The 115,343-nt window shown below is 61.5% G+C and carries 74 protein-coding genes and 4 pseudogenes (2 of these 78 cut by a window edge); 36 read left to right on the top strand and 42 right to left on the bottom strand.

Going from position 1 to position 115,343, the window contains the following annotated elements; genetic code table 11:
• The 3 genes from ACWNZ1_RS08655 to groL form a co-directional block, all read right to left on the bottom strand.
• Positions 1–219 carry the 5' portion of a dienelactone hydrolase family protein gene (locus tag ACWNZ1_RS08655; RefSeq protein ID WP_135845488.1) on the bottom strand. 441 nt of this gene lie to the left of the window's left edge, so the window shows 219 of its 660 coding nt (coding positions 1–219); the start codon lies at positions 217–219; the stop codon falls past the left edge of the window.
• Positions 212–916 (bottom strand): phosphoribosyltransferase, encoded by a 705-nt coding sequence (locus ACWNZ1_RS08660; protein WP_135845489.1) that lies wholly within the window; start codon positions 914–916, stop codon positions 212–214. Before ACWNZ1_RS08660 ends, ACWNZ1_RS08655 begins: the two co-directional genes overlap by 8 nt.
• Before the next feature lie 251 nt (positions 917–1,167).
• The gene (gene groL / locus ACWNZ1_RS08665; protein WP_135845490.1) at positions 1,168–2,784 is read right to left on the bottom strand and encodes a chaperonin GroEL; all 1,617 of its coding nucleotides are present in this window, start codon (positions 2,782–2,784) and stop codon (positions 1,168–1,170) included.
• A 315-nt stretch (positions 2,785–3,099) separates the two neighbouring features.
• On the opposite strand from groL, the gene ACWNZ1_RS08670 reads away from it, so the two are divergent.
• The 14 genes and pseudogenes from ACWNZ1_RS08670 to ACWNZ1_RS08735 all read left to right on the top strand — a co-directional run bounded on the left by ACWNZ1_RS08670 (position 3,100) and on the right by ACWNZ1_RS08735 (position 43,196).
• The gene (locus ACWNZ1_RS08670) at positions 3,100–3,597 is read left to right on the top strand and encodes a BCAM0308 family protein (protein WP_256452887.1); all 498 of its coding nucleotides are present in this window, start codon (positions 3,100–3,102) and stop codon (positions 3,595–3,597) included.
• A 121-nt stretch (positions 3,598–3,718) separates the two neighbouring features.
• Positions 3,719–5,398 carry an HAD-IIB family hydrolase gene (locus ACWNZ1_RS08675; protein WP_280944001.1) on the top strand — a complete coding sequence of 560 codons (1,680 nt, stop codon included), beginning with the start codon at positions 3,719–3,721 and terminating at the stop codon, positions 5,396–5,398.
• 303 nt (positions 5,399–5,701) lie between these two features.
• The gene (locus ACWNZ1_RS08680; RefSeq protein WP_280944002.1) at positions 5,702–7,927 is read left to right on the top strand and encodes a type VI secretion system Vgr family protein; all 2,226 of its coding nucleotides are present in this window, start codon (positions 5,702–5,704) and stop codon (positions 7,925–7,927) included.
• Positions 7,928–7,943: 16 nt separating this feature from the next.
• Positions 7,944–8,402 (top strand): DUF6484 domain-containing protein, encoded by a 459-nt coding sequence (locus ACWNZ1_RS08685; RefSeq protein ID WP_256452889.1) that lies wholly within the window; start codon positions 7,944–7,946, stop codon positions 8,400–8,402.
• Positions 8,403–8,417: 15 nt separating this feature from the next.
• Positions 8,418–9,533, top strand: a complete 1,116-nt coding sequence (locus tag ACWNZ1_RS08690; RefSeq protein WP_256452890.1) for a DUF2169 family type VI secretion system accessory protein — start codon at positions 8,418–8,420, stop codon at positions 9,531–9,533.
• The gene (locus tag ACWNZ1_RS08695) at positions 9,530–10,567 is read left to right on the top strand and encodes a hypothetical protein (RefSeq protein ID WP_280944003.1); all 1,038 of its coding nucleotides are present in this window, start codon (positions 9,530–9,532) and stop codon (positions 10,565–10,567) included. The genes ACWNZ1_RS08690 and ACWNZ1_RS08695 overlap by 4 nt, the downstream gene beginning before the upstream one ends.
• Positions 10,567–11,754 carry a PAAR-like domain-containing protein gene (locus ACWNZ1_RS08700; RefSeq protein WP_256452892.1) on the top strand — a complete coding sequence of 396 codons (1,188 nt, stop codon included), beginning with the start codon at positions 10,567–10,569 and terminating at the stop codon, positions 11,752–11,754. The genes ACWNZ1_RS08695 and ACWNZ1_RS08700 overlap by 1 nt, the downstream gene beginning before the upstream one ends.
• 223 nt (positions 11,755–11,977) lie before the next feature.
• Entirely contained in the window at positions 11,978–12,700 is a 723-nt protein-coding gene (locus tag ACWNZ1_RS08705) for a hypothetical protein (protein ID WP_265072041.1), read from the top strand.
• 33 nt (positions 12,701–12,733) lie between these two features.
• Positions 12,734–14,017, top strand: a complete 1,284-nt coding sequence (locus tag ACWNZ1_RS08710) for a TIGR02270 family protein (RefSeq protein WP_280944004.1) — start codon at positions 12,734–12,736, stop codon at positions 14,015–14,017.
• A gap of 454 nt (positions 14,018–14,471) precedes the next feature.
• Complete coding sequence (locus ACWNZ1_RS08715; RefSeq protein WP_456027560.1) at positions 14,472–24,092, top strand: amino acid adenylation domain-containing protein; 9,621 nt, start codon at positions 14,472–14,474, stop codon at positions 24,090–24,092.
• 74 nt (positions 24,093–24,166) lie between these two features.
• Positions 24,167–30,655 (top strand): annotated as a pseudogene (locus ACWNZ1_RS08720) (amino acid adenylation domain-containing protein); the annotation flags it as partial.
• A gap of 6 nt (positions 30,656–30,661) precedes the next feature.
• A pseudogene (locus tag ACWNZ1_RS08725) lies at positions 30,662–40,174 on the top strand (amino acid adenylation domain-containing protein); the annotation flags it as partial.
• Positions 40,175–40,279: 105 nt separating this feature from the next.
• Positions 40,280–41,890: pseudogene (locus ACWNZ1_RS08730) on the top strand (thioesterase domain-containing protein); the annotation flags it as partial.
• Entirely contained in the window at positions 41,880–43,196 is a 1,317-nt protein-coding gene (locus tag ACWNZ1_RS08735; RefSeq protein ID WP_280944007.1) for an MFS transporter, read from the top strand. The pseudogene ACWNZ1_RS08730 and the gene ACWNZ1_RS08735, both read left to right, overlap by 11 nt.
• Positions 43,197–43,281: 85 nt before the next feature.
• Here ACWNZ1_RS08735 and nadE read toward each other — a convergent pair whose 3' ends face one another.
• The 3 genes from nadE to ACWNZ1_RS08750 are packed head-to-tail and all read right to left on the bottom strand — an operon-like array spanning position 43,282 to position 46,006.
• Positions 43,282–44,118: an ammonia-dependent NAD(+) synthetase gene (gene nadE / locus ACWNZ1_RS08740; protein ID WP_256452898.1), complete on the bottom strand. Its 837-nt coding sequence runs from the start codon at positions 44,116–44,118 to the stop codon at positions 43,282–43,284.
• 1 nt (position 44,119) lies between these two features.
• Positions 44,120–45,349 carry a nicotinate phosphoribosyltransferase gene (gene pncB / locus ACWNZ1_RS08745; RefSeq protein WP_256452899.1) on the bottom strand — a complete coding sequence of 410 codons (1,230 nt, stop codon included), beginning with the start codon at positions 45,347–45,349 and terminating at the stop codon, positions 44,120–44,122.
• A gap of 9 nt (positions 45,350–45,358) precedes the next feature.
• The gene (locus ACWNZ1_RS08750) at positions 45,359–46,006 is read right to left on the bottom strand and encodes an isochorismatase family protein (RefSeq protein WP_256454400.1); all 648 of its coding nucleotides are present in this window, start codon (positions 46,004–46,006) and stop codon (positions 45,359–45,361) included.
• A gap of 181 nt (positions 46,007–46,187) precedes the next feature.
• Here ACWNZ1_RS08750 and ACWNZ1_RS08755 point away from each other — a divergent pair, with 181 nt between their 5' ends.
• Positions 46,188–46,733: an adenylyltransferase/cytidyltransferase family protein gene (locus ACWNZ1_RS08755; RefSeq protein ID WP_135845504.1), complete on the top strand. Its 546-nt coding sequence runs from the start codon at positions 46,188–46,190 to the stop codon at positions 46,731–46,733.
• A 1-nt stretch (position 46,734) separates the two neighbouring features.
• Entirely contained in the window at positions 46,735–47,442 is a 708-nt protein-coding gene (locus tag ACWNZ1_RS08760) for an NUDIX hydrolase (protein WP_135845505.1), read from the top strand.
• A gap of 86 nt (positions 47,443–47,528) precedes the next feature.
• On the opposite strand, the gene ACWNZ1_RS08765 is transcribed toward ACWNZ1_RS08760, so the two are convergent.
• A complete protein-coding gene (locus tag ACWNZ1_RS08765; protein ID WP_256452900.1) occupies positions 47,529–48,776 on the bottom strand; it encodes a glycoside hydrolase family 68 protein in 1,248 nt (415 codons plus the stop codon).
• A gap of 374 nt (positions 48,777–49,150) precedes the next feature.
• On the opposite strand from ACWNZ1_RS08765, the gene ACWNZ1_RS08770 reads away from it, so the two are divergent.
• The 10 genes from ACWNZ1_RS08770 to ACWNZ1_RS08815 all read left to right on the top strand — a co-directional run bounded on the left by ACWNZ1_RS08770 (position 49,151) and on the right by ACWNZ1_RS08815 (position 60,074).
• Positions 49,151–49,930 (top strand): SDR family NAD(P)-dependent oxidoreductase, encoded by a 780-nt coding sequence (locus ACWNZ1_RS08770; protein ID WP_135847996.1) that lies wholly within the window; start codon positions 49,151–49,153, stop codon positions 49,928–49,930.
• 159 nt (positions 49,931–50,089) lie between these two features.
• Positions 50,090–51,109 (top strand): LacI family DNA-binding transcriptional regulator, encoded by a 1,020-nt coding sequence (locus ACWNZ1_RS08775; protein WP_135845507.1) that lies wholly within the window; start codon positions 50,090–50,092, stop codon positions 51,107–51,109.
• Positions 51,093–52,097 carry an ABC transporter substrate-binding protein gene (locus tag ACWNZ1_RS08780; RefSeq protein ID WP_135845508.1) on the top strand — a complete coding sequence of 335 codons (1,005 nt, stop codon included), beginning with the start codon at positions 51,093–51,095 and terminating at the stop codon, positions 52,095–52,097. Before ACWNZ1_RS08775 ends, ACWNZ1_RS08780 begins: the two co-directional genes overlap by 17 nt.
• Positions 52,098–52,967: an ABC transporter permease gene (locus ACWNZ1_RS08785; RefSeq protein WP_265072048.1), complete on the top strand. Its 870-nt coding sequence runs from the start codon at positions 52,098–52,100 to the stop codon at positions 52,965–52,967.
• Complete coding sequence (locus ACWNZ1_RS08790) at positions 52,964–53,758, top strand: ABC transporter permease (RefSeq protein ID WP_135845510.1); 795 nt, start codon at positions 52,964–52,966, stop codon at positions 53,756–53,758. Before ACWNZ1_RS08785 ends, ACWNZ1_RS08790 begins: the two co-directional genes overlap by 4 nt.
• Positions 53,755–54,786, top strand: coding sequence for an ABC transporter ATP-binding protein (locus ACWNZ1_RS08795; RefSeq protein ID WP_280944008.1), 1,032 nt, complete (start codon positions 53,755–53,757; stop codon positions 54,784–54,786). Before ACWNZ1_RS08790 ends, ACWNZ1_RS08795 begins: the two co-directional genes overlap by 4 nt.
• 24 nt (positions 54,787–54,810) lie before the next feature.
• A complete protein-coding gene (locus ACWNZ1_RS08800) occupies positions 54,811–55,641 on the top strand; it encodes a phosphodiesterase (protein WP_256452903.1) in 831 nt (276 codons plus the stop codon).
• A gap of 178 nt (positions 55,642–55,819) precedes the next feature.
• Entirely contained in the window at positions 55,820–57,139 is a 1,320-nt protein-coding gene (locus tag ACWNZ1_RS08805; RefSeq protein WP_256452904.1) for an OprD family porin, read from the top strand.
• A 208-nt stretch (positions 57,140–57,347) separates the two neighbouring features.
• Positions 57,348–57,821 carry a (2Fe-2S)-binding protein gene (locus ACWNZ1_RS08810; RefSeq protein ID WP_280944009.1) on the top strand — a complete coding sequence of 158 codons (474 nt, stop codon included), beginning with the start codon at positions 57,348–57,350 and terminating at the stop codon, positions 57,819–57,821.
• A gap of 12 nt (positions 57,822–57,833) precedes the next feature.
• A complete protein-coding gene (locus ACWNZ1_RS08815) occupies positions 57,834–60,074 on the top strand; it encodes a xanthine dehydrogenase family protein molybdopterin-binding subunit (RefSeq protein WP_256452906.1) in 2,241 nt (746 codons plus the stop codon).
• Between the two features lie 49 nt (positions 60,075–60,123).
• Here the strand turns inward: ACWNZ1_RS08815 and ACWNZ1_RS08820 are convergent, their stop codons facing one another.
• The 5 genes from ACWNZ1_RS08820 to ACWNZ1_RS08840 all read right to left on the bottom strand — a co-directional run bounded on the left by ACWNZ1_RS08820 (position 60,124) and on the right by ACWNZ1_RS08840 (position 65,895).
• The gene (locus ACWNZ1_RS08820; RefSeq protein WP_265072054.1) at positions 60,124–61,032 is read right to left on the bottom strand and encodes an AraC family transcriptional regulator; all 909 of its coding nucleotides are present in this window, start codon (positions 61,030–61,032) and stop codon (positions 60,124–60,126) included.
• Positions 61,033–61,261: 229 nt separating this feature from the next.
• The gene (locus ACWNZ1_RS08825; RefSeq protein WP_265072055.1) at positions 61,262–62,008 is read right to left on the bottom strand and encodes a YkgJ family cysteine cluster protein; all 747 of its coding nucleotides are present in this window, start codon (positions 62,006–62,008) and stop codon (positions 61,262–61,264) included.
• Between the two features lie 469 nt (positions 62,009–62,477).
• A complete protein-coding gene (locus tag ACWNZ1_RS08830; RefSeq protein WP_456027561.1) occupies positions 62,478–62,984 on the bottom strand; it encodes a cytochrome P460 family protein in 507 nt (168 codons plus the stop codon).
• 20 nt (positions 62,985–63,004) lie between these two features.
• A complete protein-coding gene (locus ACWNZ1_RS08835; protein ID WP_456027562.1) occupies positions 63,005–64,081 on the bottom strand; it encodes an alpha/beta fold hydrolase in 1,077 nt (358 codons plus the stop codon).
• Between the two features lie 302 nt (positions 64,082–64,383).
• On the bottom strand, positions 64,384–65,895 hold the full coding sequence (locus ACWNZ1_RS08840) for a methyl-accepting chemotaxis protein (RefSeq protein WP_135845520.1): 1,512 nt from the start codon (positions 65,893–65,895) through the stop codon (positions 64,384–64,386).
• Positions 65,896–66,080: 185 nt separating this feature from the next.
• Here ACWNZ1_RS08840 and ACWNZ1_RS08845 point away from each other — a divergent pair, with 185 nt between their 5' ends.
• On the top strand, positions 66,081–67,229 hold the full coding sequence (locus ACWNZ1_RS08845; protein WP_135845521.1) for a MalY/PatB family protein: 1,149 nt from the start codon (positions 66,081–66,083) through the stop codon (positions 67,227–67,229).
• A 43-nt stretch (positions 67,230–67,272) separates the two neighbouring features.
• Here ACWNZ1_RS08845 and ACWNZ1_RS08850 read toward each other — a convergent pair whose 3' ends face one another.
• The 4 genes from ACWNZ1_RS08850 to ACWNZ1_RS08865 are packed head-to-tail and all read right to left on the bottom strand — an operon-like array spanning position 67,273 to position 69,196.
• On the bottom strand, positions 67,273–67,677 hold the full coding sequence (locus tag ACWNZ1_RS08850) for a VOC family protein (RefSeq protein ID WP_135845522.1): 405 nt from the start codon (positions 67,675–67,677) through the stop codon (positions 67,273–67,275).
• Between the two features lie 33 nt (positions 67,678–67,710).
• Positions 67,711–68,160, bottom strand: coding sequence for a DUF421 domain-containing protein (locus tag ACWNZ1_RS08855; protein WP_135845523.1), 450 nt, complete (start codon positions 68,158–68,160; stop codon positions 67,711–67,713).
• A 7-nt stretch (positions 68,161–68,167) separates the two neighbouring features.
• Positions 68,168–68,686, bottom strand: coding sequence for a hypothetical protein (locus ACWNZ1_RS08860; RefSeq protein WP_265072057.1), 519 nt, complete (start codon positions 68,684–68,686; stop codon positions 68,168–68,170).
• Positions 68,687–68,695: 9 nt separating this feature from the next.
• On the bottom strand, positions 68,696–69,196 hold the full coding sequence (locus ACWNZ1_RS08865) for a CinA family protein (protein WP_135845525.1): 501 nt from the start codon (positions 69,194–69,196) through the stop codon (positions 68,696–68,698).
• Positions 69,197–69,363: 167 nt separating this feature from the next.
• On the opposite strand from ACWNZ1_RS08865, the gene ACWNZ1_RS08870 reads away from it, so the two are divergent.
• Positions 69,364–69,975: a Yip1 family protein gene (locus ACWNZ1_RS08870; protein WP_135845526.1), complete on the top strand. Its 612-nt coding sequence runs from the start codon at positions 69,364–69,366 to the stop codon at positions 69,973–69,975.
• 37 nt (positions 69,976–70,012) lie between these two features.
• Here the strand turns inward: ACWNZ1_RS08870 and ligD are convergent, their stop codons facing one another.
• The 4 genes from ligD to ACWNZ1_RS08890 are packed head-to-tail and all read right to left on the bottom strand — an operon-like array spanning position 70,013 to position 76,156.
• Positions 70,013–72,628, bottom strand: a complete 2,616-nt coding sequence (ligD, locus tag ACWNZ1_RS08875; protein WP_265072058.1) for a DNA ligase D — start codon at positions 72,626–72,628, stop codon at positions 70,013–70,015.
• Positions 72,625–73,788 (bottom strand): carboxylate-amine ligase, encoded by a 1,164-nt coding sequence (locus ACWNZ1_RS08880; protein ID WP_135845528.1) that lies wholly within the window; start codon positions 73,786–73,788, stop codon positions 72,625–72,627. Before ACWNZ1_RS08880 ends, ligD begins: the two co-directional genes overlap by 4 nt.
• Positions 73,760–74,761, bottom strand: a complete 1,002-nt coding sequence (locus tag ACWNZ1_RS08885; protein ID WP_135845529.1) for a methyltransferase — start codon at positions 74,759–74,761, stop codon at positions 73,760–73,762. Before ACWNZ1_RS08885 ends, ACWNZ1_RS08880 begins: the two co-directional genes overlap by 29 nt.
• Before the next feature lie 9 nt (positions 74,762–74,770).
• On the bottom strand, positions 74,771–76,156 hold the full coding sequence (locus ACWNZ1_RS08890) for an iron-containing redox enzyme family protein (RefSeq protein ID WP_456027563.1): 1,386 nt from the start codon (positions 76,154–76,156) through the stop codon (positions 74,771–74,773).
• A 372-nt stretch (positions 76,157–76,528) separates the two neighbouring features.
• Between ACWNZ1_RS08890 and ACWNZ1_RS08895 the strand changes: the two genes are divergently transcribed.
• On the top strand, positions 76,529–77,866 hold the full coding sequence (locus ACWNZ1_RS08895) for a cation:proton antiporter (protein WP_456027564.1): 1,338 nt from the start codon (positions 76,529–76,531) through the stop codon (positions 77,864–77,866).
• Positions 77,867–77,875: 9 nt separating this feature from the next.
• Here the strand turns inward: ACWNZ1_RS08895 and ACWNZ1_RS08900 are convergent, their stop codons facing one another.
• From ACWNZ1_RS08900 to ACWNZ1_RS08915, 4 genes are all read right to left on the bottom strand, one after another.
• Positions 77,876–78,412 carry a hypothetical protein gene (locus ACWNZ1_RS08900; protein WP_135845532.1) on the bottom strand — a complete coding sequence of 179 codons (537 nt, stop codon included), beginning with the start codon at positions 78,410–78,412 and terminating at the stop codon, positions 77,876–77,878.
• 145 nt (positions 78,413–78,557) lie between these two features.
• On the bottom strand, positions 78,558–80,489 hold the full coding sequence (locus ACWNZ1_RS08905) for a hybrid sensor histidine kinase/response regulator (protein WP_256452912.1): 1,932 nt from the start codon (positions 80,487–80,489) through the stop codon (positions 78,558–78,560).
• 62 nt (positions 80,490–80,551) lie between these two features.
• Positions 80,552–82,849, bottom strand: a complete 2,298-nt coding sequence (locus tag ACWNZ1_RS08910) for an ATP-dependent DNA helicase (RefSeq protein WP_135845534.1) — start codon at positions 82,847–82,849, stop codon at positions 80,552–80,554.
• Positions 82,846–84,498: a VRR-NUC domain-containing protein gene (locus tag ACWNZ1_RS08915; RefSeq protein ID WP_265072061.1), complete on the bottom strand. Its 1,653-nt coding sequence runs from the start codon at positions 84,496–84,498 to the stop codon at positions 82,846–82,848. Before ACWNZ1_RS08915 ends, ACWNZ1_RS08910 begins: the two co-directional genes overlap by 4 nt.
• A 222-nt stretch (positions 84,499–84,720) precedes the next feature.
• Here ACWNZ1_RS08915 and ACWNZ1_RS08920 point away from each other — a divergent pair, with 222 nt between their 5' ends.
• Positions 84,721–84,945, top strand: a complete 225-nt coding sequence (locus ACWNZ1_RS08920; protein ID WP_135845536.1) for a YgdI/YgdR family lipoprotein — start codon at positions 84,721–84,723, stop codon at positions 84,943–84,945.
• Between the two features lie 183 nt (positions 84,946–85,128).
• Here the strand turns inward: ACWNZ1_RS08920 and ACWNZ1_RS08925 are convergent, their stop codons facing one another.
• From ACWNZ1_RS08925 to ACWNZ1_RS08955, 7 genes are all read right to left on the bottom strand, one after another.
• Positions 85,129–86,982, bottom strand: coding sequence for a polyurethane esterase (locus ACWNZ1_RS08925; RefSeq protein WP_135845537.1), 1,854 nt, complete (start codon positions 86,980–86,982; stop codon positions 85,129–85,131).
• A 75-nt stretch (positions 86,983–87,057) separates the two neighbouring features.
• Positions 87,058–88,401, bottom strand: a complete 1,344-nt coding sequence (locus ACWNZ1_RS08930) for a TolC family outer membrane protein (protein WP_256452915.1) — start codon at positions 88,399–88,401, stop codon at positions 87,058–87,060.
• 14 nt (positions 88,402–88,415) lie between these two features.
• On the bottom strand, positions 88,416–89,750 hold the full coding sequence (locus tag ACWNZ1_RS08935) for an HlyD family type I secretion periplasmic adaptor subunit (RefSeq protein WP_256452916.1): 1,335 nt from the start codon (positions 89,748–89,750) through the stop codon (positions 88,416–88,418).
• The gene (locus ACWNZ1_RS08940; protein WP_456027565.1) at positions 89,747–91,516 is read right to left on the bottom strand and encodes a type I secretion system permease/ATPase; all 1,770 of its coding nucleotides are present in this window, start codon (positions 91,514–91,516) and stop codon (positions 89,747–89,749) included. The genes ACWNZ1_RS08935 and ACWNZ1_RS08940 overlap by 4 nt, the downstream gene beginning before the upstream one ends.
• 136 nt (positions 91,517–91,652) lie before the next feature.
• Positions 91,653–92,075, bottom strand: coding sequence for an AprI/Inh family metalloprotease inhibitor (locus ACWNZ1_RS08945; protein WP_256452917.1), 423 nt, complete (start codon positions 92,073–92,075; stop codon positions 91,653–91,655).
• Between the two features lie 138 nt (positions 92,076–92,213).
• The gene (locus ACWNZ1_RS08950; RefSeq protein WP_456027566.1) at positions 92,214–93,671 is read right to left on the bottom strand and encodes a serralysin family metalloprotease; all 1,458 of its coding nucleotides are present in this window, start codon (positions 93,669–93,671) and stop codon (positions 92,214–92,216) included.
• A 332-nt stretch (positions 93,672–94,003) separates the two neighbouring features.
• Positions 94,004–94,909, bottom strand: coding sequence for a LysR family transcriptional regulator (locus tag ACWNZ1_RS08955; protein ID WP_135845542.1), 906 nt, complete (start codon positions 94,907–94,909; stop codon positions 94,004–94,006).
• A gap of 131 nt (positions 94,910–95,040) precedes the next feature.
• Here ACWNZ1_RS08955 and ACWNZ1_RS08960 point away from each other — a divergent pair, with 131 nt between their 5' ends.
• Complete coding sequence (locus tag ACWNZ1_RS08960; protein ID WP_280944964.1) at positions 95,041–96,504, top strand: MFS transporter; 1,464 nt, start codon at positions 95,041–95,043, stop codon at positions 96,502–96,504.
• Positions 96,505–96,697: 193 nt separating this feature from the next.
• On the top strand, positions 96,698–96,976 hold the full coding sequence (locus ACWNZ1_RS08965; protein ID WP_003201764.1) for a DUF1652 domain-containing protein: 279 nt from the start codon (positions 96,698–96,700) through the stop codon (positions 96,974–96,976).
• A gap of 224 nt (positions 96,977–97,200) precedes the next feature.
• On the opposite strand, the gene ACWNZ1_RS08970 is transcribed toward ACWNZ1_RS08965, so the two are convergent.
• From ACWNZ1_RS08970 to ACWNZ1_RS08990, 5 genes are all read right to left on the bottom strand, one after another.
• Positions 97,201–99,669: a UvrD-helicase domain-containing protein gene (locus tag ACWNZ1_RS08970; RefSeq protein WP_256452918.1), complete on the bottom strand. Its 2,469-nt coding sequence runs from the start codon at positions 99,667–99,669 to the stop codon at positions 97,201–97,203.
• A gap of 279 nt (positions 99,670–99,948) precedes the next feature.
• Positions 99,949–101,595, bottom strand: a complete 1,647-nt coding sequence (gene pgm, locus ACWNZ1_RS08975) for a phosphoglucomutase (alpha-D-glucose-1,6-bisphosphate-dependent) (RefSeq protein WP_135845544.1) — start codon at positions 101,593–101,595, stop codon at positions 99,949–99,951.
• 88 nt (positions 101,596–101,683) lie between these two features.
• Entirely contained in the window at positions 101,684–103,084 is a 1,401-nt protein-coding gene (locus ACWNZ1_RS08980; protein ID WP_135845545.1) for an aminotransferase-like domain-containing protein, read from the bottom strand.
• 96 nt (positions 103,085–103,180) lie between these two features.
• Positions 103,181–104,656, bottom strand: a complete 1,476-nt coding sequence (locus ACWNZ1_RS08985) for a hypothetical protein (protein ID WP_265072063.1) — start codon at positions 104,654–104,656, stop codon at positions 103,181–103,183.
• Positions 104,657–105,345: 689 nt separating this feature from the next.
• Positions 105,346–106,371, bottom strand: coding sequence for a zinc-dependent alcohol dehydrogenase family protein (locus tag ACWNZ1_RS08990; protein WP_135845548.1), 1,026 nt, complete (start codon positions 106,369–106,371; stop codon positions 105,346–105,348).
• A gap of 244 nt (positions 106,372–106,615) precedes the next feature.
• On the opposite strand from ACWNZ1_RS08990, the gene ACWNZ1_RS08995 reads away from it, so the two are divergent.
• Positions 106,616–107,530, top strand: a complete 915-nt coding sequence (locus ACWNZ1_RS08995) for a LysR family transcriptional regulator (protein ID WP_135845549.1) — start codon at positions 106,616–106,618, stop codon at positions 107,528–107,530.
• Positions 107,531–107,751: 221 nt separating this feature from the next.
• On the opposite strand, the gene ACWNZ1_RS09000 is transcribed toward ACWNZ1_RS08995, so the two are convergent.
• Positions 107,752–108,870: an NADH:flavin oxidoreductase gene (locus tag ACWNZ1_RS09000; protein WP_456027567.1), complete on the bottom strand. Its 1,119-nt coding sequence runs from the start codon at positions 108,868–108,870 to the stop codon at positions 107,752–107,754.
• Positions 108,871–108,972: 102 nt separating this feature from the next.
• Here ACWNZ1_RS09000 and ACWNZ1_RS09005 point away from each other — a divergent pair, with 102 nt between their 5' ends.
• Positions 108,973–109,362, top strand: a complete 390-nt coding sequence (locus ACWNZ1_RS09005) for a winged helix-turn-helix transcriptional regulator (protein WP_135845578.1) — start codon at positions 108,973–108,975, stop codon at positions 109,360–109,362.
• 104 nt (positions 109,363–109,466) lie between these two features.
• Here the strand turns inward: ACWNZ1_RS09005 and ACWNZ1_RS09010 are convergent.
• Together ACWNZ1_RS09010 and ACWNZ1_RS09015 are read right to left on the bottom strand one after the other, a co-directional pair.
• Positions 109,467–109,718, bottom strand: a pseudogene (locus tag ACWNZ1_RS09010) (OprD family outer membrane porin); the annotation flags it as partial.
• Between the two features lie 40 nt (positions 109,719–109,758).
• Positions 109,759–110,739: an AraC family transcriptional regulator gene (locus ACWNZ1_RS09015; RefSeq protein ID WP_280944019.1), complete on the bottom strand. Its 981-nt coding sequence runs from the start codon at positions 110,737–110,739 to the stop codon at positions 109,759–109,761.
• A gap of 189 nt (positions 110,740–110,928) precedes the next feature.
• Between ACWNZ1_RS09015 and ACWNZ1_RS09020 the strand changes: the two genes are divergently transcribed.
• A complete protein-coding gene (locus ACWNZ1_RS09020) occupies positions 110,929–112,113 on the top strand; it encodes an aldo/keto reductase (protein ID WP_256452923.1) in 1,185 nt (394 codons plus the stop codon).
• A 267-nt stretch (positions 112,114–112,380) separates the two neighbouring features.
• On the top strand, positions 112,381–112,860 hold the full coding sequence (locus ACWNZ1_RS09025) for a hypothetical protein (RefSeq protein WP_456027568.1): 480 nt from the start codon (positions 112,381–112,383) through the stop codon (positions 112,858–112,860).
• A 214-nt stretch (positions 112,861–113,074) separates the two neighbouring features.
• Here ACWNZ1_RS09025 and ACWNZ1_RS09030 read toward each other — a convergent pair whose 3' ends face one another.
• The 3 genes from ACWNZ1_RS09030 to ACWNZ1_RS09040 all read right to left on the bottom strand — a co-directional run.
• On the bottom strand, positions 113,075–113,224 hold the full coding sequence (locus ACWNZ1_RS09030) for a hypothetical protein (protein ID WP_256452925.1): 150 nt from the start codon (positions 113,222–113,224) through the stop codon (positions 113,075–113,077).
• Positions 113,225–113,431: 207 nt separating this feature from the next.
• Complete coding sequence (locus ACWNZ1_RS09035) at positions 113,432–114,880, bottom strand: APC family permease (RefSeq protein WP_456027569.1); 1,449 nt, start codon at positions 114,878–114,880, stop codon at positions 113,432–113,434.
• A gap of 204 nt (positions 114,881–115,084) precedes the next feature.
• Positions 115,085–115,343 carry the end of an IclR family transcriptional regulator gene (locus ACWNZ1_RS09040; protein WP_135845581.1) on the bottom strand. Its footprint extends 482 nt past the window's final position, so only the last 259 of its 741 coding nucleotides appear in the window; its start codon lies beyond the right edge, outside the window; its stop codon occupies positions 115,085–115,087.

Here is a 115,343-nt window from a genome sequence, read left to right on the forward strand (position 1 = left end):
ATCCAGCCGTTGTTCGGAAACCGTAAGCAGATCAAACAGCAGCGACCCCAAGCCTCGCTCGGCCAACGATTCTGCGACATATCGATTACGCGGGCTTGATCGACCGCTGCCGCTACCGTGAACGAAAACCACCAACGCGCTGGCGCCCGGTGGTAGTCGCACATCGGCAGTCAACTCAGCATCATCCAAGTCCAACTGTCGAGATTGAAGTTCAAACATCACCATCCCCTTCAGGGGGAACGCCAGCAGACTCCCGCTGCCAGGCGCGTTGCAGCAATTGAATCACCTCTTCGTCCGATGTCTGGGTGAAACTCAAGTACCAATAGCCGATCGAGATCATCCACTCGGGCATGATCGGGCAGATCACTTCATCGACTTCGCTGCGCAGCGCTTCTACCGTTTCAAGTGGCGCAACCGGTACGGCGACAACGATGCGAGCAGGCGCTTGTCTTCTCACCGCGTGTACCGCCGCCATCATCGAGGCCCCCGTCGCCAGGCCATCGTCGATCAGGATCACCACTTGATCCTTGAGTTGCACCGGTGGGCGGTTTCCCCGATACGCTTGCTCACGACGCAACAACTCTCGGGTTTCCCGCGCGAGCACCGCATCGAAACTGGCTCGATCAATCGGATGGGACCGCAGTGCGTCTTCATTGAGGATCTGAATGCCGCCACTGGCAATGGCGCCCATTGCAAATTCCTCATGGGAAGGAACGCCAAGCTTGCGCACCAGCATCAGGTCCAGGCGAACCTGCAAGGCCGTGGCCACTTCATAGGCCACTGGAACGCCACCACGTGGCAAGGCGAGAACGATAACATCAGCCCGATGTGCATACTTGAGCAATGGCTCAACCAGCCCTCGACCTGCCGCAGCGCGGTCCTGCAAGGTGGTTTGCAATGAGGGACTCTGTGTCATGAAAGCCTCCCCAGGCGATTCGGCCTGTCGTTTCGTTACCCTTTCTTCACCAGACTGCCGGAATGCCGCAAGCGCTACCGGGTCGGGCGCCGACGTTGATTCAGCCTGCGCTGTTGCTTACACCTGGGCGTTGATTTATATCAACTCTGCGCGCAACGCCGTTCAACTCGCAGGGTGCCTGGACAGCGGCTTATTCAATCCGCGTGGCGCTATGCGTTATTGCTGCGCCGCCATGCCAGTCCTTCCAGGTGCTATTCGGGAAACGGCGGCTGGGCAGGTGATTCCTTTTCCGGAATATCGGTCATGGCTGCCTCGGTCAACAACAAGATGCTGGCAACGGAAACGGCATTTTCAAGGGCGATACGCACCACCTTGGTCGGGTCAATGATGCCGGCTTCGTACATGTCCACATAGTCATTGGAGGACGCATCGAAACCAACGTTGCCGGACTCTGCCAGCATGCGCGCCACCACCACGCCGGCGTCCACCGCCGAGTTTTCCGCGATGACCCTGGCCGGCGCCTCCAGCGCCCTGCGCAGAATCTGCAACCCGGTCCTGGTATCGCCCTCATGTCGGGTCTCCTCGGCCGCGATCACTGCAACCGCCTTGAGCAGCGCCAGCCCCCCGCCTGGGACGATGCCTTCGGCGATTGCCGCTCGGGTCGCGCAGATCGCGTCGTCCAACGCATCTTTACGGGCCTTCATTTCCGCCTCCGAAGGCGCCCCGACCCGGATCACCGCGACGCCGCCGGACAACCTCGCGAGCCTTTCCTGAAGCTTTTCGCGGTCGTAATCGCTGCTGGTGTTGTCCATTTGCGCACGGATCTGTTGTGTCCGTGCCTCAATGGCCGCGCGTGTGCCAGCTCCGCCAATCAATGCCGTGCTGTCTTTTTGCACCACGACGCGATGGGCCCGCCCTAGCTGGTTCAACTGCACCTGTTCGAGGGTGATTCCCAACTCGTTGGACACCACCGTAGCACCGGTCAGGACCGCTATGTCCTGGAGCATTTCCCGGCGGCGGTCACCAAAGCCTGGTGCCTTGATCGCCACTGCGCGCAGTACCCCGCGGATCTGGTTGACGACCATGGTGGACAAGGCCTCACCTTCAATGTCGTCGGCGATCAGCACCAGGGGTTGTCCACTTTTGGCAATGAGCTCCAGCAGCGGGAGCAAATCCTTGAGCGCTCCAATCTTATGGTCACAGAGCAGCAAGTAGGCATCATCGAGTTCGACCTGCATCTTCTCGACATCGGTGACGAAATAGGGTGAGACATAACCCCGGTCGAACTGCATCCCTTCCATGACCTCCATCACGGTTTCGGTGGTCTTGGACTCCTCGACACTGACAACACCTTCAACCCCGACCTTTTCCAGCGCATCTGCAACCAGTTGGCCGATGACGGCATCGTTATGCGCCGACAGCGCGGCAACCTGGGCCTTTTCCCTGGGCGTGCTGACCGGGCGCGATCGGGCTGCGAGATTTTCCACAACTAGCGACAGCCCGCGATCCAAGCCACGCTTGAGGTCGATCGCGCTGGCCCCCGCGACAACGTTGCGAATGCCGTCGGCCAGGATGGCATGGGCCAGCACTGTTGAGGTACTGGTCCCATCCCCTACCGCGTCCCCCGTGCGTTCCGCGGCCTGACGCAGCATTTGCGCGCCCAGGTTTTCCCCGGGGTCTTGCAGGTCAACACGTTTGGCAATCGTCACGCCGTCATTGCAGACCGTTGGATTGCCCCACTTATTCTGGATCAACACTGATTTTGATTTCGGACCCAGCGTCACCCGTACGGCATCCGCCAACTGCGTGGCGCCATCCAGGATTTTCTCGCGGGCCGCAGCACGAAATACGATTTTAGTGTGAGCCATCAGCGTGTTCTCCTGAGGCGGGCTTTAACAAAGGTGTTTTTTGCAGTTTCTATGAAGTGGCCGGCTCCACGTTGACTTTTATCAACAAAGACACGATGCCAACGTCCTTCGCCAACTGCCCCTTGGCGCCAGGATGACCGACTGCCTGCTGTTGCCCCGAAGTTGACAAAAATCAACCCGTGAGACGGGAAACCGAGTCCCAATGAACCGGTGTAATCCACGGTCTGTTCACTGGACGAAAATGGTCAGGTATCCCGATCCAAGTCACAGCTGAACGTGGAACCTTTTTTCCATTTCAATGTTCGGGAGAAACGCATGGACAAGTATCAGGAGAGCCAAAAGAACAAGCTATTCAAGACATCCCCCCATGATCCCTACTGCTTGCAAAGGATCGAAGGTTCAGCTGTCTGCTCGCAATGTGGCGCGGTGTACCAAGCCGGCAACTGGACCTGGAGTCGCCCTGAAAATACGGTGGTTCATAGTGCGCAAGAGATGACATGCCCGGCCTGTCGGCGCATCCATGACAATATGCCCGCAGGTACGCTCACGCTATCAGGCAGTTTTTTGCAAAAGCATCGGAATGAAATCATCCACCTGATGGAGCACACCGAGGAGAAGGAAAAAACCGATCACGCCTTGGAACGCATCATCAAGCTGACCGACTCGGCCGGTGAGCTGATCGTGACCACTACCGGTATCCACCTGGCCAGCCGCCTGGGGCATGCACTGGAGAGCGCTTTCAAAGGGAAGTCCGACTACCGGTACAGCGAAAATGAGTATGGAGTGAGCATCCATTGGACACGTAACAAATAGACCCAGGGGCAGTCGCCTCGACACGGAACGTCGAGGCGCGCATCCATGATTCGACCGATCCGAGGCCAGTACTCATCCGTCTGGACGGGGATGCCCTGGTGTGCCAAACGTTGGAGTGAGCATGCACTTTTTAGCCTTGGCGGTGGACTTTGACGGGACCACTGCCGAACACGGTAGCGTTTCACCAGAAGTCTGTGCGTCGCTCACTGCCCTGAAGAACAGCGGCCGCAAGTTATTGCTGGTGACAGGCAGGGAGTTGCAAGCGCTCAAGCATCAGTTTGCGCAACTGGAGCTGTTTGACCTGGTGGTCGTAGAAAACGGCGCGCTCTTGTACGATCCGAAGACAGACACCGAGGAGCTCATCGCCGATCCGGCTTCTACCGATTTGGTTGAGCGCCTACGCGAAAAGGGCGTCTCGCCGTTGTCGATAGGCCGCTCGGTTATCGCCACATGGCACCCGTTTGAGAACGCGGTGAGCGCCAGCATTCGCGAGCTCGGCCTTGAGCTGCAGATGACGTTCAACAAGGATGCGATCATGGTGTTGCCGCCTTGTGTGAACAAAGCGTCGGGCCTTAATGCAGCCTTACGGCGACTGGGTATTTGCGCGCTGAATGTGGTGGGCGTGGGCGATGCAGAAAACGACCACGCCTTCCTATCGATCTGCGGTTGTTCTGCGGCAGTGAGTAATGCCATCGCATCGATAAAGTCCAGCGCTGACCTGTGCCTCAGTCATGATCATGGCCGAGGGGTCTGCGAACTGGTGGACATGCTGCTGGAGAAAGACGCCGCTCTGGTTCCGGTCGAACGCATCGGAATCCAGTTGGGCCAGACCACCCATGCACGCAAGGTATGGCTCGCCCCAGAGTCGGTGATGTTGATTGTTGGAAATTCAGGTTCTGGCAAATCCAGCTACATCACCTGGCTGACAGAACGCATGGTCCAGGCTCATCAGGATTTTTGCATCATTGATCCAGAGGGTGACTACCTGACCCTGGATGATGCGGTCACAGTGGGGGCCTTGAGCGCTCCTCCGACCACAGAAGAATCGGTGCATCACCTTTTGCAGGCGCAACTCAATGTGGTGGTGAGCGCCCTTGCCCTCGATCCGGCGGCACGGGTGCGACTGTTTGGCGAATTGCTGCCTTTTATCCAGCACCTACGCAACGCTTCAGGTCGCCCCTACTGGTTGATCGTGGACGAGGCTCATTACATGCTCCCCCATTGTGCGGATTGGCCCCCCGGTTTCCTCGGGGACATCGGCGCAATCATCGTTGCCCTCGACTTCGACCAGGTATGCCCGGCACTTCTCGAGGAGGTTGACGTGCTAGTGACACTCGGCAGCACCGCTCGGGAATTGGTCGAGCAGTTCGCCAAGCGTATACAGCGCCGCAGTCCCGAGTTCCCGGAGCGCTCACAGAGCCTTGAACATGCCTGCCTCTGGAACCTTCGCGAGGGCGAAGAGGTGGTGCTGCTCGATCAGGTCCAGCCCATTCAAAAGCACCATCGCCACAGCGGCAAGTACGTCGCGGGGGATGTCGGTGCATGGCATTCATTCCACTTCCCTGCACTGGGCCAAAGCGCCGCGAACCTGAATGAATTTCTGTCCTTGTCCACGCAGCTTGCAGACCCGGCGCTTCGCAGGCACATGGATGCCGGGGACTTTTCCAACTGGTTCCGACAAGTGATCCGGGACGATGTGCTTGCTAACAAGACACGTGTGGTTGAAACAGACACAACCCTGACACCCAAGGAGGCGTTGAGCCAGGTCACGTGGCTTGTGCAGTCGCGCTATCACCTCTAATGCCCCCGCAGCCCCCTTTCCAACTCAGATTCGCGCCATTTCTTATACTTTTTTAGAATTATATAAATAGCTAAAGAAACTAATAAAAGACCTTCGGTCACCTATCTTAAAAGCTTGAAACCTCTCAAGTTCCGGTTGAATAGAGAGGATTACGAGGCCGATATGGAGATCACCTTCGTGGTGGATATGCAGCAATTGTTGGACTCGACTTCCCCTGCCCCTTCCTATGGCGACACCTTAGGGTACGTCGCCGTCTTCCCTACGGCTGACTGACGCCCGAACACGAGCCACAGGAAGTCGTTTATGGCAATCACGCAAAACAACCGCTTGGTGCAGGTCGACAGTCCGCTCGGTGGCGATGTCCTGCTGCTACAGAACATGGACGGCAGCGAGGAGCTGGGGCGATTATTCCACTACGAATTGGACCTCACCTCCGAAGACCGGGCGATCACGTTTGACCAGTTGCTGGGCAAGCCGATGGGCCTGACCCTGGAGCTGTATGACGGCGGCAAGCGCTATTTCCACGGCATTATCAGCAGTTGCCGGCAACTGACCGGCCATGGCCAGTTCGCGGGGTACCGCGTCAGTCTAAGGCCCTGGTTCTGGCTGCTCACGCGCACCTCCGACTGCCGGATTTTCCAGAACAAGACGGTGCCGGACATCATCAAGCAGGTGTTTCGCGACCTCGGCTTCTCTGATTTCGAAGACAGCCTCAGCGGCAGCTACCGTGAGTGGGAATATTGCGTGCAGTACCGCGAAACCAGCTTCGATTTTGTCAGCCGGTTGATGGAGCAGGAAGGCATCTATTACTACTTTCGCCATGAAAAGTCGCGGCACGTCCTGGTGCTGGCCGACGCCTATGGCGCTCACTCCACGGCGGCAGACTATGAGTCGGTGCCCTTCTATCCGCCCGATCGACAAATGCGCGAGCGCGATCATTTCTACGATTGGCAACTTGCGCGGGAAGTGCAGCCCGGTTCGCTGGCGCTGAACGACTATGACTTCCTGCGCCCCCGCGCCAGCCTTGAGGTGCGCTCCAGTGTGCCGCGCAACCACAGCAACGCCGACTACCCGCTGTATGACTACCCCGGTGAATACGTCCAGAGCAACGATGGCGATCACTACGCGCGTACCCGCATCGAAGCCATTCACAGCCAGTTCGAGCGTGTGCAGTTGCGCGGCCGCGCCCGCGGGCTGGGCTCCGGGCATTTGTTCAATCTGACTGGCTACGACCGTGCGGACCAGAACCGCGAATACCTGGTGGTGGTCGCGCGTTATCAGATTCGTCAGGAAGCCTATGAAAGCGGGCAGTTGGACCTGGCCGAACAATTCGTCAGCGAGTTGGACTGCATGGATGCCAACCAGACTTTCCGGCCCCTCCCCCTGACCCCCATGCCCATTGTCCGCGGGCCGCAGACCGCCGTAGTGGTGGGCCCCAGTGGCGAGGAAATCTGGACCGATCAATATGGTCGGGTCAAAGTGCATTTCCACTGGGATCGCCATGACCAATCCAACGAAAACAGCTCCTGCTGGATTCGCGTGTCCCAGGCCTGGGCCGGGAAAAACTGGGGCTCGGTGCAGCTCCCGCGCATTGGCCAGGAAGTGATCGTCAGCTTCCTCGAAGGCGACCCGGATCGGCCGATCATCACCGGCCGCGTCTACAACGCCGAACAGACCGTGCCCTACGCGCTGCCGGCCAATGCCACCCAGAGTGGGGTGAAAAGCCGTTCAAGCAAGGGCGGCTCACCGGCCAACTTCAATGAAATCCGCATGGAGGACAAAAAAGGCGCCGAGCAACTGTTTATCCACGCCGAGAAGAACCAGGACATCGAGGTCGAGAACGACGAGACCCACTGGGTCGGTCATGACCGCAGCAAGACCATCGACAACGACGAAACCGTGCACGTCAAACACGACCGCACCGAAACCGTCGATAACAACGAAACCATCACCATCGGTGTGAACCGCAAGGAAAAGGTCGGCAACAACGAAACCATCTCCATTGGCGTGAACCGCACCGAGGATGTCGGCAGCAACGAGAAAATCACCATTGGTGCCAATCGCACCGAGCGCGTGGGCAGTAACGAGACCATCACCATCGGTGCCGACCGCACGGAAAAAGTCGGTGCGAACGAAAAAATCAGCATCGCCAGCAACCGCACCGAGGACGTGGGTGGCAACGAGACCATCGGCATCAGCGGCAACCGCAACGAAACGGTCCAGGGCAACGAAGGCATCGAGATCAACGGCAACCAGAGCACCCAGATCGGCCAGAACGAATCCCGCGACGTTGCCCAGAACCGCAACACCAGCATCAAGCAGAATGACAGCCTGGACGTTGGCAAGCATTTTTCCCTGACCGCCGGCGACTCCATCAGCCTGACCACGGGCGCAGCCAGCATCACCATGAAGAAGGACGGTACCATCGTGATCAGCGGCAAGAACATCACCATCGACGGATCCGGCGCCATCAACATCAAGGCCAACAAAAACGTGGTCGTCAAAGGCCAGAAAATCCTGCAGAACTAGCCACGGAGTGGGCGCCATGACCGTTGAATATCATTTCCCCGTTTCCTCTACCGCCACGCCCGCGCGCGTGGATGGCGTCGTGATTGGGGTGCTGCTGGATGTGCCCGGGGCAGATGCCCCGGTGGTGGCCTTCCCTGGCTGCCCTGGCGATACGGGCCTCGCCGCGCGCACCACCACCCCGCTCGCCCGTGAAGACATCGGCGCCCAGGTCGCGCTGATGTTCGAGGCCGGCGACCTGACCCGGCCGCTGGTGATCGGTCGCATCCAGCGCCTGCCGCAAACCGCCACGCCAGCCGTCGCCCACCTGGACGGCGAGCGCTTGGAGTTCACGGCAGAGCGGGAAATCGTCCTGCGCTGCGGTAAGGCGAGCATTACCCTCACGCGTGAGGGCAAGGTGCTGATCCGTGGGACCTATCTTTCGAACCGGTCATCCGGCGTGAACCGCATCAAGGGCGGTTCGGTGCAGATCAACTAGACAGGTAGTCGACTCATGGAGCTGCTCAACGCCAGCAAACTGTTTGCGGCCTACACCCAGGGCCTGGAGCCCGATGGTCGCGAATCCCTGGTGATCGTGGCCAAAGGCACGTTTGATTTACCGCTGGACGGCCGTGCGGCAACCCTCGCCGACACCCAGCAACCGCTGCTGATGGCCGACACCTTCCTCGGCGAGCCGGGCCTCAGCGCCCCGCTGCAGGAAATGGACTTCGCCCCGGTCAAGCCATTCTGCGATGTACTGGTACGCGGCAAGGCCTATGCCCCAGGTGGGCGGCCCGTGACGCAGCTGGCCGCGGGCATTCGCGTCGGGCAGATGAGCAAAGCCTTTTCCGTCTTCGGCCCCCGACAATGGCAACCCGGGGGGCTGGGCGTTTCTCCCGGCTTAGCGCAACCTTTTACCGAGCAGGACATTTCTTATGCCCAGGCCTTTGGCGGCAGCCGTCCGATCGCGAACGAGCCCGACATGCGCCACTGTTACCCGGCCAACCCGACCGGTTGCGGCTGGTACCCGCGCCGCATGAGTGGTGCTGATATCGTTGGCATGCCGATGCCAAACACCGAGGAATTGGGCAAGGCGATCGACAGCCCCTCTGGCGACTTCCGCCCGATGGCCCTCGGCCCCATCGGCCGCAGCTGGCCGCAACGCGCCCGCTTCGCCGGTACTTATGACGATGCCTGGTTGGCTGATTGCTTTCCGTTTTTGCCTGCGGATTTCGATAATCGCTACTTTCAGGCGGCGCCTGATGATCAGCAGATCCCGTACCTGCGCGGCGGCGAGGACGTGCTGCTGCTCAACCTCACGCCCCAGGAACGCGCGGGTTTTCGCATCCCAAAAATGGACGTACCGGTGACCTTCTTTCTGAAAAAAGGCGGACATGAGACGGTGCACGCGGTGATCGACACCCTGTTGATCGACACCGACGCGCGCCAGGTGCAACTGACCTGGCGTGTCTCCCGTGCGCTACGACGCAATATGTTCGAGATCGCTCAGGTGCTGGTCGGTACGATGTCCACGGGCTGGTGGCGCGCCCGTGAACTGGGCAAGGATTACTATCCGTCGCTGTCCTCCCTGGTAAAAGCCAGGCAGTCTCCCGAGGAGACAGACGGATGACCGCGCTTTGCATCATCGGCTCCGGCATGGTCAGCGCTGTCGGCCTCAGCGCACCGGCGAGCTGCGCGGCGATTCGTTGTGCCATCGACAATTTCCAGGAAACCCGTTTCATCGACCAGGCTGGCGAATGGCTGATGGCCGCCAGCGTACCTCTGGAGCAGCCCTGGCGCGGCCGCACCAAGCTGATCAAGATGGCCTCTCGCGCCATCGCCGAAGCGTTACAGAGCACCCCCGGGGTTGACCCGGAAAAGACCCCGTTGCTGCTGGGGTTGGCGGAGGTCGAGCGCCCCGGCCGCCTCGCCGGTCTCGACAAGGGGCTGCTGCAGGCTATCGAAACCGAACTGGGCCTGCGTTTTCATCCGGACTCTTACATCATCGCCCGTGGTCGGGTCAGCGCCGCCGTGGCCCTGCTGAATGCGCGCACGCTGATCTACCAGAGCGGCCATCGCCACGTACTGATTGCCGGCGTCGACTCTTTCCTGAACGCATCGACGTTGGCCGCCTTCGAAGAACGCGAGCGCCTGCTCACCAGCCAGAACTCCAACGGCTTTATCCCCGGCGAAGGCGCCGCCGCCGTGGTGCTGGCGGCCCCCGTCGCCCGCGAAGAGCCGCAATTGGCCTGCATGGGCCTGGGGTTCGGCGTGGAGAAGGCCACCGTGGAGGCCGAAGACATTCCCCTGCGCGCCGATGGTCTGACTCAAGCCGTGCGCGCAGCCCTGAGCGAAGCCGGCTATGGGTTGGAGCAGATGGATTATCGGCTCACCGACATCTCCGGCGAGCAGTACTACTTCAAGGAAGCCTCCCTGGCCCTCAGCCGAACCCTGCGCGTGCGCAAGGAGTTCTTCCATCTCTGGCACCCGGCCGACTGCATTGGCGAAGTCGGCGCCGCCATCGGCCCGGCCATGCTCGCCGTGGCCCTGGCTGCCAGCCGCAAGGGCTATGGCGAAGGACCGAATATCTTCTGCCACCTCGGCAACGACGCTGGCGAACGCGCCGCCGCACTGCTCAGCTATCAGATCGTGAGGGCCGCCTGATGGCCAACGAAGTCTTCGCCAACAATATGGAGGTCTCCTGCAAAGCGGCCGATGGCAAGTCGATCGCCTGCTTCCCGGATGTCTGTTTCACCCCGCCTCAGGCTCCGCCCACCCCGCTCGGTGTGCCCATCCCCTACCCCAACACCGGCATGGCCAAGGACACGACCAAGGGCAGTCGCACGGTGAAGATCAGTGGCAAGGAAGTGATGCTCAAGGACAAGAGCCACTTCAAGACCAGCTATGGGGACGAGGCTGGCAATGCGCCAAAAAAGGGGATCGTCACGAGCAGGAACAAGGGCAAGGTGTATTTCACTTCCTGGTCGATGGACGTGAAATACGAAGGTAAGAACGTTGTCCGGCACATGGACCTGACCACCCATAACCATGCTTCTCAACCTGGCAATACCGTGCCTTGGCCTTATTCCGACCGAATGGCGCTCGCCGAGGACCTGGGCCAATGCGAGGGCGAAAAAAAACGGGTGAACGACGCTTGTGACACCAGCAAAAAAGTGGTCTGCCCAGATATCGACAAGCTAAAAAACGCTCTAAAAGAGCGTAACTCCGCAAAAAAAATAGCAGGCGACGGGTTCGAGTCTGATCCGGCTTATCTAGCGGCACACACCGGAGTCAAAAACGAATATTCGTCATTGGCCAAGACCATCAACGCCGACCCTTGCCAAAAGGCCTTGCGCTGTTTTCTCGCTCCGTACAAGCCCAACAGGTGTTGCCCGGGACAAACCGGGGATCACCTGATCGATTCGGCATCCTTTACCGACGGGCCGGCCTTCCCGGGGCAGCCCAGAAACCAGCACCCGACGAAAGCCGGCTGGAGCAAATACCAGACCGACAAGGCTCCGGTCATGTGCGTAGAAGGCCCCAACCAGACCACCGCCACTCATGGTCAGATGCATACCCGGCGTGGTGTGGTGGCCCTGAAAGAGGCCGACGCGAAAGGTGAGTGGCCCAGGTCCAAGGCCACGGAGACAGGGGCCAAAGCGGCCAAGAAAACCTTTCCGGACTCCGACTGTTCCCAGGAGTGCCTGGAAGCCCAGTTGAACAAGTACCACGACAACGCAAAGGACCCTGGCGATGAGAAACCGATCAATGCTCGCGCATCGATGACCAGCGATCCTCAACAGCGCGCAAGGGCCGTAGTCGAGATGTGCCCTAGCAGCCCTAACCCTTAATTCAGTCACCAAGGAGACAAACATGGACCCTCGAGACCCGCGATTCAGTGGACTCAGCATCAGTACTGGAGTCGTGCGTCATTCGGACCTCGGCTATTTGATCGCCACGCACGACATCGCGATCAGCGAGGGTTACGCGGATTCGATATTGTTCACTCTGTATCAGGGAACCTTGTACGCAGGCACAGTGCCTTGGCTTGCATGCTCTGGAACGGTTTGCCATGTGCCAGCAGAACGTCACTTGATGTTGGGCATCGATGGATCAGTAGAAGCCAGCGGAGGCGGCACCAAAACCGAGGAAGCCATCGCTAGTTGCGGAGTGGATCCGAAAAAGCGCGGCCCTCTGCGCGAAATCCGCGGCATCGCCAAAGGCCGAGCCTACGCCGTAGGCACCTGCCGCCAGGCCTACGTCCGCGATGGCGAAGATCAGTGGCGTTGCATTGACCAGAGCGCCCAAGGCGGCGACACCCCCATCACCGACACAAGCTTCGAGTCCATCGATGGGTTCAGCGAACAGGAAATCTATACGGTCGGCTGGGAAGGCGAAATCTGGAAATACGACGGTTCCGTCTTCACCCAGCAGAACAGCCCGACCAACTTGGCGCTCTATAAGGTCCGCTGCGCGCCGGACGGTTTTGCCTATGCCTGCGGCCAGCTCGGGACCTTGCTGCGCGGGCGCAACGATCGATGGGAAGTGATCGACCATGAAAACACCCGGGAAGACCTCTGGGGCATGGAGTATTTCGATGGCCAGCTATACGTTTCCTCCACGCATTTCGTCTATCGGCTCGAAGACGGTCAGCTCAAACCCGTCGACTTCGGCGATGACGCACCGCGCACGTGTTATCACCTGAGTGCGGCCGATGGGATCATGTGGTCCATCGGGCCCAAGGATCTCATGGAGTTCGATGGTTCGAACTGGAAACGGTGCCTGCAAATTGATTGAGCCGACCAGCCCATGCTTCGGAGTCGACGGTCAATGAATACATTGCCCGTCGTGCTTGATCTACACGTCGAAGAAGCCGGTTTCCTCGCCATCCTGCGCGATCACGCTTTGCGCGCGCCTCACTACGAACTGGACGACCTCGGCAAACTGGACGAACGCATCGACGCCCATCTCGATGGCCTGCGTATCGCCGGCCAAGCGGGCCTGGAAACCCTGCTGGCCCAGCTCGACCCGCACGCCATCGGCGAGATGTTCGCCAGTGCGGTACTGGCCTTCGAGGCGGCCAACGCCAAAGTGCTGTCGCGGCTCAGCGAGCATTTGCGCAGTGCCTTGGAAACCGAACGCGGCTACCTGATGGCTTTGGGGTGGCTCGACTGGGAACGGGTCGCGCCTTGGATCGAACGCATGCTCGCTTCCCCCGAGCCCCTGTTCCGCCGCCTCGGCCTCGCGGCCTGCGGCATGCATCGCCATGACCCAGGCCCCGCCCTGCTGGCCGGACTTTCCGATGCCGACCCCAGCGTGCTGGCGCGTGCCGCACGCACGGCTGGCGAACTGCGCCGGCGTGACCTGCTGCCGGCGATTCGTGCCCACCGCCAGCATGAGGACGCCGCTACGCGCTTCTGGGCCAACTGGGCCACCACCCAAATGGGCGATCAGCAGGCCTTGGAGCCTCTGCGCTCATTCGCCGAGCAGCCGGGCGAGTTCCAGTATCGCGCGCTCTGTGTATTGCTGGCCTGGCAGGAGCGCGAGCCCAGCATCGCCTGGATACGCCAGTGGGTACAGGATCCCCGGGATCGGCGCATCGGCATCCAGGCCCTTGGGCTGCTGGGCGATCCGGTCTGCGTGCCCTGGTTGATCCAACAGATGAGCGACCTGCCCTTTGCCCGGGTCGCCGGCGAAGCCTTCAGCCTGATCACTGGCGCTGACCTGGCGTTGCTTGATCTGGAACTGCAGGCCCTGCCGGATTTCGATGCGGGCCCGAACGACAACCCTGAAGATCCCAATGTCGCGATGGACCCCGATGAGAACCTGCCCTGGCCCGACCCGCAGGCAATCGAAAAATGGTGGCAAGCCAACGGCGGACAATTCCAGGTGGGTACGCGTTATATGCTGGGTTTGGCCCATAGCGAACACAGTTTTCAGCAAGCCCTTGTCCACGGCCAGCAACGCCAGCGCATCGCCGCCGCCTGCGGCCTCGCCCGCTATCGGCCAAACGAAGTGCTGTTTCCCACTAGCGCGCCGGCCTGGCGGCAAAAGAGGTGGTTGGCAGCGGTCAACGCCACATCGAACATCAACGGCACGAAACCACCGAGCTAATCCTGTACCGGCGGGCATTTTTTTGGTCCCGCTCGGCTGCGACTCCGGGGTTTTGTGGCCTGAGGCGCGGCAGGATAGCAACGATTTTTGGTGGAGAAGCCTACAAAATGTAGGACATATGCCAAATAATTGTCCTACGTCTCAGTCGCTAGAACAGCGATATTCCAGGGAATGCGCGCGTCTTCCAGGCCTTTTAGTCCGTGGGTTTTGGGCCTTGACCGATGCTCGCATCGGACATCACATCTCTCTTCGTCTACCGTTTTTCAACGGTTGACCGCTCAGTCATAGCGTCCTAGCCTAAGCGCGCGGCAAAAATGGGAGCAGTCATAGGACGTCACATCAACGAACAGTCCTTCCTGACGCTCCTGTGGCAAGGAAATGTGCCGCGAGCGACTGCCGGCTCCAGTCTCATGGAACCAGCTTTGCACCAGCCCTCACATTACATGGACGTGCCATGATCGAACCGCGATGCTTTTCGTTAAGCTCCACGCAGCAATCCGTCTGGCTCGACCAGTTATTATCGCCCGATATCCCCTCCTACAACATCGGCGTCACGGTGCAGATCCACGGTGCGGTGGACCTTGCGGTATTTGCCGCTGCGGTGCGGGTGGTAGTCGCTCAACACGATGCGTTGCGGCTGATCTTCAGCGAAAGTGACGGGCACGCGCAGCAACGGGTAGCCACCGACTTGGAGGCGCCTTTCGCCTACCATGACTGGCGCGGCGAGCCCGAGGCACGCGCCCAGGCCCTGGCCACTATCACGCAACTGAATCGCACGCCGTTCGCACTTTATGATCAACCGTTGTGGGGCATGGAATGGTTCCAGTTGTCCGACACCGAGGCCCTGTGGAACAGCCGGTATCACCACCTGATCTGTGATGGCACGTCGGTGGGCCTGGTCGGCCAGGCCGTTAGTGCGGCTTACAATCAGTTGCTGCGCGGTGAGCAGCCGGTGCTGGATCCGGAACTGGCGAGAGGCTACCGAACCTTTGCGGCCAGGGACCAGGAGTACCTGCGCTCGTCGCGCTACGACAAGGCCCGTGAATACTGGCTGGAGCAGTTTCCGGCGCTGCCGGAACCGTTGTTCCAGGCCGCCCGGTCACCGAGCGTACAACGCCAGCCACAGCCCAATGCAGCCGCTCATGCTGTCAGCGCCCAGGCGACCTGGCCATTGGGGACACAGCGCCTGGATGCTCTGAGCCAGTTGGCAAAAGCTCAGGGCGCTACGCTGAGCCATTGTCTGAGCGCCTTACTGGCCGCTTACTTCAGCCGGGTGACGGATCAAAGGGAGAACCTGGTCATCGGTCTGCCGGTGCATAACCGCGCCAACGCCTTGCAAAAACGTACCGTGGGCATGTTTTCTTCGGTGTTGCCATTGGCGGTCGCGGTCGATCCTCTAGCCAACTTTACCCAAACCGTGCAACAGGTCGCCGGCCAGACCCTGCGCAGCTATCGGCACCAACGCTACCCATTGCAAGCCTTGCATCGCGAACTACGCGCACGGGCCGGACATCCCGGCCACCTGTTTGAACTGATGCTGTCGGTCGAACAGTACCCCGGCGATGTCAACCTGGGGTCGGCGCGTTGCTCGCTGCGCACCTGGCACAGCGGCTATGAGCGTTATCCGCTGGCCGTCTACCTGCGGGACTATGAGGCCCAAACCGAACCGTTCCTGGAGCTCAACTACGACCCGCGGCTGTTCAACGCCGAGCAGATCGCCGCGCACCTGCGGCGGCTCGAACACTTGACCGAGCAGGTGCTCGCCGCCCCCACCCGGGCGCTGGCCGATTGGCCGTTGCTCGATGACACCGAACGGCATCAGGTCATTGAAAAATTCAATGCGACCACCCGTGACTACCCCGCCAATGAGCCACTGCATGTGTTGTTCGAGGCGCAGGTACAGCGTCGACCCGAGGCGACGGCGGTGCTGGATGGCGACCATTCGCTGAGCTATCGCCAGCTCGATCAGCGCGCTGAACGGTTGGCTCGCCACCTGGCGGCAAGTGGCGTCGAGACCGGCAGCAAGGTCGCGGTGTGTATGGCTCGGGGCGCGTCGCTGATCGTGTCGATCCTGGCGATCTTGAAACGCGGAGCGGCCTATGTGCCCATCGATCGAGATGCCCCGACCGCCCATCAAGCGCGAGTGTTGGTGGATTGCGGCACGGCTTGGCTGCTCAGCGCAGGTGACAGCCCAGCGCCGAAGGATGGCGTCCTGGTCATCGATGTCGAGGCCTTGACCGAAGACCCGACCGCTGGCCCAAGCCGTCTACTGGCGAGTAGCGCAGGCGACGTCGCCTACGTCATGTACACCTCCGGCTCCACTGGCGCGCCCAAGGGTGTGCAAGTACCGCACCGTGCGGTTACCCGGCTGGTGCGCAACAACGGTTTCGCCGAGTTCAACGCCCAGGACCGGATTGCCCTGGCCGCCAACCCGGCGTTCGATGCCTGCACCCTGGAAATCTGGGGCGCATTGCTCAACGGCGGCTGCCTGGTGGTCTGCCCGCGCGACACCCTGCTCGACGCTGCGCGCTTCAATGAACATCTGCTGCACCATGAAGTCAGCGTGCTGTGGCTCACCGCCGGGCTCTTTCATCAGTTTGCCGAACCCTTGGCCCCGGCGTTTCGCAGCCTGCGCTACCTGATGGTCGGCGGCGATGTGCTCGACCCTCGACGTATTGCCCAGGTGCTGCGCCATTCGCCGCCCCAACACCTGCTCAACGGCTACGGGCCGACCGAAAGCACTACTTTTGCCACCACCCACCGCATCACCCTTGAAGACGCCCTGATCGGTGATATTCCGATTGGCAAACCCATCGGCAACACCCAGGTCTACGTGCTCGACGAACAGCGTCGTCCGTTGCCCATTGGCGTCGCTGGCGAGCTGTACATCGGCGGTGACGGGTTGGCCCTGGGTTACTTGAACCAGCCGCAACTGAGCGAACAACGCTTCGTGCCCAACCCGTTCCAGCCGGGCTCGCGTCTGTATCGCACCGGCGATCTGGCTCGCTGGCGCGCCGACGGTGTGCTGATGTTCCTGGGACGTAACGATTTCCAGGTCAAGATCCGTGGCTTTCGCATTGAACTGGGCGAGATCGAAGCGCAGCTCAAGGCCTTGCCCGAGGTGAGCGAAGCCGTGGTCCTGGCCGATGCCCAGCAACGTTTGCTGGCCTATTTCACCGCCACCACGGTCCAGGAGCCGAGCGAGTTGCGCGCGCGCCTGGCCGCCGTGCTGCCGGACTACATGCTGCCAGCGACCTTCGTCCAGGTGGACAGTTTTGCCCTGACCGCCAACGGCAAGCTGGACCGTCGCGCCCTGCCCGAACCCGACGAAACTCATTTTGCCCAGCAACGCTATGAAGCGCCGCAAGGGCCAGTGGAAACCCGCCTGGCCGAGCTTTGGGCCCAGGTCCTTGGTGTGCCGCGGGTGGGACGCCAGGACAACTTCTTTGCCCTCGGTGGGCACTCGTTGATGGCGGTGCAATTGGTCGAACAATTGCGCGTGCAGGGCTGGAGCCTGGATGTCGGGACGTTGTTCAACGCCAGCAACTTGCTCAACCTGGCCCTGGCCCTGGCGCTGGCGCTGGAACACCCCGGCGAGCCGGTCGAGGCCTGCGAACCGGTCGCAGCGTCCATCCCGCCACACTGTGTCCGCATCACCCCAGAAAATGTGCCGCTGGTGAACCTGCCCCAAGCGCAGATCGATCGCATCGTCGCCAGCGTCGACGGCGGCACCGCCAACGTGCAGGACATCTACCCCCTCGCGCCGTTGCAGGAAGGCCTGCTGTTCCAACACTTGCTGCAGCCCACGGACGATGCCTACCTGCTGCGAGCCACCCTCGCCTTCGACAGCCGCGAACGCCTGCAAGGGTTCATCGCAGCGTTCGACCAAGTGATTGCCCGCCATGACATCCTGCGCAGCGCGGTGCTCTGGGAGGGCCTGGACGAGCCGGTGCAAGTGGTCTGGCGCGCTGCCCGTCTGCCCGTGGTCCACCTCGCCGATGGGGAAACCTTTGCCGAGCGCGCGCTGGACATTCGTCGCGCGCCGTTGGCGCAGGCGTTCACCCGCTTCGACGCCCTCCGGCAACAGTGGCAACTGCAATTGGTCCACCACCACCTGGCCATCGACCATGCCACCCTGGGCCTGCTGTTTGCCGAAGTCCGCGCCTTGATGCTCGATCCCGATCATCGGCTGCCGCCTAGCGTGCCATTTCGCCCGTTCGTGGCCCAGGCCCGCGAGCCTCGGCGTCAAGCGAGCGCCGAGGCATATTTCCAGCGCCTGCTTGGCGACGTTGACGAACCGACCCTGCCCTATGGTCTGCACGATATCCAAGGCACGGGCCGTGACAATCGCGAGGCGCAGTGTCAGCTCGAACCGGCCTTGTCCCTGCGCTTGCGGCGCCTGGCCAAGACCCAAGGGGTGGGCGTCGCCAGCCTGTTCCACCTGGCCTGGGCGATGCTGGTCGGCAAGACCAGTGGCCGTGACGACGTAGTCTTCGGCACGGTGCTGTTCGGGCGTTTCACCGGGGGCCAGCAGGTCGACCGGGCCCTGGGCATGTTCATCAATACTCTGCCACTGCGCATCGACCTCGACACACCGCTGCACGCTGCGTTGCGTCAGATCCATACGCGGCTGATCGAATTACTCGCCCATGAACACGCGCCCCTGGCCCTGGCACAACGTTGCAGCGCCTTGCCAGCCCAGGCGCCGCTGTTCACGGCCCTGCTGAACTTCCGCCACAGCCAGGCCCAGCACTCGGCACGCCCGGAGTTCGACCTGCCGGGCATCCAGGTGCTGGGCAGCGAGGAACGCAGCAACTACCCGTTCTGCCTGTCTGTCGATGACTTGGGCGATGGGTTTGCCCTGACCGCGCAAATCCAGCGTTCGGTCTGCGCCGAAGCGGTCCTGGCGCACATGGTCCAAGCCCTGTCGGTGGTTGCGCAGACCTTGGAAACGGCGCCGACGACCCTTGCCTGCACACTCGACAGCTTGCCCGCAGGGCAACGCGAACAGGTACTGGAAGGGTTCAACGCGACCCATCAGCCGCACCCACGTGACACCCTGCTGCAACAACCTTTCGAACAGCAGGCCGCGTTGCGCCCCGACGCCGTGGCCGCGTATGTTGCAACCGCAACCGCCGGTACCACGACGCTCACCTATGGCCAGCTCAACCGCCAGGCCAACCAACTGGCCCATGCCTTGCTGGCGTCCGGATTGCGCCCCGATGATCGGGTGGCGATCTGTCTGGAGCGCGGCCCGCACCTGCTGGTCGCCTTGCTGGCCATCTTGAAGGCCGGCGCCGCCTACGTGCCCCTGGATCCTACTTACCCGCCGGCCCGCCTGCTGCACATGCTCGAAGACAGCGCGCCGCGCCTGGTCCTGAGCAGCCAGTCACTTCGAGGTCGGCTACCGGCCACGACGACGGCCGAACGCTGGGAGCTGGACGCCCCAGCGTTGCAAGCACAGCTGGCCGCCTTGCCGATAGAAAATCCCGACGTCAACGGCCTGCACGCGGCGCACCTGGCCTATGTGATCTACACCTCCGGCTCGACCGGACTGCCCAAGGGCGTGATGATCGAACACCGAAACGCCTGCAACCTGCTGCACTGGGCCCTGCGCAGCTTCGAGGCGGATGAACTGCAACGCAGCCTGTTCGCCACCTCGATCAATTTCGACCTGGCGGTGTTCGAATGCTTTGTCCCCCTGGCCGCCGGCGCAGCCCTGCAACTGGTCGACAATGCCTTGGCCCTGGTTTCGCAGGCCAGCGCCGTAACGCTGATCAACAGCGTACCTTCGGCGGTCGAGGAACTGCTCAGGATCGGCGCCATCCCCGGCGCGACCCGAGTCGTCAACCTGGCCGGCGAACCGCTCAAGGCGCGCCTGGTGGAACAGCTGTTCGCCCAGAGCGCCACGCGTCGAGTGTGCAACCTCTACGGACCGACGGAAACCACCACCTACTCGACCTGGCTGTCGATGCGTCGCGAAGAGGGCTACGTGGCCGGCATTGGCCGACCGCTGGACAACACCCGCGTGTACCTGCTCGATCGCCATCGCCAGCCGGTGCCGCTGGGGGTGGCCGGGGAAATCTACATAGGCGGCGCGGGCGTGGCGCGCGGCTACCTGAACCGGCCGGAGCTGAGCGCCGAGCGGTTTCTGCCCGACCCTTTTGTCACCACGCCCGACGCGCGTATGTACCGCACGGGTGATCTGGGGCGCTGGCGTGCCGATGCTCACCTGGAATACCTGGGGCGTAACGATTTCCAGGTCAAGGTACGCGGCTTTCGCATCGAACTGGGTGAGATCGAAACCCAGTTGCTCGGCATGCCGGGCCTGCGCGAAGCGGTGGTAGTGGCTCAACCCGGCCCTTCCGGCGACTCGCGCCTGGTCGCCTACCTGGTGCCCCATGACCCCGCCAGCCCTGCCCCGGTTCTGGCCGAAGTCCGCGCCCATCTGCAAAGCCGTTTGCCGGACTACATGCTGCCCAGTGCATGCGTCGTCCTGGCCAGCCTGCCGCTGACGCCCAACGGCAAACTCGATCGCCAAGCTTTGCCAGCGCCTGCGGCAGCGTCCGGTGGCCACGCCAAACAGGCGCCACGCGGGGACACCGAACGACGCCTGGCAGCGATCTGGACGCAGGTACTCGGTGAACCGGACATCGGTCGCGAGGATGACTTCTTCAGCCTCGGCGGGCACTCGCTGTTGGCGGTACAACTGCTCGAACAACTGCGGCGCAACGGTTGGGACCTGGACATCCGCAGCGTTTTCGAACGCCCGACCCTTGCTACCTTGGCCCAGCGTCTGGAGACGCTCGGCACTGGCGCCGCGCCTGAAGCCAGTGTCACGCGCATTCCTACCCCTTGCTCACAGATCACCCCGTCGATGCTCGACCTGATCGAGTTGCCCCAGGCCCAGATCGACCTGATCGCTGCCCGGGTCCCCGGCGGTGCCGCCAACATCCAGGATATCTATCCGCTGGGACCCTTGCAGGAAGGCATGCTCTATCACCATCGTGCGCAAAGCGCCGGGGATCGCTACGTGTTGCGCAGCCTGCTGGCGTTTACCGACGAGGCACGCCTGCAAGGCTTCTGCGCCGCACTGGAGCAGGTCATCGCCCGGCACGACGCCTTGCGCACCCTGGTGCTCTGGGAAGACTTGGACGAACCCCTGCAAGTGGTCTTGCGCCAAGTGGCCTTCGTGCCTCGTCGCCTGTTATTCAGCGGTGACGACATCGCCGGGCAATTGCAGGCCAGCGCCGATCCCCGCCATTACCGACTCGACTTGCGCCAGGCACCGCTGATCGAGGCGCGGGAGGCGTTCGATGCCGTCCATGAGCGCTGGTTGCTGTTGCTGCTGCATCATCACGTAGTGGTGGATCACACGTCGCTGGAGCTGATGATCGAGGAGATCGCCCTGATCGAAGGCGCCCGCCAGGCAGACTTGCCGCCACCTACCAGCACCCGTGGGTTGGTGGCCCAGGCGCGACAGGCGCACGTCGTGGCGGCTGCGCGGACATTTTTCAGCGAGCAGTTGGGCGACCTGGAGGAACCCACCCTGCCCTTTGCCATCGATCTGGAAACCGATCCGCGCTGGCAGGCTCTGGAACACCGGCAAGCGCTGCCAACCGAACTGGCTCGGCGCTTGCGTCAACAGGCCAGCGCCCACGGGGTGAGCGCGGCCAGTGTCTGTCACTTGGCCTGGGCGTTGGTCTTGAGTCACCTCAGCGGGCGCGATGACGTGGTTTTCGGCACGGTCCTGTTCGGGCGTCTGCAGGCCGGGGCCCACGCGGACCGGACCGTGGGGCTGTTCATCAACACCTTGCCGTTGCGCGTGCGCCTGGATGACGGTGTGCAGGTAGTGCTGGCCCGCGTGCAGCATGCCTTGAACGGTTTGCTGAGCCACGAGCAGACCCCGCTGGCCTTGGCCCAGCGTTGCAGCGCCATGCCGGCGGGCACCGCGCTGTTCAGCGCGTTGTTCAATTACCGCTACAGCCATGCCGAGCAGGCGAACCTGCGCCAGGCCATGCCGGGAATGAGCTTGTTGCACAGCGAAGAGCGCACCCATTATCCGTTCAACCTGGCGGTGGACGACCTGGGCGAAGGGTTTCAACTGACCGCCCAGACCCACCCCGGGCACGCCCCGGCCCGGCTCGTCGGGTTCATGCAGCAAGCCTTGGGTGCGTTGGTGGAAGCGCTGGAGCAAGCCGGCGATACCTCCGTGCTGCAATTGTGCGTGCTGCCAGCCGAAGAAAAGGCGCAATTGGACCGCCTCAACCCACCGCTCGCCGCGCAGGCCCCCGCCGCGACCCTCCAACAACGCTTTGCCGAACAGGCCGCGCGCAGCCCGGACGCCCTGGCGGTCATCGACGAACACCAAGCCCTGAGCTTTCGTCAGCTCAACCAACAGGCCAATCGCCTGGCCCATCACCTGCTCGCGATGGGTATACAGCGCGGCCAGCGCATCGCGGTCTGCCTGGAACGCGAGGCCCATCTGGCGATCGCCCTGCTGGCAGTGTGGAAAGCCGGTTGCGCCTATGTACCGCTGGATCCGGACTACCCGGTGACACGCCTGGCTTACATGCTCAGTGACAGCGCCCCGGCCGCCCTGCTTACCCAGGAACACGTGCGCGACCGGCTACCGTCTTTCGACGGCGGACCGTTGCTCAGCCTCGATGCACAATCGGAAGGGCTCGCGGCCTGGCAGCAGGCCTGCGCAGACAACCCCGATGGCGCCGCGCTGGGACAGCAGCCCAGCGACCTGGCCTACCTGATCTATACCTCAGGTTCCACCGGACAGCCCAAAGGCGTCATGGTCGAACACCGCTCGGTGCTCAACCTCTGGGCCGGGTTGCGCCAGCGCCTGGACGATCTGCCGCCCGGTACGCGCTGTTCACTCAACGCCTCTGTCGCCTTCGATGCCTCGGTGCAGCAGCTCTGCCAATGGCTGAGCGGCCACTGCCTGGTATTGGTCCCCAAACGCGTGCGTCTGGATGCAGGCGCCTTGCTCGGTTACCTCAGCGCCCAGCAGGTCACTGTATTCGATTGCACCCCAACCCAGATGCAGGCCTTGCTCAAGCACCGACAAACGCTGGCAGCGGCCGAGCCGTTGCCGCGGCGCATCCTGCTTGGCGGCGAAGCGGTGTCCAGCGAGCTGTGGACGCAGTTGGCCGGCGAGGACGAGGTACGCGTGTTGAACGTCTACGGCCCCACCGAATGCACGGTCGACACCACCAGCGCCTGGCTCGATCACCATTCGCAGCCAAGCCTCGGCCAGCCGCTGCCCAACACTCAGGTGCAGGTGCTCGATGGCCATGGCCGACGCGCGCCGTTGGGGGTGGCTGGGGAAATTCATATTGGTGGCTATGGCGTGGCCCGTGGTTACTGGCAACGCGAAGACCTGACCCGCGAGCGTTTCATTGTCGACCCGTTTACCCGCCAGCCGGGCGCGCGGCTCTATCGCACCGGTGACCTCGGCCGCTGGGAGCTGGATGGCAGCCTCAGCTACTTGGGGCGCACGGACTTTCAAGTGAAGATCCATGGGCACCGCATCGAGCTGGGTGAAATTGAAAGCCACCTACTGGCGCTGCCCGGCGTGCGCCAGGCCGTGGTGGTGGGGCGCGCCGACCGCCATGGCGTGACGCGCCTGGTCGCCTACCTGCAAGGCTCGGCCCTGCCAACCCCGAGCCAGGCACGCACCACCCTCGGTGAACGCTTGCCCGATTACATGCTGCCTAGCGCGTATGTGCGCCTGGACAGCCTGCCGTTGACCGCCAACGGCAAGCTCGACCGCAACGCCCTGCCAGAACCTGACGCCCAGGCCTTTGTGCAAACGAACTATGCAGCCCCGCAAGGTGAGGTGGAGATCACTCTGGCGGCGCTCTGGTGCGAGCTGCTGAATGTCGAGCGGGTCGGTCGCCACGACAATTTCTTTGCCCTGGGCGGTCACTCGTTGATCGCCATGAGTCTGGTCGAGCGCATGCGCCAGCAGCGCTTGCGGGTGGATATCAGCCAACTGTTCACCGCCCCGACCCTGGCAGGTCTGGCCGCGGCCACTACCCCTTTGAAGGAGATGCTCCTGTGACTGCGGCTCAACTGCTGGCTCTGCTCAAACAACGTGGTGTGACCCTGTCATTGCGCGGCGATCAATTATCGGTGGTGGCCGACGATCAGGTCCTGGCCGACCAGGAGCTGATCGCGCTGCTGCGCAGCCACAAACCGGCACTGATCGAAGCCTTGCGCCAGCCTGTCGCGCTACCGCCCCTCGAGAGCGGATTGCCCAAGGGAACCACGCACGTTACCCCAGCGATGTTCGACCTCTGCCAGCTGGACGAAGCCCAGGTCGCCAGCATCGTTGCCGGCGTACCGGGCGGCGCCGCCAATATCCAGGACATCTACCCACTGGTGCCCTTGCAAGCGGGCATTCTCTTTCATCACCTGCTCCAACAGCGCGGTGACACCTATCTGCTGAACGTGCTGCTGGCCTTCGACGACGAGCCCTGTTTGCGGCGCTTCATGGACGCGCTCAACCAAGCCATCGCCCGCCATGACATCCTGCGCACCGCCTTGGCCTGGGAGGGCCTCGATGAACCGGTGCAGGTGGTCTGGCGCCAGGCGCCGCTGGCACTGGAGTTGATCAACCCCGCCCAGGCCGATGTCGAGGCTGCATTGCGCGCCCACACCGATCCACGGCAGCAGCGCCTGGACCTGCGCCAGGCGCCCTTGATGCGCGCGGTGGCCGCCGAGGACCCAAGCGCCGGCCGCTGGCTGTTGCAACTGTTGCACCACCACGCGGTAATGGATCACACCTCGCTGGAACGGCTGGTTCGGGAGGTCGCGGCGATCCAGCAAGGTCGGCTGGCCGAACTGCAGCCACCGCAGCCGTTCCGCGATTTCGTACTGCGCGCTCGCCAGGGGCTGAGCGACGCGCAACATGCCGCGTTCTTCACCGAGCTGCTGGGCGATATCGATGAACCCACCGCGCCGTGCGGGCTGCTCGACGTACGCGGCGATGGCAGCCAGGTCCAAACCCTGGAGGCACCGCTGGCGATCGATCTGAGTCGCCGGATCCGTCTGCTCGCACGCAACCTGGGCGTCAGCAGCGCCAGTCTGTTGCACCTGGCCTGGGCCTTGGTCCTGGGCAAGGCCAGCGGCCGCGACGATGTGGTGTTCGGCACGGTGATGTTCGGTCGATTGCTCGGCGCTGGCGAAGCCGCGACCGCCATGGGGCTGTTCATCAATACCCTGCCATTGCGGGTGCGCCTGGCGGTGCCGGTGGAACAGGCGCTGCGCGATACCCACACGTTGCTCAGCCGGCTGATTGCCCACGAGCACGCGCCCCTCGGCCTGGCCCAGCGTTGCAGTGCCTTGCCCAGTGGCACGCCGCTGTTCTCGGCGTTGCTCAACTACCGGCATAGCGCTGCCACCGAGCACGCCCCAGTGCTGGCTGGCATGCGCGTACTGGGTGGCGAGGAACGCACCAACTACCCATTCAATTTATCGGTGGACGATCTGGGCGAAGGTTTTTCGCTGAGCCTGCAAATCGACGCCCAGGTCGGTGCCGAACCGGTGCTCGACTGGCTGAACACAGCGCTGCAGAACCTGCTCGAGGCCCTCGAACGGCACCCACAAACCCTGGCGTACCAGCTTTCAGTGCTGCCTGGTGCGGAACAAGAACGGCTGTTGCGCACCTTCAACGCCACCACTCGCCCCCTTCCTGGCCCGGGCTTGCTGCACCTGGCATTGGAGCAACAGGCCGAGCGGCAACCACAAGCCATCGCCGCACGTTTCGAGGCCGCCGATGGCTCGAGTCCGCTGACCTATGGGCAGCTCAATGCCCAGGCCAACCGGTTGGCGCACCGTCTATTGCAGGCCGGGGTCGAACCCGACAGCCGTGTCGCGATCTGCCTGGAACGCGGCCCGCACCTGCTGATCGCCCTGCTCGGGATTCTCAAGGCCGGCGCCGCCTATGTGCCGTTGGATCCGGCGTATCCACGGGAACGTTTGCTGCACATGCTCGAAGACAGCGCGCCGCGGGCGCTGTTGACGATTCGCGCCCTGCAATCCAGTGTTCCAGCACCCACTGGTTGCGAGCTGCTGTGCCTGGACGACCCCCACACCCAGGCCAGCCTGGCCGAACTCCCCAGCGACAATCCCGATCCAGCTAGCCTGGGCCTGACCAGCGCGCACCTGGCCTACGTGATCTACACCTCGGGGTCCACGGGCACGCCCAAAGGCGTGATGATCGAGCACCGCAACGCCTGCAACTTGCTGAACTGGGCGCTGCACGCATTCGACGCGGTCAGCCTGCGGGACAGCCTGTTTGCCACTTCGATCAACTTTGACCTGGCGGTGTTCGAGTATTTCGTCCCTCTGGCCGCTGGCGCGACCTTGCACGTGGCCCGCAATGCCCTGGCCTTGCTCGACTGCCCGGTGCCGGTGACGCTGATCAACAGCGTGCCTTCGGCGCTTGACGCGCTGGTCGGTGCCCAGGCGATCCCGGCCTCGACGCGTGTGGTCAACCTGGCTGGCGAGCCCCTCAAGCAAAGCCTGGTCGAGCAAGTGTTCGCCCATAGCGCGGTGCAGCGCCTGTGCAACCTGTACGGTCCTTCGGAAACCACCACGTATTCGACCTGGGTGTCGATGAGCCGCGAGCAGGGTTTCGTACCCGGTATCGGGCGACCGCTGGACAACACCCGGGTGTACATCCTCGATGCCCATCGGCAGTTGGTGCCGCTGGGCGTGGTCGGGGAGCTCTATATCGGCGGCGCCGGGGTCGCCCGTGGCTACCTGAATCGACCAGCACTGAGCGCGGAGCGCTTCCTGGAGGACCCGTTCGCTACCCAGCCCGGCGCGAGGATGTACCGCACCGGAGACCTGGGCCGCTGGACCGCCGAGGGTCAGCTTCTCTATCTGGGGCGCAACGACTTCCAGGTCAAGGTGCGTGGCTATCGCATCGAGCTGGGGGAAATCGAAACGGCCCTGGGCCGGGTGTCAGGCGTGCAGCACGCCGTGGTGATCGCTCGGGAAGATGTGGCCGGGGACCCACGCTTGGTGGCGTACTGGGTGGCCCAGCCAGGCGTGTCGGTGTCCGAGGTACAACTGCGCGACGCCCTGGCCGCTGGCCTGCCGGAGTACATGCAGCCCAGCGCTTACGTAGCTCTGTCGGCCCTGCCGCTGACGCCCAATGGCAAACTCGATCGCAGCGCCCTGCCCGCTCCCGAGCATGGCGCGGCCGGGCACTTCGAACCGCCCCAAGGCCCGCTGGAAATCCAGTTGGCGGCCATTTGGAGCCGCTTGTTGGGGGTGCCAAGGGTCGGTCGGGACGAGCACTTTTTCCAAGCCGGCGGCCATTCGCTGCTGGCGGTGCAGTTGATTTCTCAACTGCGTCAGCAATTGCGGGTCGAGCTACCGCTGGCCTGTGTGTTCGACCAGCCAACCCTGCAGCGTCAGGCCCGGGCTATCGAAGCCTTGGCCGCGTCCGGACAATACGGTGCGGCGCCCATCCCGGCCGTTGCGCGGCCGGCACGGCTGCCGCTGTCGTTTGCCCAGCAACGCTTGTGGTTTATCGCCCACCTGGATGCCCAGGCCAGCGCCGCCTACCACATGGCCGGTGGTGTGCATTTGCGCGGAGAGTTAAACGAATCGGCATTGCGCGCGACACTGTCACGCATCGTTGAGCGGCATGAAGCCTTGCGCTCCCGTTTCGTGTCCGAAGGTGGTGAACCGGTCCAGGTCATCGACCCACCGCAGGCTTTCGTCATGCCCAACGAAGACCTGCGCGGCCAGCCACAGGCGATATTCCAGGCCCGCTGCGCCGCCGAAGCGCAGGCGGCGTTCGACCTGGCGCGGGGCCCGTTGATTCGTGCGCGCCTATTGCGCCTGGCCGACCAGGAGCACGTCCTGCTGGTCACCTTGCACCACATCGTCGGCGATGCCTGGTCGCTGGGGGTGCTCACCCGCGAACTGACCGAACTGTACCGGGCCTTTGTCCTGGACCAAGCCGACCCGCTGCCGCCGCTGGCCATCCAGTACGCCGACTACGCCCTGTGGCAACGCTCACCGCGCCAGGCACAACGAATCGCTGAACAACTGGCTTACTGGCGCACCCAGCTCGAAGACGCCCCGCCACTGTTGAACCTGACCTTGGACCGGCCACGTCCAGCGCACCAGGATTTCACCGGCGCCAGCCTGGAAGTCAGCATCGACGCAGGTTTGGTCCAGTCCATCAAACAGCTGAGCGAGCGGCACGGCAGCACCTTGTTCATGACCGTCCTGGCCGCCTGGTCGATCGTGCTGGCGCGGTTGTCCGGGCAGAATGACCTGGTGATCGGCTCGGTGCTGGCGAACCGGACCCGTGTCGAAGTCGAGCCGCTGATCGGCTTTTTCGTCAACACCCAAGCGTTGCGTATACGGCTCGACGAGGTCAGCCAGGTTGCGCAATTGCTCGCCCAGGTGCGGCGCACCGCGCTGGACGCCCAGGCCCATCAGGAGGTCGCCTTCGAGCATCTGGTCGAGGCCTTGAATCCAAACCGTTCGCTGGCCCACAGTCCGATCTTCCAGGTCATGTTCGCTTGGCAGAACGCTCCGCAGCCGAGCCTGGCACTGGGCGCCCTGGAATTGACGCCGCTGAGCACCGACGAAGACAGCGCCAAATTCGACCTGACCCTGAACCTGTACGAACGCGACGGCGTGATTGGCGGTCGATTGACCTATGCCACAGCGCTGTTCAAGGCCAGCACCGTGCAACGGCATTGGCAGGCCCTGTGCGCCACGTTGCAGGCCATGGTCGACGATGACCAGCAACCCCTCGATGGGCTGTCGATTCTCGGCACAGCCGAGCGCGAACAAGTGCTGCATGCCTTCAATGCCAGCGCCCTCGACTACCCGGCAGCCGAGCCGCTGCACGCGTTATTCGAGGCCCAGGCACAGCGTCGACCCGAGGCGACGGCGGTGCAGGATGGCGACCACTCGCTGAGCTATCGTCAGCTCGACCATTACGCCGAACAATTGGCTAACTGGCTGGCCGAACACGGCGTGCAACCGGGTGATCGGGTGGCCCTGTGCCTGGACCGCGGCCCGCGTCTGGTCGCGACAATCCTGGCGATTCTGAAAAACGGCGCGGCCTACGTGCCCATCGACACGGCCACCCCGCTGGAACGGCAACGTGCCCTGCTGCACGATTGCGGCAGTGCCTGGTTGCTCACCGACGAACCGCCCTCCAGCGTGCTCGACCCGACGGTCCGACACCTGGCCTTGGCAACCTGGGAAAACACCCTGGCGCAGGGCTCTCTCGCCACGCCGCGCCAGCATCCTTCGGTGTCTGCCGAAGCGACCGCCTACATCATGTATACCTCCGGTTCCACTGGCGCGCCCAAGGGTGTGCAAGTCCCCCACCGTGCGGTTACCCGGCTGGTGCGCAACAACGGTTTCTCCGAGTTCAACGCCCAGGACCGGATTGCCCTGGCCGCCAACCCGGCGTTCGATGCCTGCACCCTGGAAATCTGGGGCGCATTGCTCAACGGCGGCTGCCTGGTGGTCTGCCCGCGCGACACCCTGCTCGACGCTGCGCGCTTCAATGAACATCTGCTGCACCATGAAGTCAGCGTGCTGTGGCTCACCGCCGGACTCTTTCATCAGTTTGCCGAACCCTTGGCCCCGGCGTTTCGCAGCCTGCGTTACCTGATGGTCGGCGGCGATGTGCTCGACCCTCGACGTATTGCCCAGGTGCTGCGCCATTCGCCGCCCCAACACCTGCTCAACGGCTACGGTCCGACCGAAAGCACCACCTTCGCCACCACCCACCGCATCACCCTTGAAGACGCCCTGAACGGTGATATTCCGATTGGCAAACCCATCGGCAACACCCAGGTCTACGTGCTCGACGAACAGCGTCGTCCGTTGCCCATTGGCGTCGCTGGCGAGCTGTACATCGGCGGTGACGGGTTGGCCCTGGGTTACTTGAACCAGCCGCAACTGAGCGAACAACGCTTCGTGCCCAACCCGTTCCAGCCGGGCTCGCGTCTGTATCGCACCGGCGATCTGGCTCGCTGGCGCGCCGACGGTGTGCTGATGTTCCTGGGACGTAACGATTTCCAGGTCAAGATCCGTGGCTTTCGCATTGAACTGGGCGAGATCGAAGCGCAGCTCAAGGCCTTGCACGAGGTGAGCGAAGCCGTGGTCCTGGCCGATGCCCAGCAACGTTTGCTGGCCTATTTCACCGCCACCACGGTCCAGGAGCCGAGCGAGTTGCGTGCGCGCCTGGCCGCCGTGCTGCCGGACTACATGCTGCCCGCCGCCTTCGTCCAGGTGGACAGTTTTGCCCTGACCGCCAACGGCAAGCTGGACCGTCGCGCCCTGCCCGAACCCGACGAAACTCATTTTGCCCAGCAACGTTATGAAACGCCGCAAGGGCTGGTGGAAACCCGCCTGGCCGAGCTTTGGGCCCAGGTCCTTGGTGTGCCGCGGGTGGGGCGCCAGGACAACTTCTTTGCCCTCGGTGGGCATTCGCTGCTGGCGGTGCAACTGGTCGAGCAGATGCGTACAGAAGGCTGGGGCATCGATGTTCGCACCCTGTTCGGTGCGCCCACCATCGCCGCACTGGCCACGGCGCTGGCGCACCGCGAAACATCCCCCAGTCATGATCCCGCAGCAATGGGAGCATCCCTGCCATTGGGCTGCACCCACATCACGCCTGAGTTGTTGCCGTTGGTGGAATTGACCCAGGCGCAGATCGACCGCATCGTCGCCAGCGTCGAGGGCGGCGCGGCCAACGTGCAGGACATCTATCCCCTGGCGCCGTTGCAGGAAGGCCTGTTCTTTCACTATTTGTTGCAGGACGAAGGCGACACCTACCTGCTGCACACCACCCTGGCCTTCGCCGACGAAGCCCGGCTGGACGCTTTTTGCCTGGCGCTGCAACAAGTCATCGCCCGCCACGACATTTTGCGCACCGCCCTGGCCTGGGAAGACCTGGAGCAACCCGTGCAGGTGGTTTGGCGGGAGGCGCCGCTGCCCATCGAGATCCTGCGCATTACCGAAGTCGATGCGCTCGCTCAACTACAGGCCCACACCAATCCCCGGCAGCGACGCCTGGACATCCGCCAGGCGCCGCTGCTACGGGTGGTGAAGGCGTTCGACGCCGGCCAGCAACGTTGGTTGCTGCAGGTCTTGCACCATCACCTGGTGCTGGACCACACCACCCTGGAACGCATGGTCGAGGAAATCGTGCTGATCCAGCAGGGCCGCGCGGCGCAGTTGCGCGCACCGGTGCCGTTCCGGACCTTCGTCGGGCACGCCCGGCGCGGCCAGGACAGTGCCCGGCAGCAGGCTTTTTTTCAAACCATGCTTGCCGACGTCAGCGAACCCACCGCCCCGTTTGGCCTGCTGGATGTGCAAAATACCGGCGAAATCGACGAGGCCTACGGGTCGCTGGACCCAACGCTGGCGCTCGCCCTGCGCCAGGCGGCGCGGCGCCATCAGGTGAGCGTCGCCAGTCTGTTTCACCTGGCCATGGCGCTGGTGTTGGGCAAGGCCACCGGTCGCGCCGACGTGGTATTCGGCACAGTCTTGCTCGGTCGTTTGCAAGGCGTGCAAGGCGCCGATCAGGCGTTGGGGGTTTTCATCAATACCTTACCGCTGCGCATCGGCTTCGCGCAGACCTCGGTAAGCGACAGTCTGCAACGTACCCATCAGGCCTTGCTGGCGTTGCTCGAACATGAGCACGCACCGTTGACCATGGCCCAACGCTGCAGCGGCGTGCCGGCCAGCACGCCGTTGTTTTCCGCGCTGCTGAATTTTCGCTACAGCCTGGAAGACACGCCACACCAAAGTGTCGAGGGCATGCAGGTGCTGAGCAGCGCCGAACGCACCAACTATCCCTTCACTGTTTCGGTGGACGACCTTGGCCAAGGCTTCGGCGTGACTGCGCAAATTGCCGGTTCGGTGGGGGCGCAACGAGTCTGGTCCTTCCTGCACCGTACCCTCGTTAGCCTGGTCGAAGCCCTGGATCACAACGCGCAACAGCTCGCCCAAACCCTCGACATCCTGCCGGCGGACGAGCATCAGCGCTTGGCCCGCTTCAACGCCACGCAGCGTACGCAGCCCGAACGTGCCTTGCTGCACCAGCGGTTCGAAGCACAGGCTCGCTTGACCCCGGAGGCTGAGGCGGTGCGGTGCAAGGGGCGCGTGCTCAGCTACGGACAGCTCGACCGCCAGGCCAATCGCCTGGCCCGGCAACTGCAAGCACTGGGTGTCGGGCCCGAGACACGGGTCGGTGTTCACTTGCGCCGCTGTCCGGAATTGATCGTCGCGCTGCTTGCCGTGCTCAAGGCGGGCGGCGCGTACGTCCCGCTGGACCCTGCCTACCCGACTCAACGCCTGGCCTACATGCTCGACGACAGTGCCCCCGTGGCGGTGCTGACGATGGGCGACGCGCCGCTGGGCCTCACCCTCGCCGATACCTGCCGGCGGCTCAATGTCGACGAGGCGTTGCACACCGGCGACACGACGCCGTTGGCTGTGGCGTTGGAGGGCAGCCACCTGGCCTACATGATCTACACCTCCGGCTCTACCGGGCAACCCAAGGGGGTGATGATCGAACACCGCAACGCGCGCAATTTCCTCGACTGGGCCCTGCGTAGCTTTAGCGCTGAAACCCTTGCCCACAGCCTGTTCAGCACCTCGATCAACTTCGACTTGTCGGTGTTCGAATGCTTCGCACCGTTGTCCTGCGGCGGCTCCCTCGAACTGGTCGACGACGCCCTTGCCCTGCTCGAGCACCGTCCCGCCCTGAGCCTGCTCAACAGTGTGCCCTCGGCCGTTGACGCCTTGCTGCGCGCCGATGCGCTGCCGGGCTCGCTGGGCACCGTCAACCTCGCCGGCGAAGCGCTGCCACGACACTTGGTCGAGCGGCTGTTCGCCCATGGCGCGGTGCGCCAAGTCAACAACCTCTATGGCCCGACCGAGACCACGGTCTATTCGACCTGGGCCTCGATGGACCGCGCGCGCGGCTTTGTCCCGCACATTGGCCGGCCCATCGACAATACTCAGGTGCACGTGTTGGATGACGCGCGGCAACCACTGCCGGTGGGCGTGACTGGCGAGTTGTATATCGGCGGGGCCGGCGTGGGGCGTGGCTACCATCGGCGCCCCGAACTGACCCGCGAGCGCTTCCTGCCCGACCCGTTCAGTGCCGAGCCGACGGCGCGGCTGTACCGCACTGGCGACTTGGGCTTCTGGGACGCCCACGGCCAGTTGCATTACCTGGGGCGCAACGATTTCCAGGTCAAGATTCGTGGTTTTCGCATCGAACTGGGGGAAATCGAAGCGGCTCTGCTCGCGCTTCCACACGTGGCCGCCGCAGCAGTGCTGGCGGTCCAGCGTAATGGTCGCGAGCCCGCGCTGGTGGCCTATGCCGTGGCGACGGCGGACGCAGCGCCGTTGACCCCAACAGCGCTGCGCGAAGCCCTGGCGAGTCGTTTGCCGGGATACATGGTGCCAGCGCTGGTCATGCCCCTGGACGCGCTGCCCCTGACCCCCAACGGCAAACTCGACCGCGCGGCCTTGCCGGTGCCCGACGAAGACGCCTGGACCGCCCAGGCTTACGAAGCGCCAAGCGGTGAACAGGAAACGCTCATGGCCGAAATCTGGCGCGACCTGCTGGGCGTCGCCCAGGTGGGGCGTCATGATCATTTCTTCGAGCTCGGCGGACACTCGCTGCTGGCGGTGCAATGGGTCTCCCGGGTGCGCCAGCGCCTGGGGCTGGAATTGCCCCTGGCGACCTTGTATGCGCACCCGACCGTGGCCGCCCTGGCCAGCGTCATGGGCAATGCGACGCGCAGCGCCCTGGCGCCGATCACGGTGCTGCCGCAGAGCGTTGCGCGTCCCTTGTCGTTTGCCCAGCAACGTCTATGGTTCATCGCCCGCCTGGATGAGCAGGCGAGCGCCGCCTACCACATCAGCGGCGCCCTGCGCCTGGATGGCGAACTGGACGAAACGGCGCTGCGCAACGCCTTGACGCGCATCGTCGAACGCCACGCCGTGCTGCGTACCCGTTTCATCGAGCAGGACGCAGAAGTCCGCCAGGTCATCGACGCGCAGCCGCGCATGGCGTTCGCCCGCCTGGCGCTGGACGCTAGCGACCCGGCCCGCCTGCAACAAGTCATGGCCAGCGAAGCTGCCCAGCCGTTCTCATTGAGCGAAGGCCCGTTGCTACGGGTGCTGCTGGTGCGGCAGAACCCTTGCTGCCACGTGCTGCACGTGACCTTTCACCACATCATCGCCGACGGCTGGTCCATCGGGGTGCTGATCGACGAACTGTCAACCTTGTACAAAGCGTTCCGCCAGGGCGCGGCGGATCCGCTTCCAGCCCTGGCGATCCAATACGCCGACTATGCCGCCTGGCAACGCGACTGGCTGGCCGGCGAGCGTCGTACCGAGCAGTTGGCCTATTGGCTCGAACACCTGCGCGACGCACCTGAGCGGGTCGACCTGCCCAGCGATCGTCCACGGCCACCCCGCCAGGACTTCGCCGGTGCGCGGCTGACGGTCGCACTCGATGAGCCGACCAGCGCTGCGATCAAGGACTTGAGTCGCCGCCACGGCACGTCGCTGTACATGACCTTGCTGGCGGCCTGGGCGATAGTGGTCGGGCGCCTGGCCGGCCAGGAACGCGTGGTGATCGGCACCCCGGTCGCCAACCGCACACGCAGCGAAGTCGAACCGTTGATTGGCTTTTTCGTCAACACCCAGGCGCTGTGCATCGACCTGGCCGGGCAACCGGACGTCAGCCAGTTGCTGGCCCAGGTGCGTGAGCACGCGCTGCAGGCCCAGGCGCACCAGGACGTGCCGTTCGAGCATGTGGTCGAAGCCCTCAACCCGCCCCGCTCGCTGGCGCACAGCCCGGTGTTCCAGTTGATGTTCGCCTGGCAGAACGCTCCACGCAGCGCGCTGGACCTCGATGGCTTGAGCCTGACCAGTCTGGCCGCCGAGCAGGTCACCGCGCCTTTCGATCTGTCCCTGGAACTTTATGAGGCCGCGGGGCGCATTGTCGGTGGGCTCAACTACGCCACTGCGCTGTTCGATGCCGTCGGCGTGCATCGGCATTGGCGGTACCTGGTCAACGTCCTGCGCCAGCTGTGCGTCGACGACCGCCAACCGCTGGCCAGCCTGTCGTTGGTCGATGCCCAGGAGCGCGAGCACCTGCTGCACGGCCTCAACCCGGCGCCAACCGCCTACCCGCAGGCCGGCTGGGTGCACCAGCCGTTCGAACGCCAGGCGCTTTTGCAGCCCGACGCCATCGCGGTCGAACTGCATGGACGCGGGCTGAGTTACGCTGAGCTCGATCGCCAGGCCAATCACCTGGCCTGGCAGATGATCGAGCTGGGCGCAGGTCCCGGCCAACGCGTGGCGATCCATCTGCCGCGCAGTCTGGAGATGGTGTTGGCACTGGTCGCCACCCTCAAGACCGGTGCGGCCTACGTGCCGCTCGACCCGAGTCAGCCCCTCGCACGCCGGCAAGGCATCATCGAGGATTGCCAGCCGTGCCTGCTGCTGTGGGATGCGCTGGGCGTCGAGGTGTTGCAATGCGGCGACCGTTGCACGCCGCTGTCGGTGCGCTTGGCGGCAACGGCGATGCAGGCACCCTCCTCTCCATCGCTCGGGCAACCGAGCCCCGATGACCTGGCCTATGTCATGTACACCTCCGGCTCCACCGGCCTGCCCAAGGGGGTCGCCATGGGTCATCTGGCGCTGAGCAACCTGCTGGCCTGGCAGGCCGAACAGCCGTTGCCCGGCCCGGCTCGTACCCTGCAATTCGCCGCGCTGGGATTCGATGTCGCGTTTCAGGAGGTTTTCTCCACCCTGGGCAGCGGCGGTACCCTGGTGCTGTTGGACGAAGCCCAGCGCCTGGACCTCGCGAGCCTGCCGCGCTGGCTCGGCCAGGCGCGTATCGAGCGTTTGTTCCTGCCGTATATCGCCCTGGCAGCGATGGCCGACAGCTGGGCCGACGCCCCGCTTGAACTGCCCATGCTGCGCGACGTGATTGTCGCTGGCGAGGCGCTGCGCATCACCGGCGCGTTACGCACATTGTTCAGGCACCATCCCCGCGCGCGCCTGCACAACCACTATGGCCCGACCGAAACCCATGTGGTGTGTACCCACACCCTGCCCGACGATCCGGACCAATGGGCGGACGTACCGGTGATCGGACGGCCGATTGCCAACACCCAGGTGTGCCTGCTCGATGCCCATGGCCAATGGGTGCCCCAAGGCGTTGTCGGCGAACTGCATGTCACCGGCGTGGCCCTGGCCCAAGGCTACTTGAACCGTCCCGAACTGACCGCCGAGCGGTTTATCGAGTCCCCGTTCGACGCCACCCCCGGCGCGCGCCTGTACAAGACCGGCGACCTGGCTCGCTGGACCGCCGAAGGGACGCTGCAGTACCTGGGGCGCAATGACTTCCAAGTGAAGATTCGCGGTTATCGGGTTGAACTGGCCGAAGTGGAAAGCCGCCTCGATCAATTGCCCGGGCTGCGCGAGTCGGTGGTCGTCGTGCTGCCGGCGGACCACGGCGACCCGCGCCTGGTTGCCTATTTCAGCGCCGAGCAGACCTTGTCGCCGCTGGACCTGCGCAGCCAACTGAGTGAGCGCCTGCCCGAGTACATGTTGCCCAGCGCCTTTGTACAACTGCATGTCCTGCCGCTGACCAGCAATGGCAAGGTCGATCGCCAACGTTTGCCGGCGCCAGCCCCCGAGGCGTTTGCGCAAACGGAATATAGCCAGCCCGAGGGCGAGCTGGAAATGACCCTGGCGGCGATCTGGAGCCAATTGCTGGGTGTCGCATCCATCGGTCGCGAAGACGATTTCTTCGCCTTGGGCGGACACTCGCTGCTGGCATTGCGGTTGCTCGCTCAAGTGCGCCATCGACTGGGCCTGGAAGTGCCGCTCTCGACGATCTTCGCCCAACCGCGCCTGCGCGCGTTGGCGGCAGTGCTGGCCGATGCCGGGCGCAGTCGCTTGGAACCGTTGCAGGAAGCCGACCGCAGCCAGCCCCTGCCACTCTCGTTCGCCCAGCAAAACCTCTGGCTGATCCAGCAACTCAACCCGGACTCGACAGCAGCCTTCAACATGCCGGCGGGCTTGCGCCTGCGCGGCAAGCTCGACATCGAGGCGCTGCGCCGCACGCTGGATCGTATCGTGGCGCGCCACGAAAGCCTGCGGACCCGGTTCGTGAGCCTGGCCGGCCAAGCGCGGCAGGTGATCGACCCACCACGGGCGATAGCCCTGCAGGTGCTGGACCTGAGCGCGCCCGGCGCGGCGGATTGGCAGGTGCTGTGCGCCGAGGAAGCTGGCCGGCCGTTCGACTTGACCTGTCAGTGGCCGATCCGCGCACGCCTGTTGCGCCTGGATGTCGACGATCATGTCTTGCTGGTGACAGTGCATCACCTGGTTTCGGACGGCTGGTCCATGGGTGTGCTCACCGACGAGTTCTCCCGTCTCTACCGAGCCTTCAGCCAGGATCAGGTCGATCCCTTGGCGCCCCTGGCACGCCAGTACGGCGATTACACGCTGTGGCAACGCCAATGGCTGCAGGCGGACGAATTGCAACGCCAACGTGCCTATTGGAAGGCCCACCTGGACGGCGCGCCGACCTGCGTGACCCTGCCCACCGACCGCCCGCGTCCGGCTCGACAGGACTACGCCGGGGCGAGCCTGCCGGTGCGCATCGATGCCGAACTGAGCCATGGGATCAAGGCCCTCGGACGGCGCCATGGCACCACCTTGTACATGACCTTGCTGGCGGCCTGGGCCGTGGTGGTCAGCCGGCTGTCGGGCCAGGCCGAGGTGGTGATCGGCTCACCTGTCGCCAACCGCAACCGGGTCGAGCTGGAACCGCTGATCGGCTTCTTCGTGAACTTCCAGGCCCTGCGCATCGACCTGGGCGACGCGCCCCGGGTGAGTGCGCTGCTGGCCCAGGTCAAGAACCTGGCGCTGGCCGCCCAAGAGCATCAGGACCTGCCATTCGAGCAAGTGATCGAAGCGCTCAACCCACCGCGTTCGCTGGCTCATAACGCGATTTTCCAACTGATGCTGGCCTGGCAGAACGCTCCGCAGGGCAACCTCGACCTGGGCAACGGACTGCAATTGCACAGCGTCGGCGCGCCGGTCAGCACAGCCAAGTTCGACCTGGCCTTGGATGTCCATGAAGCGGGCGATGTCATCGAGGGGGGCTTCAACTACGCCACCGCGCTGTTCGATGCCGACACCGTGGCCCGTCACTGGCAGGCGCTGTTGGCCGTGCTGCGGGCCATGGTCGACGACGATCGTCGGGCCGTGACCCGCATCGACCTGCTCAGCCCGGCCGAGCGCGAGCAGTTGCTGCATGGCTTCAATCCGGCGCTGGCGCTGGAGGCCCCGTGCGGCGAACGATTGCACCAACGTTTCGAGGCCCAGGTCGCACGTCGTGGGGACGCCATTGCGCTCCAATACGAGAGCCTGACCCTCAGCTACCGGGCGCTCAACGAGCGGGCCAATCGCCTGGCCCATCGCCTGCGCGACCTGGATGTCGGCCCGGACAGCCGCGTGGCGATCCACGCCGAGCGCGGCATCGAAATGCTCATCGGCATACTCGCGGTCCTCAAGGCCGGAGGCGCCTATGTGCCGCTGGACCCGGTCTACCCGGCGCAGCGCTTGAACTTCATGCTCGACGACAGTACACCACGGGTCCTGCTGACCCTGGATGCGTTGCCTGAGACGCTGCAGGTCCCCGCGTCGTGCGCGGTGATATCCCTGGACCCGGACACCGGTGAATGGGGGCATTTGTCCAGCATTGACCTGGCAGCCGATCCGCGGGCCAGTGACACGGACCTGGCCTACATCATTTACACCTCGGGCTCGACCGGCGTGCCCAAGGGCGTAATGATCGAGCATCGCGCGGTGATGCGGCTGTTCAGCGCTACCGACGCCTGGTTCGGCTTCAACGACCGGGACGTCTGGACCTTGTTCCACTCCTTCGCCTTCGACTTCTCGGTGTGGGAAATCTGGGGTGCGCTGCTGCACGGTGGCCGGTTGGTGGTGGTGCCCTACTTGACCTCGCGCAGCCCGGAGGATTTCTACCACCTGCTCGTGGACGCTGGCGTCACCGTGCTCAACCAGACCCCTAGCGCCTTTTATACCTGGATGAAACAGACCCGCGCCGAACCCCATCGGTTGCGCTGCATCATCTTCGGCGGCGAGGCCCTGGATGCCGCCGCGCTGCGGCCCTGGTTCGAACGGCCAGACAGCCAGGCTACCCGCCTGGTGAACATGTACGGCATCACCGAGACCACTGTGCACGTGACCTACCAGCCGATCGAAGCCGCCGACTGCCACGCCCAGGCCGGACTGGCGCCGATTGGCCGGCCCATCCCGGACTTGCAGGTCTACCTGCTCGATGCCCACGGCGAACTGGTACCACGAGGCGTAGTCGGCGAGCTGCATGTCGCCGGCCCAGGCCTGGCGCGCGGCTATCTGAATCAACCGGCGCTCGATGCCGAGCGCTTCCAGCCGGCGCGCTTCCTCGGAAGCCAAGGCGAGCGTCTCTACAAGACCGGCGATCTGGCACGCTGGACCGCCGACGGCACCTTGCACTACCTGGGCCGTAACGACCAGCAGGTCAAGGTGCGTGGCTTCCGCATCGAACTGGGCGAAATCGAAGCTCGGCTGAGTGTCCTGGACGGCGTGCACTCGGCGGTGGTGCTGGCACGCCAGGACGATCCCGGCGATGCGCGCCTGGTCGCCTATCTGCTGGCCGAGCCGGGCCGGCACCTGGAGCCTGGGCAATTGCGCTCAGCACTGGCCGGGGAATTGCCGGCACACCTGTTGCCCAGCGCCTATGTGCAGCTGGAGCAATGGCCCTTGACCGCCAATGGCAAACTTGACCGGCGCGCCCTGCCGGTTCCCGATCAGCAAGCCTTGCAACAGCGTCCTTATGCGGCGCCACGCGGCACCACGGAAACGCGACTGGCGCAACTGTGGTCACGACTGCTAGGCATCGAGCAGATCGGTCGTGACGACAACTTCTTTGCCCTGGGCGGGCATTCGCTGCTGCTCGTGCAACTGCTCGACGGCTTGCGCGCGCAGGGAATGGACGTGGCCATCGACGCCCTGTTCAGCGCTGAAAGCCTCGCCGCACTGGCCTGCCAGGTGGTTACGCTGGACGTTGCCAACGTCGCAGCCCAAGGCCTGCTGTGCATTCGTGCCGGTTCGCCGGGCCGCGCACCGCTGTTTTTCATTCATGAAGGCACGGGCGAGGCGCTGCCGTATGTCCGGCTAGCGCAGCATCTGGACCCGGAATGGGGGATCTATGCCGTGCAGGCCGCCGCCGAGCTGGACGACGGCGTCGACAACACGACCTTGGCCAGACGCTACATCGAGCTGCTGCGCACGGTCCAACCGCACGGTCCCTATCAGCTCGCCGGCTGGTCGGCGGGCGGCGTGCTGGCCTATGAAATGGCCCGCCAACTGCTGGGCGAGGATTGCCCGGTAGCGTTCCTCGGGTTGATCGACAGCAGCCAGCCGGGCGCCCTGCGCGCCGCACCGTTGGCGCTGACCTTTGACGAAGCCGGCCTGCGCCAACAACTGATCGGGTACTTGGCGCACCACCGGATCGGCGAAAGCGCCGATGACCCTGCCCAGGACACCTGGCATGCCGAGCTCGACCTGAACGCGGTGATCGCTGCGGCCCAGGCACGGGGTTGGCTGCCAGCCGGTTTCGACCGCCAGGAACTGAGCCGCCGGGCCCGTCTCAACCTGAACCTGCGCAATGCCATGGTTCGCTATCGGCCGGCGCCGCTAGGTCTGCCCGTGCACCTGTTCCGTGCCACATCGGCGGGCCCTGCGGGAAGTGACTCGCGAGATCTGGCAGCCGACTGGCGCGCGCTGCTGGGGGCCGAGCTGATCGAGCAGCGCATCGACGGCGATCACTGGTCGATCATGCGCGACCCCGAGCATTTGCAACGGCTGGCGCAGGCCTTGGAGCAGGCGCTGGCGCGAGCCGAGCAGCGCCCTGCCGGTCCGTCGGGCGCGCGCGTCAGCCTGGTCTTGCAAACCGGCGCGCCGAACGCGCCCTGCCTGTTCATGATCCCCGGCGCCGGCGCGAATGTCGCCAGCTTCGTGCCCCTGGTCCGGCAACTGGACCCGCGACTGACGGTGATCGGCCTGCAAGCCCGTGGTTCCGACGGCCAGCGCGAGCCGCATGCCTCGGTGCAGGCTGCGGCCAGCGCTTATGTACGGGAAATCCGCGCGCAGGTTCCGAACGGTCCCTACTACCTGCTCGGGCATTCATTTGGCGGCTGGCTGGCCTTTGAAGTCGCCCGCCAATTGCACGCTGAGGGTACTCCGGTGGCACCGGTGCTGGTGCTCGACAGCCGCGCGCCTGGCACGCGGTTGGCCAGTGATCCGCGTGGGGCCCTGGCTCGCTATGTGGCGTTGCTGGAGATGGAGGCCGGGTGTGAGCTGGGCCTCGACGTCGACAGCCTGGCCCAGCTGGAACCGGACGAGCAATGCGCCCGACTGCTGGCGCGGATGCAAGCCGTCGGTTTGATGCCCGCGCAAGCCCGTGCCGATGCGTTGCGTGGCCCTTTGCGGGTGTTTTACGCCAACCTGGCGAAAGACTATCGACCGGCATCGGTCTATCCGGGCTCAGTGGTGGTGTTCAAGGCCGAGCGGGGTCGTGACGAAACCGCGGATGGCTGGGAGGCATTCGCCGGGAACTGTCAGCGCCACGTGCTTAAAGGGTGTGATCACCTGTCGATTCTCAAAGCGCCGGCGGCACAGGCTTTGGCCGAGTACCTAAAACACTATTGGCCCGTGCTGGAGGCGTTTCAAACCCATGAAAATTGAGCATTCGGTGCGGCCCTGGGTATGGGCGTGGGCGGGTCAGGTCGTCTCCACCTTGGGGTCGGCCCTTGCGGCCTTCAGCCTGGGCATCTGGTTGTTGCAGCAGCACGCCAGTGTGACGGATTACGCCCTGGTCATCGCGCTGTCTGCGTTGCCGGGACTGCTCCTGGCACCCGTGGCGGGCTGGTTGGTGGACCGCTGCGAGGCGCGGGCGATCCTGCTCGGCGTCGAGGCCGGCAGCGGTTTCGCGGCGCTGATCCTCTGGTGGCTGTTCGAGCAAGGCGAGCTGGAACGGTGGCAGGTGTATGCCTTTGCCGCCGTCAATTCCAGTGGCCAGGTCATGCGCATGCTCACTTGCCAGGCAGCGATCCCACGAATCTTGAGCAGTGCGCAAGCGATTGGCCGGGCCAACGGCCTGATGCAACTGATGGTCGGCTTGCCGCAACTGATCGCGCCCACCCTGGCGGCTCTGTTGCTGAACAGCGTTGGAGTCCCTGGACTGTTGTTGCTGGATGTCGGTGCGGTGCTGTTTTCCGCCGGCGTGCTCGGTTGGCTCGCCTGGGTGGCGACGGCGGTGCGCGCCACCGGCCAAGGGCGTGTCGTGGCCGTGGGAGGGTTGGCACCCGTCTTGGCGGTGCTGCGCGGGCGTCCGGCGTTTTGGGCGTTGCTTGCCTACCTGGGCGTCGAGCATTTGATGCTCGGGCTGGCCTCGGTCCTGTTGGCGCCCCTGGTTTTGGAGCGTTACTCGGTATTGGTGCTGGGCACGCTGATGACCTGCGGCGGCCTGGGCATGCTGGGCGGCTCATTGTGGGTGGTCGCCCGTCCACCACAGCGATTGATCCGCACGGTATTGCTCGCGGACCTGATGCTCGGCGTCAGCATCCTGGGCATAGGTGTCAGTACCTCGCCGGTGGTTTTGTATGCGGCGGCATTCGTAGCCTTTGGCTGCTTTTCACTGAGCACCAGCAGCGACCAGAGCTTTTGGCAACGCAGCCTGCCCAACGCCATCCTCGGTCGGGTACTGTCAGCCCGGCAGATGGTGTGCCTGCTGGCCCTGCCGCTCGGTGCGCTGGGCGCGGGCGCGTTGGCCGACGGTTGGGCGATTCCGTTAATGAGCCAAAGCAGCGAGCTGCAAGCCAGGCTGGGCCCCGTGCTCGGTATCGGCAAGGTCGGCGGCTTGAGCTTGCTCTTCGCAGTCGCCGGCCTGCTGTATGTGCTGCTGGCCGGCCTGGGATTGAGCATCACACCGTTTCGTCGGCTAGAGCCTGGGTGGGTTGCGTCCACCCAGGTCGTGGCCGAACCCGGGTGAACCGGCCAAGCCCCACAAGCCCGTGAGGCCATCGCCTCACGGGCTTGAACGCCTGGAACTCTGGATTGCAAAACCTTCACCCCGCTCACGACAGCAAGGCCGGGACCCGGGGCAATGCGCGTTTGTGGGCAGTCTTGAGGTAAGCGCGTTCGATGATCAGGCGCGCGTGCGCCGACACTTCTTCGCCCATCAGGTACGCATCGATTTCCTCGTAACTGCACCCATACGCCACTTCATCCAACTTGCCGGGTGCCAGGTCTTCCAAATCAGCGGTTGGGGCCTTGCGCACCAGGTGCGCGGGAGCGCCCATGGCGTCGGCCAGTAACCGCACCTGGGTCTTCGTCAGCCCGGACAGTGGTGCCAGGTCGCAAGCGCCGTCGCCGAATTTGGTGAAGAAGCCCATCAGCGCCTCAGCTGCATGATCGGTGCCGACCACCAACCCGTTGCTTATATTGGCAATGGCGTATTGCGCCAGCATCCGTGCCCGGGCCTTGACGTTGCCTTTGACAAAGTCGCTGAGTTCGGCCGAAGGCTGCAAGCCGTCGACTGCGATATTGGCCATCAGCCCGTCAACACACGCGGCGATGTTGCTGGTGGTGATCAAGTCCGGCTGAATGAAGTCCAGGGATGCCTGGGCATCTTGCTCATCTGCCTGGGTCTTGTACGGCAATCGGACTGCGATAAAACGCGCCAGGTAGTCTTCTCCCCGCAGTTGCTCCACCGCCAACTGGCACAGGCGGCCGGCTGTGAGCGAGTCGACGCCACCACTGATGCCGAGGACCAGAGACTTGCAACCCGACTCACGCAAAATCTGCTTGATAAACCCGACCCGACGGGCAATTTCAGTTTCTTCGCCACCCCGTGCGAGTTGGCGGTCGATGCCCAGTTCCCGGGCGATGCTTTCTTGCTCGAGCGAAGTCATATCAGGCTCCCAGCTGTGGATTGATCAGGGCGACGTTGAACACTTGGGCGGCGTAGCGCAGGAACGAGGCGTCTTCGCAAACGTTCTTGATGGGGTCATCGGAGAACTTCACCACCGGCTCGCCATGGACCCGGACCAACTTCATGACGATGCTCAGCGGTTCGACACCGTCCACATCGCAGGCCAGGCTGGTGCCCATGCCAAACCCGAATTTGGCCTTGCCGCGTACGTGACGCAGGATCGGCAGGCATTTTTCGAAATTGAGGCCATCGGAGAACATCAGGTCCTTGGTGCGCGGATCGACCCCCAGTTCCTTGTAACGCCCCAGCACCTTGTCAGCCCAGACGATCGGATCACCGGAATCCTGGCGCAGGCCGTCATAGAGTTTGGCGAAGTACAGGTCGAAATCCTTGAGGAAGAAGTCGGTGCTGATGCAGTCCGTAAGCGCGATACCGAGCCTGCCGCGATACTCGCGCACCCAGTTTTCCAACGCGGCGTTCTGGCTCTCGCGTAACCGTCCCAGTTGCTGATGCACCATCAGCCATTGGTGGGCCATGGTGCCAATCAGCGGCAGATCGAACTCATAAGCCAAGTGCGCGTTGCTGGTGCCGACAAAGACCCCAGGAAAATCGCTGCGCATGACATTCACCACTTCACGCTGGGCCCTGAACGACAGGCGCCGGCGGGTGGAGAAGTCGGAAACACGAAATTCGGCGAGTTCTTCACGGCTGGCATTTTTCTCCAGCCATTCGAACTTCTGGTACAGCTTGCGAGTCACATCGGCCAGCTCGACTTCGGGATACTTTTCGCGGTTGCGCAGTTCGCTGACCATCGCCAGTACCGGTTGCTCGAACATGATGCAATGCAACATCGGACCACGGACGCGGATGTGCAGTTGGCCGTCGACCTCCGAAACGTGGATGTAGCGCAGATTGAAGCGGAACAGGCCGAGAAACTGTTCAAAGTCCGGTGTCAGGTACTCACGGAAACGCTTGTTGAACAGAAACCGTTGCTCCCCTTCGCGTAGCTGCAATCCGGCGAGCTTTTCCAGCTCGACACGAATGTCCGGGATCAGGTGAGCGAGTCGCTCTTTGGAGCGCACGATGAACTGGTATTCCACCTCTACATTCGGGTGCTGGTGCAAGACCGCCTGCATCATGGTGAAGGTGTAGTAATCGGTATCCAGAAGACTCCGGATGACGCCATTGCTTGAATCGTATGCACTGTCCATGTTTCTTCCTTATGCACTTGCCAGGCGGATAGTTTCTTCGCGGGTCGCGGCAATCGAGACCCCCACTTGCTGCATGTCTTGAACGGCTTGGAGGGCGCCCTCCTCACTGATGGCCCGGCAGGCTGGGAGGTGGATGATCACCTTGAAGCCGGCGGCAGCCAGTTGCAGCGCGGTGGTCTTGACGCAGAAATCCAGCGCCAGCCCGCCGACAATGACTTGCTCCACGCCCAGACCTTTCAAGTACTCGATCACCCCGGTGGAAAGCTTGCCGTGCAGGTCGTGATAGCAGGCGCCGTAAGGGTGCAAGTCCGGCTCGACGCCCTTCCAGACGAAGTAGTCGTAGTCGTATGGGGTCGGCAACTCGTCCAACAGGGTGAAACCTTCGGTGCCAGGGACACAGTGGCTGACCCAGGTGATGTCGGCGTGCTCGAGCCCGGTCGGCACGAACATCTGTGAATGATCGGCGACCACCCATGGGGCCTGAGGCGAATGGGCGTCCTTGCTGCCGATGCGGAGGCTGGCCAGAGACGCGATGAAATTCAGCTCGCTGCCAATTTGATCGCCGCCAGCCACTGGCAGCTCATCAGGGCACAACGGTGTGAAGCTCTTTTGCGCATCAACATCGAAGGAAGCGGTTTTGCGGGTCAGGCTGTTCATCATGGCTCTCTCCTCTTCATGACCATAAAGTACATGACATGTACTTTTGAGACAAGCCTCGCTGACATGATTTTTTAGACATAGCATTTTTTGTTAAATAAATCGGTGGCGAACCAGGTACAGTTCCATCGAATGGCTTTTGATGCTAGGGTACATGTCGTGTACTAACAGGAGATAAGCCATGTTCGAAATAGCCCTCTATGGCGGCGCCTTCAATCCTCCTCACGCCGGTCATGCCCATGTGATGATCGAGGCCTCAACCCAGGCCAGACGGGTGCTGGTGGCCCCAAGCTTCAGGCATCCGTACGGCAAGCGAATGGTCGACTATGAAGTTCGCCTGAACTGGCTGGAATCGATCGTCGAGAACCTCCAGCCGCTGTGCTGCGCACCAGTGCGTGCAAGTCGGGTGGAGCAGGTGGTGGCGCGCGGGGTTGAAGGCCCGATTTACAGCTACACCCTCCTCGCCCACCTCGCTGACAGCCTGGCCCTGGACGGCAAGCAGATAGCCTTGGTGGTGGGTCAGGACGTCGCGGACCGGTTGCCGACCTTCTATCGCGGCCAAGCGTTGCTGGAGCGTTTTTCCATCCTTTGCATGGAGGAAAAGCTGCCTGTGCGCAGTACGGTGGTTCGCGAACGAATGGCTCTGGGCAAGCCGCTACCCATCCACTGGATGGCACCCGGCATGGATCCGTTAAACTATGACCTTTACGCTGCCCACGGAAACTGACATGCCGAATCCCACCGCCCCTGCGCGAGATTATTTGCACACCATCGACCTCTGTGTGCTGCGCTTCTGCCGGGAAACCCAGGCGCTTGAAATCCTCCTGAACCGACGGGAAGCCGAGCCGTTCGCCGGCCATTGGGCGCTGCCCGGGATCGTGGTCAATGGAGGGGTCGAAGACCTCACGCTGAGCGACGCGGTGGAACGCCTGCGTAACTCAAGCAAGGTAGGCATGCCGTTAGCCTGGATCGAACAAGTCGGCACCGTCGGCGACGCGTTCCGCGATCCGCGCTGCTGGTCATCGTCGACTTTCTATCTTGCCATTGTCAGCGATGCGGTCCAGCTCGCCGAACACCAAGGGTTTTTTCCCCTCAAAGGCGTAGCGGATGCCTCGATAAAACTCCCTTTCGATCACAACAGTCTGGTGGCGGCTGTCCAGGAGCGGTTGTTGTCCAAAGCCCTCTACAGCAGCCTGCCGCTGATGTTCCTGGGAACTGAGTTCAGCGCGCCGCAAGCCGTGGATATTTTCTCCCTGGTGCTTGAGCGCCCGGTGCTCAAGACCAGTATTCGCCAGCGTTTGCTGAAGATGACCGAAGCGGGTTACCTGCGGGAAACCGGCCGCAAAAAAAGCGGCCACGGCGGCCGCCCGCAAAGCACTGTGGAAAATCTCAAACCTGCCAGCCTGTACCTTTTCGATCGCTGCTTTCTGGAGTAATGCCCAGCATGAAGCGCGATCTGACGAGCCTCATCCGGGCAGCAGAAAATCCGGAGTCTGATAAAGACCCCGGATTACCCGGATTATTAACTCAATACAACATCGCGCATTGGCGGAATGTAGCCATAGTCATAGGCTTCCTGTACGAATGAGCGATCTCCCTTCAGCAGAATTTTCACCGTGGGTGCCTCCGTGCCGCCGATGCGGTAGTCATCGCCCGTGGTCGGCACACTGTCGATAAACGAGGTCACCAAACCATTGGGCATCACGCAGTGGGAATAGGTCTGGAAAGGCTGCGACGGCGGGTTACCCAGTACAAGGCCGGAAGCGTTCATCGGCGTGTAAGGGCCGAGCAAATGATCGCTGACAAAGCCGTAGACGCCATCGGGACCGGTGACACCGTCAGCGTAAGTAAACTTGTGGCTGATGGTGAACAGGTAATATTTATTATCCTGAAAGACATAATGCGGACGCTCGGTCTGATCATTTACACCGACTGCGGTGACCAAAGGTGGCAGTATTTCCCACTCATCACCCTTGAGGTCTTTGGCCACGGCCAAACCAATACAGCCCACTTGAAACCTTGCCCCACCCACCTCTTCATAACCCGGCGGCACCCGCCCAAGTTCGTCAGGACCAATTTTATGTGTGCCGCGCTCTCCAGCCACATTGCCTTCGAAGACCATATATAACTTGCCGTCATTGGGGTCTATGAATGGACTGGGGTCGCGGAAGTTCCACGTCGCGTTCTGGGCTTCCGTCTGGTAATACACACCATCAGCATCAAATAACGATTGGACTTTATTAAACCCTTGCAATTCAACGCCCTTCTCCGACGTCACGATCTGGCCTCTGACTTTGGCGATGGTGGCACCGGGCGTTACACAGGTGTAATACAGATCAATATCACCGTTGTTATTTAAAAGAACAGGTGTGCCTGCCCATTCACGAGTGGTTGGCGATACCCCTTCGGCCATGACACGGTCGCCGAAGATCCAGTCCTTGCCGGTTCGGGAATACCAGTAACAAATACGTGCGTGGCCATGGCGATCCTCCCAATCGCGCTTGATGTCATAGCGCCCGTTGGCATTGATGAACGCTGGGTCGTGGGGGCGACGATCTGCGGTCAGGGTAAAAATCACCGACCAGCCGTTGACCGATACCACCGTTCCATCCAGTTCACGCAAGGGCATGGTGTCCCAGATAAACACGCTGTCACTCATGACGGGGAAGTCAGGGTTTACTAACGGTTGCGTTGTAGTCGGGTCATTTTCATTAACTTTTAGCGCATCGGCCCGGGTCCAGCGCGTGGGTGATTGATTCGCAGGTTTCATGTTGATGTCCTTTTACTGACGCTTATTTTACAAGCGGGGTTTAGCGAAAGAATGCGACTTTTAAAATTGCAGCAAGGGCATAAAGATGGCCAGGCTCAATTCCAAGAGCACGAACCAAGGTTTAACATGGAAGCGATGATTTGCAAGATGAATATAATTTAATTGATAGAGGCCACTGCTTTGATGTTATTTGCGCATTAAACCAATGGCACACCCAAGGACTGAATCTTGTTAATTGGTCGATTTATAATGTAATAAAATTGAACTTACAGGTCGGTTGCCACCCCGTGCCCGCCTATTCTCCTGAAATAAATACTGCCGATGATGGCATTGGCGTGGTAAATCACTGGCTCGGCTTTGATTGGGAGAACACCATGGCAAACGCTGTAGTGCAGGATCATGTGGCAATCGTCAGTGGCGTTGGAAGTGAGATCGGCATTGGGATGGCAATTGCGCGCAGGCTTGGCGTTGCCGGAACCAAATTGATCATCACCGCCAGCAGCGCTCGCGTCTTTGATCGAGTCGAAGAACTGCGAGCCGAAGGCTTCGAAGTCGAAGGGCGGCCCGTCGACCTGACCGATGAAAACCAGGTGCGAGAGTTTAGTCTTTGGGCAGAGTCGCGCTGGGGGCGGATCGATATCCTGGTGAACAACGCGGGCATGGCCATGCAAGGTTCCCCAGAGGTTCTTTCTGAGCTGGCGATCATGGATCTGCAAGCCTGGAACCTTTCGCTGGCGCGAAATCTGACGACGGCTTTTCTGCTTACACGGGCTGTTCTGCCTGGTATGCAGGCTCGCCGTTACGGGCGCATCGTCAATATCAGTTCCACTACCGGCACTCGGTGCAGTAACCCCGGTGAAGCGGCCTACAGCGCCGCGAAGGCCGCAATGGTAGGCATGAGCATGGGCCTGGCGCTTGAAGTGGCCCGGCAAGGGATTACCGTGAACAGCGTTGCTCCCGGCTGGATCGCTACGGGGTCGAGTTCTCCCGAAGAAGTCGAGGCCGCCCGGTACACGCCGATGGGGCGGGCGGGACGTCCCGAAGAAGTGGCTGCGCTGGTTGCTTTCCTCGCATCGCCAGACGCGAGTTATATGAGCGGCGAAGTCATCGTGGTGGATGGCGGAAACTGTCTGGTCGAGAACAAGGCCCCTTGATCTGAGCACACGTTCTGTTCGCGGAGAGAGGCTATCGGCGCCTCTCTTCGCCACCTATAAACATCACCACTGACATCAAACCGTCATCTCTCCATCGCCAAACCGCCATATCCCCTGAGTAATGTCCTCGCCAATGAGATCGATCTCAAGCGAGTGACAATGACTGATTTGAAAGAAGTGGCACAGTTGGCTGGGGTATCGCGAGCGACTGCGGCGCGTGCCTTTGCTTCCCCCGAAGTGGTCCGTCCGGCCACCCGGGAACAGGTATTCGCCGCTGCGCGCGAGCTGGGTTTTCGGCCTAACCGTCTTGGCCGCCAACTGCGCCTGCAAGTGACCAAGCTGATCGGCGTCGTGGTGCCCAACCTGCTCAACCCGGTGTTTGCCGAGCAATTCCAGGCGATGGAACGCGCTGCGCGTTTGCGCGGTTACAACCTGCTGTTGGCCACCACGGACTACAGCAGCGAGCGCGAAAGCGCAGTGGTCGAAGAGTTGTTGCGCCAGCGTGTCGATGGCCTGGTCCTCACGGTGACCGACGCCGAGAGCAACCGGGTGCTGCAAAGCCTGGACAGCGAGGACACACCGTTTGTGCTGGCCTACCACCAGCCGCGTAATCCGGACTACAGCGCCGTGTCGGTGGATAACCGCGCCGGCATGGCCCTCGCCACCCGTTATCTGCTGGAAGCCGGGCATTGGCGCATTGGCATGGTCGCAGGTCCCGCCCTGCAATCGGACCGTGCTCGCCTGCGCTATGCCGGGTATTGCGACGCCATGCGAGAGGCGGGGCTCGACAGCGTGCCGGTGATTGAAATGCCCGCCCATACCCAAGCCGACTTCGCCGCCATCGAGCCGCTGCTGCAAGGCCCACAGGCGCTCAGTGCGCTGGTCTGCTCCAACGACTTACTCGCCATCAGCCTGATTGCCGAGTTGCGCCGCAACGGCTGGCAGGTACCCAGGCAACTCTCGGTCATCGGCTTTGACGGCATTGCCCTTGGCACTCAGATGCACCCGACGCTGTGCAGTGTCGTCCAGCCCATCGAGGCGCTGGCTTGCACGGTGATCGATCAGTTGTTGGCGCAAATCGCTGGCGCCCCTGCGGTTTCCCATTGCCTGCCCTGCCATATCCGGCCGGGCGAAAGTACTCAACCCTACGAGGAGACACTTGATGATCCGCTTGCGTAAAACCCTGGCGACATTGCTGCTGTGCGGCGTTGCCAGCCTGGCCCAGGCCGCCGAAACGGCGATTTGCTACAACTGCCCGCCGGAATGGGCCGACTGGGGCACTCAGCTCAAGGCGATTGCCGATACCACCGGCGTGCAGGTCCCGCTGGACAACAAGAACTCCGGGCAGGCATTGGCGCAACTGGTTGCCGAACAAGCCGCGCCGGTGGCCGATGTGGTGTATTACGGCGTGACGTTCGGTTTACAGGCGCAAAAAGCCGGAGTGGTTGGCACTTATAAACCCAAGGGCTGGGAGCAGATCCCGGCAGGCTTGAAGGACCCGCAAGGGCACTGGTTTGCCATTCATTCCGGCACCCTGGGCATCATGGTCAATGTCGATGCACTGGGCGGCTTGCCCGTGCCGCAAAGCTGGGCCGATCTGCTCAAGCCAGAATACAAAGGCATGGTCGGCTACCTGGATCCGTCCAGCGCGTTCGTCGGCTACGTCTCTGCGGTCGCGATCAATCAGGCCATGGGCGGTAACCTGGATAACTTCGCCCCGGCTATCGATTACTTCCAGAAGCTGGCGAAAAACTCGCCCATCGTGCCCAAGCAAACGGCTTATGCGCGGGTGCTGTCCGGCGAGCTGCCGATCCTGGTGGATTACGACTTCAACGCCTATCGGGCGCGTTACAAGGACAAGGCCAACGTTGCTTTTGTGATTCCCAAGGAAGGCAGCATCAGCGTGCCTTACGTGATGAGCATCGTCGGCAACGCCCCCCATCGGGCCAACGCCGAGAAAGTTCTGGATTTCGTCCTGTCCGAGCAAGGTCAGGCGCTTTGGGCCAAGGCGTACTTGCGGCCGGTGCGGCCGATGAAGATGCCGGACGACGTCGCCGCGCAGTTCCTGCCGGACAGCGATTACGCCCGGGCTGGCGTGGTCAACTACCAACAGATGGCCGCGGCGCAGGAAGCCTTTTCCGCACGCTATCTGCGTGAGGTCAAATAAGTGACCGCTTCGGTATTAAAGGCCCGGGAGGTTCCCTCGGGCCGGGCCACCGTGCCGCGTTTGCGGCCGACCGCTGCCTGGGCCCTGGCGCCCGCCGCAGCGGTGTTGTTCGCGTTCTGGCTGTTGCCGCTGGCGCATCTGATCCTGCTCGGTGGACAAAGTCGTGACGGCAACGAAAACGGCTACTGGCAGGTGCTGGGCAGCGCGCAGTATCTGGGCAGCCTGGCGCAGACCTGCCTGCTTGCCCTTGCCACCACGCTCGCGGCGCTGTTAGTGGGTGGCATCAGCGGGTTTTTTCTCAGTCGCCAGCGCTTCTTCGGTCGTTCGCTACTGGTTGCCTTGTTGACCTTCCCCCTGGCATTCCCCGGAGTGGTGGTCGGTTTCCTGGTGATTCTGCTGGCTGGGCGCCAAGGGCTGTTCGCCAGCCTAGGCCTCGAACTGGCGGGTGAGCGCTGGATCTTTGCCTACTCGCTGATGGGCCTGTGCATCGGTTACCTGTACTTCTCGATCCCTCGGGTGATCCTCACGGTGATGGCCGCTTGCGAAAGCCTCGACCGCAGCCTGGAAGAAGCGGCTCACTCGCTGGGGGCCGGTCATTGGCGAGTGGTCTGCGACGTCATCGTCCCCGGCCTGGCGCCGGCATTGGTCTCGTGCGGGGCCATCTGCTTTGCGACGTCCATGGGCGCGTTCGGTACGGCGTTCACCCTGGGCACGCGGCTCAACGTGACCCCGGTGGCGATCTACAACGTGTTTACCAACTACGCCAATTTCACCGTGGCCGCTGCGCTGTCGGTGATATTGGGGGCGCTGACCTGGGCGGTGTTGCTAATGGCCCGGCGATTGGCGAACAGTTCGAGGACAGTCTTGTGAAACGCTCAACGCTGTTTGTCGGGCAACTGGCGTTCACCTTGTTGGTCTGCGCCTTCATGTTGGTGCCCGTGCTGATGTCGCTGCTGGCCGGGCTGACCCGCAATTATTTCCAGGGCGTCTCCAGCGGCCTGACGTTCGATTGGCTGGTGCAAGTCTGGCAGGCCTATTCGCCGACGGTCTGGCTGTCCCTGCAACTGGCCGCCGCCTGTGCGCTGTGTGTCTGCGTGATCGGCGTGCCGGCGGCTTACGCGCTGGTACGGATGAACAACCGCTTCAGTCGCGCGTTCGAGGAGTTGATGGTGCTGCCGGTGGCGATGCCGGGCCTGGCCAGCGCCTTGGCGTTGCTGCTCACCTACGGTGAGTTCGGCGGGTTTCGCAGCAGTTGGCTGTTCATTCTCGTCGGCCACGTGCTGTTCACCCTGCCGTTTCTGGTGCGTCCGGTGATGGCGGTGATGCAACGCCAGCACCTGCCGGTCCTGGAAGAAGCCGCAGCCAGCCTGGGCGCCGGGCCGCTGCGGCGGTTCTTCAGTGTGGTGGTGCCTAACTGCCGGGCGGGGATTCTCGCCGGGGTCTTGATGGTCGTCACCCTGTCGCTGGGTGAGTTCAACCTGACCTGGATGCTCCACACCCCGATGACCAAGACCTTGCCGGTTGGCCTGGCTGACAGCTATGCCTCGGCCAGGCTGGAAGTCGCCAGCGCCTACACCCTGATATTCCTGTTGATGATCGTGCCGTTGCTGATTGCGTTGCAGGCCATCAGCGCGCGCCTTTCCCGTGGAGAAAAACGATGAGCGGAACCACTATTCGCCTGGCGGGTTGCCGCAAGGCGTTCTCGGACGGCACCGTTGCCGTACACGACCTGGACCTGAGCATCGAGGCCGGGGAAACCCTGGCGATCCTCGGCCCGTCCGGTTGCGGCAAAACCACCACTTTGCGGCTGATTGCCGGGCTTGAACGCCCGGATGTGGGGCAGGTATTTTTTGGCGACACCGACGTCACCCGCTTGCCCATCGAGCGTCGTGACGTGGGCATGGTGTTCCAGAACTATGCGTTGTTTCCCAACCTGGATGTGGCCGGCAATATCGTCTACGGCCTGAAGATTCGCGGCATGGCGCCCGCTGAGCGGAACAAGCGTTGCTCGGAGTTGCTGGAACTGGTCGGTCTGCAGGATCACGGCAAGCGCGGCATTCACGAGTTGTCCGGCGGCCAGCGCCAGCGAGTCGCCCTCGCCCGCGCCCTGGCACCCAAGCCCCGGGTATTGCTGCTCGATGAACCCTTGGCGGCGTTGGATGCACAGCTGCGTGAACGCTTGCGCAGCGAGTTGGATCAGTTGCTCCGCCATCTGGGCATTACCGCGGTATTCGTCACCCACGATCAGGGCGAAGCCATGGCGCTGGGCGATCGGATCCTGGTCATGGAACACGGCCGCGTTGCGCAATTGGCCAGCCCACGGGAAATCTATCAGCAACCCGCCAATGCTTTCGTCGCCAGTTTCGTCGGCAACCTCAACGCTTTTCCAGTGCTCGAACATACGCCCCTTGGCTTGAAAGTCAGTGGCGGTGAGTTGCCATGGCGGGGTGCCGGCCTGCCCGCCACCGTCTATTGCCGGCCCGAGCATTTGCGGGTGATGGACAGCGAGGGGCATCTGCGTGGACGCCTGGTGGGCCAGTTTTTCCAGGGTGCCCAAAGCCGCCTGTTGGTGGACGTCGGCGCCGCTCAGCCACTGCTGGTGGACAGCACCGACAGCGTCATCCACGCCCCCGGCGCGCTGATCGCCTTGGCCGTCGAGCCGCAAGTGCTGTTCACCCTGTCATCGTGATATTCGTGTTTTCAGAGGTTTATTTTGAATCGTCCGTTTCTCATTGCGCAGATCAGTGACCTGCATCTTAAAGCCGGGGAAAAACTGACCTATGGCGTCGTTGATACCCTCGCCGCGCTGCGTCGTGCCATCGATCATTTGAATACCCAGGTGCCGCGTCCCGACATCGTGGTGATCAGTGGCGACCTGGTGGACTTTGGGCGCCCTGATGAATACGCCGTGCTGCATCCGGAACTGGCGCGCCTGCACATGCCTTGCTACCTGGTGCCAGGCAACCACGATAACCGCGAGCATTTGCAAGCCGCCTTTGCCGATCACGGCTACCTGCCGAGGTTGGCCGGTGCCCCTCTGGACTGGGTGGTGGAAGAGCATCCGCTGCGCCTGATCGGCCTGGACAGCACGATTCCCGGTGGCCATGGCGGCCAGTTGCTGGACAGCCAACTGCGCTGGCTCGATGAGCAGTTGGCCTGTCGTCCCGAGGCGCCGACGCTATTGATTTTGCATCATCCGCCGTTTGTCAGCGGCATTGGCCATATGGACCGCGAACCGTTCATCAATGCATCGGCGCTGGAGCAGGTCATCGCCCGCCATCCGCAGGTGGAGCGCTTGCTGTGCGGGCACTTGCATCGGCCGATGCAGCGGCGCTTCGGCGGTAGCCTGAGCTGCGTGTGCCCCGGTACCTCGCATCAGATCGTCCTGGATCTACAACCAACCGCTCCCGCGCATTTCAATCTGGAACCACCGGGATACCTGCTGCATCACTGGTATGGGCAGGCGTTGGTGACCCATAGCGGCGTGTTTGGCGAGTATCCCGGACCGTATCCGTTTTATGACGCTCATGGATTGATCGACTGATAACCCAGGGACTTTCACTGATGACTTGCTTTGGAGATTTAATCCCTACCCCACTCTATTCATTGAAGATTTTCTAACGAGTTATTGAACGCATCGGCCAATCCTGTGATCGGCCGAGGGCTTCCTGCTGCCTTTTCACTTTGCCCGGAACAGAGGTTCCGCGCTGGAGTTCGTCCCGATGAAAACTATCTTTCAAGTGCTGAGTTTATTGACCGGCGGCGTGAGCATTGTCATGAGTCCGTTGGCCTCTGCTGATTTTATCAACGACAGCAAAGCCAACTTGAACTTGCGCAATTTCTACTTCAACAACGATAACCGTGACGGAGCCGCCGTGCCTTCGAAAACCGAAGAGTGGGGCCAGGCCTTCATGCTCAATTATCAATCCGGCTTTACCGACGGCACCGTCGGGTTCGGCCTGGACGCTATGGGCCTGCTGGGTTTGAAGCTCGACAGCGGCGCAGGCCGACATGTGGGCGGCTCGATGTTTCCCAACGACGGTGACAAGGCCGCCGATCAATGGGCGCGTCTGGGTGCAACGGCAAAGATGCGCGTTTCCAAGACCGAACTGCGCTACGGCACCTTGCAACCCAAATTGCCGATCCTAGTTTCCAACGATGGCCGCCTGCTGCCGCAAACCTTCGAGGGTGGCCAAGTCACCAGCAATGAAATCGACAACCTGACCTTCACCGCTGGCCAACTGGAACACGCCACCGGCCGTGCTTCCAGCGACAGCGCCGGCCTGGCCGTGGCAGGCGGCAGCCAGGAAAGCAACAAATTCACCTTCGCCGGTGGCGATTACAAACTGACCAAGGATCTGACCGCCCAGTATTACTACGCCAATCTTGAAGATTATTATCAGCAGCACTTCGCCGGTTTACTGCACGTCTTGCCACTGGGTGAATACGGTTCGTTGAAAACCGACTTGCGCTATTTCAAGACCACCTCCGATGGCAAGAACAGCAGCGCGGCCGGTCGCGCCAGTGGTTACAAACTCGGCGGCTACACCAAGGACGGCAGTGGTGAGATCGACAACGATACCTGGAGCGCGGCGTTCATTTACTCGCTGGGCGGCCACGCCATTACCGCGGGCTATCAAAGCGTTTCCGAAGACAGCAACTTTACGCAACTCAACCAGGGCGGCCTGGTGGGTAAAGGCGAAGGCGGCGCCAGTCTTTATCTCTACACCGACCGTACCATCCAGACGTTCATCCAGGCCGGCGAGCGCACGGCATTCGCGCAATATGCCTATGACTTCGCAGCGCTCGGAGTTCCGGGCTTGAAGGCATCGGTGATGTACCTCAAGGGCGACAATATCCAGACCACCAGCGGCCAGGACGCCAGTGAATGGGAGCGTGATATTTCCCTGGACTATGTGATCCAGAGCGGCGCGTTGAAGAACGTCGGTTTCGGCTGGCGCAACGGCATGTCCCGCAGCGATATCGCTCGCGACCAGGACCAGAATCGCCTGATTGTGAGCTATAGCATTCCGTTGATGTAAGCGGTCAGTGTTTTCAGGGCCAGGGAGTCGAACCCACACGTGACGCTCTCTTGGCTCTTTGTTATCCGGGACTCGCCTGTCCTGCGGCAACACTCAGCGCATATCCGATTCGCAAGATTAGGCAATCATCCGCCCGGATCGTGCAATCGCTCCCAAGCATAGCTTTCTATAGTTAACCAGAGCCAAACCATCCGGAGCTGGTACCCCTATGAGCGCCCTCAACATCAACGGCCGTGAGTACACGGTTGACGTAGACCCAAGCACCCCGATTCTTTGGACCTTGCGCGACACGCTGGGCATGACCGGCACCAAGTTCGGTTGCGGCGCGGCGTTGTGCGGTGCCTGTACCGTTCACCTGGATGGCCAGGCCATTCGTTCCTGCGTGACGCCCATCGCCGCAGCAGCAGGCAAGAAGATCACCACCATCGAGGCGGCCACCAATGGCAGCGACCCGGTCGGCACAGCCGTGCACGAGGCCTGGGTCAAACACGACGTGGCGCAGTGTGGTTATTGCCAGAGCGGCCAGATCATGAGCGCGACCGCATTCCTCAAAGCCCAGCCCAAGGGCAAGCAACCCACGGCCGCCGAAATCGATTCGGCCATGGCTGGCAACATCTGCCGCTGTGGCACCTACGCCCGTATCCGCGCCGCCGTGGCGGACGCCGCCAAAGCCCTTGCCTGATCGGAGCCCATCATGCTGAACGACATTTTCCCCGACGAGCTGCCCCGCGCCTTGCAGCACATGCTGGAGCGCGATCAGGCCGATGGCCCCGCCACCCTTCCCCGTCGCAGCTTTCTCAAGATCGTTGGCATCGGCGGCTTGGCCCTGGGGGCTTTTCCGCACCTGGCCCTGGCGCAAGAGGCCAACGGTGCTGCAACAGCACCGCTCAAACCGACCCAGCAGCCCTCCGCATTCGTGCAGATCGCGCCTGACGGCGTGGTGACAGTGACCATCAACCGCCTGGAGTTCGGCCAGGGGGTACAAACCGGCTTGCCGATGATCCTCGCCGAAGAACTGGATGCCGACTGGAGCCTGGTGCGCAGTCGCAACGGTAGCAATGACGCCGCCTACCAAGACCCGGCCTTCGGCATTCACCTCACCGGTGGCTCCAATTCGATCAAGAACAGCTTCACCCAATACCGCGAACTTGGCGCACGCGCTCGCGCCATGTTGCTGAGTGCCGCCGCCGCCCGCTGGAACGTGGATGTGGCGAGCCTGAGCACCCAGGCCGGCATGGTACTCGGCCCGGCAGGCCGTAAAGCGAGCTACGGCGAGCTGGCCGAAGCCGCGATGGCCTTGCCCGTACCGGAAAAGATCACACTCAAGGATCCCAAGGACTTCCGAATCATTGGTCACGCCACCACCCGCATTGATGCAAAAGCCAAGAGCAGTGGCCAGCAGGATTTCGGCATCGACATGCACCTGCCCGGCCAGCTCACAGCGGTGGTGGCCCATCCACCCGTGTTCGGCGCCAAAATCGCCTCTTTGGATGACAGCGCGGCGCGCGCAACCAAGGGCGTAAAAGCCGTGCTGCGAGTGCCCTTGGACGGCGGCGCCGAAGGTGTGGCGGTGATCGGGGAGGGCTACTGGCAGGCGAAGCTGGGGCGCGATGCGCTAAAGCTGGAATGGGACCTGGCCAGCGTCGAGAAAGTGGACAGCGAGAAGCAACGGGTCCAATACCGGGAACTGCTAAGTAAGCCTGGGCTGGTCCACTTCGATGCCGACATGACGCCGCTGACCAAGGCGCCGCATCAATTGGACGCCGAGTTCTTTTTCCCTTACCTCGCCCACGCGCCCATGGAACCGCTGAACTGCACGGTGCAGATCTCCGAGGGACGCGCCGAGCTGTGGGTCGGCACACAATTCCCTGGCGGCGACAGCGCTGCCGCGGCAAAGGTGCTGAATCTCAAGCCGGAGCAAATCCGGGTCAACGTACAGACAGCGGGCGGTGGCTTTGGCCGGCGTGGCGTACCCACCAGCGATTTCGTCGTGCAGGCTTGCGAGGTGGCCAAGGCTGCGCAGGCTGCCGGGCTGATGGCACCTATCCGCACACTCTGGAGTCGTGAAGACGACATCAAGGGTGGTTACTATCGCCCGATGCATTTGCACCGCGCGCGTATCGGTTTTGATGATAGCGGCAAAGTGCTGGCCTGGGATCACGCTCTGGTCGGGCAGTCCATCCTTACCGGCACCTTGTTCGGTGGGCAAATGAAGAACGGCATCGACCCTACTGCCACGGAAGGCATGCGCGATCCGTATCCACTGCCGATGCGCCTGACGGTTCATCACCCCAAACTCAACGTCCCCGTCCTGTGGTGGCGCAGCGTGGGCTCCACCCATACGGCCTTTGTGATGGAGACGTTGATCGATGAAATCGCCCGCGCCACCAAGCAGGACCCAGTGGCTTACCGGATGAAGCTGTTTGGCGAGCAAAGTCCTCGCCATCGCGCGGCGTTGCAATTGGCGGTGGACAAGAGCGAATACGGCAAACGCCAGCTACCGGCCGGGCGCGCCTGGGGCGTGGCGGTTCACGAGTCGTTCAGTTCGGTGGTGGCGTACGTCGTGGAAGCCTCGGTGCAGGACGGTCGTCCGGTACTGCACCAGGTGACCGCCGGCGTGCACTGCAACCTGGCCGTCAACCCACGCAGCGTGGAAGCCCAGGTCCAAGGCGCGGCGCTGATGGGCTTGTCGATGTGCCTGCCGGGCGGCGCCATCACCCTGAAGGAGGGCGTCGTGGAGCAGAGCAATTTCGCCGATTTCAGCGTGCCGCGCATCACCGACATGCCAGCGTTCGCCGTCCACATCGTGCCAAGCGCCGAACCACCCACGGGGATGGGTGAGCCCGGGTTGCCAGCGTTGGCCCCGGCTTTTGCCAATGCGGTGGCGAGCCTGACGGGTAAGCCGCTGCGTGAGTTGCCGTTCAAGTTGGCGTGACAGAAACGTGAGGCTGTCTGGTAGTTGCGCTGCCAGACGTGCCTCCCTGTTACAAGCGAATCCGCTTGATATCCCGCTGCGGTGGCTCTCCAAACAGGCGGCTGTACTCGCGGCTGAACTGCGAAGCACTTTCATAGCCAACCTGCCCGCCTGCACTGCTTGCGTCGACATTCTGGGTCAGCATCAAATGCCGAGCGGCTTGTAGCCTCAGCTGTTTCTGGTATTGCAGCGGACTCATTCCGGTCACGGTGCGAAAGTGCTGGCGAAAGGTGGAAGGACTCATGTGCGCCTGAGCCGCCAGATCATCCATGCGCAGCGCCTGGCGAAAATTGAGTTTCAACCAGGCGACGGTCTTGGCGATATGTTGGCTGGGTGAGCCTGCGGCGATGACATGCAGCAACTGCGGCGCATGGGCACCGCTTAACAGACGAGCGATGATCTCTTCCTTGATCAACGGAGCCACAGTCTCAAGCAGTGGCGGCTCCTTCAGCAGGTCGACCAGACGCTTCAGGGCATCCAGTACACCGGCATCCAAAGCCTGCACGGTAATGGGTTTGAACGCATCGTCTCTCATGCGTTGCGACAGTTGCATGCGCTCGGCCACTTGCATCACCGTACTGCTATCGAATCTCAGCATCATGCCCAGGAAAGGTTTGGCGGCGCTGGCCTGGCAAATATGTGAAATGACAGGCAGATCTACACTGGTCACCATGGACTGACCGGGTGAATAGGTCAGGATGTCCTCCCCGACCATGGCTTGCTTACGACCTTGCAAGGTGACGCCGATACCCAGGCCGTAGATGCAGTGCATGGGTGCGGTCACCGCTTTGCGCCGATGCAGGCTCAGGCCGGGTATGGCGGTGATCTGGTCGCCCTCGCTGGGCAGCAGTTGACTGACCGAATCGGCCAGGCGGTCTATGTCGCTGGCGGTGTGGGTGCTTGTAAAAACGGTTGGCACATTCGACTCCTGGAAACATCAGGCCTGGACGACTCACAGCGAACACGGTTCGCCCTGACCGCAAGGCCTCCCATGGCGGAGTATGCTGGGCCAGGGGTTCGGCTCGCTTGCCTGATTGGCGCAATTTCTTGCACGATTCAACGAGCCATCACGGGCAGCAGCCCCTGACACCCAGATATAACAAGATGTTTCAGGAAATCAGGATGCCCAAAGCGATGACGGCTGGAATCTAAAGTCTATGGAAGATGTAGCGGGTGGACGGTTGATCGTCCAACGCTACCCCTGCTTGACCCAGTTGCAGGCGCAAAGCTGGGGTGTCGGCCCGGACTTTCCAATCCGCACGGGCCGGAGCAACTGACCCTCCATCGTAGCGACTGATCGCCTCAGACAGCTGCGTTCGATCCGGCAGGTATACCGCCAGCGCGTCGTTCTTCCACGCCGCGACATTCATTCCCAGGGCTTCACACACCTGGATTTTCGCTTGGGCGTCATCCCTGTCGGCCTGGCGAGAGCGTTCGATCTGATCGGCCAGGACCGGATCGACGACCCGATCCGTGAAGAGAACCTCGCCCGCCTCCCAGACTTCGGGAGGACAAATTTTTTCGGCCGGGCGCAGGGCAATGAACGGATTGATTTCCATCGGGTAAATTCGACAGACCAGCGGCCGCTCTTCATAGATGCCGCAACGGCCGTCGTCGGCCAGGTTCTGACATTGCGCCAGGGCATTGCCGGCCAAGACCGCAACGACCCGAATCTGCGCATCGCCACTGGTCACCTTCACAGCTCGCTGGGCGCTGTGGGTGAATTGCCCAGGCGCAGAAGCCCAGGTCGTTTCATCGAACGCCTCCAGTATGACCGCCACTTCATGCCCCCGTTGGAGCCACTGCCGTGCCTCGTTCAGCGTCAGTGGAATCAGGCGGCCCTTGCAGCAAATCCCGCAACCGTTGCAGGCAAATCGGATAGCGTTGTTTTCCATACCAAGCTCTCACACACATGTTTTCAACCGACCACCGATGTGCCCTCAAGCGAGCACATCAGTGGCAGAGCCCCGGGGGCGCGAAAGTATGTGGAGCGAGGAACGGATCCGTTTGCCGGATTCGCCGGCATGTTTGCCCGATTCAAGGTGAATTCAGCGAGCCGGTCTGTAGGATCGAGAGCCCCGGGGAAACGCGGAGTAAGGCACATCCCAGGCCAGTGCTGTCGTGGCGAGGGAGCTTGCTCCCATTGGGCTGCGCAGCAGCCCCATTTTGTGAGCGCCTCGCACTCGAGCGGGAGCAAGCACCCTCGCCACGGTATTCACCCCTTTAAGTGAACAACATTGCGCTTATCGGCCCACTGTCACTTCAGCACAGCAGCGATTTCAATCAGCCGGGCAAGCGGCTCAGGATTGGAAACCATTCAGTACGGCAATGACTTTTTCACTGGCAACTCCTTGAGCGACAGGGCTATTGGGCGAATCGGGTGAAGACGAAGTCGTGGTTTTGCACGCGCGCCTGATGACAGGCGAAGCACGTCTGGTGCTGTGCCTCATCGGCGGGTTTGCCGTTGATGAAGCGACCAAAGCCCCAGCCGCCGGTGGCGGCATATTTGCGCGAGTCCTTGACCATAACTTGCACGGTGGTCGCCGCGCCGGGAATCGAAGCCGGCTCGAACTCCGGGGACTGGCTGTGCTTCCAGGCCAGCTTGACCAGCACCGTGCCGTCCGGGAATGGCAGTGTTGAATCCTGATAAGCCTTGATCGCCAGGTCATTGCCCAGCACCGCTCTCAGCTCGTTCAGGGGTTCCGCCTCCTGGGCCGGGGCTATCAGCGCCCATTGGCGATACCCATCGGGAAGCTTTACGCCGTAGATCGGTGACGCCTCGCCGCTGCTGGCATCGCCCAAGGCGATGCCGGTCGCGGTCAGTGCAGCCACCGCAATGACAGCGGACACCGCCAGTTGCTTGAGTTTCATCGTTGCTCTCCCGGTGGGCGTCATTGGAGGTGATCGGCGTCGATCACAGCCTGGGCGAACGCTTGCGGGGCCTCTTGCGGCAGGTTGTGGCCGACACCGCCGTCGATCAGGCGATGCTCATATTTGCCGGTGAAACGCTTGGCATAGGCCTCGGCCGGTGGGTGCGGTGCGCCGTTGGCGTCACCCTCGAGGGTGATGGTCGGCACGCCGATGGAGGGAAAGGTCGCGAGTTTCTTCTCCAGCTTGTCGTATTTGGCCTCGCCCTTGACCAGGCCCAGGCGCCAGCGATAGTTGAAGATTGAGACGGCGACATGATCGGGATTCTGCAAAGCGGCGGCGCTGCGGTCATACGTCGCGTCGTCAAAGTTCCACTTCGGCGACGCCAGTTTCCAGATCAGCTTGGCGAAGTCGTGGGTGTTCGTCTCATAACCGAGGCGGCCACGCTCCGTCGCAAAGTAGAACTGATACCACCACTGCAACTCGGCGGCCGGCGGCAGCGGCGTCTTGCCGGCTTCCTGGCTGCCGATCAGGTAGCCACTGACCGCCACCAGGGCTTTCACCCGCTCCGGCCACAGAGCCGCGACGATGTCGGCGGTGCGGGCGCCCCAGTCGTACCCCCCGAGCACGGCCTGCTTGATCTTCAGCGCGTCCATGAAGTCGATCAGATCGCTTGCCAGCGCGGAAGGCTGGCCGTTGCGCAGGGTCTTGGCCGACAGGAAGCGCGTATCACCGTAACCCCGGGCATAGGGAATCAACACCCGATAGCCCTTCTCGGCCAGTGCCGGGGCAACGTCGGCGTAGCTGTGAATGTCATAGGGCCAACCGTGCAGCAGGATGACCACCGGCCCATCGGCAGGACCGACCTCGGCATAAGCCACGTCCAGCAGGCCCGCCTTGACGTGCTTCAACGGGCCGAACGAGGTGTGACTGCCTGGCGTGATGGAGGCGATGGTGCTGGCAGGTACATCCGCGGCGCTCGCCTGTGATGAGGCAAAGCCCAAGGCGCCCAGTTGCATCATGGTGAACATCAGAATGGAGGGCGCGAGCAGACGACGTGGGCGCGGTGCGGATGCCGGGTTCAACAGAGTCTTGTCCATGGTGGATCTCCTTGCGAGCGGTGGGTGAGCCCGTGAGACTGCTTGTGCCGTCTCGATGGGTTCATTTGACGCTGGCGAGGTATCCCGGATGTGTCATCGGTGGCCTTAAAAGAAACAGTCCGTATCTGTACGAGACGTAGATACACGGAGATACATTTGGATGGCGTGGCAAGCCTGTGACATCAATGTTGCCGCACCTACCGCAATCGCGAGCAAGCCCGCTCCCACAGGATTGGTGGTGGTCCTAGGATTCGTGAACGCCGCAAACCCAATGTGGGAGCGAGCCTGCTCGTGATGCCGGTTCAGGCCACCCCACCCTTCCCATGAAACGCCTGCCCCAAGAGCGCCAGCCGTTGCGCCATCGGCGGCAGGCTTTGGCTGCTGCGGGTCAGGATGCCGATGTTGTCCGCGTTGCGCTCAGCCACAGCCTGGACGGTTTGCAACCGCTCATTGATGCCCAGCGATGCCTTGGACTGTTCCTGGGTGGTGCTGGCGATCAGGTCGTTGAAGTGGTTGATCACCGCGATGTCTTCCACCACGGCGTGCAGCAGTTGTGAGGCCAGTTGGCTGGCGGTTACGCAGCGCTCCACTCCGTCGCGACTGTCTTGCATGGCGACGGCGGCCTGGCGGCTGCCTTGTTGCAGCTTGGCGATGATGTGCTGGATTTGCGTGGTGGAAGCCGAGGTTTTTTGTGACAAGGTCCGGACTTCGTCGGCCACCACCGCGAAACCACGGCCCTGCTCACCGGCCCGGGCGGCCTCGATGGCGGCGTTGAGGGCCAGCAGGTTGGTTTGCTCGGCGATGCCGTTGATCACGTCCAGCACTTGGCCAATCTGTTGCGCCTGTTCGACCAGGACTTGTACGGTTTCGTTGGTCAGGTTGATGCGCCCGGCCAGTTCGACGATTTCTTCGCGGGTCTGGTCAACGGTGCTGCGCCCTCGGTTGACCTGCTCGTTGGCCTGTCCGGCGCGTTGCAGCGTCTGATCGACGTGGCCGGCGATGTTTTCCATGGCCTGGACCAGATGGCCGATCGCGCCGCTCATTTGCGCCACTTCGTCCAACTGGTGGCGGGCGCCGTTTTCCAGGGTCTGGCCCACCTGGGACAGATCCTGGCCGAGGTCCGAGAGGTTTCGGGTATCGCGCACCACGCCGTCCACCAGGTTGGTGACCTGTTGCAGAAAGTGGTCGAAACGCTCCCCCGAGGAGACTTTGCCCCCTTGGTTGCGCTGGGCACCGGCATCGCTGCTCAGCTTCGTGGCGGCGGCCAGTACTTTGTCGAGCACCTCCTGGTTGTCCGTGGCATCGGCCAGGCTCTGGTTCGCCAGGTAAATCAGGATCACACTTTCCACCACCACGTAGAACGCGTGAAGCAAGACCATGTTCCAGCCGCCGTGGGTACCCATGACGAACACCGGATAGCCCTGATGCTGAAGCCAGTGGAAACCCAGGTGGTGGACGGCGATGGTGGCGGCGGCCACGACAATCGGAAGCCAGTCCCGGTAGAACGTCAGCACCGCCAACAGCACGAAAATCCCGAAGTGGAACTCGATCACGCCGTGGGTCTGGTTGATGTGCAGCGCCGCCATGACCATCAGCGCCACGGCGATGACGCAGCGCATGACGCGGGTGCCGCCCAGGCCGCGATAAAGGACGGTGGTCAGCACGCAGGTCGTGCCTCCCACCAGCAACGCCTGGGTGAAGGTCGAATGCATGAACGCCAGGCACAGCGAATACAGCAGAGTAAGCCAAAGCAGCCCCAGCATGATGCGATCGGCTTTACGGTGGTGATCGTTAAAGCGCACGGGCGATGTCATGGATGGCTGTCCTTTTCGGATACTTGGGGGGTCCGTTACCAATGCCGGTTTCAGGCCTTATCGGCGTCTCGGAAGGGAACTGTAACTGATTATCATCAGTTAGTGGCACTACGCCACCAACCTTTTGTCAGCGACCTTTGCTTTATGATGTTGGCCATCTCAACTCCCGACCTGATGGAACCCCCATGACTTTCGATTTCGATACGGTGTTCGAGCGCCACGGTACCGGTAGCACCAAATGGAGCCGTTACCCGGCCGATGTGTTGCCGATGTGGGTGGCCGATATGGACTTCCCTGCCCCGTCTGTGATCATCGATGCGCTGCACAAGCGCCTCGAACATACGATGCTCGGCTACAGCGTTGCCCAGGACAACCTGCGGGCAGCTATCGTGGCGGACCTGTGGAACAAGTACGCGTGGCGCGTCGAGCCCCAGCAGATTGTGTTCCTGCCCGGCGTCGAACCGGGTTTCAACATGGCGCTGCACGCGCTCGTGGAGCCCCAGCAGAATGTCGTGGTGCAGGTGCCCAATTACCCGCCGCTGCGCAACGCCCCGGGTCACTGGGGCCTGAACAAGGTGGAACTGCCGTTCGACCCGGTAGATGGCGAGTTTCACACGCCGCTGGCCGCGTTGCGCGAGGCGTTGCAGGGTGGTGGCGCCCTATTGCTGAGCAATCCTCACAACCCGTTGGGCAAGGTGTTTGACCGGCAAGAACTCAAGGCCGTGGCAGACATTTGCCTGGAGCAGAATGCCTGGATCATCTCCGATGAAATCCATGCCGAGCTGTGTTTCGACGCCCGCGTGCACATCCCCACTGCGTCCCTCAGCGCGGAAATTGCCGAGCGCACCATCACCCTGATGTCCGCCAGCAAGGCCTACAACATCGCCGGGTTGAAAACCTCGTTTGCCATCATCCAGAACGCCAAGGTCCGCGAGCGGGTCAACAGCGCCCGGGCCGGCATGGTCGACAGCGTCAATGCCCTGGGCCTTGAAGCCACCCGCGCCGCCTACAGCGAAGCAGGTCCGTGGCTCGAACAACTCAAAGCGTACCTGCAAGCCAACCGTGATTACCTGGTTGAAGCAGTGAACACGCGTCTGCCGGGCGTGACCATGACGGTGCCCCAGGGCACTTACCTGGCCTGGCTGGATTGCTCGGCGTTGGGGTTGGACGACCCGCAGGGGTTCTTCCTGAAAGAAGCCAAGGTAGGCCTGAGCGCCGGGCTGGATTTTGGCGACGATGCCGGGCAGTTCGTGCGCCTGAACTTCGGTTGCCCGCGGGCGTTGCTGGAGGAAGGGATTGCGCGGATGGAGCGGAGTTTGAAGGCCAGGGGCTGATTGCCCTGACAAAGCAGATCCCCTCGCCACAATTGATCCGCGTTTACCCACGCATCTCTGGCGTATACACAAAGCACAACTTGTTCCCCTCCGGATCCCGGCAATACGCCCCGAAGTACCCTGGCGAGTAATGCGGCCTGGGGCCCGGGGCGCCTTCGTCAAAGCCGCCCAGGGCGATGGCCTGCTCCCAGGCAGCGCGCACGGTTTGCGGTGAGTCGGCGGCAAAGCTCACTTGCATGCCATTGCCCCAGGTGGCGGGCAAACCATTGAATGGCAGTTGCACAAAGACCTGTGGCCAAGGCTTTCCTGGTTGATGCCAACCTTCCCCCGGCGGGCCCGAGTCGTTTTCGCTGGCCATGCGCACCAACCCCAGGCAACCGAGAACGGCATCATAAAAAGCGACCATTTTCGGCAAGTCACGCGCGCCGATCTGTATGTGGCTGAACATGTCCTTTTCCTTATATTCCGACGGTGCTAATGCTCAAGACTGCTCCTTGGCAATCACCGAAATTTTCCCGTTGCGCTCGATAATCGCAAACTTGATCTGCTCCAGGGTCTCGATACCCTGGCTCGAACGTGCGGCCTCCATGATGTCTTCTTCCACCAATCGGGCATGGCGCATGCGCCCCTGGAGTATGCGACCGTTCTCGACAATGATGGTCGGGCCGCCGTCGATCAGTTGCGAAACCCGTTTGGAACGCTGCTTGAGCAATGACAACCCGACGTCGATGGCAATCAGGGTGACGATCACCATCAGCGCGTTGGTTAACGAGAAATCATCCCCCAGCAGCGCCTGTTGGGTGGCCTCACCGATGATCATCAACAACACGAAGTCGAAGGTGGTGAGGTCCGCCAGGGAGCGACGCCCGGCGATCTTGAACAACACCATCAATGCTACATACATCGCGGCGGCCCGCAGCACGGAATCCATAGGTCACCTAAGGGAAAATGAACTGATCGAAACTGAGCGAGGCGCCACCGGGCATGGCGAGGCGGCCGTGATAGATCCCCAGCCCCTGACCGAGCAACGACAGGTACAGACTGGCCTGCCCTTGGGCATCGGCCTGGACCCAAAACCGCATGCCTTGGCCGGCACTCGCCGAACGCACCGGTTGGGGTTGCAGCGTCTGTACTTCAAAGCCTTGCAGCCACGCGCCGTCCAACGCCACTTCGAGCACGGCGTTGGGTTGACCCTTCATATGAACGATCATCGGATTGGTGGAGCCATTGCGATTAAACGTCTCGTATTCGACGCCGAGACTGCCATCGCGGCTCTGTAGATCGCGCGAGCTCAAGGGGCCGCGGGAGAACAAGCCAAGCAGGGTCAGGACCACCAGCAGCACCAGGATGTACCAGCCCACGCGCTCGAAACGCCAGACCTTGAGCTGGTAGTCCATGTCTTCACGCACCGGAAACACACGGCTGTGAAAGTCCTCTGGCTCAGTGGAATGGGGCATGGCGACTCCTTATCGGCGCTCTCCGGCCAAAGCCCGTTGGTGAAAATGCCGCAGTTGAAGAAGCGCGTGTTCAGCGGCCCACATTTGCACCTGGCCGCGGCTGCCGAAAAACCGTTCCTGGCGACTGAACAGTGCTCGCTGGCCGTTCACCTCGAACGCCCAGGCAAAACAGACGGTGCCGGCGGGAATGCCGTCCATGTCGTCCGGTCCGAGAATGCCGGTGGTCGCCACCGCCACGTTGGCATTAGCGTCATGCAGCGCGCCGAGGGCCATTTCCTTGGCGACTTCGCGGCTGGTGAGGTTGAAGGTCTCTATGGTGCGCGGGTTTACCCCCAGCAGCCGTTGTTTCGCCTCCGGGGAATACACCACGTAACCGCTTTCGATCAGCGATCCACTGCCCGGCACCTCGGCCAGTAACGTGACGATCTGGCCGGCGGTGCAGGATTCGGCCGTGGTCAGGCGCAGTTCATGTTCACGCAGGTACTCACAAATGGAGCGGGCAACGGTCATGGCAAGTCGTCCTTTCATGGTGCTGATGGGTTGACCCCCGCCGTAATGATTCATTCCCTTTATCGCGCCGCCGCCCGGATGCGGCAAATAAATGAAACCGCGACCCAATCCTGTACCTCAAATTCGTAGGAGCCTCATGCAGAGGCTGTCTTGATCAGGAGGTCGTCATGTCTGCGCCTTTCGTCAAACTGTTCACCCATCCCGAGTTCGCCTGGGCGGATATCCGCGAGCAAGAGCAGGCTCATCCGCGCCATTACCTGAGCCATTTGCTGTTGCTGGCCTTGATTCCCGCAGTGTGTCTGTTCATCGGTACCACCTGGACCGGCTGGAGCCTGGCCGAAAACGAAACGGTACGGCTCAGCAGCGCCAGCGCACTGCAATTATGCGTGCTGCTGTACCTGACCATCGTCGCCGGCGTGGCGCTCATGGGGTTGTTCATTCGCTGGATGTCCCGCACTTTCGACGCCCGGCCGACGGTCAACCAGTGCATCGGGTTCGCGGCGTATACCGCCACGCCGTACTTCCTCGCCGGGATTTTCGGGCTCTACCCCAACCGTTGGCTGACGGTGGCCGTGTTGGCGGTGGCCTCGGCCTACTCGACATTCTTGCTGTTTGTCGGGCTACCCAAGTTCATGAGTCTCAGGAAAGAACAGGGCCTGCTGTACTCGGCCAGCGTCTGGGGCGTCGGGTTGTTGGTGCTGGTGACGATCCTGGTGGAGATGATCCTGCTGTGGTTCAACGTGTTGCAGCCGGAATACCTGCGTTTTCCGGCAAGTTGAGCATCAACTTGTTCACAAGGTTCACGTGTCGCGGGGTCTACTTATCGGGCTTTTTCATGCCAATCCGCCGACGCATGTCGGCGGTGATGCTCTGGCGGGTTTTCTTGAGGCCGGCCCAGGGCTCGTGACCGACTTCCATCAGGCGCTCATGAACGTTGTGCACGTTCCACAGGTTCGCGCCCTTGAGCTCGGCAACTTCCTCGCGAAAGATCGGCACCGACACCGGCAGCCCTTCCCGGGTGCGCGCGGCGTAGGCGCAGATGGTGGTGGCGCCCAGACCGTTGCGCAGGTAATCAATGAAGATCCGCCCTATCCGGTTTTTTGGCCCGGACACCGCCGAGAAACGGTCCGGCAACAGCTTGGCCATGTGGCTGACGATGGCATGGCTGAATCCCTTGACCTCATCCCAACCCAACTTTCGCGTCAACGGCACCACCACATGAATGCCCTTGCCGCCGCTGGTCTTGAGAAACGCCTTGAGTCCCAGCTCATCGAGCACCGACAAGGTCAGTTGCGTGGCCTCCACCATGCGTTTCCAGGGCAATGCCGGATCCGGGTCAAGGTCGAGGACAAAGCGGTCGGGCTTGTCCAGGTTCACCGTCGTGGCGTTCCAGGTGTGCAGCTCCACCGTGCTCATCTGCACCGCGCCGATCAGCGCCTCGGCGTTGTTGATGATCATCACCGGCTGCCCCGTCAGCGCCTTGTCCAGGCAGGTTATGCCGGGGATCGCCAGGTGTTCGGCGTTTTTTTGGAAGAACAGCTCACCGGCGATCCCATCGGGTGCGCGCACCAGCGCCACCGGGCGATCAGCCAATTCCGGCAGAATGAATTCGGCGACGCTGGCGTAATACTCGGCCAGTTGCAGCTTGGTGGTGCCACTGCTGACGTCGATGACTCGGTCCGGATGCGTGATACGCACCTTTGCGTCCATGGCCGGCGCCTGGGTGGCTTTCGCCTTGGATTTGGCCGGTTTTTTTTCAGCTTTGCCTGTCGCTGAGGATTTCTTCGTAGAAGCGGGCTTTTTCACGGGTTTGGCAAGCTCCTGAGTGATTGCCTCGGCCGGTTTGTCGTTGCGCAAACCATGGAACACGGCATGACGCACCGAGCCTTCCTTGGTCATTTCGGCAAACGCCACCTCGGCCAGCAGCGTCGGTTTCAGCCAATGCACGCCTTTGGCTTCGTAGCCGGTAGGCGGATTGACCACGGCGGCCTTCTTCGTTTCCAAGGGCAACAGCTGTTGGTGGATGCTTTTAAGGGTGGTTTCATTAAACCCGGTGCCGACCTTGCCGGCGTAGCGCAACTCACCGCTGTCAGCATCATGCAGCCCCAGCAGCAAGGCGCCAAAGGCGTTGCGGGCACCCTTGGGGTCGCTGAACCCAACCACCACGAACTCCTGGCGATTCTTGCATTTGAGCTTGATCCAATCATTGCTGCGCCGGGAAACATAGGCGCTGCCCAGCCGTTTGCCGATCAGCCCCTCCATCTGCATCTGGCAGGCGCTATTGAGCAACGCTTCAGGGGTTTCTTCGAAGGCATCGGAAAACCGCAGCAGTGGATCTTCGTTGCGTTCGAGCACCGCCGCCAGCGCGGCCCGTCGCGCCTCCACGGGCACTTTGCGCAGATCCATGCCGTTGAGATAAGGCAAGTCGAACAGGTAATAAGCGATCTTGGCGCTGCTGCCGACCTCGAAGGCGTTCTGCAAGGCCTGGAAGTCCGGCACACCCTGGTCGTTGGCCACCACCATTTCGCCGTCGAGCCAGGCCGACTCCAACCCCAAGCCGGCCAAAGCCTCGGCTTGCTTGGGCAGTTTGTGGGTCCAGTCATGGCCGTTGCGGGTGATCAGCCGTACATCGCCGTGTTCAATGCGCGCCATGACCCGGTAACCGTCAAACTTGATTTCGTAGAGCCATTCGCCGTCGGGCGCAGTCTCCACCAAGGTGGCCAGCTCAGGTTTGAGTGTTGCGGGGATCGGCCCGACCACGGCGCCGTTGAGGGTGGTTTTCGAGGCTTTTTTTGACGGTTTCGCCTTGGCGGCTTTTTCAGGTGCTTTTGCGGCTTTGGCTGCGGCGGTGCCCCGCCGCTTGGGCACCAGGGTGCGATCGCTGAGCACGCTGTCCGGCTCCGCTTGCACCACGTCATATTCGCTTGCCGGGCGGGCCGCCTCGTCCTGATGTTTGATCAAGAACCACTGTTCCTGCTTGCCGGGCATGTGGGTGCGCACCAGGTTCCACAGGCCGGCGAGCTTTTCGCCTTGCAGCTCGAACTTGAGCCGGCCTTTTTCATAAGCTTCGTGGGCATCGCCCTGGGGAATCCACACGCCTCGGTCCCAGACAATGACATCGCCGGCACCATAATGCCCTTCGGGAATGCTGCCCTCAAACGTCGCGTAATCCAACGGATGGTCTTCAACATGGACCGCCAGGCGCTTGACCTTAGGGTCCAGGGACGGCCCCTTGGGCACCGCCCAGCTCTTGAGCGCACCGTCCAGCTCCAGGCGGAAGTCGTAATGCAGCCGCGAGGCATCGTGCTTTTGAATGCAGAACTGCAAGGCATGGGCGGCTTTTGCTGATTTGCGCGAGCGTTTCGCCGCCGGCTCCGGGGTGGCGGCGAAATCGCGCATGCGGTTGTAGTCCTCAAGGGTCTTGCTGCTCATGGACCGCCTGCCACCTGCAGCAAGGCCGGATCGGCGGCAGGCATCCCGGCGGTTTCCGCCAACAATTGATCGACGACTCGGCTCAAGGCCTGTTCGGTGGTGTCACCCAGTAGCAGCCCCTGCTCATAGAGAACGATCTGCCGGTCGGCACTGATGCCTTCCTGGACGATGCGGCGTGCTTGTTTGAATACATCCTGGACGCCAAGCTCTGCGGCAGTGTCACCGAAGGTTTCCTCCGCCAGAGTGAGCCACTCGCCGATGAGCATGGGTTGTTCCTGCCCCTGGACAATGAATTCCGCCAGAATCCCATAGCGCTTGGCCCGCCAGCGGTTTTCCTTGAGGATCCACTGGGACATCAGGCTGTAATGGGCGCCGGGGCGCGGCTGGGCGATGGCATGGGCCACCATCAGGCGAAACAGCGAGACGATACACAGCACGTCTTCGACTCGAGGGCAGGCATCGCAAATTCGCAATTCCAGCGTCGGGTAACGCGACGAAGGTCGTATCACCCACCAGCAGTCGCTGGGTTGGCGAATGGAGCCGGTGCGCATGAGCATGTCGACATAACCGGCGAACGCCGACTCATCCTCGAAAAACTCCGGCACGCCCATGCGCGGCCATTCATCGCAGGCGACTTGCCGATAGCTGCTGAAACCACTGTAGGCGCCGTTCCAGAAGGGTGACGAAGCGCTCAGCGCGAGGAACATGGGCAGCCACGGCAACACCTCATTCATGACCCGCACGCGGTCCTGATTGGCGGGCACCTCGACGTGTACATGCAGGCCCGACAGCACGCTGCGCCGAGCCACCCGTTGATAATCGTCGAACAGTTGCTGGAAGTGCAATTCATCAGTGGGTTGCAGGACCTGGGTGGCCTTGGGGTGTGAGCCTGCGCTCAGCAGCCCCAGGCCATAGGGCGCCAACCGCTGGTTCAGGCCCCTACGCACCCCGGTCAAGTAGTCTGCGGCCTCGGCCAGGCTGCGAAAAATGGGCGAGGCCATCTCGACCTGGCACTGGAACATCTCATGGGCGAAATGCTTGCCCAACTGTTCCCGGCACGCCGCGACGGCGCCCTCGGGCGGCTCACCGGGCATGCAGCGGGTTTGCAGGTCGGTGATGAAATACTCCTCTTCAATGCCGAACTTCATGCGCCTGTTCATCGATAATCCCTCCGATACCCGCGCCGATGCGGGTTACAACCAACGCCACCACGGCGATCCTTTCCACGTCCTGATAACCCGGTGTGAGCAATTCCTCGCCAAACACATCCGGGTCCAATTCTCGATACGTCCAGCCAAAATCCGCCGAGTCGCGCCAAGGTCCCAGGGCCTCCAGAAACGGATCGCGACCATCGACCATTGCCACACCCGTGTAGAGCACCAGCGAGCCGCCCGGCGTGAGGCGAGGCAACGCCTGTTCGACGATGCGCAGTGACAGACCGGCACCCAGTACCCCGCCACCATGGCGATAGGCGCGCTCGGACGGATCAGCCATGTAGGGCGGATTGGCAACAATCAGGTCGAAGTTGCCCTCCACGTCCTCAAGGACGTCGCTGCGGGCGATCTCAACGTTGGCGACTTCGGCCAGCGCTGCGTTCACCGCACTCAGGCGCAGGGCCAATGGGTTGATGTCCAAGGCCAGCACTTGCGCCTCACGCCGGGCCCGGGCAATCACAATGGCGCCGACACCCGCGCCGCAACCGATGTCCACGGCGCGATGCACCGCAGTGAAATTCTGTTGTAGATGAGTATGGATCAGCTGGGCGAAGCGGTAGCTGTCAGGGCCGAAAAACACGGCATCGGCGGCCTGGGTGGGGAATTGCGAATGGGCGAACAGCAAGCCGTCCAGGCTCGACCAGCGCACCCGACTGCGCAATAGACCCTCGCGCTCCTCCAGCACTTGGGCTTCCTGCAATTGCCGCTGCTCATCGGCACTGATCAGCCCCGGGGCAAAGGGTCGCGACCAGCCAAACACATCCCGCAGGGTCTTGGAATGTTCGTTGCCGGGCCGCTGGTTGACCCGTTCGTGAGTCAGGGGCGTCGGGGTGATAAAACGATAGCCGTCGGCTTGCAGGCGACGGCCCAGTTGCAACAGCGCCAAGTCGGGTTCGGACAGGCGTTCTTCCTGATTCATGCAGGGCTCCTAGCGCAGTACGGATTTGAGTTCGATGAAGCGACGCGTTGCCAGCAACCCGGCCGGATGGCTGTGGCAGCGGGCCGAAAGCCAGGGCATCAGGGTCTGCATCCGCGAATCGGGCGCCTGCCCTTGCAGCGTCTGCTGAAGGTTCTGTACGTCGGGATCTTCAACCGGCATCTGTGGCTCGCAGGCCGCCCCTTGGCTGCGCCGTGGGCTGTTGCGTGCGCCTTCCTTCAACCAGTCGCCGGCGATCCAATCGTGCAGCAACTGTTTTTCATACGGGCTGAACACCCCAAACATCGCCGCGCCCGCGCCTTCAATCAGCGTCCAGAACCGGCTGTTCTGTGGGTCCTCGTGGCGCTTGATCCAGCCCTTGTCCTGCATTGCCGCCAGGAAGCCTTCCAGTTGGCCCGGCGCCGAGAGCCACTGGTTGACGGTCTTGCCTTCGAACTTGCAGTAATCGGAATGCATGTGCTGGCCGAACGGGCGTTTGCGTTCGAGCATGTCCAGCACTTCGCGGTAGAGGTCGAACGACTCGATGATCGTCCGGCTGCCCTGCCCCAGGTCGTTGAGGCGATAGCCCAGGGTGACCCGGCGCCAGAAAGACTCGCGGTCGGCTTCCATCGGCATCAATTGCATCAACGATTGCACGGCCTTGTGGGCATGGCCGGTGCTGGCGTTGTCGATGGTCACATGGAGGGTGAAGTAGTACGGATCGATGTCCAGCTCGCTCAGTTCATAAGCGCTGATCAACAGGTGCAAGGGCAGTTGTTCGTAACCCAGGTTGTAGCCGATGACTTCGGGCAAGTACTCATCGCCGGCGTAACCCAAAGCCAGTTGCACAGCACCTTGCAGGTAGCGTTCGTCGGCGATGTCCGGTGCGTCCTGCAGGCCATGTTCGGCGAGCAGCTTGCGGTAGATCACCACGTGGTTTTGCGCCGGGTTGCCGTCCCCCAGTTCTTCCAGGTAGGTGCACAACAGCCCTTCGAAACGATGGTCGTGCCAGTGCTTGAGTACCCCATATAGCCAGGCGCCGTCGACGAGCTTGGTGGGCGCCACGGCTTGCAGGAAATACAAGGCGTGGGCCTTGCTGCTGAAAAACTCCCGCGGACCACCGCCTTTGCGCCGTTCCAGGTACTCGGCGTATTGCCGAGCCACGCCGGCGCTGTGTTGCTCGACCCAGGTTTGCAGGGCCGTGGGGTCGTCGGGCATTTCTTGAGGCAATGCCTGGGCCTGTTCAACGCACTGCTGAATAAACGCTTGGGCGACAGCTTGTTTGTCAGCATCGTCGGGGCCCTGGAGCAGTCGTTCGTAGCATTGGCGCACTGTCCCGGCATCAGTGACAGGTTGCACGGTGGCAGGCCGGGATTGGAGGGTTGTCAGCGCAGTCATAAGGGCCTCTTGGGTTCTTTGCAGGACGCTGAGTCAGAACGTCTCTTCTTTTGCAGAGCGCTGAGAACGACGAAAAATTCCCTCGGGGTGAAAAGCTGCCGGATAAACGGAGCCACGGTGTTTGGGGGGGAACCCTCGCTTGGCTTCAACCCTCGAATGGATAACACGCTCCACCAGCCAGCAGGTGCACACCCTTGTGTCGAGGGGATTTATCCCCGCCGGGTTGCGCAGCAACCCCAACGCCGGCGACGCGCATTATCAGGCTTGGCTTGGTGGCGTGCAGAGGCTGCCGCGCAGCCCGACGGGGATAAATCCCCTCAGTTTTGTGTCGGTCAGCGATTGAGCGGCGAATTCGCTACCCAAGGAGCAGCAATGATTTTCACAGTATGGGTAGCGGTGCTCGGTGCCGTGTTGCTGACCCTGGCCCTGACGTCTTCCTACCTGCGCTGGATGCCGGTCACCACCTCGGCGATGTGCCTGGTGCTGGGTGTCGCCATCGGGCCGTTGGGATTGGAGCTGCTGAAGCTGGACATCACCGACTCGTCGGGCTGGATGGAGCACCTCACGGAAGTGGCGGTGGTGTTTTCGCTGTTCGTCAGCGGCCTCAAGCTGCGCCTGCCCCTCAAGGATCGGACTTGGCGTGTGGCCTATGGTTTGGCCGGGCCGGTGATGATCCTGTCCATCGTCGGCCTGTGCCTGGCGTTGCATTATCTGTTTGGCCTCAGTTGGGGCGCGTCGATGCTGATCGGCGCGATGCTCGCGCCCACCGACCCGGTCCTGGCGGCGTTGGTACAGGTCAACGATGCGCGGGATGACGACCGGGTGCGTTTCGGCCTGTCTGGCGAAGCCGGATTGAACGATGGCTCGGCCTTTCCCTTTGTGATCCTTGGCCTTTTGATGTTGCGCGAAGACGGCAGCGGCTTTCTCGGCGAGTGGGCCCTGCGCAATGTGTTGTGGGCCGTGCCGGCCGGCTTGCTGATCGGCTATTGGATGGGCCGTGGCATTGGCAAGCTGACCTTGTCGATGCGCATCAAGAATGCCGACAGCACCCTGTCACCCAATGACTACCTGGCCCTGGCGTTGATTGCCCTGGCCTATGTCGCCGCCGAGGCGGTCCAGGGCTATGGTTTTCTTTCGGTGTTCGCCGCCGGGCTGGGCCTGCGTCAAGCCGAGGTGCAGTCCACCGACGGCGACGCAACGCCGGCCGAACACCGGGTGCAACCCCTGGTGGGCCACGAAGCCGCGGATCCCCGGCAAGCCGTCCTGGGAGATACCGAGTCCCTGGACGAAGGCCAGGTGGCCGCAGGCGTGATGATGAGCGACATGCTGGCGTTCGGTAGCCTGGTGGAGCGTTCCATGGAAGTGTTCCTGGTCACGCTGCTCGGGGTGGTGCTGGCCAACCATTGGGACTGGCGGGCCTTGGCCATTGGCGCCCTACTGTTTGCCGTCATCCGCCCGTTGAGCGTCCTGGCGATGCCGTGGGGACGGCTGCTGGACGGGCCACAACGGCTGTTGATCGGTTGGTTTGGTATACGCGGTATCGGCAGTCTGTTTTATCTGTTCTATGCCCTGAACCATGATTTGCAGCCGCAGGTCGCGCAGCTGTGCATCAACCTGACGCTGTCGGTGGTGGCCTTGAGCATTCTGGTTCACGGGCTCAGTACACAGCCCACATTGGCATGGTATGAGCGCCATAAGAAATCGAACTGAGCCTTGGCCTCAACCTCCGGGATTGGTCACCTGGATAAAGATCGAATACCCCCCAAGGAGCACCCAGAACGTGGCAAAGATCCACGGTGTGCGCACTGAAAACAGCAGCGACTTGCGATAACCCTTGTGGGTCGACTCCCGCTCGCTGAACAGTGGCGAGTCGTCGTAGGCCAGGCCCATCAGTGGTTCGGCACGCAGCAATTCGCTTTGCTTGAAATGCCAGTGATCAATGATCTCGTAGGCCGCGCGAATGCCCGGCCAGGCATTGAGCGAACTCAAGAACCCCAGCAAGGCCAGGAATGGCGGCACGATCAAGGTGAACAACTTGCCCCACTCCGGGTTCAGGTTGGCCATGCACGAGGCAAAGGCGATCACCAGGAAGGATTGGGCGGCCAGGTAGGCATCGGTGCGATTGGCCAGAATGCTGGTTTCGTACTGGATTTCCCGGCGATAAAAATCCAGCCGCTCCTTGGGGGACCCGAACAGCTTGGCGTTGTGTTCGGTGAGTTCAGCTTCCGGGGTTGGGCCGGTGAGTATTCTGGGCATTGCGTGGGCTGTGCCTCGATGATGATTCGGACTCGTTAGAAGAGCCCGATGCGGGGCAAGTTCAAGCCAATGGACCGGAGGCCGAAACCGCCCCCCTGTGGCGAGGGAGCAAGCGCCCTCGCCACAGGGGGGACATCAGATCCTGTTACTTCATCGTCTGCCCAATAATCTGCACCAGATCAATCTGCTTGAACGGCTTGGTCAGCCGTGGCAGTTGCGTGGCGAAGCCTTCCAGGCGCTCGGCGTAACCGGTGGCGAGGATGATCGGCAGGGTCGGTTGCTTATCACGGAGTAATTTCGCCAACTGCGCGCCGTCCATCTGCGGCATGGCCATGTCGGTGATCACCAGGTCGATGTCCTGATTGTGTTCATACAGCTCCAGCGCCTGTGGCCCCGACGGCGCGCAAAGGACCCGGTGCCCCAGGTCTTCGATCAACAAACGGGTGGAGGTCAGCACCAGGCTGTCATCGTCGACCACCAGTACCAGCAACTCATGCACCGGCTGCGATGCCGGCTCTTGGGTTATTGCTTTGTCTGGCGCCGAACTTTCAGCCACCGGTAGCCACAACTCGGCGATGGTGCCTATACCTTTCTGGCTCTTGAGCGTCAGGCGGCCGCCCAATTGCTCGGCCAGGCCATGCACCATGGACAATCCCAGGCCGGTCCCCTTGCCAACGCCCTTGGTGGTGAAGAACGGGTCCACGGCCGAGGTCAGCGTCTGTTCATCCATGCCCTCGCCTTCATCGGTGATCGACAGGCAAATGTAGCGACCGGGGGCCATTGGCTTGTCCGGCCCGGCCTCGCTACCCAGGCGTTCATCGGCGGCAATCACAATTCGACCGCCGTGGGGCATGGCGTCCCGGGCATTGGTCGCCAGATTGAGGATCGCCAGCTCCAATTGGTTGACATCGGCCCACACCGGCGACAGCGCCTCGGCGAAGTCGGCCTGGATGTGTATCGAAGGGCCCATGGAGCTTTGCAGCAGGCCGCTGAGCCCTCGCACCAGCGCCGACAACTCGACCGATTCGGACGTCAGTTTTTGCCTGCGGGCAAACGCCAGCATGCGCTGGGTCAGCGAAACACCACGCATCGCGCCCTGGGTGGCATTGTCCAGCAATTGGGCAAGTTTAGGGTCACAGGGCATGCGCTTGCGCACGATCTCCAAGTTGCCAAGGATCACCGTCAGCAAGTTATTGAAGTCATGGGCGATGCCGCCGGTGAGTTGGCCGACGGCCTGCAGCTTCTGGGACTGGAACAGCGCTTCACGGGTCTGTTCGAGGGCCTGCTGCGCCTGAGTGGCGTCAGTGATGTCACGGGTGATCTTGGCAAAACCCAGCAGCGTACCGGTATCGCTGCGGATCGCATCGATGACCACGTGCGCCATGAACCGCGTGCCATCCTTGCGCACACGCCAGCCCTTTTTCTCGAAACGCCCGACGCTGGCGGCGATGCTCAGCGCTCGCTGTGGTTCACCGGCGTCGCGATCCTCTGGGGTATAAAACATCGAAAAATGCCGGCCGATGGCCTCTGTCGGAAGATATCCTTTGATCCGCTGCGCGCCCTGGTTCCAGTTGGTCACCTGGCCGTCCGGGTCGAGCATGTAGATCGCGTAATCGGTGACGCTTTGCACCAGCAGGCGAAACTGCTGCTCGCTTTGCTTGAGGGTTTCTTCGGCCATCTTGCGATCGGTCAGGTCGCGGGTGATCTTGGCGAACCCGAGCAGCTCGCCGCTCTGGCTGTCGATGATCGGGTCAATCACCACGTGGGACCAGAACAGCGTGCCGTCCTTGCGAACACGCCAGCCCTCACCCTCGAAACGCCCCTCGCGCACGGCCGTGTCCAGCGCCCGTTGTGGCAGGCCATCGGCGCGATCCTGGTCGGTGTAGAAGCGGGAAAAATGCTGGCCCAGGATCTCGGCCTCTTCATACCCCTTGAACCGTCGCGCCCCAGAGTTCCAGCTGGTGATGATGCCCGTGGGATCGGTCATGTAGATGGCGTAGTCAACCACGGCGTCGATGAGCAGACGAAAGCGCTGTTCCTCATTAGCACGTGTGGTCTTGATGACATTCTCAAGCATTTTGGCCGGGGCATCCGTGTGGATTTTTGCGAAGTATGAGGCAAGCGCTGCATCAGGAAAAACTATTGGTGGGAGGGCGAGTTGTGCGCCTCTTGAGTAACTGACCACCAACTCGGCAACAAGTGCTGCACCCTCGCTTCGCCGAACCGATCATCAATCAGCATCACCACCCCGCGATCCTGCTGGGTGCGGATGACCCGACCTGCCGCCTGCACCACTTTCTGCAAGCCGGGATACAGGTAGGTGTAGTCATAGCCGTCACCGAAAATCGCCGCCATGCGCTGCTTCATCTGCTCATTGACCGGGTTGAACTGCGCCAGCCCCAACGTGGCGATGAACGCACCGATCAGGCGCGCGCCCGGCAAATCAATACCCTCCCCGAACGCCCCGCCCAGCACCGCAAAACCAATGCCCTGGCTGTGCTCCATGAATCGTTCAAGGAAGGCCTGCCGAGGTGCTTCGCCCATGCCGCGAGATTGCGCCCAGGTAGCAATCTGCGGGTGCCGCTCGGCAAACAGTCCGGCCACCTGTTGCAGGTAATCGAAGCTGCTGAAGAAGGCCAGGTAGTTGCCGGGACGCTCGCTGAACTGTCGGGCCATTAAGGCGACGATGGGCTCCAGGGACGCCTGGCGATGGGCAAAACGCGTGGAAATCCGACTGACCACCTGGACATCCAACTGTTCGGCCTGGAACGGCGACTCGACATCGATCCACACCGTATCCGCCGGCGTGCCCAACAGGTCAGCGTAATAATGCCGAGGGCTCAGGGTCGCGGAAAACAGCACGCTGCTGCGGGCCGCCTTCAGCCTCGGTCGCAGGAAACCGGCCGGCACCACGTTGCGCAGGCACAGGGTGGACAGCTTGCGCTGCCGGCCAGATTCGCGGGTATGGATGTCGAACAGAAACTGCTCGTCGAAGGCTTCCGCCACCCGGCCAAACTGCAAGGCTTCGAAGTAAAAACCCTGCAATGCGCTGTCCAGGCCCTGGGGATGGTCATTGAGGTAGTCGCCGATGGCGGTGGTACAAGTGGCCAATGCCTGGAGCAGTTTCTCCGGCGGTTTTTCATACGCCTGATAAACCGCCACCTGCGCCCCATGCAAAGCGTTCCACTGACGATTGACCCGCTCCAGGGATTTCTTCAACGGTTCAGGCGCGGTCTTGCGCACCGCTGCCAGCGTCGACTGGTCAAGCGTCGCGCTGTACATCTGCCGCCCCCGCTCCACCAGATTGTGGGCTTCGTCCACCAGGGTCGCGACGGTCCAGCCATTGGCCTGGGCCAGGCCGAAAAGCAAGGCGCTGAAGTCGAAATAATAGTTGTAGTCAGCCACCACCACGTCCGCCCAACGGGCCATTTCCTGGCTGAGGTAATACGGGCAGACTGAATGGGCCAGGGCGATATCGCGCAACGCCGCCTGATCCAGCAACGTGACCTGGCTCGCGGCCGCCCGGGCACCCGGCAGACGGTCATAGAACCCGCGGGCCAGCGGGCAGGACTCGCCATGGCAGGCTTTGTCCGGATGCTCGCAGGCCTTGTCCCGGGCGATCATCTCCAGCACTCGCAACGGCATCGACGGTGCACTGCGAGTGATGACCTGGGCGGCATCCAAGGCCAACTTGCGCCCCGGGGTTTTCGCCGTAAGGAAGTACACCTTGTCCAATTGTTGTGGCGCCAGGGCCTTGAGCATCGGGAACAGCGTGCCAACGGTCTTGCCGATCCCGGTGGGCGCCTGGGCCATGAGGCAGCGGCCGGTGCTGACCGCCTTGAACACCGACTCGGCCAAGTGCCGTTGCCCTGGCCTGAAGCCGGCATGGGGAAAGACCAGCGCCTGTGCGCCGCGGTTGCGTGCCTGGCGGTGGGTCATTTCCTGTTCGGCCCAGGCCAGGAACAACGCGCACTGCTCTTCAAAAAAAGCCTGGAGTTGCTCCGCTTCGAAGTCTTGGGTGAGGCAGGTTTCCTTTTCGCTGACGATGTCGAAATACACCAAGGCGACATCGATGCGCGGCAACTGTAGTTTTTGGCACATCAGCCAGGCGTAGATTTTCGCCTGGGCCCAATGCAACTGGCGGTGATTGGCCGGTTGCTTGCTCAAGTCACCCCGGTAGGTCTTCACTTCTTCGAGGCAGTGACGGGTCGGATCATAACCGTCGGCCCGGCCTTTGACTTTCAACGTTTGGTAGTGGCCTTCGAGGCTGACTTCAGCCTGGTAACCCTCGCTGCGCCGTGAGGCCACGGTGCGATGGCCAGCAATGCCTTCCAGGGCCGTCGGCGACGGCGTGAAGCGCAGGTCAAGGTCGCCCACCTTGGCGGTGAACTCACACAGCGCCCGCACGGCAATGGTGTAGCTCGGCGTCGGGCTCATGCGCCCTGCTCCGCCCATTGCACGTAGCAAACGGCGACGGGCATCTGGTGTTCCTGGCAGAACTCCAGCCAGCGCAGTTGATTGTCTTGCAGGCGATCGCCGGGGCCTTTGACTTCGATCATCCGGTAGGTCTTGTGCTGCGGCCAGAACTGGATCAGGTCCGGCATGCCGGCGCGGTTGGCCTTGATGTCCAGCAGCAAGCGGCTGAACCAGTGCTTGAGGTGTTCGGCCGGCAGGCAAGCAAGGGCCTGATTCAATAGTTCTTCGGACAACGCGCCCCAGAACACGAAAGGCGACTGCACGCCCCACTTTTCGACGAAACGGCGGCCGATGGTGTCTCGATAGCGGCCATCGTCCAGCTCGGCGAAACAGGCTGCGAACAGCTCGGCGCGGCGGGCATGGAAATCTTCGCTGAGCAAGTCGACCGGTCCGCGCTGGAACGGGTGGAAAAACGCCCCTGGCAACGGCGCAAAAATCGCCGGCCAACACAGCAGGCCGAACAGCGAATTGATCAGGCTGTTCTCGACGTAATGCACCGGTGCGGCTTCGTCGTGCAAATGGGCCTGGACGTGATACTCCACTGACAAGGCCGGATCGACCCGCGGCAGTTGCAGGTCCAGCCGCTCCATCTCCCGGGCCATGGCTCGCGCTACCGGCGGCCCGCCGAGCTTGCGTCGCAGCCGGGGCACAATCCTGAGCAGCGCCTGGGTTTCGGCGGCACTTTGCGGCGATTGCACCGCCGCTTCGCCCAATTCAAGAGCCAGGGCGTACTCGCCAATGCGCTCCAGCACGCGGATCATTCGCAACCGTGCGCCGGGATAACTACAGCCGCGATAGATGCACAAGGCCAAGGTGAAGTCGCCGATACGTTCGCCATGCTGACCGATCTGAAACAACAACTTGCCCCGGCGCCGCTCCAGCCACGGATTGTCCAGGGCCAGGGCATTGACTTGAGCGACGATGTCTTCAAGCGGGTCGCCGGCTTCGAAGCGCTGCTTACATTGGTGCAGGAACAGGTAGGCGTCGACGTCCTCGCGGCTGCGCAAGCCGCGGGACTCAGCACTGAACTCAACGGTTTCGTAGGTGAAAATACCCAGGTCCGCCAGCACGAACTCCGACCAGTCCTGGTAGAGGTTGCCGAAGAACATCAGCCGCAATCGGTCGCAGAGGTTCATGATCGTCAGGCTGTACAAGCGGTCTTCAAGCTGCGGACACCAGGCACGAAACGCCTGGGGTTGACTGAAATGGCCATCGAGGGACTGGAGCCATTCGGTCTTTTTCGCCTTGGGTTGTTCGATCAGATGGCCCAGGCACTGGAGGATTTCCGCCTTGAGCAGCACGTCGAACAGCTCGACAAGCTCCAGGGGCGCCTGTTCCTCGACCCAGCCCAGCGTCAGCAAGGGTTCGACGGCGGTGCCGATGTCACCGATTTCCGGGTAATGCAGCTTGCTATGGCGGAACCTTGATCCCTTGCGCATCACCATCCGCACCAGCAAGCCCTGGGCCGCACGAGGCAACGTCGCGAAGTCATCGATAAACCGCTGCTCTTCAGGGCTGAGTACATCGGCATAGCGTTGCGCCAGCCAGGCGAGCACTCGCTGAAAGTTGTTCAGGTAGTAAAAGGGGTCGTCGAGCGGATTGGCTGTCAAGGAGAGAAGCGCCACGGATGCTGAAGTACTGGTTATGCGTACAGATAACAGCTACGACCGGCCCAGGCAACTGCAAAAGATGAGCGGTCTCCTAAATTTAGAGGTGAAATCCCTCGTTCATCGATGAACTTTCCTACGGCAAGCGAGACCAATGGCGGTTGACTAAGATGATGGCGTGGTCGAATCAGCTGTCCACGTACTTTTGATTGAGAGGTTATGGATATGAACATCAGGTTTTTGGGCTTGCCCCTGGCCGCCGTAGCATTCCTGGCTCTGGCCGGCTGCGCCTCGCCCACCGTGGTGACCTTGCAGAACGGTACCCAGTATTTGACCAAGGACACCCCAAATACCCGCACCGCCGACGGCTTCTACGAATTCGAAGACATTTCCGGCAAGAAAGTCCGGGTCCGCGCCGATGATGTGGCGACGATTCGCCAGGAAGACTGATCCTGTGCGAGCCCTCTCAGAGGCTCGCGTTCAAATCCTGCATTCACCCACCTGTGGGAGCGGGCTTGCTCGCGAAAGCGGTATGTCAGCTTGCATCCATGCTGAATGTGCCGCCGCATTCGCGAGCAAGCCCGCTCCCACACTGGTTCTTGGGGACTCACAGATCCTGGGTTCCCCCCGATGTCAGGCGAACACGATGCCTTCGCCTCCCACCTGCCCCAAACCCACACCCACCAGGGTCACGGAACTGTCGCCGACCTTGAGCAGTGTGTCGCTGCCCACTTGGGTCATGTGCTGGCTGTAGTCGTAACCCGCCCCGGCGCCCTGGACGCCGAGGAACACCAGTTTGTCCCCCGCCTCATAACCGCTGATCCGGTCCTGGCCGAACGCCCCGTTGAAGATGAAGGTGTCGTTGCCGCCGCCTGACTGCATCAGGTCATTGCCCGCGCCGCCGACGAAGGTATCGTGGCCCGCGCCACCCATCAGCACATCGTTGCCGTCATGGCCGAACAACCAATCGCCGGTCGCCCGGGCCTGCAACGTATCGTTCGCCGCGCTGCCATTGACCGAGGTCGCATAGGCCGTCAGCTTGCCGCCGGCCAGCAAGCCATTGGCGGTGACACTGTGGCTCACCTCGTCCTTGAGCAATCCCCAGAACAATCCGGGCTCTTTACTGACAACCGTGCCGATGTCGCGAGTGATGCTGATCCCGCCATGGGCATCGCGCATATACAGCGTGCCAGCCCCATCATTGGCAAAACTGAAGTTTTTCACCGACTGCTGCAGTTGCAAGCTGTTGCTGCCCTGCCCGCCCACTATCACGTTGTAGCCACCGCCATCACGAAAGGTATCGTTGCCAGCGCGGCCTTCCAGGTAGTCGCTGCCTTGGCCACCCTGGATCAGATCATTACTGTCGCTGCCAATGATGAAGGTGCTGCCGGTGTGGCTCTCGGCGTTGCGGTTGAGGTCTTGCACCCACGTATTGCTGCGCGCCGGGTCAGACAGATTGGCGACGATGATAGTGGAATCCTTTTCGGTGAGGTCGTAGAACGCCGAGTCGAGGATCCGGCCCATGCCATCGCCATAACCGGTGGGCAGGTGGGAAATCCAGGTGGGGATGTTGAGGATGGAAAACGGCAGCACGTTCCATGTTGCCGAGGCGTAGTGGTCGTTGAAACTGACGATGTTGTTAGTGGCCGATTCCTGTTGCCCATCGTGCACGCCCACCGACGAGAGATTGAACGTGGAGCCGTCCAGGGCGCGGAATACCGGGTCGTTTTCGTAACCGATGTTCAATACCTTATCGGTGCTGCTCTGGGTTGGCGAGGCATAGGCGATGTAGTTGGCGCTGTCATAGAAGCCTGACCATTTGCTGGCGCTCAAGTCCGCCAGGCTATTTACCGCGAGTCCGCCCAGGCTGTGACCGCTCACCAGCACGTCCTTGCCCGTCAGGCCATTGGCCTGGGCAAACTTGGCGACGTCTGCGAGCAGGTTACCGAAGGCCTCGCCAACGTAGTTCTTTGCGTAATCCTTCGGTCCAAAAGCTGCCAGTAAATCGCTGATCACGTCGCCAATGGAGTCGCCAATCAAGTTTTCCCGTGGGCCACTGGTACCGCGAAACGACACACCGATTTCCTTCAGCTGCCCATCGGCGTCGTACTTGCCAAGGATCTCCACTTGCGCGGTGGTGTAGCCGGCCTTCTCGCCGAAGAACGTCCCACGTCCATCCACCTTGCCGGTGTAGCCCAGTTGCGTGGCACTGATGGGCGTCCAACCGGCCTTCTGCACCGCTTCCAAAGCGAGCTTTTCCGAGTCGGGGTTCCACGGCACGCCGGGAATCACCCCTTGGGAATCGGTGCCGCCAAGCAGCGCGGTGACCAGGGTCGCCGGCAGGCCTGCGCCAAAGCCGTTGTGCTGATACCCAGCGGCAAAACCGTGGTCCAGGTTGTGATAGGAATACAGCATGATCGCCATCGCATCGCTGACCAATGCTTTGGACTCAAGGGTGCCGAGGTTCTTGTAATCGTAGATACCCATGGTTGTTGCTCTCTTTTTGTTGTTGGAATGCTAAAACCAGGTTGTAACCAGCTCCCTTGCCACAAAAGCAATGGATCACTGTGTTCGGGACACAAACGCCTCATCCACTTTCGCCAGGTCCTGGGGCCCCAAGGTGCCTGCGTAGTAATGCAATTTGGTCCAGGCCATGAGGTAGTCGTAGCGGGCCTGGGCCAGGTCGCGGCGGGTGGTGTAGAGCTGTTGTTCGGCATTGAGCGCGTCGAGGTTGACCCGCTCGCCGCCAAGGATGCTTTGCCGGGTCGAGACCACCAGCGCTTCGGCGGAGCTCAGGGCTTTCTGGTAGGCCCGCAGTTTGTTCACGCCTGAAACGCAGGCGCTGAACTGACGGCGCAGTTCGATCAGGGTTTCGCGGGTCTTGGCGTCCAGTTCGTACTCGGCCTGTTCCATGCTGCGGCTGGCCTGGCGGGTCGAGGCCGAAACGCCGCCACCGGCGTACAGCGGCACGCTGACTTCCAGGCCGATGGTGTTGGTGTCGTAGCGTTGGTTATAGGTGTTGCCACTTTCCGACTCGTTCTGGCGCATCGTCGCGTAGGCGCTGACTTTGGGCAGGTGCCCGGCGCGGTTGCGTTCGACCTCGAAGCGCGCCACGTCCACGGCTTGCCGCTGGGACGCCAGGTTCGGGTTGTTGCTCACCGCCAGTTCGTGCCAGGTGTCGAAGTTGGCTGGCTGCAGGGCGAAGGTCTGGAAGGTGTCATTCAGGGGCGCAAGGTCGCCGATGTCCAGGGCCGGGACGCCAATCAGCGCGCCAAGCTCACGCAACGAGGCGTCTTGCTCGTCGCGGGCCTCGATTTCCTCGGCGGTTGCCAATTCATAGCGCGACTCGGCCTCGAGGATGTCGGTGCGCGTGCCCTCGCCTTGGCGAAACATGTGCTCGTTCTGGCGAAACTGCTGTTCGAAAGCTTTTTTCTTGGCCTGGGCGATGTCGATCTGGTCCTGCGCGAAAAGCGCCTGGGTGTAATAGCTAAGCACCCGCACCAGCAGCTCCTGGCTCTTGCCGCGAAAGCTTTCATCGGCGAACAGCGCCTGGGCCACGCCTTTGCGGTAGGCCGCATAGGCTTCGTAGTCCAGCAACGGTTGTTGCAGGGTCAGGCTAGAGCCATAGCTGCTGTAGTTGCGGTCATCATGCTGGCTGGCGCCGCGTTCGTTGAGATAGGTGACCTTGGATTTGTTGCGGCCTTTGTTGTAGCTGTAGCCCAACTGTGGCAACAGCCCGGCGCGGCCAATGGCGCGGTTTTCCAGGCCCGCGTCACGCTCCTTGATCGCTCCCAGATACACCGGGTCATTGCGCAACGCCTGTTCGTAGACCTCGAACGGGCCCATCGCCCAGACGTTATTGCAGACAGCCGCCGTCAACGCGGCGAGCCAGTAAAAGCGCTTCATACCCACAGACATCCTTATTCTTCGGTCAACGCAGAGCCGGCTCGGTCGAGCAACGGTTTGAACAAGTAGTTGAGGAGCGAGCGCTCGCCCGTGCGCACGAACATCTCCGCCGGCATGCCAGGCTTGATCACCAGGCCGTTGAGTTTTTCCATCGCCACGTCGCTGACGCTGCTGCGCAGCACGTAGTACGGCGCGCCGGTTTTCTCATCGAGCATCTGGTCGGCCGACACCAGGCTGACCTCCCCCGACACCCGTGGCGTGCGGTTCTGGTTGAACGCGGTGAACAGGATGTCCACCGGCAAATGGGTGCCGACCTTGTCGATCAGGTGCACTGGCAAGTGCCCTTCGACCTCCAGTCGCGTGCCTTGGGGGACGATTTCCAGCAAGGTATCGCCTTGGCGCACCACCGCGCCTTCGGTGTGTACCCCGAGGTTGACGGCGATGCCGTCGGCGGTGGCGAGGATTTCGCTGTGTTGCAGCTCGAACCCGGCGGACTTCAGTTGCTGTTGCAGGGTTTCACTCTTGAGCTGGGCCTCGGCCAATTGGCTGCGCACTTCTTTCTGGTATTCCTCGTTGTGTTGCTGCAGCTTCAGCCGGGACTCGACGATGCCCTGCTCCACCCGCCCACTTTCGCCGCTGTTCTGCGCCAGTTCCTGCTGCACTTGCGACAGTTGGCGTTGGTAGTCGAGCAAGCGGTTGCGCGGGATGTAACCGTTGTCCGCCAGGGGTTGCAGGTTACCCAGTTGCAGGCGCAGGGAGTCGGCCTGGGCACTGAGGTCACCGCGGGCCCGGCGCATACCCGCCAGTTGTGCCGTGGCACCTTCGATATTGGCGCGCAACGCGGATTGTTCCCGGGCAAACGCTTCGCGGCGGCTGCTGAACAGTTGCCGCTGGCCTTCGAGCACCAGCGCCAGTCGCGGGTCCGGGTCTTGGCTCAGTTGCGTCGGGAAGCTCACTTGCCCAAGGTTGTCCCGCTCGCTTTGCCAGCGCGACAAGCTGGCCCAGGCCATCCGGTACTGGGCTTGCAGCGATTGCACGTCGGCGGCGGCCTGGGTCTGGTCGAGACGAAACAACGGCTGGCCCTGCTTCACCGCCTCGCCTTCACGCACCAGGATCCGGCTGACCACACCGGCACTCATCGACTGCACGGCTTTGCGCTTGCCGGACACCACCACGGTGCCCTGCACGGGTATGCCCTGATCCAACGGCGCCAGGCTGGCCCAGGTGAAAAAACTCCCCGCCCCCACAATCGCCAGTACCCAGCCCAGACGGGTGAAAAACCGCGCGCCGTGTTCGGGACGCTCGAGGATTTGAGAATGTTCGAGGTTCATGTCGCGATCCTTGCTCATGCGCCGCTGGGCTTGTTGGCAGTCTGGTACTGACGGCTCATGCTCAATCCGTTGGGTGTTCGGTCCCGTTGTGGCGTCTCCGATTGGCCAGACAGCGCCCGCAGCACTTCCTGACTCGGGCCGAAGGCCTGCAGCCGGCCTTCGTTGAGCACCAGTAGCTTGTCGGCCTGGGCCAGCGCCGAGGAGCGATGGGTCACCAGCACGACGCTGGTGCCTTGTGCCTTCATTTGCGCGATGGCACTGGCCAGCGCCGCTTCACCGACCGTGTCGAGGTTGGAGTTGGGCTCGTCGAGCACCACCAGGCTCGGTCGGTCGTACATCGCCCGGGCCAGGGCCACCCGTTGCTTCTGTCCGCCCGACAACCCACTGCCGTCCTCCCCCAACACCGTGTCGTAGCCTTGGGGCATGCGCAGGATCAGTTCATGCACACCGGCCTGTTGCGCGGCGGCGACAGTTTTCTGCGGGTCGGCTTCGCGAAAGCGGGCGATGTTCTCGGCGATGCTGCCGCTGAACAGCTCGATGTCCTGGGGCAGATAGCCGATGTGCGGGCCGAGCTGCTCACGACTCCAGCGGTGGATGTCGGCCCCATCGAGCCGCACCGTTCCCCCCAGCGTCGGCCATACGCCGACCAGCACACGGGCCAAGGTGGATTTACCGGAGCCCGAAGCCCCCAGCACCCCGAGCACTTCCCCGGCCGCCAGGCTGAAGCTGACCTGCTGCAACGTCGCGTTGCGTTGCCCCGGCGGGCCGGCGCTCACCTGCTCGAAACTCACCTGGCCCTTGGGCGGCGGCAATGCCATTGCATCATCCTGTGCCGGGTAAGCCTGCAACAGCGCATCGAGACGGCGATAGGCGAGCTTGGCCCCGCTCCACTGCTTCCACACGGCAATCAACTGGTCGATGGGGCTCAGCACCCGGCCCATCAGGATCGAGCCGGCAATCATCATCCCGGCGGTCATCTCGCCCTTGATCACCAACAGCGCGCCCAACCCCAGCACCAGGGATTGCAGACACAGGCGCAGGGTTTTGCTCACGGAGCTGATCACCGCGCCGGTGTCGCTGGCCTGGTTCTGCAGGCCGAGAAACCGCGAGTGCACGGCAAACCAGCGGCTGCGCAGCGCGTCGAGCATGCCCATGGCCTGGATGGTCTCGGCGTTGTGCAAATGGCTGGTGGCCAGTTGGCTGGAGCGTTGCGAGTAGACGCTGGCCTGCCCCAACGGTTTTTTGGTCATGAGTTCATTCAGGCAGGCCAGGCCAATCAACAACAACGTGCCGACGGTGGCGAACACGCCGAGCCAGACGTTGAACAGATAAATCACCAGCAGGTAGATGGGGAACCATGGCGCGTCGAAGAATGCGAACAATGCGGGTCCGGTGACAAACTGGCGGACATGGGTCAGGTCGCCCAGGGACTGCCCGGCATTGCCCTCGCCCTGGAGCAGATTGCGCTCGAACGCCGCCTTGTACACCTGGAGATTGAAACGTCTTTCCAACTGACTGCCGATGCGGATGACAATGAAGCTGCGCACCATTTCCAGCAACCCGATAAACACAAAGAACCCGACGACCATCAATGACAGCATCGCCAGGGTAGTTACGTTTTGTGAGGAAAGCCCTCGGTCATACACCTGCAACATATAAATCGACGGTGCCAACATCAGGACATTAATCAGTGCAGTAAAACAACCGACACTGATCAGAATGTTTTTATAAGCGCCCAGCGCTTTAAATAACGGTATGGCGACAGCGCCCCGATTCTTAGTCATGGATCTTCCTGCTGTTGGCTTCGCCGGATAACCGGCTGTTATGCACTACCAATCTTTAATTATTAAATCGGCCCCGTCCGACGCGCACGCCTGATTGAACATACGCGTCTTGCCTTGCGGCAGATGTAACAATTTGTTAACGGTCTGTCGGGCGCTTATTTTGCTCAAGCCTGAGTATCAGGCCGGATTTCAAAGTGACCTGGTAGTGATGTTCCTTACGCAATCCCAGATGCACTCTCGAGTTCTGCCTGCCAATCAGGGAAAGACCATCGGGTTCGGTAAACCAATGGACCGGTTCATCTCCCAGCCAGTGGCCCAGGCACTCGGTTTGCCCACCCAACGTCTGGTCTGCCCTGAGTTCGATGAGGCAAGTGTTGGACGGTTTGTCCTGCAGCGCCTGGGTTTGCCCGTCGTTCTGCGGGTCCGACAAAATGGCCAGCCACTGACCGGCCAACTGTGAAGGTTCTGCTAACAACAGGCTGCGCGCCATGACGACTTCTCCACAAAACATCATCAATGTAGCGAGTAACCAGGCGGTTGCCTGGGCGCTACCCGACATTAGATATCTATTCATCTCACAATCCTGACCGGTGACCTGCAGGAGCTGGCGAAGCCCGCGATCTTTCCCCTGCCACTTGGGTTCAAGCGAAAGATCAAAAGATCGCAGCCTGCGGCAGCTCCTACAGGGATCGGTTTATCAGGCCACGATATCCGAGACCGCTGCCTGGCCGACGGTGCTGACCAGGAAGTCAGCCACGCCATGCCCGGAGAAGTCCACCGACAGCAGGCTGTTGCCACCGGAGGTCGACAGCACCGCATCGCCTGCCGCACCGGTGAACGCGTTCACGAAGTGCAGGCCGGCGCCCTTGGTGATGCCGGTCAGGTCGATCTTGTCCAGGCCGCTGACAAAGTCGAGGATTTGATCGACAGTACCGGGTCGCGAGTCGGAACTGGCGGCGAACACGAAAGTGTCCGAGCCCGAACCACCCCACAGTTTGTCCGCACCCCCGGCGCCCCAAAGAATATCGTTGCCGGCCCCACCCTTGAGTTCGTTGGCCACCGAGTTGCCGATCAACAAGTCACTGCCCGATCCGCCGATGGCGTTTTCGATGACTGCGCCCTGGGCGATGGAGACATTACCCACCATGCCACCAACGTCGGAGAACGAGGCGCTATTGAGGTTGATTTTCTGGTTCTGGGTGAAACCGGAAAAATCCAGGGTGTCGCGACCACCGGCATCCCAAACCGAGAACACCACTTTGTCCGAGGATGAGGATGCGCTGTAGAAGTCGCGACCGGTGTTGGAGTTGAAGCCGTAGGTCGAATCGCCGGTTCGGGTGGTGGTGTTGGCGCCGTAGAGCTTCTGGATGGCCGCGATGTCATCCATCAGCGGCCCCGACGCATAGGCCTCGACCCCGCCCTTGCTGAAGTTCTGGTCGGTATTGCTTTCACTCCAGTAGCTCATGATGCTGTAGCCACGGGTGTCTTGCCCGTAGGTAGCGTCATCGTAAGTCGGGCTGCCTTCGCCAGCGTTGTAGTCGCCGGGGTGGGCCAGGCCCAGGCTATGGCCAATTTCGTGGGTCAGGGTTTGGCGCCCGTAATTGTTCAGGTCCGGGTTCTTGTTCTGCGTGTAGCTGCTGTTGATCAGGTACCAGGACGTCCCGTCATAACCGGCGCCGGTCCCCGGCAAATAGGCAAACGCCGCTGCACCGTCCTGACCACCGCTGTAGTTACCGAAAGTCATGTGACCGTCGCCGCCGCTGGACTTCTCGGTGAAGGTCACGTTGGCTACGTCTGCCCAGGATTGCATGGCCAAGGCTGCCTGGCCTTTCTGCTGGGCACTGAACTGACTGAAACCGCTGATCCCGTGCTTGTTCATGGTACTCGAGGAGGCAGACGTGAGGAAGGTGTAGGTCAGCTCGATCTTGCCGCTGCCGTCCCGGTCTTGATAAGCCGCGCCGTCGCGCAGCAACTGAGTGGCCGCCTCGTCGACGGAGTACGACGGTTTGCCGTTGACGGTCAGGTCACCGCCGCGGTCGTATTGGTGGCTGAAACTATTGATCTGGTTGAATGCACTGCTGGAGGCCGCCAGGGGTTGCGGCGTCCAGAGCAGTTGTTCGGAAGAATCAATAGCGGTGGTTTTAGCTTTCGACATAAACACACTTCCTTGTTTGCAATGGAACAGCTTTAGTCAGACAGACAATCTCTGGCGAGATCGTCCTATCACTCGCCCAATGAGGACGTAAGAAAGCTGACACAATTGGAAATCAAACGTCTAGCGATTTTTTCCACTCAATTGCAGCACCAGGCCTTTAACGCCTATAAACAATAGGCTTCCCTGTCGTTAGTGCAGGTATTTAAATGACCAGACTGAAGATTGTCGGACAAAACTCTATTTAAATATTAAATATCGATAACTATCAATTTGTGCACGACATCGCACTTCCGCCAACTAAGTGCCAGCGAAATGCTACTAATGAATATCTACTAAATCTCTATGGTTTTGCGTGCACAGACTTCTCGCAAACAACCACGGAACCAACGATGTACCGGGTCGGCCTCCATCCGCGGATGCCAGAGCATGGCTATCGTGAAGGCCGGCACCGCAAACGGCAGCGCAAAACTGTGCATGCCGACGCGCAGGCTGGCGGTGTAGCGCTCGGGTACGCTGGCGATCAGATCGCTGGATCGGGCGAGCCCCAACGCCGAGGAAAAACCTGGGACGGTGGTGACGATTTCCCGTGACAGGCTTAACGACTCCAGGGCCTGGTCGATGGGCCCTTGATCCAGACCGCGCATCGACACGCCGATGTGCCCGCCCGCCGCGTAACGGGCGGCGCTCACCTCGGCCAGGCTTAGCGGGTGACCCGCGCGCACCACGCCAATCAAACGGTCACCAAACAACGCCTGGGTTCGCAACTCCGGGCTGGTGTCCTTGTTTACCACGGCCGTCTCCAGATCCACGCTGCCCTCGCGTAGCGCGGTGCTGTCGTTGTTGGTCTTTTCAACGAAACGCAGCCGTACGCCGGGCGCTTGTTCGTTGATGCGGGCGATCAGGTCGAGCGCGAAATTTTCCACAAAGCCCTCGCGGGTGCGCAGCGTAAAGGTCCGGCTCAACCGCCCAAGATCCGGGGCCTGCACCGGACGCAGCAGCGCCTGGGCATCCTGGACCAGTTGACTGACCTGCTCGCGCAATTCCAGCGCACGCGGCGTGGGCACCAAGCCCCGCCCGGCCCGCACCAACAAGGGGTCGCCAGTGGTTTCACGCAGCCGCGCCAGCGCCCGGCTCATCGCGGACGGGCTGAGGCGCAGGCGCCGAGCGGCCTTGGCCACGCTGCCTTCAGACAACAGCACATCAAGGGTGACAAGCAGATTGAGGTCAGGTGTAGACATTGCCGGGCCCTGGCGTGAATAGGTGGCGTTATATGCAGCTATAACATGCAAATGGTGCGTCTTCCGCCATGTTATGCCCAGGCGTAACGTTCTGATAGCCCCGTTCGGGCGCCGCAGAGAAAGAGGACATGATGAAGCCAGCCGATACGCAACAACACCTGCCGACAGCAATCGGCGAGCAACGGGTCTTTTCAGCACGCTGGGCGCTAGCCAGCCTTTCGCTCTCGACGCTACTGGCGTCCCTGGGCGCCAGTGTCGCCACCGTGGGCTTACCCGCCCTGACCCAAGCTTTCGATGCCTCTTTCCAGCAGGTCCAATGGGTGGTGCTGGCCTATTTACTGGCGATCACCACGTTGATTGTCAGCGTCGGGCGTCTCGCAGACATGCTCGGGCGTCGGCCGCTGCTGTTGGCCGGGATTACCCTGTTCACGCTCGCCTCGGCCTTGTGCGGCCTGGCTCCGTCGCTGGGGTGGTTGATTGCGGGCCGGGCGCTGCAAGGCTTGGGGGCTGCGGTCATGATGACGCTGACCATGGCTCTGGTCGGTGAAACCGTCGACAAGGCAAAGACCGGCAGCGCCATGGGGTTGCTGGCCACGCTGTCGGCAGTCGGCACTGCGCTGGGGCCCTCTTTTGGCGGCGTGTTGATCGCTCAATTCGGCTGGCAAGCCTTGTTTCTGGTCAACCTTCCCCTTGGGGGGCTGACGTTGTTGCTGGCATGGCGTTCATTGCCCGTCCGGCAACCGATGGCGAAGCTGGAGAAAACCCGTTTCGATGTGACAGGCACCCTGCTGTTGGCCGCGACACTGGCCGCCTATGCCCTGGCCATGACCTCGGGGCGCGGGGACTTCGGCTGGTCAAATATTGCGTTGTTGCTGGTGGCGATCCTCACCGCGGGGCTGTTCATCCTGGCGCAGAACCGGGTTGCTTCGCCGCTGATTCCCTTGGCCTTGTTTCGAGACCGGCTGCTGGTCTCGGGTCTGGCCACGAGTGCCTTGGTCGCGGCGGTCATGATGGCGACGTTGCTGGTCGGGCCTTTTTACCTGTCCATCGCCCTTGGGCTACCTGCGGCGCTGGTTGGGCTGGCACTGGCGGCCGGACCCTCCGTTGCCGCGATCGCCGGCATGCCTGCCGGGCGCCTGGCAGACCGGTTCGGCGTGCGCCCCATGCGGCTTGTCGGGCTGGCGATCATGGCGCTCGGCTGCCTGCTGCTGTCGCTGATGTCTCCGGCCCTTGGCGTAGGCGGCTATGTCGCCGCTATCGTGGTAACAACCCTCGGCTACGCGTTGTTCCAGACGGCCAACAACACGGCAGTCATGACGGAGGTTCCCGCCCACCGACGCGGCGTGATTGCCGGACTGCTCAATCTGTCGCGCAACCTGGGTTTCTTTACCGGTGCCTCGGTGCTCGGCGCGATATTTGCGATTGCCCTACCGACGAATGGCATCACTTACGCCACTCCGCAAGCGGTGGCAGACGGCTTGCAAATCACCTTCGCCGCGGCCCTGGCGCTGACGATTTTCGCAGCTGCCATTGCCTTGAAATACCGTGAGCCAGAGCCCTCGAATGAACAGCGGGACACCGCCTGCGAAGGATGATGGCATTCTGAGCACAGTTGCTTAGGTCGTGATGCAGATCAAAAAAACTGAACCAATCGCAAAACAGACTGAAAAAAGCCACATGACATTCATTATCAGGTGCTACTTTTAGTTCTCACTGGTAGAGCCATGATGGCTCTTCCTTCCTGACATGAGCAAAAGGAAGCGCTTGATTGAAGAAGGCGGGCAACATATGAATAAAGGATCTTTCAGCAAGGTTACGTTCCCCAACGCCTGCCAGCTGATGCGCTGGCACTTCCATCCCATGGGATTTGAAGCGAGCATGGACGCGCCAGGCAGCATGGTCGCCCGATTGTTTGACCGTGCCAGCGGCGAGACCATGATCGCCATTGCAGGCATCCCCTGCGCTACCGTGATGAACGCTCCGGATGTGGAACGCATAATCGAAGCAGTGGAGGCCGAGCTGGAAGCTTTTGTGCCACCGGTGGGTTTGCGACGGTTTGCCTCCTGACGCCCACATCGGTGTGATGCTGTTCATTTAAGGAAACGGCGCTTTTCCCATAGGGTAAGCGCCGTTTTTTTTTGGGGGGGTGGGTTGGGTGCATATCTGTTGCTGCGCTAAAGCAAGGCGGCCTGACAGCCGACCTTTTCTGAAGCGAACGCGTTCATTCTGTGGGAGCACCCGCAACCCGGTTACCTACGTGCGTGAACAGATTTGTAACCCATGTGGCTGAGTCATACCCGCGCACGGCGCTGGTCAGCAAAGAACGGCTTGCCCACCCCAATACGATCCGAAGCCTTGGGCACGTTAGCGCCCTGGCTGTCCTGACTATCGACATACCAATAGCAATGCTGCACCGCTCGGGTAATGCCCACGTACGCCAAGCGCAGAACTTCGTCTTTCTGTGCCGTGTCGTAGGGCTCAGCATCACCATCCTGCCCCAGCCCGGCCATGCGATAAACCTGATTTTTGTAGGGAGAACTGGTCATATGCTGGCAATCGCCGAGCAAAAACACCGCATCGGCCTGCAGCCCCTTGGCACTGTGATAGGTCATCTGCCTGAGGCGCCGTGCTTGGTATGGCAAGCTGGAATCTACATTAACTGTTGAGCTTATATGCTGTTGTATCAATAACTTATCACTACTTTTTCGATACAACATTAGGATCGAATCGCCCTTGCGGTAGTGCTCATCCAGCCGCTGCGCCAAGCCCTCGTCGTCGCGATCCAGTACGTTGACTGGGCTCAGCGAGCGGGGCTTGCCACTGGCCTTCGCCTTCTTGCCCGGAATCGCTGCTGCCGAACGGACGACATGCTCGGCGGCATCAATGATGTGCTGGTGGCTGCGGTAGTTGTCGGTGAGCATCACCCGGGTGCTCGTCGGCGACGGAAATTGCTTGTTGAACCCCATGAAATAGCTTGGGGAACTGCCGCGCCAGCCATAGATCGATTGCCAATCGTCCCCCACGCACAGCAAGGAGGAGCGCTGGGCAGCGCGCCCCACATGCATGGCCGGGCCACGGCTGCGCACCTCGCGAAGACTTGCGCGAAGCCAGGAGACAATCTGCGGCGACACGTCCTGGAATTCGTCGATCATCAAGTGAGACAAGGGGCGCAGCAGTGAATCGCTGAGCAATTTGAAGTTTTCCGGCGAGTGCTCGCTGAACAGCGCGAACATCCGGTTGTAAGTCATGACCGGTGGCGACTGATCGAGCAAATGATCTTCGAATGCTCGCCAGTAGCGGCTCAAGGCCTCGAAGAAATAGCGATCCGGGTCGTCCTGGGAAAAACACATCCGGCCCACCGCATCCGGCACGTCCAGGCCAAGGTTCTCGATAAAACCGGCGGCGGCAACAAAGCAATCGAGCAAGGGCGCCGAACCGAGCTCCCCCTTGACCTTGTAATCGAAGCCGGGACCCGCGCTGGCATCTCCGGCCAGCGATGCCAGTACACGCTTTGAGGCTTCATAACTTTCCAGCCATATCAGTGGCTTGCGACAGAAAGCTTGAAACAGGGTGCGCTTTACGGCCCATTCCGCACGAATGCTCAACTTGGCGCCCGGGCGGCTGATGCGGGCGTCTTCCCGCGGGTCGAAGCCCAGGATTACCCAGGCGTCCAGGGATGGGATGTAGCCGTGGCAATGGAATGTCGAACCATTGACATCGAACCGCTGGCGCTTCGGCTCGATGCCTTTAATCGGCCAGGCCCCGGCACGAAACCACAGGTCTTCGACGGCATCGCATAACGCTTCATCGCGTTGGGCGGCCAGCTCGGTCACGGCCACTCGCTTCTGCACATCCGGGTGGTCGCGTTCCAATTCCTTGAGCTGCAATGCATGCCGGGACAATGGCTTGATCAGCTCGCGAAAACGCTCATCACGCTGGTAGAGATTGTGATAACACGCGTTGAGCTGCTGGCGCTGGGCATCGTTGATGCGCAAGTCGAAGGGGTTGTCCTGAGCGTCATCATCAGCCGGGCCGGCCCGATGGCTCAGGGTCTCGAAGGCCTGCAGACGCTCAAATCCGGGCAGGCTACGGACCATGGGCAAGATGCGTGAATGGAAGGTTCGCACCAGGTCGCGAGCCTCCTTGAGACCGATGGTTCGTCCCCACAGGGCAAACACTTCTATCAGCTTCTGGATGAAGTCCTTTCGCGACTCGCGGGTAAAGGTCACCACGGTCATCGAGTCCAACTCGAAACCCAGGTAATGAGACAGCAGGACAATGCGCAGCACCAGGGTCGTGGACTTGCCCGCACCCGCTCCGGCCACCACCGAGGTCGCTGGCGTATCACTGAAAATCATCTTCCACTGCGCCGCGCTCGGCTGGGCCTGTGCCGGCAGCAATCGAGCAACGTCTGCCTTGATGCGTTTTTTCAGTTCAGCGGACAACGGCAGGCGCCAGTCGTCGAACAGCAGATCATCGACCTTCGGGGCCGGGTGCTCGGTACTGCGCGAGTCGCGAATCAACAGGACTTGGCGACCCTCTTCCAATCCTTCGGTTCTGCCTTCTTGGTAGCCATAATCAAAACCGGCGGTATGCCCACTGCGAAAGCCATCTGCCTGGCCGTGAAGCCAGGACGCTCGGTGCTGGGCGCGCAGGCGCGTCAGGCCATGACCAAAAAAACGCGCGGCCAGGCGCTTTAACAATGGCATCTGGGCCAGCGGCAACAGGTCGGGGGGAAGATCGGGAGTGTGTTGCGACACGCTAGGAGACTCCGGTGTTCTGAATCATGACGGCTATGGTGTCTGGATTTTCCGTCAGGTTCTACCAAAAATCTTTTAAGTCAGGGATTTAGGCGATGAAGTGAAAGTGATGTCGCACATTGACATCATCGCAACTTGCTCCCGAAGGGATACTCGCAGGAGTAATCACTGATAAATCAATAAGTTATATTCACTACTTCGAGAAAATTCTGCGACACGGATGAAAAGTAATTGCAGGGCCAGTGGCGAGGAAACAAATTTCCTCGCCACAAGCGCTTGTCACTTCTCGGTGATAGCAGCATCCACCAGGGTCTGCGCCTCAACCACCAGTTGCTTGAGGTGCGCATCGCCAATAAAGCTTTCGGCGTAGATCTTGTAGATGTCTTCGGTCCCGGATGGACGCGCCGCGAACCAGCCATTTTCGGTCATCACTTTCAAGCCGCCAATGGCCTGGTCGTTGCCCGGCGCATGGCTGAGGATGCTTTGGATCGTCTCCCCGGCCAATTCGGTTGACGCGACCTGATCCGGCGACAGTTTGCTGAGCAACGCCTTCTGCTGCGGGCTGGCCTTGGCATCCACGCGTACCGAGAACGGTTCGCCCAACTCAGCGGTCAGGGCGCGGTAGGCCTGGCTTGGATCGCGACCGGTACGGGCGGTCATTTCAGCGGCCAGCAGTGCCGGGATCAAGCCATCCTTGTCGGTACTCCACACGCCACCGTCCTTGCGCAAGAACGAAGCACCGGCGCTTTCCTCCCCACCAAAGCCGAGGGAGCCGTCGAACAGCCCATCGGCAAACCACTTGAAACCTACCGGCACTTCATAGAGGCGGCGTCCCAGGCGCTTGGCCACGCGATCGATCAGGCCGCTGCTGACCACCGTCTTGCCCACCGCGGCATCGGCGCGCCATTGCGGGCGATTCTGGAACAGGTAATCGATAGACACCGCCAGGTAGTTGTTCGGCGCAAGCAAGCCACCGGACGGCGTCACGATGCCATGGCGGTCATGGTCCGGATCACAGGCGAAAGCGACGTCGAAACGCTCCTTCAGGCCAATCAGCCCTTGCATGGCGTGGCTGGAGGACGGGTCCATGCGGATCTGCCCGTCCCAGTCGACGGTCATGAAGCGGAAGGTCGAGTCCACTTGGGTGTTGACCACTTCCAGGTCCAACCGGTAATGCTCGGCAATGGCTGGCCAGTAGCGCACTCCGGCGCCGCCCAGCGGATCGACGCCCAAGTGCAACCCGGCACCGCGAATGGCATCGAAATCAATGACATTGATCAGGTCCGCCACGTAAGTGTTGAGGTAATCGTGACGGTGGGTGGTGTCGGCCTTCAGCGCCTGCTCGTAGCTGATGCGTTTGACGCCGGCCAACTGGTTGGCCAGCAGCTCGTTGGCCTTGGCTTCGATCCACTTGGTGATGTGGGTGTCGGCCGGGCCGCCGTTGGTGGGGTTGTACTTGTAGCCGCCGCTTTGTGGCGGGTTGTGGGACGGCGTGATGACAATACCGTCCGCCAGGCCCGAAGTACGGCCACGGTTGTAGCAGAGGATGGCGTGGGAAATCGCGGGTGTCGGGGTGTATTCGTCGCCCTCGGCGATCATCACGGTAACGCCGTTGGCCGCGAACACTTCCAGGGCGCTGGTACCCGCCGGGGTCGACAGCGCATGGGTGTCGATACCCACGAATAGCGGTCCGTTGATGCCCTGGGCCTCACGGTACAGGCAGATCGCCTGACTGATTGCCAACACGTGCCACTCGTTGAACCCCAGGTCGAAGGAACTGCCACGGTGACCGGAGGTGCCGAACGCCACACGCTGGGTCGCTACCGAAGCATCGGGTCGGCCGGTGTAATAGGCCGTCACCAGTCGCGGGATATCGATCAACAACTCTGCCGGTGCCGGCTTGCCCGCAAATGGACTGACTGTCATGCAAAACCTCTGGATAGAGTGGCTCGGGAAATAGGATGCAGTTTACTGACAGTTCGACCATGGCGCGATGGGTTCGATCCATCCCCACCTACCCGGATTGCTCAAGTCTCAAGGCATCGGCCAGCGCGCAGAGCGCTGTGCCCAGGTCATTCGACCCGCTCAAGGCGTGGGTCAGGCGCATATGTTGCGCATACAACCCCTGGATACTGAACAGTTCTCCCGGGGCGATAACGATTCGCTGGGCCAGCAGCCGCTGAAAAACCCGCCGCAGGTCGACCGGGCGCGCCGGGCGCATCCAGATCGTTGCGCCACCTTCGGGCGCGACCCATTGCAGGCTGTCCCCTAGCCGCTCGCGCAGCAGTTGCGTTGTCGAGGCCGCGCTTTCGCGCAGCAATCGCCGCAAAACCAGCAGATGCTGATCGATCCGGCCGTTGCTGTACAAGCGGGCGATGGCCTTCTGGCGGATCGGCGACAACCGAAAGGCGCGCAGCAGGAAATGTCGCTGCAATTGCAAGGTCAACTGGCGCGACAATACATAGCCGTAGGGCGCCTCGGGGCCAATGGTTTTCTCGAACGATGAATAGACGATCAACCGATCCGGGTCGAGCAAATCGCGCAAAGGCGCAACCCCAGTCTCGAATGCCAGGTCGGTGTAGCTGTCGTTCTCCAACACCCACGTGCCGTGCAGCGCCAACAGGTGAGCCACGTCGTGGCGGTTGCGCTCAAGCATGAGCGTGCCCCTTGGCATGCTCAAGACCGAAGACAGCACCACCAGACGCACCGTTTCGCTGACCAGCAGTTGCTCCAGATGCTCGGTATCGATCACCCCGCCTGCCCGCAACGGCAGCTCGATGACCCGGATCTCGGCGGCCTGCAACAGGCGCAAGACGCTCCAGTCGCTGGGCGACTCGATCAATACCGTGGCGCCCTTCAGTGCCAGCACCGCGATGAGAATTTCCAGGACGCCGCGCAGATCGGCGCCAATATAGACGTCGTCGGCACTCCAGCAGCGGGCTGCAGATGAGGTGTAGCGGGCTGCCAGCGCTGCCCGCAGCTCCAACTCGCCCCAAGGTTGCGAGGGCGCCTGGGAGGAGCGCGGATACTGGCGCAGCAGCTCGCGCTCAAGCAGCAACAATGGGCTGTCCAGTGGCTGCATCGACGCTGGTTCATCCGCACTGAGCACCAGCATGCCCGGTCGCCGTGCATTGACGTACAGGGTCTCGAGCAAATCATCACCACCGTCCAGGTTGGCAACGCAGGGCACCGGCAGCGCGTAATAACCGGACTTGGCGATCGAGTAGACCCGACCTTCCTTTTCCAGCAACGAATAGGCGTACTGGATGGTAGAAATCGACACGTCCAGACGCTCGGCCAGTTGTCGCAGCGAAGGCAGGCGCACTCGCGCATCGGCCCCCAGTTCGTTGATCAAGGTCGTCAGGTATCGATAAACCGCCTGATAGGCGAAGTCTGTTTCCCGGCTGCCCTTCATAAGGCCGCCCCCAAGAAACCGGCCGTAACCGACCCTGTTGGAACACCGGTCACCACCGCCGGATACGGGCTGGTTGAATCCGCCAAACCTGGCTCCTCAGTGCCTTGCCGAACGTTCGCACAGACCATCGGCGCCCTGCCCGGCTTCTTCACTGTCTACGGCTTGCGAATCGATACCTGCTGCCGTGTCCTGCTCCGGCAGCGCAATGCTGGATCGGTACAGTTTGCCAAGCAGATCGATGGGCAGGCCGCTGACATCGATCATCCACTGCCCCACCTGATCAGCAATGGTCGCACCCTGCATGGCTTTGTGCAGGTCCGGCATCGCCACCAGCATGCCGGGGTGGCAGCACCGCAGGAAATGCTCCAGGCCCGCCCCTTGTTCCACGAACGGCGCGAACAACATACAGACCAATTGCGTTTCGCTGAGCCCCAGGTTTCTTTGCGCTTCGATGGCCGCCTGGGCACGGCGCTCGGGGATACTCGAAGGCGTGCCGAACAACTCCCGCGTATGCTGGCAGGCATGCTCCGGCAGTTGTTTGCGATGCATGACCATGATCGCCCGTTGCACGTAATCCCCATAACCCGCTTCGTAGCTGCGCCCTTGCAGGTAACAGGCCTGCAGGCCATGCAAATGCGCCGACAGGAGTGGGCTGACGTACTCGTTTTCGGGCGCCGAAGCGATGAAGCTGTCGGTCTGTACCCGCAGGAATTCGTTGAACAGCGGCCAGTTGCTATCTTCCGGACGGTCGACGATCAGGTCGTCGATACTGACATGCCCTACTCGCCGGCAAGCCTCGAAATGGCCCTCGGGCTTCCACGCGCCAAGGCGATCCTGGCCATGGAACTGCCGACAGAGATCGCCGCCCAGGGTATCGAGTTGGGCAAAAAGACTGTCGAAACCGCCATTGTTGTCGGTGGCCAGTCCGATTTTGCGGGCCGCCCGTCGAAGGCCCGACATGAATTGTCTTTGCTGACGCGGCGTATCGCTGCTGACCAACGAATCCACTCCCGATTCCCAGCGAGCCATGTGCCGATAAAACTCCGCCATCGCCAGGTAACTGTCGTCGCCCACCTCCAAGGGGCTGTCCGCCGAGCGAAGATGCCCCAACAGCAGCATGTCCATGCGGCAGGCTTCATGGCCGGCCACCGACAGCGATTGATTGTGATTGAACGGCAGCACCTCACGGTTATCCGCCATCAGCAGCTCGACCCGCGGATCGTCGTAGACAAACAGCGCGCTGTAGCAGTGATGGATGTTTTCCAGGGTCGACTGGGTGGTCTCGCTCAGGCGTGGGGTGGCGACACGCAAGTCGAAGGTCACCGGATGCCTGCCAGCGATGCTTAGTTGCGCGGCTCGCAAGGCCGTCAGCACGTAAAAACCATCCCGACTGCCGTTCTGGACCGTCAGCACGCGATAATCGCCAATCCGCTCGATTCCTCCGGCGGCGATAATTAAACGCTGGATCAAAAGCTGCAACGCGGTACGTTCTGCCCGGGAATAAAAACCCAACAGTCGTTGCAATACCTGTTGATACACGTGAGTCATTGCCTGCTCATGAATTGCACTCATAGCCATTTACCTGGAAATTCGAATATCGGCGTCGCACTCGCACCAACGCGACGGTACGACGTGTAGATCAGGATGAAGTGTTCTAGTACTGCAGAGAGTATTAGCAATACGCACAAGCTTTGCTTGTCGTAATTATTTGATACACACGTTGGGGGCTGGACCGCTCCATTTCTGAATCGCCCTGAAAGCCGCTAAACCATTGGCTTGCGCCGACCCAGCGGTACGTCCTAGGAGAATTCCGACAACGTCCCACAGACAATGAGTACGAGAAATAAAGAACAAGCCGAACTTCAACTTACCTCTTGCCTCGGCCTGTTTTCCCCATAGTCGATAGACAGCCTTATACCAAGTAATGCCCGAAGCACCTTGGACATACAGTGAAGGCTCGAAACCTTCGAAAAAGTTATACCGCGCCACGACTTCTTCCTTGAGATGGAAATCAGCGTTCAATTATCAGGACTTAAACAATGATTAGAAGATACAGATTAGGGACAAAAACCAGTTCAGATGTCGGCGGGCAAACGGATTCGGTTCGGCTTTGCTGCGAACAGCGCCAGCCCATTCCAGGGCTCGTTTGACGGGCACGAGCGCATCACCGTCTGGCGGGAGGCGTCATGCAAAAGAAAGGATGGCCGATCAGGCCGAGAGCAGCGCAAGAGCCGGACGATGACTCTTGCGCAAGACAGGCATCAGGCAGGATCGACTACCTGGAGGGCAACGCGTTCACGGCAAGGGCATTCGCCCATGTAGCGGTGAGCCTCGACAAACTCGGCGAATGGAAATACCCGAGTCTTGAGGGGCAGCAGCACGCGGTCGGCGGTCAGTTGATTGATATCACGCAGTGCCCGCTGCAAAGCCACCTGGTCCTGGACGATGCCCAGTTCCGGCTTGCCGGTGAAATTGCCGATGCAGTGCACAAAGAACTGAATGTTCTTCTGGAACGCCGCACAAGCCGGAAACGGTGTCTGGTTGCCGCCCTGCAGGCCATACAAGACCAGGCTGCCTCGCGGCGCCAACACATCGCCAAGCAGCGACATCTGCGGCCCGCCAAGGCCGTCGAACACCACGTCGACGCCACGGTTGTCAGTGAGCTTGTTGATTTGCATCAGCAAGTCCTGCTCTTCGGTGACGATGACTTTCTCAGCGCCCAGCGACAGCAAGTATTCACGCTCGTCAGCCGTCTTGGTGGCGGCAATCACCCGCACACCCAGGGCCTTGCCCAGTTGCACGAAGGAAGGGCCGGCGCAATGGCTGGCATCGGTCACCAGGGCAAACTGCCCGGGTTTGACCCGCGCCAGGTCCATGTAGGCGAAATATGCGATCAACAGCGGCGTGTAGTGCACCGCCGCTTCGATCGGACTGAGCACGTCGGGATAACGGGTCAGCGCGGTGCGCGGCAGCACGATGACTTCACCGTACACGGGATAATCGTTCGGGCTCTCGGCAGGAAAACTGGCGACCTTGTCGCCCACGGCCAGATCATCGACACCGTCGCCGACGGCAGTGACCACGCCGGCCATTTCATGGCCCAGGCCAGAAGGCAGGCGAGCCTGGGACGACGCCAGGTTCTGGCGCCACAAGGTGTCATACCAACTGATGCCGATCGCCTCGACACGGACCTGCACTTCTCCTGGAGCAGGAAGAGCCGCCGCATGCTCTTCGCATTTGAGCACCTCGGCACCGCCAAACTTGTGAAAACGGATCGTGCGGGACATCGCAAACCTCGTCAAAGTAACCTCTAATGCCATGAACTCTATCCGGGCTTTGTACCCAAGACCATCAGTGGCTATTAATAGTCGACATGCCTGTCATTGATTCCGCAGCAAGAAATCGGATCCGTTCTGTAGGAAAAAGCAATTAGCCGGTGCAGAGTACCAGCCTTTCCCCGTAAGATTCATGCCGGCCATTGTTCTCATATGGCCGCTGACGTCAAGCTTGCTGAACCTGCCAGGACCCCAGATGAATCGTAATGACCTGCGGCGTGTCGACCTGAACCTGTTGATCGTGTTCGAAACACTGATGCATGAACGCAGCGTGACCCGCGCGGCCGAGAAGCTGTTTCTCGGCCAGCCGGCCATCAGCGCCGCGTTGTCGCGCCTGCGCAGCCTGTTCGATGACCCGTTGTTCGTGCGCACCGGCCGCAGCATGGAGCCTTCGGCCCGGGCAGTCGAGATCTTCGCCCTGCTCTCCCCGGCCCTGGACTCGATTTCCACGGCGGTCAGCCGTGCGGCGGAATTCGACCCAGCCACCAGCACCTCGGTGTTCCGCATCGGCTTGTCGGACGACGCCGAGTTCGCCTTGCTGCCGATGCTGCTCAAGCGCCTGCGGGCCGAAGCCCCGGGCATCGTCCTGGTGGTGCGCCGGGTCAACTACATCCTGATGCCGGGCTTGCTGGCGTCCGGTGAGATCTCCATCGGTGTCAGCTACACCGAGGATCTGCCAGCCAACGCCAAGCGCAAAGTCTTGCGGCGCAGCATGCCCAAAGTGCTACGGGCCGACACGGCCCCAGGACGGCTGACCCTGGACGAATTCTGCGCTCGCCCCCATGCACTGGTGTCCTTCGCCGGTGACTTGAGCGGTTTTATCGACGAAGAACTGGGGAAGCTCGATCGCAAGCGCCATGTGGTCTTGGCCGTGCCGCAGTTCAATGGCTTGAGCACGCTGCTGGCGGGCACTGACATCATCGCCATCGTGCCCGACTACACCGCCGACGCCCTCACCGCCGCCGGTGGCGTACGCGCCGAAGACCCACCGCTCCCGGTGCGCAGTTTCGAGCTGCACATGGCTTGGCGCGGGTCCCAGGATAACGATCCGGGCGAGCGCTGGTTGCGTTCGCGGATTCAGATGTTCTTCGGGGATCCGGAAAGCCTGTAACAGAACTCCACCGAGTTTCGAAAAACGTTTAATACGACTGCACCGCAACGCGGTCCTATTTACACAGGTGTTGAGTGGCCTTGACAGCTTCAGTCATTGAAACAGTCATGGCGCACTCAACAACGGATTACGCTCTCGACCTCGCAAAATCCTAGGCTAGAGCTCTGATTTCTTCAGACTAAAACCTGTGTGGCATCACACTCTCCACTCCGCTTTAAGGCTCAAACCAATTCGGCTAAAGACGCCGGATTGAAGCCCTTCAGCTCCGCGTAATCGCCATTTTCCACTTTGGCGACCCAATCCTTGTCACTCAGCAGAACACGTCCTACGGCGATCAGATCAAACTCTTCGCGCTCCATACGCTCGACCAGGCGGTCCAAGCTTGCAGGGGCTGAGCCCTGGCCGGCGAAGGCGTTAGTGACATCGTTATCCAGCCCGACCGAGCCGACGCTAATGGTTGTGGCTCCAGTGACTTTCTTCGCCCAGCCCGCGCAGTTCAGCCCGTTCTCACCATCAATTTCGGGAAACTCAGGATCCCAGAAGCGTCGCTGCGAGCAATGCAGAACATCAACACCCGCCTCAACCAATGGCAGCAACCAGTCTTCCATCAGTGCTGGGGTCTCGGCGAGACGCACCCCAAAGTCCTGCTGCTTCCACTGGCTGACGCGCATGATGATAGGGAATTCGGGGCCGACCGCATGACGAACGGCAGACACAATCTCAGCGGCAAAGCGCGAGCGCTCTTTGATCGTCGGTCCGCCATAACGATCGATGCGCTGATTGGTGCCAGCCCAGAAGAACTGATCGATCAAATAACCATGTGCCCCATGGATCTCGACGGTGTCGAAACCCAGTCGTTTGGCATCCGCTGCTGCCTTGGCAAAAGCAGCAACCGCGTCTGCAATATCCTCTTCGCTCATTGCCACACCGCGCGGGACATTTGGCGAGTCGAGGCCAGATGGGCTTTCAACCGGCGCATCAGGCTCCCAGCCGCTGACGTCACGCACAGCACCGGTGTGCCAGAGTTGCGGCCCCATACGGCCACCCGCGTTGTGAACAGAATCAATCACGTTCTTCCATCCAGCCAGCGCTGCTTCACCGTGGAAAAAAGGAATGCCGGAACCGTTACGTGAAGCGGGTCGATCAACGACGGTCCCTTCTGACAAAATCAATCCGACCCGCCCCTCGGCCCGCCGCCGGTAGTAGGCAGCGCTCCCTTCACCGGGGATGCCCTCTGGCGAAAATTGCCTCGTCATCGGCGACATGACAATCCGGTTTTTCAGTTCAAGCGATCGGATGGAAAAAGGGCGGAATAGAATGCTGGTATCAGGGTTTGACATTGGATGGACTCCGTTTGCTTTTGGAAGCCATATAAGTATATTTTGTAAACCAGATGTCAATTAGGCACTTAGAGTCGCCTAGGTATACATGAGGAAACGTCGATGCTGGAATTAAAGCCGCAATGTTTTTCGTCGGAGTGCCCAAGCCGGGCGCTGTTCGACCAGATCGCAGATAAGTGGTCAATGATGGTACTGGCGGTGCTGGATGATGGCCCGCACCGCTTTAATGCCATCAAGCGCCGCCTGGAGGGCGTCACTCAGAAGGCACTGACACAGTGCTTGCGGCGGCTGGAACGAAATGGCCTCGTCTCGCGCAAGGTCATTTCGTTCTCGCCCGTGGCAGTGCAGTATGAGATCACCCAACTGGGTCGAACACTGCAGCAGCCATTTCGCGAATTGCATAAATGGACACTCGACAAATTGCCTGAGGTTGAAGCGGCCCGTTTGAAGTTTGACGAGACTGCTGAGGTAAACCTACAAATGCCACATTAAGTGCCTGTTTGACCCTAGGCTTACCTGCAACCGCCTGATGAAGTTAGTTGCTGTTCAAGCGATCGCAGAAGCCACGCTGCCAGGTATTGGGCGAGCGGAATTCGTCACAATAACGATATAGGGTAATTAATAAAGATCCGATTTTCATCAAATTCGTTGGTACTGAAGTCCCTGCGAATACTCGAGTTTCGCCATCTAACGCTGAGATTTTTCAGCGCGCCGGACTGCACCACGTAGGCCAGTTCCGATTCTCGGCCCCATTCTTTGCCATCGGTAATCGGACCTGTATGGACATCATCACCGCTGATATATCGGTTCATTAATGTCAGGCCCGGTACGCCGAGTACCACGAAGTTGCGCGGTCTCTGTCTGGATTAAGGTGATTGGGTCGCTTAATTAGTCGAGCCATCCACCATTCTCCCGTGCGTGCTTGATGTCTCTTGAGGGTGGGGCTCCGAAACGCCGGGCATATTCGCGACTGAATTGAGCGACGCTTTCATAGCCGACCCGCAACGCGGCGGTGTTCACGTCTACCCTCTCGGTCAACATCAGGCTGCGCGCGGCTTGCAGCCGTAGCGATTTTTGATACTGAATGGGGCTGGTACCTGTCAGCTTGCGAAAGCGGTGATGCAGGGTAGAGCTGGCCATGCCCGATCGTTCGGCGAGGTCGGCCACTTGCAACGGTTTATCGTAGTGATATTTGAGCCATTCAATGGCTCTCACGATGCCCTTGTCTCGGTAACCCTCGCGAGTGACACTGCGCAACAAATGCCCCGCTTCACTGAGCAGCAGCCTACCGTATATCTCCCGCTTGATAAGGCCCGACATCAAGCCTGCTTCAAGCGGCCGTTCGATCAGCGTGGCGAGTCGAACGAACGCATCGAGCATCTCACTCGTCGCCACACCGGATACGAAGCCCCGCGCCGCAGTAGTCATTTCCTGATTTGGCGGTTCCAGGGTCAGAATCACTTCATTGAGCATGGAAAAATCGAGCTTCAACACAACTGATAAATAAGGGGTTTGCTCGTTAGCCGCGGTAACGCGAGCCAGTGTGGGTATATCGACCGAAGTGACGAAAAACGCCCCTTGCTCAAACTCACAGGCTTGCTCGCCGAACGCGATCTCCTTCGCGCCCTGCACAATGATGGCCACGCAAGGCTCATAAATGCAGTACGTGGGCGTACCTAGCTCGGCTACTCGATAAAAGCTCAAGCCTGGAATCGACGTTGTGCAAGCCTCGTTCAACCCAATCTGCAGGGTGACTTTTTCAATAAGCCGTCTGAGTGCCTGGAGGCGTTCGTTGGGCTGAGCGGGTTCGTGCATGCCCAGGGAACGCACATGGCTGAAACGGAACTGCGAGGAGGAACCGCTCGTCATCACATGTGCCCCTATATAAGGAATGCTCGAGTTTGCTGAGAGTGCGTGACCAGCACAAGTGCATCGGCAGGATTGTGCAAAAGATATGGCGTATTAGGGTCACTCGGCTAACCCTCGTTGCTCTAACTTCTAGTACCAATTACCGGCTTCGATGAGCCCGAGAACCCTCAGTCGCGAAAGGAATGCTGGATGGACAGACGAGATTTTCTTACCTATTCGGCGGCTGGCGCTGTTGCAGCCGCTTTGCTGCCAGCATCGACTGTCGCAAGTTCGCTGGCTACAGCTCCAGCGCCCTCTTCGCTGACAGAACGCGGAAGCGTGATGCCTACGCAAGGGCGGCTCGTGCGCACAGACCTGCCCCTCAATTTGCCCTCGCTTGCCATGAGATACATGACGCCTCAACGCTTTGGTATGGGCGGGACGCAGATTGGCAATATCTTTGCGCCAATCAGCGACGAGCAGGCGGCTTTGGTTCTGCAAGCTGCTTGGGGTGCCGGTGTAAGGCTTTACGACACATCGCCGTTCTACGGGTTTGGCTTGAGTGAATATCGCCTAGGCCGCTTCCTGCACGACAAAAATCCAGACGATTATGTGGTCTCAACCAAGGTCGGCCGCGTATTGACGGCCGCTGGCGGCCGGCGTGCGGACCATGCCATCTGGAAGTCGCCGGCGCCCTTCAACTATCGATATGACTACACCGCAGCAGGCACGCGCCGCTCCGTGGAAGACAGCCTGCAGCGTCTGGGGTTACCCCGTATCGATATCGTCTTTATCCATGACCTCTCGCCAGATAACACTGAGCTGGAGGGCGGATGGGAAGCGGCGTATCAAATTGCGCGCACAGGGGCGATGGTTGAGCTTGAAAAGATGCGTAATGAAGGGCTCATCAAGGCATGGGGCTTCGGAGTCAATACACCGAACGCCGTGGTTCAGGCCCTGACCAGTAATGACCCGACGCCCGACATCGTGTTGCTTGCCTGCCAGTATTCCCTCCTCGACCACAGCGATGCGTTGCGCAACACCTTTCCGGCATTGAGAAGCAAGGGCACCAGTGTCGTGGTTGGAACACCCCTGAATGATGGATTTCTGGGAGGGCGCAGCCGATATAACTTCAGCCTGGATCTACCTGCCGGAGCGGTAGAAAAACGCGCGCGGATCATGACGGTTGCCAGCCGACATGGCATCGACATTCATACTGCCGCCCTGCAGTTCGCCGCGGCACATCCGCAAGTGTCCGCGATCATTCCGGGGGCACGTTCGCCGGGGCAGATAGTTTCCAATGTACAAGCGATGAAGGTCGGTATTCCGTCAGCCTTTTGGGAGGAGCTCAAGAGCCAGGGCTTGATCGATGCGCAAGCACCGGTTCCTTCCTGAATAGGGTCCACGCCCGTGCTACCAGCTGAATAAGAACACTAGCCTGAGGTCGTAACAAATGAAGATACGAACTTCTTTCATGATTTTCGGCGGCCTACTTGCGCTCTCCGGTAGCGGTCACTTACTCGCGGACACACTTGCGCTGAGCGTTCCCTTGCCTGACCCATTCCCACAGCTAAACGTTCTGACACTCCTTGTAGGTATACACCTGCTCGGTATGTGCTTCGGTCTCGGCGGGGCAACGATGCTGGACCTCTGGATTTTGCGGTGGATGCGCAGAGACGCACCTTTCACTTCATCAGCGACGCGGTCACTGCTGGACTATGCCTCCTGTGGCTTTCAGGCCTTGGTTTCCTGGCCCTTTACGCGATGGAGTCGCCGGAAAAGTTGGAAAATCCTAAACTCTGGGCCAAGGTGATTGTGGTGATCGTCCTGACCATCAATGGAATAATCATCCACGCGTTTGTGTTGCCAGCAGCCCTACGCGACTTGAGTCGTCCGCTGCTCTTTGGAGTCTCCCGCAGGAGAGCTGCCTTATTTCTCGCATCAGGTGCAGTTTCGGGTGTGTCTTGGTACACCGCTTTTGCCTTCGGCATTTTCCGTGAGTTGAACAATACTGTCACATTCCCCCTGTTGGTCATCATGTGGCTCACGCTGATAGTAGCCGCCTCTCTCGCAGCCATTCTGCTCTGGCTAAACTCTGTAGCAGGCGCAAGAAAACTTCCTTCGCTCAGCCCTCCCACTTAAGCGGAGCCTGGACCTGACGATTGTGTACGGGACAACCACATGGGTTACAAAAAAAGTGCATTCCCATAGGTGACACTTTGATTGAAACATAGCCGTCCTTTGCCTCCCTGGCGTTGACCTGACCTTGAGGGTATATAGCGGGAGGCCGGGGTTTTCTAGCCAACCGGGCTCAATTCGCTCAGGAAGTTGCAAGCCGACAGGCAGCGGGAATGTCCTATTGGCGGGCCAGTTCTTCAAAGTACGCCCGCAATGTGCGCGGCTCACGACCGAGGATCGTCCGCAGGGCCAGTGCGCTGCCGAGCAGACCCGCATGATCATAGTGCGCGAACATGCTGATCATGTCGCCCGGCGAGTCAGTGAGCATTGCGCGGTCGATCGTACCAACCCCGATATTTCGTCCAAGGACCTCACTCAGTATCGCTGCCACTTCGGAGCGAGACTGGATACCTGGCGCGCACAGTTCGAAGGTACCGTACGCCAGTCGATCCTCAGTCAACGCAATGGCCGCCACTTCGGCAACGTCGTGAAACGGATACTCCGCTGCGAACGAAATATCCTTTTCTGAAAATGTTTAAAGCTTGTGGCTACCCAGGGCCATGAACCGCTCCGGGGACACCTGGCGAAGTCGCGCGGCCAGGAACACGCCAGCCAGCAGGGCCGCGGGAATGATCGCGCAGAGTCCATATGACAAGGCCTTGCTCGCGCCCGTCAGCACATCGAAATGCACCACTGCGATAAACAGGACCGCCAACAGTGCAACGCAAGAGAATCCCGGAAAAATCCGTCCACGCCAGATCCCCAGCTTGAGCTCGGGGTGACGCTGGGCAAAGACCCATACCGCGGCGGAAGTGAGCGCCATCAGCAAGATCACGCAAAGCGTAGCCAGGTTGGACAGCCAGGCAAACAACTGCAGGATCGGATCGGCGTCCATGGCGGCGAAAATCAGCACGACTACGGCGGAGATCAAGCTCTGCAACACCGAGCCCATGTGCGGACTCTGGTGCACACGATGGGTGGTCCCCAGCCGGCTGTGCAGCAAACCGTCACGGCCGATCGCATAGAAGTAACGGGCCGCGGCATTGTGGAACGCCAACAGCCCGGCGTAGATACTGACCATGAACAGCACGCGGATGACCTGGGTCAGGTGCGGGCCGACAAAGTGATCGGACATGCCATAGATGAACGTCGTCGGGTCCTGCAAGGCCTGGAGCGTGGCGACGATTTTGTCCGCCCCTACGCCGATCACCATCGACCAGACCGACAGCGCGTAGAAACCACCGATCAGCAGCACCGAGCAGTAGGTTGCAATCGGGATCGTGCGTTGCGGGTTCTTGGCTTCTTCGCCGTAGATGGTGGTGGCCTCGAAGCCGATGAACGCGGCGAAGCAGAACAGCAAGCCGATTGAGGGAGTGCCGCTAAGTACGTGGCTGCGATCGAATGCGTCGAGATTGATGCCACTGTCACCGCCCGTCCTGAGAATGGCGAAGTCCAGGAGCAGGATTGCCAGGTATTCGGCGATCACGATGACCGACAACACCCGGGCGGACAGGTCGATCTTGCGATAGCCAAGGATCGCAATGCTGGCCATCGCCATCAGCGAATACGTCCACCAGGGCAACACCAGGCCGAACACACTCTCCATCGTGCCGCTGACCACGCCACCGAACATGCCATACAGCCCCACCTGGAGTATGTTGTAGGCAAACATCGCCAACACTCCCGCCGCCCCGCCAGCCAAACCACCCAGGCCACGAGAAGTGAATGCATAGAAACCACCGGCGTTGGTGACATGCCGGGACATGGTGGTGTAGCCCACCGAGAACGCCAGCAACACCAGCAGGGCCAGGATCAGCAAGGCCGGTGTACCGGCGCCGTTGCCCAGCATGATGCCTATGGGGAAGCCGCCGGCGATGACACTCAAGGGACTCGCCGCCGAAACCACGAAGAAGATGATGAAGCCGACACCCAGGGCCCCACGCTTGAGCTCCGTGGAGCTGTTGACCGGGAGAGATACACTCATGTTTTCTTGACCTTATTGTATGAGGCAGTCGCTGTAGGATCGATGCAGTCAACCGCTCACCGCCATCGAATAGCGTTGTCGTTCTCGTTGCACGCTGGATTCGATCCTATGCCTCTCCCTGAACGCTCCACTATCCCAAATCGGTAACCAGAGTCCGCTCCTCGAAAAAAACCGCAGGGCTGTCATCCGGCCCCCGCTATCACCTCATTGCAAGGCGATGCGCGCCGTCAGTTCCGACGCCGCGCCGGTCACCAGATCGCACAGGTAGCCCGGTTGAAACGCACGGAACCGCTCACTGCGTCCAACCAGGGTCATGCTGCCAAGGACGCGCTGCTTTTCGTCGAAGATCGGCGCCGCGACGCCACTGCGTCCCGGATGCAGCTCGCTTTCGCTCATACAGTAGCCCTGCTTGCGGATGGCAAGCAGGCTCTTGCTGAACGGCTTCCACGCCAAGCCCTGCTGC

The organism is Pseudomonas sp. CFBP 5748 (assembly GCF_053850495.1).

What these genes read in the sequence shown, in the direction of transcription:
- ACWNZ1_RS08660 (WP_135845489.1), bottom strand. Translation starts at nt 916, where the DNA reads ATGACACAGAGTCCCTCATTGCAAACCACCTTGCAGGACCGCGCTGCG.
- groL (WP_135845490.1), bottom strand. Translation starts at nt 2,784, where the DNA reads ATGGCTCACACTAAAATCGTATTTCGTGCTGCGGCCCGCGAGAAAATC.
- ACWNZ1_RS08670 (WP_256452887.1), top strand. Translation starts at nt 3,100, where the DNA reads ATGGACAAGTATCAGGAGAGCCAAAAGAACAAGCTATTCAAGACATCC.
- ACWNZ1_RS08675 (WP_280944001.1), top strand. Translation starts at nt 3,719, where the DNA reads ATGCACTTTTTAGCCTTGGCGGTGGACTTTGACGGGACCACTGCCGAA.
- ACWNZ1_RS08680 (WP_280944002.1), top strand. Translation starts at nt 5,702, where the DNA reads ATGGCAATCACGCAAAACAACCGCTTGGTGCAGGTCGACAGTCCGCTC.
- ACWNZ1_RS08685 (WP_256452889.1), top strand. Translation starts at nt 7,944, where the DNA reads ATGACCGTTGAATATCATTTCCCCGTTTCCTCTACCGCCACGCCCGCG.
- ACWNZ1_RS08690 (WP_256452890.1), top strand. Translation starts at nt 8,418, where the DNA reads ATGGAGCTGCTCAACGCCAGCAAACTGTTTGCGGCCTACACCCAGGGC.
- ACWNZ1_RS08695 (WP_280944003.1), top strand. Translation starts at nt 9,530, where the DNA reads ATGACCGCGCTTTGCATCATCGGCTCCGGCATGGTCAGCGCTGTCGGC.
- ACWNZ1_RS08700 (WP_256452892.1), top strand. Translation starts at nt 10,567, where the DNA reads ATGGCCAACGAAGTCTTCGCCAACAATATGGAGGTCTCCTGCAAAGCG.
- ACWNZ1_RS08710 (WP_280944004.1), top strand. Translation starts at nt 12,734, where the DNA reads ATGAATACATTGCCCGTCGTGCTTGATCTACACGTCGAAGAAGCCGGT.
- ACWNZ1_RS08715 (WP_456027560.1), top strand. Translation starts at nt 14,472, where the DNA reads ATGATCGAACCGCGATGCTTTTCGTTAAGCTCCACGCAGCAATCCGTC.
- ACWNZ1_RS08735 (WP_280944007.1), top strand. Translation starts at nt 41,880, where the DNA reads ATGAAAATTGAGCATTCGGTGCGGCCCTGGGTATGGGCGTGGGCGGGT.
- nadE (WP_256452898.1), bottom strand. Translation starts at nt 44,118, where the DNA reads ATGACTTCGCTCGAGCAAGAAAGCATCGCCCGGGAACTGGGCATCGAC.
- pncB (WP_256452899.1), bottom strand. Translation starts at nt 45,349, where the DNA reads ATGGACAGTGCATACGATTCAAGCAATGGCGTCATCCGGAGTCTTCTG.
- ACWNZ1_RS08750 (WP_256454400.1), bottom strand. Translation starts at nt 46,006, where the DNA reads ATGAACAGCCTGACCCGCAAAACCGCTTCCTTCGATGTTGATGCGCAA.
- ACWNZ1_RS08755 (WP_135845504.1), top strand. Translation starts at nt 46,188, where the DNA reads ATGTTCGAAATAGCCCTCTATGGCGGCGCCTTCAATCCTCCTCACGCC.
- ACWNZ1_RS08760 (WP_135845505.1), top strand. Translation starts at nt 46,735, where the DNA reads ATGCCGAATCCCACCGCCCCTGCGCGAGATTATTTGCACACCATCGAC.
- ACWNZ1_RS08765 (WP_256452900.1), bottom strand. Translation starts at nt 48,776, where the DNA reads ATGAAACCTGCGAATCAATCACCCACGCGCTGGACCCGGGCCGATGCG.
- ACWNZ1_RS08770 (WP_135847996.1), top strand. Translation starts at nt 49,151, where the DNA reads ATGGCAAACGCTGTAGTGCAGGATCATGTGGCAATCGTCAGTGGCGTT.
- ACWNZ1_RS08775 (WP_135845507.1), top strand. Translation starts at nt 50,090, where the DNA reads ATGACTGATTTGAAAGAAGTGGCACAGTTGGCTGGGGTATCGCGAGCG.
- ACWNZ1_RS08780 (WP_135845508.1), top strand. Translation starts at nt 51,093, where the DNA reads ATGATCCGCTTGCGTAAAACCCTGGCGACATTGCTGCTGTGCGGCGTT.
- ACWNZ1_RS08795 (WP_280944008.1), top strand. Translation starts at nt 53,755, where the DNA reads ATGAGCGGAACCACTATTCGCCTGGCGGGTTGCCGCAAGGCGTTCTCG.
- ACWNZ1_RS08805 (WP_256452904.1), top strand. Translation starts at nt 55,820, where the DNA reads ATGAAAACTATCTTTCAAGTGCTGAGTTTATTGACCGGCGGCGTGAGC.
- ACWNZ1_RS08810 (WP_280944009.1), top strand. Translation starts at nt 57,348, where the DNA reads ATGAGCGCCCTCAACATCAACGGCCGTGAGTACACGGTTGACGTAGAC.
- ACWNZ1_RS08815 (WP_256452906.1), top strand. Translation starts at nt 57,834, where the DNA reads ATGCTGAACGACATTTTCCCCGACGAGCTGCCCCGCGCCTTGCAGCAC.
- ACWNZ1_RS08825 (WP_265072055.1), bottom strand. Translation starts at nt 62,008, where the DNA reads ATGGAAAACAACGCTATCCGATTTGCCTGCAACGGTTGCGGGATTTGC.
- ACWNZ1_RS08830 (WP_456027561.1), bottom strand. Translation starts at nt 62,984, where the DNA reads ATGAAACTCAAGCAACTGGCGGTGTCCGCTGTCATTGCGGTGGCTGCA.
- ACWNZ1_RS08835 (WP_456027562.1), bottom strand. Translation starts at nt 64,081, where the DNA reads ATGGACAAGACTCTGTTGAACCCGGCATCCGCACCGCGCCCACGTCGT.
- ACWNZ1_RS08840 (WP_135845520.1), bottom strand. Translation starts at nt 65,895, where the DNA reads ATGACATCGCCCGTGCGCTTTAACGATCACCACCGTAAAGCCGATCGC.
- ACWNZ1_RS08845 (WP_135845521.1), top strand. Translation starts at nt 66,081, where the DNA reads ATGACTTTCGATTTCGATACGGTGTTCGAGCGCCACGGTACCGGTAGC.
- ACWNZ1_RS08850 (WP_135845522.1), bottom strand. Translation starts at nt 67,677, where the DNA reads ATGTTCAGCCACATACAGATCGGCGCGCGTGACTTGCCGAAAATGGTC.
- ACWNZ1_RS08855 (WP_135845523.1), bottom strand. Translation starts at nt 68,160, where the DNA reads ATGGATTCCGTGCTGCGGGCCGCCGCGATGTATGTAGCATTGATGGTG.
- ACWNZ1_RS08860 (WP_265072057.1), bottom strand. Translation starts at nt 68,686, where the DNA reads ATGCCCCATTCCACTGAGCCAGAGGACTTTCACAGCCGTGTGTTTCCG.
- ACWNZ1_RS08865 (WP_135845525.1), bottom strand. Translation starts at nt 69,196, where the DNA reads ATGACCGTTGCCCGCTCCATTTGTGAGTACCTGCGTGAACATGAACTG.
- ACWNZ1_RS08870 (WP_135845526.1), top strand. Translation starts at nt 69,364, where the DNA reads ATGTCTGCGCCTTTCGTCAAACTGTTCACCCATCCCGAGTTCGCCTGG.
- ligD (WP_265072058.1), bottom strand. Translation starts at nt 72,628, where the DNA reads ATGAGCAGCAAGACCCTTGAGGACTACAACCGCATGCGCGATTTCGCC.
- ACWNZ1_RS08880 (WP_135845528.1), bottom strand. Translation starts at nt 73,788, where the DNA reads ATGAACAGGCGCATGAAGTTCGGCATTGAAGAGGAGTATTTCATCACC.
- ACWNZ1_RS08885 (WP_135845529.1), bottom strand. Translation starts at nt 74,761, where the DNA reads ATGAATCAGGAAGAACGCCTGTCCGAACCCGACTTGGCGCTGTTGCAA.
- ACWNZ1_RS08890 (WP_456027563.1), bottom strand. Translation starts at nt 76,156, where the DNA reads ATGACTGCGCTGACAACCCTCCAATCCCGGCCTGCCACCGTGCAACCT.
- ACWNZ1_RS08895 (WP_456027564.1), top strand. Translation starts at nt 76,529, where the DNA reads ATGATTTTCACAGTATGGGTAGCGGTGCTCGGTGCCGTGTTGCTGACC.
- ACWNZ1_RS08900 (WP_135845532.1), bottom strand. Translation starts at nt 78,412, where the DNA reads ATGCCCAGAATACTCACCGGCCCAACCCCGGAAGCTGAACTCACCGAA.
- ACWNZ1_RS08905 (WP_256452912.1), bottom strand. Translation starts at nt 80,489, where the DNA reads ATGCTTGAGAATGTCATCAAGACCACACGTGCTAATGAGGAACAGCGC.
- ACWNZ1_RS08910 (WP_135845534.1), bottom strand. Translation starts at nt 82,849, where the DNA reads ATGAGCCCGACGCCGAGCTACACCATTGCCGTGCGGGCGCTGTGTGAG.
- ACWNZ1_RS08920 (WP_135845536.1), top strand. Translation starts at nt 84,721, where the DNA reads ATGAACATCAGGTTTTTGGGCTTGCCCCTGGCCGCCGTAGCATTCCTG.
- ACWNZ1_RS08925 (WP_135845537.1), bottom strand. Translation starts at nt 86,982, where the DNA reads ATGGGTATCTACGATTACAAGAACCTCGGCACCCTTGAGTCCAAAGCA.
- ACWNZ1_RS08930 (WP_256452915.1), bottom strand. Translation starts at nt 88,401, where the DNA reads ATGAAGCGCTTTTACTGGCTCGCCGCGTTGACGGCGGCTGTCTGCAAT.
- ACWNZ1_RS08935 (WP_256452916.1), bottom strand. Translation starts at nt 89,750, where the DNA reads ATGAGCAAGGATCGCGACATGAACCTCGAACATTCTCAAATCCTCGAG.
- ACWNZ1_RS08940 (WP_456027565.1), bottom strand. Translation starts at nt 91,516, where the DNA reads ATGACTAAGAATCGGGGCGCTGTCGCCATACCGTTATTTAAAGCGCTG.
- ACWNZ1_RS08945 (WP_256452917.1), bottom strand. Translation starts at nt 92,075, where the DNA reads ATGTCGGGTAGCGCCCAGGCAACCGCCTGGTTACTCGCTACATTGATG.
- ACWNZ1_RS08950 (WP_456027566.1), bottom strand. Translation starts at nt 93,671, where the DNA reads ATGTCGAAAGCTAAAACCACCGCTATTGATTCTTCCGAACAACTGCTC.
- ACWNZ1_RS08955 (WP_135845542.1), bottom strand. Translation starts at nt 94,909, where the DNA reads ATGTCTACACCTGACCTCAATCTGCTTGTCACCCTTGATGTGCTGTTG.
- ACWNZ1_RS08960 (WP_280944964.1), top strand. Translation starts at nt 95,041, where the DNA reads ATGAAGCCAGCCGATACGCAACAACACCTGCCGACAGCAATCGGCGAG.
- ACWNZ1_RS08965 (WP_003201764.1), top strand. Translation starts at nt 96,698, where the DNA reads ATGAATAAAGGATCTTTCAGCAAGGTTACGTTCCCCAACGCCTGCCAG.
- pgm (WP_135845544.1), bottom strand. Translation starts at nt 101,595, where the DNA reads ATGACAGTCAGTCCATTTGCGGGCAAGCCGGCACCGGCAGAGTTGTTG.
- ACWNZ1_RS08980 (WP_135845545.1), bottom strand. Translation starts at nt 103,084, where the DNA reads ATGAAGGGCAGCCGGGAAACAGACTTCGCCTATCAGGCGGTTTATCGA.
- ACWNZ1_RS08985 (WP_265072063.1), bottom strand. Translation starts at nt 104,656, where the DNA reads ATGAGTGCAATTCATGAGCAGGCAATGACTCACGTGTATCAACAGGTA.
- ACWNZ1_RS08990 (WP_135845548.1), bottom strand. Translation starts at nt 106,371, where the DNA reads ATGTCCCGCACGATCCGTTTTCACAAGTTTGGCGGTGCCGAGGTGCTC.
- ACWNZ1_RS08995 (WP_135845549.1), top strand. Translation starts at nt 106,616, where the DNA reads ATGAATCGTAATGACCTGCGGCGTGTCGACCTGAACCTGTTGATCGTG.
- ACWNZ1_RS09000 (WP_456027567.1), bottom strand. Translation starts at nt 108,870, where the DNA reads ATGTCAAACCCTGATACCAGCATTCTATTCCGCCCTTTTTCCATCCGA.
- ACWNZ1_RS09005 (WP_135845578.1), top strand. Translation starts at nt 108,973, where the DNA reads ATGCTGGAATTAAAGCCGCAATGTTTTTCGTCGGAGTGCCCAAGCCGG.
- ACWNZ1_RS09015 (WP_280944019.1), bottom strand. Translation starts at nt 110,739, where the DNA reads ATGACGAGCGGTTCCTCCTCGCAGTTCCGTTTCAGCCATGTGCGTTCC.
- ACWNZ1_RS09020 (WP_256452923.1), top strand. Translation starts at nt 110,929, where the DNA reads ATGGACAGACGAGATTTTCTTACCTATTCGGCGGCTGGCGCTGTTGCA.
- ACWNZ1_RS09030 (WP_256452925.1), bottom strand. Translation starts at nt 113,224, where the DNA reads ATGCTCACTGACTCGCCGGGCGACATGATCAGCATGTTCGCGCACTAT.
- ACWNZ1_RS09035 (WP_456027569.1), bottom strand. Translation starts at nt 114,880, where the DNA reads ATGAGTGTATCTCTCCCGGTCAACAGCTCCACGGAGCTCAAGCGTGGG.